We start from the raw sequence: 113,533 nt of genomic DNA on the forward strand, positions 1-113,533 counted from the left end.
CTCACCCATGCTCAACATCTGGGGCCGCATCAGCTCGATCAACGTCCGCAAGGTGGTGTGGTGCGCGCAGGAACTCGGGCTCGATTTCCAGCGCACCGAAGCCGGTGGCAAATTCGGCGTGGTGCAGACGCCTGAATACCTGGCACTCAACCCGAATGCGATGGTGCCCACCATCGACGACGGCGAAGGCGCCGAACACATGACGCTCTGGGAGTCGAACGTGATCGTGCGCTACCTCTGCGCCCGCCACTCGCACGGCGAGTTCTACCCGGCCGAGCTGCCCGCGCGCTTCGACGCCGAGCGCTGGATGGACTGGCAGCAGACCACGCTGAACCGCGCGAGCCACGGCGCCTTCATCCAGTGGGTGCGTACGCCGCCGTCGGAGCGCCAACCCGCGCTCATCGATGCCTCGGTGCGTGCAAGCGAAGCGCTGTTCGCGATGCTCGATGCCCACCTCGCGAAGCGGCCCTACATGGCCGGCGAGCGTTTCACCATGGCCGACATCCCCGTCGGCTGCGAAGCGCACCGCTGGTTCGGCCTGCCGGCCACCGAATACCACCGGCCGAGCTGGCCGAACGTCGAGCGCTGGTACGCCGATCTGCTTTCCCGTCCGGGCGCGCGTGGCGTGCTCGATCTTTCCCTTGAATGAACCCGATGAAATCCCGCCCCTTCCAGCAAGTCGACGTCTTCACCGCCACGGCCTACCGAGGCAACCCGCTCGCCGTGGTTGTCGACGGCACCGACCTTGACGACGCCGAGATGCAGCGCTTTGCGCAGTGGACCAACCTGTCCGAAACCACCTTCCTGCTGCCGCCCACGGCACCCACCGCCGACTACCGCGTGCGCATCTTCACGCCCGGTGGCGAGCTGCCCTTTGCCGGCCATCCGACCATCGGCAGTTGCCATGCCTGGCTGCGCGCCGGCGGCAAGTCCAAGGCGGCCGGTCTGGTGGTACAGGAATGCGGCGCGGGCCTCGTGCCGCTGCGACGCGAAGGCGAACGGCTGGCCTTTGCCGCGCCGCCGCTCAAGCGCAGCGCACCGAGCCCCGCACTGCTGGCCAAGGTGGCCGGCGCGCTGGGCCTGAAGGCGCAGCAGATCATCGCGGCGCAGGTGCTCGACAACGGCCCGGTCTGGTTCGGCCTGCTGGTCGATGACGCCGACGTGGTGCTGCAACTGCAGCCCGACCACCGCATGCTGCGTGAACTGGGCGTGAAGGCCGGCGTGGCCGGCGTGCCCGCGGCGCTCGACACCTCGCCGCTGATCGGCCGCTCGAACCGCGAGGCGCGCGCCTTCGGCAACCGCCGTGCCGCCGAGTACAACGACGGCGCGAAGATCGACCTCGAAGTGCGCGCCTTCGCCGAGCCCGTCGGCGTGCCCGAAGACCCGGTCACCGGCAGCCTCAACGCCAGCCTGGCCGAATGGCTGATCGCCGACGGCCACATGCCCGAGCGCTACCTGGCTGCCCAAGGCCAGTGCCTGGGCCGCGCCGGCCGCGTGTACATCGAGCGCGACGCCGAAGGAAAGATCTGGGTCGGCGGCGATGCCGTGACCTGCATCGACGGCACCGTCACGCTGTAGCCCGCACCGCGCCATGCACGCCCACCTCGACCACCTCGTGATCGCCGCCGCCTCGCTCGCCGAAGGCGTGGCGTGGTGCGAAGCCACGCTCGGCGTCGTGCCGGGGCCTGGCGGCGCGCATCCGCTGATGGGCACGCACAACCGGCTGCTGAACATCGCGAGCGACGCCTTTCCGGCCGCCTACCTGGAGATCATCGCGATCGAACCCGGCAAGCGGCCGTCGCGTGCGGGCACGCACCGCTGGTTCGATCTCGACGACGGCGCGCTGCAGGCGGGCCTTGCGCAGCGCGGCCCGCGCCTGATTCACTTCGTCGCGCGCGTGCCCGATGCGCATGCCGCGCTGCATGCGCTCGCGCACGACGAGCACGCGCACATCGACCGCGGCCAGTTGCTCGAAGCCTCGCGCGACACACCGGCCGGCCGGCTCGAATGGCAGATCACCGTGCGCGACGACGGCCAGCGGCTTTTCTACGGCGCGTTGCCCACGCTGATCCAGTGGGGCCCGGTGCACCCGACCGATGCGATGCCAAGCTCGGGCCTTTCGATGCGCGCGCTGCGTGCCGCGCATCCGCGCGCGGCCGACCTCTCCGCCGCACTGTCGACCATCGGCATGGCCGACATGGCGGTCACCGCCGGCCCACCCAACCTCGTGGCCGTGCTCGACACGCCGCGCGGCCCCGTCACCCTCGAATCCCAAGGACTCTGACCATGCTGAGCCTCACAGAAATCGCCTGGTTCGCCCTCGCCTCGCTGCTGCTCGCGCTCACGCCGGGGCCCAACATGATCTATTGCGTTTCGCGCACATTGATCCAGGGCCGCCGCGCGGGCTTGATCTCGCTGGGCGGTGTGCTGATGGCCTTCCTGGTCCACCTGCTCGCGGCGGCGCTCGGCCTCACCGCGCTGCTGCTGGCCGTGCCGATCGCGTTCGACGCGATCCGCCTCGCCGGTGCGGCCTACCTGCTGTGGCTCGCATGGCAGGCCGTCAAGCCCGGCGGCAATGCGCCCTTCGAGGCCCGCGTGCTGCCGGCCGATCCGCCGGCCAAGCTGTTCCGCATGGGCTTTCTCACGAACCTGCTGAACCCGAAGGTGGCGATGTTCTACCTGTCCTTCTTTCCGCAGTTCATCCACCCCGAGCGCGGCTCTGTGCTGCTGCAAAGCCTGCAACTGGGCATCGCGCAGATGACCACCAGCGCGGTGGTCAACACGGTGATGATCGTCGGCGCCGCGAGCATCACCGCCGTGCTGTCGCAAAGCGCGGGCTGGCTGCGCGCGCAACGCTATGTGATGGGCAGCGTGCTGGCCGCACTGGCCGTGCGCGTGGCGCTGACCGAACGCAAGTAATTCCCCGGAAGAAGGACGCCCGTGAGATTCACCCATGAAGAGATCGAAGCCGCGCAGCGCACCGTGCATGCAGCCATGCCACCCACGCCGCAGTACGCATGGCCGCTGCTCGCGCAGCGCTTGGGCGCCACGGTCTGGGCCAAGCACGAGAACCACACGCCGGCCGGCGCCTTCAAGATCCGCGGCGGCCTGACCTACTTCGAGACCCTCGCGCACGAGCAGCCCCAGGCGCGCCACGTGATCAGCGCCACGCGCGGCAACCACGGCCAGTCGGTCGGCTTCGCGGCGCGGCGCCACGGGCTGGCCGCCACCATCGTGGTGCCGCACGGCAACTCGCTCGAAAAGAATGCCGCGATGCGCGCGCTGGGCGTCACGCTGGTCGAGCATGGCGAAGACTTTCAGGCGGCGCTCGAACACGCGGCCGTGCTGGCCGAGCGCGATGCGCTGCACCGCGTGCCTTCGTTCCACCGCGAGCTGGTGCGGGGCGTGTCGACCGCGTACGTGGAGTTCTTCGACGCACTGAAAGATGCGCCGCCCGACGTGCTCTTCGTACCCATCGGCCTGGGCTCCGGCTTTGCCGGCGCGGCCGCCGCGCGCGCACATTGCGGCGCAAAGACGAAGCTCATCGGCGTGGTGTCCGCGCATGCCACGGCATACCGCGATTCCTTCCTTGCGCGCAAGCCCGTCGAATCGCCGGTGACGACGCGGCTGGCCGACGGCATGGCCTGCCGCACGCCGGTGCCCGAATCGGTCGAGGTGATCCTGCGCGAAGCGGACGACGTCATCACCGTCACCGACGACGAGATCGCCGAAGCCATGCGCATCCTCTTCAGCGACACGCACAACGTGGCCGAGGGCGCGGGCGCCGCCGCACTGGCCGCCGCGCTTCAGCAGCAGGAGCGCTGGCGTGGCAAGACGGTGGGCATCAGCGTGAGCGGCGGCAATGTCGATTCGGACATGTTCGCCGGCGTGCTGGGGCGCAGCGCCTCCTAAAGCATCGACTCGGGAATCACCAGCGACTGCAGATAGAGCTTGGCGCGTGTCGCAAGGTCCGCGCCGGGCTCCTCGTCTGTCACCTTGACCGGCAAGTCACCGTCCACGCGCCACCATTCCAGCGCGCTGTCGCTGCCCGGCTGCAGCCGGACCTGGTAGGCCGCGTGCTGCATCAGTTCGCCGAAGAAGGCGTGCGCCTCTTCGGCCAGCGGGGGGCAATCGATGCGCAGGCCGAACTCGGTGTTCAGCGCGTCCGAGCGCGGGTCCATGTTGACCGAGCCCAGAAAGAGGGTCTTGCGATCGATCACCAGCGCCTTGGTGTGCAGCCGCACCTGCGCACCCGCGCCGATGTTGCCGACGAACAGCGCCCGGCTCGCGTTCGGGTGGATCTCGTAGATCTGCATGCCGTCTTGCAGCAGGCGGGCGCGATAACGGCGGTAGCCGGTGTGGACCACCGGTTCGTCGGTGGCCGCCAGCGAGTTGGTGATGAGCGTCTGGCGAATGCCGCGCGCCGCGTTGCGGCGCATGCCGTCGAGCGCCGCCGCGCCCGGCACGAAGTACGGCGACGACGTGAGGATCTCCGATTGCGCCTGCTGCGCCGCCTCGCCCAGCAGCCGTCGGCTGGTGTCGATCAGCGCGCCGCTGGGCAGGCGCCGCGTCTCCATCTGGCCCCAGGCCTTGGCCGGTGAATCGGCAAAGGCTTGTGCCGTGCCGAAGGCGAGCTTCACGCGGCCCGCCTTCAGTTCGTCGCCCAGGGTGACACGGCCTGACGGATCGGCCGTGCGAAACGGCACCGGCTCGGGCGTGTCGGGCCCATCCACCCGCGCGTCGAAGTCACGGCGGGCCGCACCGGTGTCGGCCGGCGGGTGCAGCACCGACGCCGCTGTGCGCACCTGCGGCGCATTCCAGTATTCGTCGAAGAGGCTTCCCATCTGCGGCAGCACCGCGCCCGCCACCAGCACGTCGTAGTCGAAGAAGTTGTCGTCGGCATCGCGCATGAAATAGACGTCGCCGAGGTTGCGCCCACCGGCCACGGCCAGCACACCGTCCGCCACGAACAGCTTGTTGTGCATGCGGCGATTGACGCGCGCGAAGTCGAACAGCGCGAGGCCGAAGCGGGTGGCCGTGGCACCGCGCGTGGGGAAGGGATTGAAGATGCGCACCTCCACGTTCGGGTAGGCGCCCAGCCCTTCGAGCAGGGCGCCGATGTCTTCCGTGTAGAGGTCGTCCACGAGCAGCCGCACGCGCACGCCGCGCTGGGCCGCGTTGCGCAGCTCCCGCAACACCAGCCGGCCGGTCGCGTCGTTGTGCAGGTGGTAGTACTGCAGGTCGAGCGAGCGTTGCGCGCCGCGCAGCAGCGCCAGGCGCGTGTCCATGCTGGCCAGGCCCAGCATCAGCCGAAAGCCGCTGGCGCCGGGGGCAGCGCCGTCCATCGACGCGGTGGCGATGCGGTCGAGCAGCGTGGCCGGGCCCTGCACGGGCAACGAGGTGCTGGCGGTGCGCGGCCCTTCGTCGGGCAGCGTCGCGCATCCGGTGAGCCACAGGACGCCGCATGCCGCAGCGGTCAGCAGGAGCTTGCGCGTCAGCGTGGCAATCAAGGCAGGGGCGTGCATGGCAAGTTGGCGGCGTGTGGCAACGCCGCCATTCAAGCACGCACGGGCAGCCCCGGCAGCAGCTTGTCGAGCGTGATCGGGTAGTTCCGCACACGCACGCCGGTCGCGTTGTAGATCGCATTCGCCACCACCGCGCCCGAGCCGCAGGTGCCCAGCTCGCCGATGCCCTTCGACTTGATCGGGCTCGCGAGGTCGTCGGCGTCCTGCAGGTACACGGCGTCGATGTCCGGAATGTCGGCATGCACCGGCACCAGGTATTCGGCCATGTCGTGGTTGACGAAGTAGCCGTGGTGCACGTCGACCACCGCCTCTTCGGTCAGCGCCGCGCCCACGCCGAACACCATGCCGCCGATGGCCTGGCTGCGCGCGGTCTTCATGTTGAGGATGCGGCCCGCCGCGAACACGCCGAGCATGCGGCGCACGCGCGTCTCGCCGGTGTCGATGTCCACGCCCACCTCGCAGAAGTGGGCGCCGAACGCGGCCTGCGCATAGCGGCGGTGCAGGTCACCGGGCTCGATGTTGCCCAGCACGCTGAGGCCTTCCGCGCCGGCCAGTTCGCCGAGCCCGTGCGAACGGCGCCCCAGGGCAATGCGGCCGCGCTCGAAGCGCGCCTTCTGCACGTCGAAGCCCGCACGCTGCGCGAGCAGCCCGCACAGTTGCTGGCAGCCGTCGAACACCGAGGCACCGGCGCTCGATGCACCGATCGAGGCGATCGACCCTGCCCCCATGGGAAGCGCCGTGTCGCCCAGCCGCACGCCGATGCGGTCCATCGGAATGCCGGTCATCTCGGCCGCGATCTGCGCCAGCACGGTGTAGGTGCCGGTGCCGATGTCGGTCATCGAGGTCTCGATCAGCAGCCGGCCCTGCGCATCGAGGCTCAGCCGCGCGCTCGATGGCCGCACCGAATGGTGGTGGATGGCGCTGGCCACGCCCATGCCGACCAGCCAGCGGCCGTCGCGCGTTTGCGCGGGCACGGGGTTTCTCTGGGCCCAGCCGAAGCGCCGCGCGCCTTCGCGCAGGCACTCGACCAGCTTGCGCCCCGAGTACGGGCGCGAAGGCCCGCGCTCGGGGTCGTGTGGGCTGTCGTTGAGGATGCGCAGTTGCACCGGGTCGATGCGCAGCTTTTCGGCGAGTTCGTCGAGCGCCACCTCGAAGGCCATCTGGCCGCTGGCGGTGGCCGGTGCGCGCATCGCGGCGGCTTCGGGCAGGTCGAGCGCCGCCACGCGGTGCGCCGTCATGCGGTTCGGGGCGGCATAGAGCAGCCGCGTCTGGCGCGAGGCGCCCTCGTAGTAGCTGCGGCCCGGCAGGTTGCTGGTCCAGGTCTCGTGGCCGATGGCGGTGAGCCGGCCGTCGGGCGTGGCACCGAGCCGCACGCGCTGGATGGTCGCGGCACGGCGCGTCGTGTGGTTGAGCAACTGCTCGCGCGCCAGCGCGGTCTTCACCGGCCTTCGCAGTTCACGCGCCGCGAAGGCAGAGAGCACCGCGTCCGCATGCGTGCGCAGCTTGGAGCCGAAGCCGCCGCCGACGAAGGCCGAGACCACGCGCACCTGCGCGGCCGGCACATCGAGCATCGCGGCCACGTCGCTCGCGGCCCAGTTCGGCATCTGGTGCGAGGTGTAGAGCGTGAGCCGGTCGCCGTCCCAGCGCGCGGTGGTGGCCTGCGGTTCCATCATCGCGGGGTGCTGGTCGGGCGTGGTGTAGGTCGCATCGAGCGTGACGGGCGCAGTGTCGAAGGCGCCCTGGAAGTCGCCCACCGCCGTGTCGGCCGCGCTCTCGCTGCCGGCGCTGGGGTCGTCGCCGGGCTTGGGGGCAGTGGCCTGTGCGGCTGCGAGGTCGAAGCGGCCCGCGCTGCGCTCGTAGTCGATGCGGATCAGGAAAGCCGCCGCGCGCGCCTGCTCGAAGGTCTGCGCCACCACGAAGGCCACCGCCTGGCCGTGCTGCTGCACTTCCGGCCCCGAGAGCTGCGACACCACGTTGGCGCGCCCCTTCGGCGCCATGCGCGGCACGTTGGCATAGGTGTAGACCAGCAGCACGCCCGGCGCGCGCTGCGCTTCGGCGGTGTCGATGCGCGCGATGCGGCCCTTGCCGATGCCCGCGAGCACGATCCAGCCGTAGGCGGCATCGGGCACTTCGTCGTGGTACTCGTAGCTGTAGCGGGCTTTGCCGCTGACCTTGAGCGGCCCGTCGATGCGGTCCAGCGGGCGGCCCAGCACGCGCTCGCGGTCCAGGGCGCTCGGCCCGGCGGCTTCGGTGAATTGCATGGTGCCTGCTCCCTTCTTCAGGTGGTTTCTGCGATTGCCTGCGCCAGCGTGGCGTGCAGGGTGCGGCGCAACAACGGGATCTTGAAATCGTTGTGCCCATGGCCGCGCGCGTCGGCGAGCAGCACGTCGGCAACGGCGTCGCGTGCCTGCGTGCCGCCATCGGTGCCGATGAGCCGACGTTCGGCTTCCTCGTTGCGCCACGGCTTCGCGGCCAGGCCACCGAAGGCCAGCCGCACGCCGGTCACCGTGCGGCCCTCGCGCACCACCACGGCTGCAACCGAAACCAGCGCGAAGGCGTAGGACGCGCGGTCGCGCACCTTGCGGTAGAGCTGCGTGCCGCCGAGCGGCGCGGGCAGCGTCACGCCGGTGATCAGCTCGTCCGGCGCCAGCACGGTTTCGATGCCGGGCGTGTCGCCGGGCAGGCGATGCAGCTCGGCGATGGGAATGCGGCGCGCAGCACCACTGGCCGACACGGTCTCGACTTGCGCATCGAGCGCGCGCAGCGCCACCGCCATGTCGGACGAATGCACCGCGATGCATTGCGCGCTCGCGCCGAGGATCGCGTGGATGCGGTTGAAGCCCGCCATCGCCGCGCAACCGCTGCCGGGCGTGCGCTTGTTGCAGGGCTTGGTCGTGTCGTAGAAGTAGAAGCAGCGCGTGCGCTGCAGCAGGTTGCCGGCGGTGGTCGCCTTGTTGCGCAGTTGCGCGCTGGCGCCCGACAGCAAGGCGCGCGACAGCAGCGGATGCTCGCGCCGCACGCGCGGGTCGGCGGCAAGGTCGCTGTTGCGCACCAGCGCGCCGATCTTCAGGCCGCCATCGGGCAAGGCCTCGATGCGGTCGAGCCCCAGGCGATTGACGTCGATCAGGTGCGTGGGCTGCTCGATGTCGAGCTTCATCAGGTCCAGCAGGTTGGTGCCGCCCGCGATGAAGCGCGCGCCCGGGTGCTGCTGCATCGACAGCGCGGCGGCAGCCGGCGTTGGCACGCGCTCGAAGGTGAAGGCCCTCATGTCGCTGCTCCTTCCGCCACTTCGCGGATGGCCGCGATGATGTTCGGATAGCCCGCGCAGCGGCAGATGTTGCCGCTCATGCGCTCGCGCATTTCCTCGTCGCTGAAGACCACGGGCGCCGCAAGATTCCGCGTGACGTGGCTCGGCATGCCGCCGCGCATCTCGCCCAGCATGCCGACCGCCGAGCAGATCTGGCCCGGCGTGCAGTAGCCGCACTGGTAGCCGTCGTGCTTGACGAAGGCGGTCTGCATCGGGTGCAGCTTCTTCGGCGCGCCCAGGCCCTCGATGGTCGTCACCTCGTCGCCCTCGTGCAGCACCGCCAGCGTGAGGCAACTGTTGATGCGCCGCCCGTTGACCAGCACCGTGCAGGCGCCGCACTGGCCGTGGTCGCAGCCCTTCTTGGAACCTGTGAGGTGCAGTTGCTCGCGCAGCAGGTCGAGCAGCGTGACCCTCGGGTCGATGGACAGCGTATGCGGCTGGCCGTTGATGCGCAGCGCGACATCGGCCAGCGGCAGGTCTGCGGTTGCGGCCGTCACGGGCGCGGGCCCCGCAGCCTGCTGTGCCTGCCCCGCATGCGGCAGCGTGGCGGCGGCCACGCCGGCCGCGCTGGTGATCAGCACGGTGCGGCGCGTGTAGCCGTCCTTCTGTTGTTCGGCATCCATCGTGGGTTCCTTGGGCGCCTGGGCGTCAGAAGCGGCTGGCCGGGGCCTCGCCGATCGCCGAGCGCACCGGCGGCATCGTGGAGATGACGACGCTGTTCACGCGCGAGCCGCTGGTCACGTTCTGGTCGGGCGCATGGGCCGCCGCCACCGCGACCTGGCGCATGGCTTCACGCGAGACGGTGGGGGTGAAGGGATCGGCTCCGCGCGAGCCGCGCGTCACGTTCTGGTCGGGCGCGTGGGCCGCCGCCACCGCCTGGGCCGCCACGTCGCCGCGCTCGAGCAGGCCGGGGCCCTGGTGCACGCCGTCGTAGGTTTCGGCGTGGGCCGCAGCACCGGCCAGGGCAAGAATGGCCAGGAGGCCGAAGGTCTTTCGCATGTGAACTCCTCGTTGAACACTGGGTTGGCGCCTTGCGGCGCGGCCGTTGTCGCGGCTGGAGTCACTGTAGGAAGGCCGTTTTATGCGACCTTTAAGCGAGAGTTACCTGAGCGTTAAGCCGACGCCGCGCGGCCCGCCCCGGTATCGCGCAGGTGCACGCGCGCCTGCAACCCGGCCAGCCGGCCCTGCGCGTCATAGCGGTTGGCCAGCACGATGCGCAGGCCGTTGCGCTGCGCGGCCATGTGCGCGATGGACAGGCCCAGGCCGCTGCCCTCGGCGGCGGTACCCGGCACGCGAAAGAAGCGGTCGAAGGCGCGCTCGATCAGCGCGGGCGGAATGCCCGGCCCGTTGTCCACCACGTCGACCACCGGTTGCCCTTCCACCTCGTGCAGCCGCACGTCGACCACGCCGCCTTCGGGCGAGTGGCGCAGCGCGTTGTCGATCAGGTTGTCGAAGATGCTGCGCAGCTCGGCCGGCGGCGCGGTCACCGTCGCGGTGGCGCTGCCCTCGAAACCGATGTCGATGCGGCGGCGGTCGGCAATGACCATCAACTGCGCCACGCTGTCGCGCAGCACCGAAGCCACGTCGAGCGGCACCGGCGCCTCGGCCTCGGTGCTGCTCTCCTGGCGCGACAGGCGCAGCAGTTGCTCGATCAGGTGCTGAGCGCGCGTCACGCCGCCCTTCAGGTGCACGTAGTGCTCGGCAACGGCCTCTACCGGCACCTCGGCGCGCATGTTGTCCAGTTGCAGGCCGATGGCGGCGATGGGCGTGCGCAGCTCGTGCGCGGCGTCCTGCACGAAGCGGCGCTGCACGGCGAAGGCCTGCCGCAGCCGCCCGAGCAGGCTGTTGAAGGCCTCCACCAGCGGCGCGATTTCATCGGGCACGCGCGACACCGACAGCTCGGACAGGCTGCGCTCGTCCTGCGCCGCCACGTCGAGCGCCACGCTGCGCAGCTTGCGCGACGACGCCCACACCACCAGCCACAGCGCCGCCAGCGACAAGGGCAGCAGCAACGCGATGGGCGCAGTCGACGACAGCGCGCGCTTGGCCACCATGCGGCGCACGAAGCCGCCGTTCTGGATCACCTGCACCTGGAAGCGGCCGGCATCGGCCACCGGCGCGGTGGAATAGATGCGCCACACGCCGTCGTCGCCGGGGCCCATGCGCACGGTGGTCAGCCCTTCCGATGGCTGGCGGGCCACGGCCAGCGCGGGCCACGAACTCACCAGCAGTTCGCCCTGCCCGTTCCATATCTGGATGACGAAGGCGCCGCGCTCGAAAATGCTGCGCTCGTCGGCCGGCCGCAGCTCGGGCACGACCACGTTGCTGGCGTAGGAGTCGGCCAGCATCTGCATCTGGTCGTCCTTGAAGGTGACGATGAGCCTGTCGTAGCTGGCGTAGGTGAACCAGGCCACGCCCACGGCCGCCAGCAGGTGCACCAGCACCAGCCACATCAAGAGCTTGTTGCGCAGCGAACCCGGCGAGTACCAGGGCCGGCCGTGCGTCGCACGCATGTTCATGAATCCACCACGCGCCAGCCCAGGCCGCGCACATTGCGGATGGTGTCGGCGCCGAGCTTGCGCCGCATGTTGTGGATGATCACGTCGACCGCGTTGCTCATCACTTCCTCACCCCATCCGTAGATGCGGTTCTCCAGTTGCTCGCGCGAGAGGATGGCGCCCGGGCGTTCGAGCATGGCGTGCATCAGCGCGAACTCGCGGGCCGAGAGCGTTTCGCGCGTGCCACGAAAAAGCACTTCGCGCGTGGTGAGGTCGAGCTGCACGCTGCCACTGCCGATGATGGAGTTGGACGCGCCATGGCGCCGCCGCACCACCGCGCGCATGCGCGCCAGCAGTTCGGGCAACTCGAAGGGCTTGAGCAGGTAGTCGTCGGCGCCGAGGTCGAGCCCTTCCACGCGCTGGCCGAGGCCGTCGCGCGCGGTGAGGATCAGGATCGGCGTGTCGTTCTTCAGGCCGCGCGCCTGGCGCAGCACCTCGATGCCGTCCATGCCGGGCAGACCCAGGTCGAGCAGCACGCAGGTGTAGTCGCCATCGGCCAGCGCGCTGCGCGCGAGCAGCCCGTCGCGCACCCAGTCGACCGCCCAGCCCGATCGCTCGAGGCCGCGGACCAGGCTCTTCCCGATCATTTCGTCGTCTTCGACAAGCAGCACGCGCACGCCGGCTCCCGTGGGTTGATTGGTTGGTTGATGCGCCGGGAAGGTAGCGCAGAACCGTTAGGTCAACGTTAACGCCGCACGGGGATCGAGGCGAGCCCTTGGCTTGTCGCGCCGTTCAGCGGCGGGTCAGGGCAGCGGGCCGGTGTTGGCCGTATCGAGCGGCAGGCGCGACACCTCGGCCAGCAGCAATGCCAACTGCTGCGCGGCCGCATCGATCACCGCCTGGCCGTTCGCTGCCGTCGCCGCGGCCGCGTTGCCGGCTGCGCCATGTGCGTTGTAGTCCTCCATCGCCCAGCCGAGCTTGGCGCTCTTGCCGTTGCCGAGGATCGCGTAGTCGGCCGCGCGCTGCTCCGACGTCGAACGGAAGTCCTGCGCCTCGCCCATGCGCACCAGTTGCGGCGTCAGCGCCAGCATCATCGACGTCTCGATCTCGCCCGCGTGCACGCCGAAGCGATGCTCCTGCGCGCTGAACCGCGCGCCCGCATCACCCAGCGGCAGGTTGAACCAGCTCACGCTGTAGACGATGAGCCCGTGCGCCGCGCGCAGCTCGCGCGCCACGATGTCCATCGCGCCCACGTGGCCGCCGTGCGCATTGAACAGCACCAGCTTCTTCACGCCGGCGCGCGCCACGCCCGCGCCGATTTCATTCCACATGCGGATCAGCGTTTCGGCCGACAGCGTGAGCGTGCCCGCGAAGCGCGCGTGCTCGGGGCTCAGGCCGATCTGCTGGGTCGGCAAAAACAGCACCGGCAACGCAGGCGGCAGCAGCGGCAGCGACGCGGCCACGATGCCATCGGCCAGCACCGTGTCCACGCCCAGCGGCAGGTGCGGGCCGTGCTGCTCGGTCGCGCCCAAGGGCAGCACCGCGACGGTGGCGGCCGCATCGAGCGCGGCGAAATCGCGCGTGGTGAGCTGGGACCAGAAGCGGGGCAAAGGGGCTGCAGAGGCGTTCATCGTGTGGATCTTAGGCCGGACGCCTATCCGCATCACGGGGCCTTGTCCGACATGACTGGTTGATTGCGGCGGAAATATAGCCAACCAGTTCACATTTATAACGACTTCCTTGCACTTTAGTTTGTGTTTGTTAACTATCGTGAATAGAGTCGTCCGCAGAGTCATTTTTCAGAACCATCCGATCCGTTTTTTTTCGGATGGGTGATTCGGCTTGCATCGCGGCTGTTTGCCGCATGCAAGGCGTTGGTCAAAGGGAGCAGAGTGTTCATCCAGAAAATAGCTGGAGGCACGGTCACGGCTGGGCGCAAAACGGCGCTCGCCCGTTCGTTGTCTCAACACCTCGCATCGGCAGCGCGGGGATTGCCATCGATTGTTTGTGTATTGGCCTTCGGCGCGTCCACGGCGCTGGCCCAGTCACCTGTCACGAACCCACCCGCCGCCGATCGCGGCACGGTGGCCTACGGCCCGCAGGAACACGACGCGCTGATCCTTGCGCGCCGTGCCGGACGCATCACGCCGACGCAGGCGCTGCAACAACTGAAGGACTGGCTCGCGGCACCGCTGGGCGACAAGGAACGGCAGCGCGTGGCGTCCGACGCCATCGCCATCGCGGCCGCTGACGGCCAGTTCGCCGAGGCCGCGACCCTGGGCCGCCAACTATCGCCGGCGAAGCTGAGCGACTACGCACTGGGCCCGCTCGCACTGGCCGCACGGCGCACGCAAGACACCGCGCTGCAGGGCAACACCATCGCCATCTGGCGCGCACGGCAACCGGCCGCGCGCGAACCGCGCATTCACGAAGCCTTCTGGCGGCTCGACACCGGCGACGTCGCGGGCGCGAAGGCGATCTGCGACGCGCTCTCGCGGGAACCCGCCAAACAGATCGAAGACCGCGTCGCGCTGCTCGAACTGCGCGCCGCCGTGGCCCGTGCCGAAGGCAAGCCGCTGCAGGCGCTGGCCGCCTACACCGAGGCCGGCGCGCTGCGCCCCGAGCGTCGCGACCTGCGCCGCGAAACCGACTTCCTGCTCGCCGACAACGGCGCGGCATCGACCGCCTTCGACGACGCCGATGCGGCCGAGCGCGCGAACCCCGGCAGCTTCTCCGCGCTGGCTTTGTCCACGCTGCAGCAGAAGGCGCTGGCGCAACGGCTGCACTGGGCCATCGAGGAACGCGACCAGCGCCTGGGCCCGGCCCGCGTGGTCGCGCTCGACCGCGTGCTGGCGGACCAGGACATCGCACTGGCCCGGCTCGACGCCGCCGCGCTGCAGGCCGGCACCACAGACGCCGACGCATGGCGCGCCCTGCGCGTGCGCCTGCAGTCCGACCGCCTGCTCGCGCTGGTCGAACGTGGCCGCCCCGCCGATGCCATCGCGCTGTACGACACGCTGCGCGCCGCCGGCACCGACCTGCCGTTCTACGGCCTCGGCGCCGCGGCCCGCGCGCTCGCGCAAGAGCGCCGCTCGGTCGAGGCCGTGCCGCTTTACGAAGCGGCCGTGGCCAAGGGCGGCGCCGACCTGCCGATGCCCGACGACATCTACTTCGGCCTGGTCTACGCCTACCAGGACACCGGCCGCTTCGAGGAAGCCGAAGCGCTGCTCAAGCAGATCGAAAACGGCACGCCCGCCCTGTTGCGCCTCACGCCCGAAGCCGGCCGCCCCAACGGCCAGTACACCGACGTGAGCGGCATGCGCGCGCTGATGCAGCTCTACACCGACCGGCCGGCGCTCGCGCAGCAGCGCTTTGCCACGCTGACGCAGGAAGCCCCGCTCAACGCCGGCTACGCCTACGGCGCGGGCCTGACCGAGCGGCTGCGCGAACACCCCGAGGCCGCGCTCGCGCGCTTCGAGGCGCAGGCGGCCGACCAGCCCTACGACACCAGCGCGCGCGTCGGCCATGTCGAGGCCCTGCTCGACGCGGGCTGGTACGGCGACGCCCGCCAGCGCGCCGAAGCGCTGGTGGCCGACGTGCCCGACACCGCCGAGGTGCGCGACATGGAACGCAAGCGGCACGCCATCACCGGCCCGCGGCTCGACGTGGACGCCGAAGCATCCAGCGGCGGCGCGGCCATCGCCAGCCGCGAATGGCGCATCGACAGCCGGCTCAGCTCGGGCCTCATCAACGACGAATGGCGCGTGTTCTACGACCAGACGCTGGGCCGGGGCAACACCGACATCGGCAACGCGAACTGGGCACGCGGCGGCCTCGGCCTGAGCTGGCAACGCGGCCCCTGGCTGGCCGAAGGCGCGCTGCAGCATGGCAACACCGGCCCCTACCGCAACAGCGTGGCCGGCCGGCTGGACTACCGCGCAAGCGATGCATGGCGCCTGTCCGCCACCTACGACGGCGACAGCAAGGAGCTGCCGTGGAAGGCGCGCGTGGCCGGCATCGGCGCGCGAGAGACCGGCGCCAGCGTGGGCTATGTGGTGAACGAATCGCGCCGCTTCGACCTGCAATGGCAACGGCTGGATTTCAGCGACGGCAACGTGCGCGACGGCCTGGGCCTGGGCTGGCGCGAGCGCTGGATCAGCACGCCGCGCTTTCAGCTCGAAACACGGCTCGAAGCCGACACCGGCCGTGGCCGCGCGATCGACACGCCCTACTTCAACCCCTCGCGCGACGGCAGCGTGCAGCTCACCGCGCGCGCGCAATGGCTCAACTGGAAGAGCGACGACCGCCAGTTCTTCCAGGCCGTCGAACTCGGCGGCGGCAGCTACCACCAGGCCGGCTTCGGCAGCGGCCCGATGTGGACCCTGCGCTACGAACACCGCTGGAACCTCGGCCCGAAGCTCACGCTGCGCTACGGCCTGAGCATTTCCAGCCACCCCTACGACGGCGTGCGCGAACGACAGCGCGGCGTTTTCCTGAACCTCTCGATGCCCCTGCCGTGATGCCGACGAAGAACCCATTCACCTTCCTGCGCGTGGCCATGCTGTGGCTGCTGCTGGCGCTCGCCCTCGGCGCCCTGCCCCGCCTCGCCCTGGCCCAGCCGCTGCCGCCGGCCGACCCCGACGACGGCGTGAGCTTTCGCGTGCTCTCCTTCCACGACGTGCGCACCGGCGTGCGCGCCAGCTTCGAGGACTCGCCCGACGAGACCGCCATCGACGACCGCTCGCTCGCCGAGGTGTTCGCATGGCTGCAGTACAGCGGCTACCACCCGGTGAGCCTGCAGCAGATCGTGGATGCGCGCGCCGGCGGCAAGCCGCTGCCCGCGCAGCCGGTGCTGCTGACCTTCGACGACGGCTACCGCAGCGCCTACACCAAGGTGTTTCCGCTGCTCAAGCGCTACAACTACCCGGCGCTGTTCGCGCTGGTGACGAGCTGGCTCGACGTGCCCGAAGGCCAGATGGTGCATTGGGGCGACAAGCCCGCGCCGCGCGAGAACTTCCTGCTCTGGTCCGAGGCCGCCGAGATGGCGCGCTCGGGCCTGGTCGAACTCGCGAGCCACAGCGACGCCATGCACACCGGCATCCAGGCCAACCCGCAGGGCAACATGCTGCCGGCCGCGGCCACGCACCGCTACGACCCCAAGACCCGCCGCTACGAAGACGACGACGCCTACCTGCGCCGCGTGGAGACCGACCTGCGCCGCAGCCGCGAGATCATCGAGGCGCGCACCGGCGCCAAGGTGCGCGCCACCGTCTGGCCCTACGGCGCCTACAACGCGATGGCGCTGAAGGCGTCGGAACGCGCGGGCATGCCGATCACCTTCACGCTGGACGACGGACCGAACACGCCCACCGTGCCGCTTACGCGCATCCGCCGCGCACTGGCCGCCTACGACAACACCGCGCCCGAATACGCCCAGTTGCTGCGCAGCCCGGTGGGCGGCGAGGTGCGGCCGGTCAACCGCGTGATGCACGTCGACCTGGACTATGTGTACGACCCCGATCCGGCCCAGCAGGAGCGCAACCTCTCGGCGCTGATCGACCGCGTGGCCGCCGTGCGCCCGCGCTCGGTGTTCCTGCAGGCCTATGCCGACCCCGACGGCGACGGCGTGGCCGACGCGCTGTACTTTCCCAACCGCCACCTGCCGATGCGCGCCGACCTGTTCAGCCGCGCGGCCTGGCAACTGCGCAGCCGCACCGGCGTGAAGGTCTACGCCTGGATGCCGGTGACGGCCTTCCGGCTGCCCGCATCGAACCCGCTGGCCACGCACACGGTGATGACGCAGGGCGGCAAGATGCCGGCCGACCGCTACCACCGGCTCACGCCCTTCGATCCGGCCGTGCGCACGTTGGTCGGCGACATCTACGAAGACCTGGGCCGCCAGGCCTTCTTCGAGGGCCTGCTGTTCCATGACGACGCGATGCTGTCCGACGACGAAGACGCCAGCCCCGCCGCGCTCGCCACCTACGCGAAGTGGGGCCTGCCGCCCGACGTGGCCGCGATCCGCGCCGACCCGGCGTTGATGGCGCGCTGGACCACCGCCAAGACCCGCTACCTGATCGAGTTCACGCAGGAGCTGATGACGCGCGTGGGCGTGTGGCGACCGGGCCTGGAGACCGCGCGCAACCTCTATGCGCGGCCGGTGCTCGAACCCGAGGCCGAGCAGTGGTTCGCGCAGAACTACGAAGCCTCGCTCGCGGCCTACGACTACGTAGGCCTGATGGCGATGCCGCGCATGGAAGGCGAAGCCCGCAGCGCGACCGCGAGCGACGTCTGGCTCACGCGGCTGGCGCGCCGCGCCGCCGACACGCCGCGCGGCCTGGACGGCACCGTGTTCGAGCTGCAGGCGCGCGACTGGCGCACCGGCAAGCCGGTGGCCGACGCCGAACTGGCGCGCCAGTGGACGCTGCTGCAGCGCGCCGGCGTGCGGCACCTGGGCTACTACCCCGACGACTTTCTGAACAACCAGCCCTCGCTGGAGGTGGTGCGCCGCGCGATCTCGGTGCGCACGCTGCTGCCGCGCGCGCTGCGTTCGTCCGGCGCGGCCACCGTGGAGACGCCGCCGCAAACGGCGCCTGCTGCCGCACCGGCAACCTCACCGTCGCCACCCGCGCAAGGAGAACGACGGCCATGACCACCAGCCACTTCCTCGCGCAGACGCTGCCCTCGTTGCTGTTCGGCTTCGTCTTCTACTACCCCTTCTTCATGGCCTGGGTGTGGATGGCCGGCGGCCTGTCGCACGCGATGGTGTTCGAGCGCAAGCGCGACGTCGACGTCGATCCGCTCGAGCTGCTCGCCACCCGCCCGCTGGTCACCGTGGTGGTGCCGTGCTTCAACGAAGTGCCGCATCTGCGCGAAGTGATCGAGCAACTGATGCGCACGCGCTACCCGAACTACGAAGTGATTGCCGTGAACGACGGCAGCACCGACGGTACCGGCGAGCTGCTGGACGAGATGACGAAGGAATACAGCCGCCTGCGCGTCATTCACAACGCCAGCAACCAGGGCAAGGCGGTTGGCCTCAACACGGCCTGCCAACTGGCGCGCGGCGAATACATCCTGGGCATCGACGGCGATGCCTTGGTGGACGCCGACGCCATCGCCTGGATGCTGCGGCCCATGCTGGCTTCGGAGCGCATCGGCGCCGTTACCGGCAACCCGCGCATCCGCACCCGCACCACGCTGCTGGGGCGCATGCAGGTGGGCGAGTTCTCTTCGATCATCGGCCTCATCAAGCGCTCGCAGCAACTGGTGGGCACGCTGTTCACGGTGTCGGGCGTGCTGGCGATGTTCCGCCGCCGCGCCGTCATCGAAGTGGGCTTCTGGAGCCCCGACGTGCTCACCGAAGACATCGACATGAGCTGGAAGCTGCAGCTCTCGGGCTGGCAGCTTCGCTTCGAGCCGCGCGCGCTGTGCTGGATCCTGATGCCCGAGACCTTGCGCGGTCTCTGGAAGCAGCGCCTGCGCTGGGCCGTCGGCGGCATCCAGACCATGCTGCGCTACACGCCGCGCATTTTGCGGCCGGGCAACTGGCGCATGTGGCTCATCTACGCCGAGTACATGACCAGCGTGGTGTGGGCCTATGCAATGGCACTGGTGCTGCTCGTCAGCCTGGCGCGCCCCTTTCTGCCGACCGAATCGCTCTGGCACTCGGCGCTGCTGCCGCACTGGCAGGGCACGCTGCTGGCCATGACCTGCATCCTGCAGATGCTGCTGAGCCTGTGGATCGATCGCCGCTACGACCGCGACCTGATGCGCTATTTCGCCGGAACGATCTGGTACCCGATCGCTTTCTGGACCATCACGATGGCGACCACCGTCATCGCCCTTCCCAAAGCCCTGATACGCCGACGCGGCAAACGCGCGGTGTGGACGAGCCCTGACCGAGGAATCTCCGATGCCCCATGAGTCCCACGCTCATTCGCAATTTCCCGAGACGCATGCCGACATGAACCCGCCCACGCGGCAGCGCTCATGGGGCCAGCCCGCGGGCGAAGAACCGATCATCGATGCCGCGCGCATCCCGCTGCGCGCCTTCGGCAACGGCCGCTCGCCGCAGCGCACGCTGGCCATGTACCTGTGGCTGCGCGTGCTGCGCCCGGCGGTCACCATCGCCATCTGGTTCTGCGCCATCTGGTATGCGTGGCCCTATGTGCTGGGCGCGCGCTCGCAACCCGAGGTGCTGCACCTGCTGGGCCTGTACGCGGTGGTGATCGGCGTGATCCTGGTGTCGATGCTGGTGATGGCGCCGTGGCGCCGCCGCCAGCAGAAGCGCGAGGCGCCGCCGGACCAGGAACAGTCGTCGCTGTTCGCACTGGCCTCCTACATCGAGGTGCCGCCGGCACGCCTGTCGACCTGGCAGCGCACGCGCCAACTGCTGGTGCACCACGACCGCGACGGACAACTGCGGGACGCCACCGACACCACGCCCGGCGCGCTGGAGCCCGAGCCGTTGCGGCGCGCGGCGGCGCGGCGCTGACACGGGCGGCGGCGTCCGGCCGCGTGCGTGCAGGGGTTTCGCGGCGGTGATTCAATCGCCGGCACATCCCCTCCACCCCTCAAGGACGCTTTCATGGACCTCCAGCTTCAGGACCAGCACGTACTCATCACCGGCGGCAGCAAGGGCATCGGCCTGGCCTGCGCGCTGGGCTTCCTGCGCGAAGGCGCGCGCGTGAGCCTCGTGTCGCGCGACCTGCAGAACCTGCAGCAGGGCCTGCAAACGCTGGTCGAGGCCTTCGCGCAGGCCGAGGGCCGCGTGTCGCTGCATGCGGCCGACCTGAAGGACCCGGCCAGCGCCGTGGCCGCGCTCGATGCGGCCGAGAAGGCTTTCGGTGCGGTCGACGTGCTCGTCAACTCGGCCGGTGCCGCACGCCGCACCCCGCCCGACGATCTGACGCCCGCCGCCTGGCACGACGCGATGGACGCCAAGTACTTCACCTACATCCACATGATCGACCCGGTGGTCAAGCGCATGGGCCAGCGCGGGCGCGGCGCCATCGTCAACGTGATCGGCCACGGCGGCAAGGTCGCAAGCCCGGTCCACATGGCGGGCGGCGCGGCCAATGCGGCGTTGATGCTGGTGAGCGCCGGCATGGCCGCGGCCTATGCGGCCAAGGGCGTGCGCGTGAACGCGGTGAACCCCGGCCTCACGCTGACCGAGCGGCTGCAGGAAGGCATGAAGGCCGATGCGAAGCTGCAGGGCATCGGCACCGACGAAGCACTGGAACGCGCCACCGCGCGCCTGCCGCTGGGCCGCATCGCGACGCCGGAAGAAGTCGCCAACACGGTGCTGTTTCTGGCGTCGGCGAAGGCCAGCTATGTGACGGGTGCCATCGTGGCGATGGATGGTGCGGTCACGCCGATGATCTGAGGCAGCGCTGACAGGCACAGGCCATCGAATTTCACACGGGAGCGACGATGTCGACGAGGCCAAAACATCTCCCGCTCTTCGATCAAGCGGTTCTGGGTGTCGAGGAAGAGCGCGGCGAAGATTTCGCGTTCAACCTGCTCAAGCTTCAACGCCAGGAAATCCCGCCCAGGGAAGCCAAGACGATAAAGAACCCCTGCGCCGAGGGCCGGGGTTCTTGATTCAATCACGGACAGATGCTCACTCAGTCACTCGTGTAATTACCCGAACCTTTGAGCAAAGGATGGGTACCAATGGGTGATATTCCATGAACAAAAAGTCGAGTTCCATACGCGAAGCGACCGGCTACAGGAATTGAAAATCGATATGTCCGCCCATTAGTACCGCATGCCGCGGCTATAGCTGGCTCACTGGATAAATTTGCCAAATAAAACGAATCCATGGTCCCCTGTCCGACCGGGCCGTTAATGTACAAATGAACGTAAATGGGTGGTTCATAACCATTGGCGCATGCCCAACCTGTTAAGTTAGGGCCTGATCTTCCGTCAACCCAACCTTGGACCGCGTAGTTTGAAGTCACCGGATTACCGGGAAGTGCCGGATTACCTGGAGTTGGCGGGCTATCAATTCTACGAATCCTATAAGAATCAGGGGCGGTGGTGGCTACCGGATTTATATGAGTTGTGCAAAGGCCTCTGAAAAGAGTACCCACGTATTCCCAGCCGACAGGTCGATGTCCGTCAAAATTCGCGCAGACCTCGACCTCACTGCCTGCTGGCAAATCATTTATTCTTTTTATCAACACAAATCTCCGTTGACTTGAGTCGACCGATGGCGGACATGACAGCGACATGTCTGCTCCCGCTATCGGCGCGGAGAGCGTCTGAGTTATCACCCATCCAGTGGGTGGAAGGCCAAAACAGATCGTTTTTGTATCGCTGGATGCTGATTGCGCGAACGCATTTACCCCGATAAATAGGCCAGCAAAGAAGGCCAGTGCTTTGTATATAGAAACCATACTCCCCTTTTTGTTTGTAAAAATAAAAACCCTAGTGAGCAAGGCATTCACCGATTCACTTTGCGGCGACTAAGTGATGGTGTTCATGCGGAACACCGGAAGCGGTGGAAATTCGCCGCCCTCTTCAATTTATCCGATCCCAAACAAAAAAATACAACCCGGTTTCGATAATTATTGAATGTGAATTCTCAACACATCCACATACAAAAGCATTCAATTTGAAATCATGTTTTCGGTGCAGACTGGATATTGACCCTTCATTTTTTGAACGTTCACTTGAGGAGGGATGCAGGCATCGTGGACGTCGACGGGGCGGTCATAGTCCCTGCGGTGCTGTTTTTTGGCCGCTGCTCAGCGCGTGTTCCGGCACGAAGCTGTGCATATACCCGGCGTCGGCCTTCCAGCGGGCGGCGTGGCAGTCGACCTGCTGGCAGGCGGTGCCGTCCACTTTCTTGTAGCTGCCGGTGGCATCCCCGATGCATCTCCTCGCCGTGCTCGAGGTGACGGCTGGCGCCTCACTCGAATTCGCTTTCGTTGCATGGGGTCCGAACGGCGCAAGAGAAGCCAGGCAATCGGAAGTCGACGCGCCTCAAGGCCTCCCCGACGGTTTGTGCCGTCACAACGGGGCTCAATCAGCACAGCCCTAACTGGCCGTCAGCGCCTCGAACTTCGCCGCCAGGAAATCGACAAACGCCCGCACGCGCGCCGGCACGAATCGACCGCTGGGCAGCAGCGCATGCAGCGGATAGGGCTCGGTGTCCCACTCGGGCAGCAGCCGCACCAGCCGGCCCTCGCGGATGTCCTCGCGCGCGTCGAGCGCCGACTTCAGCGTGATGCCGTGGCCGGCCACCGCCCATTCGCGTGCGAGCGAGGCGTCGTCCACGCTGCGGTTGCCGTTCACGCGCACTTCCGTCCACTGGCCGTTCTGCGCGAAGCGCCAGACGCGGTGGCGGCGGCCGGAGCGATTGAAGGTCAGGCAGTTGTGGTGCACCAGGTCTTGCGGCGTCTGCGGCGCGGCGTGGCGGCGCAGGTAGTCGGGCGAAGCGATCAGCAAGGGATTGGTCATGGCGAAGGGGCGCGCCACCAGGCGTGAATCGGCGAGCGCGCCATAGCGCAGCGCCACGTCGACCTCGTCGCGCATCACGTCGAGCGGTTGGTCGCTCACCGACAGCGAGAGCTGCACGCCGGTGTGCAGCGCGAGGAATTCATCGAGCCACGGCAGCAGCGTGCTGCGCGTGAGGTCCGACGGCGAAGCCACGCGCAGCGTGCCGACCAGCTCGCCGCGATCGGCCGTGACCAGCGACTCACCCTCGTCCAGCAGCTCGAAGGCGCGCACCGCGTAGTCGAGCAGCGTCTGGCCCTGCGGCGTGAGGCGCATGGCGCGCGTGGAGCGCTCGAACAGGCGGGCGCCGATCTGCGCTTCCAGCCGCTTGAGCGTGGCGCTGGCGGCGGCCGGCGTGATGCCCAGCGCATGGGCCGCCGCCGTGAGCGTGCCGCCGCGTGCCGTTTGCATCAGCACCCGCAGGTCCGAGAGGTTTTCAATTTTCATTTGAAAGTGTTGCTGATTTCTCGGGGCTTATCAAATCCATTTTGCGATCCTACAGTTCAGGCATCGTTCCAGAAAGGTCCATTTCCATGAAAGCCATCGGCTACTACCAGTCCCTTCCCATCGACAACGCCGAATCGCTGCAGGACATCGAGCTGCCGGCGCCGGTGCCTGGCACGCGCGACCTGCTGGTGCGCGTGAAGGCGGTGTCCGTCAACCCGGTCGACACCAAGATCCGCAAGAACGTCGCGCCCGAGGCCGGCCAGGCCAAGGTGCTGGGCTGGGATGCCGTCGGCACGGTCGAGGCCATCGGCAGCGGCGTGCAGAACTTCAAGGTGGGCGACCGCGTGTACTACGCCGGCTCGATCATCCGGCCCGGTACCAACTCGGAGCTGCACGCGGTCGATGAGCGCATCGCCGCCGTTGCGCCGAAGAGCCTCGACGACGCGCAGGCCGCTGCCCTGCCGCTGACCACCATCACCGCCTACGAACTGCTGTTCGACCGCCTGCGGGTGCCCAAGGGCGGCGGCGAAGGCCAGACCTTGTTGATCACCGGCGGTGCGGGCGGCGTGGGCTCCATCCTGATCCAGCTCGCGCGCCAGCTCACGAAGCTGCGCGTGATCGCCACCGCCTCGCGCGCCGAAACGCGTGCGTGGTGCCTGGCGCTGGGTGCGCACGCGGTCATCGACCACTCGAAGCCGCTCGCGGCCGAACTCAAGGCGGCCGGCATCGGCGAAGTCGACATGGTCGCCAGCCTCACGCAGACCGATCAGCACTACGCGCAGATCATCGAAAGCCTCAAGCCCCAAGGCCAGCTCGCGGTGATCGACGACATGAAGGTGTTCGACGCGATGCCGCTGAAGACCAAGTGCATCTCGCTGCACTGGGAAATGATGTTCACGCGCTCGCGCTTCGAGACGCCCGACATCGCCGAGCAGGGCGCGCTGCTGGCCGAAGCGGCCGCGCTGGTCGATGCAGGGCGCATCCGCACGACGGCGAATGCGAGCTTCGGCGCGATCAACGCGGCGAATCTCAAGAAGGCGCATGCGCTCATCGAGAGCGGCAAGGCGCAGGGCAAGGTCGTTCTGGCCGGGTTCTAGGCTACGTCGACTGCCACGGCAGTCCGCGCATGCGCTCGCGCTTTTCCTCTTCGTCGAAATGCGCGAGCGATGGCTTGATGAGGTCGCTGCGCGCCACGATGCCGGCCAACGCGAGCGACTGCGCATCCTTCACCACGGGCAGCCGTTCGAGCCGGTGGCGCGCAAGGCGCGTGGCGACGGCGCGGCAGTTCTCGCCCGGCAGCGCGTAGTACAGCGGCGCATCGGCGCAGGCATCGCCGACCGTGCCGATCGGGTCGCGGGTTGCATGTGCGGCCAGCATCGCGCGGTCGGCCACGCCGATCACCGCGCCGTTGCGCAGCACCGGAAACGCGCGGTGTGCCTGCCCTTCGCCGAAAAACTCGAAGAGCGCCTGCGCCACCGGCAGGGCAGCGTCGATGCTGCGCACTTCGCGCGTCATCACCTCTTCGACCGAATGCCGCTCCAGCGGATCGATGCCGTATTCGCGGTAGATGTGATAGCCGCGGCGCGCAATCTTCTCGGTGAGGATCGAGCGGCGCATGGTGAGCACCGTGAAGCCGTAGGCCACGGCCGAGGTGGTGAGCAGCGGCAGCAGCGCATTGCTGTCGTGCGTGAGGCCGAAGGCGAAGATGGTGGCGGTGAGCGGCGCGCGCATCACGCCGCCGAGCGTGGCCGCCATGCAGACCAGCGGCCACAGCATCGGGTCGTTGCCGGGCAGCACGTGCGACAGCACCGCACCGAGGCCGGCGCCCATCATCAGCAGCGGCGCGAGCACGCCGCCCGAGGTGCCCGAGCCCAGCGAGATGACCCAGATGACGGCCTTCACCGCCAGCAGCGCGGCCACCACGCCGAGCGCGAGGTGGTTGTGCAGCAGGTCGCCGATGACGTCGTAGCCCACGCCCAGCGCGCGCGGCTGGAAGTACCCGCCGATGCCGACCGCCAGGCCACCGATGGCGGGCCACCACATCCAGTGCACCGGCAGCTTGCCGAACCAGTCTTCGACCTTGTAGAGCGAGAGCGACAGCGATGCCGACAGCGCGCCGCACAGCACGCCGGCCACCACGCACGACAGCATGGCCAGCGGGCCGGGCACGGCCGTCTGCAGCGGAAACAGCGGGCCCGCATCCATCAGCAGCGGCCGCGTGAAGCCCGCCACCGCGCAGGCCACGGCCACCGGCAGCAGGCTGCGCGGGCGCAGCTCGAACAGCAACAGCTCGACGGCCAGCAGCACGGCCGCCACCGGCGTGCCGAACACCGCCGTCATGCCGGCCGTGGCGCCAGCCACCAGCAGCGCCTTGCGCTCGGCCGCCGTGAGGTGAAAGTGCTGCGCGATCAGCGAGCCGATGGCGCCGCCGGTCATGATGATCGGCCCCTCGGCGCCGAACGGCCCGCCGCTGCCGATGACGATGCCCGAGGACAGCGGCTTGAGCAGCGCGACCTTGGGCGACATCTTGCTCTTGCCGAACAGGATCGCCTCGATGGCTTCGGGGATGCCATGGCCACGGATCTTGTCGGAGCCGTAGCGCGCCACCACGCCGACGATGAGCCCGCCGATCACCGGCACCCCGATGACCCAGAGCCCCAGCGTGTTCGTGGCCGGCGAATGCTCGGCCAGCGAGAAGGTCTGGAAGAAGAACAGGTTGGTGAAGAAGCGGATCAGGTCGAGCAGCACGCGCGCGGCCACGGTGCTGATGGCGCCGATGACGGCGGCCATGGCGGTGATGCGCAAGAGGCGCGTGTTGAGCGCGAAGTCGCCGCGCGGCGGATGGGAGGTTGGGGTCATGGCTGTTCGGGAAGATCGATCTGCGGCACGTCGAACACGCCCTTGAGCGAGCGCAGTTCCGCGCGGTGAAGTTCGGCCAGCCGCAGCAGCAGCTGCTCGCCCTTGGCCAGCAGGTGCACTTCGACCTGCCTGCGGTCGGTTTCGCTGGGCCGGCGCTGCACGAGTTCGAGCGCCTCGCAGCGCGTGACGAGTGCGACCACGCCGTGCGGCTGCAGTTGCAGGCGTTCGGCGATCTCGCCCACCGAGGCCCACTCGCGCCCCGGCACGCCCTTGATGTGCAGCAGCACCAGGTACTGCTGCGGCGTGAGGCCCTCGCCTTGCGCGGCGCGCTCGGAGAAGCGCTCGAAGCGGCGCATCTGGTAGCGGAACTGGGACAGTGCCTCGAAGTCTTTCTTGGCGAGCTTGCGTGATGAGGCCATGGCTTGGGGTGCAATCGGAACGGCCGCAAATATATCACGTCACGATATATATGCACTGCGACACAATCGGCCGCATGAAGACAGAACTCATTGAATTCGAAACCGAACGCCTGCGGCTGCGCCAATGGCACGACAGCGACCTCGCCCCCTTCTTCGCGCTGGCTTCCGACCCGCAGGTGATGGAGTTCCTTTTGCCCCTGCCGACCCGCGCGGACAGCGATGCCATGGCCGCGCGCGCCAGGAACCTCATCACCGAGAACGGCTGGGGCTTCTGGGCCGTCGAGCACAAGGCGTCGGGCGAGTTCGCCGGCTTCACCGGCCTCAATGCGCCGATGGCCAGCCTGCCCTTCTCACCCTGTGTCGAGATCGGCTGGCGCTTCGCGCGCAAATGGTGGGGCCAGGGGCTGGCGAGCGAAGCCGCGCGCGGCGCCCTGCAGGTCGGGTTCGACCGCCTTGGGCTCAACGAGATCGTGGCCTTCACCGCCGCCGGCAACCTGCGCTCGGCCGCGGTGATGGAACGCATCGGCATGCACGAAGACGTGGCCGGCGCCTTCGACCATCCGGCCGTGCCCGAAGGCCACGCGCTGGTGCGCCACCGGCTCTACCGCATCAGCCGTGCGGCGTGGCAGGCTTCGTCGCGCAGCGCCTCAGAATGAATGCAGCAGCAGCGCCGCGCCCGACACGATCGCGAAGACCTGCACGAAGATGCGCAGCACGCGGCCGTTGATGCGCTGATGCACCACGCGGCTGAGCACCGCGCCCACGACCAACGCGGGCAGCAACTCGGCCGCCGCATGAAGCTGTGAGCCGTCGATGCGGCCGGCCACCATCAGCGTGACCAGCGACACCAGTTCGCCAACCAGAAAGCACAGCGCGATGGTCGAACGCATGGTGGGCGCCGGCTGGTGCTGGTAGACCAGCGCCAGCGGCGGGCCGCCGATGCCGGTCGCGGTTTCGGTGATGCCGGTGACGAGCCCCGCCGCCACGAAGGCGCTGCGGCCCGGTGAGAAGGCCGGCATCATCAAGGTGACCAGCGCCGCCGCAATGGTCGATGCGCCGACGAAGAGCGACAGATGGCTCGCGCTCAGCGCCGCCAGCACCCACAGGCCGCCGAGGGTTCCGAGCATGCGCCCGCCGGTGATCCAGCTCGCGCCGACACGGTCGATGGCGCCGCGCTCGCGCCACATCACATAGAAGTTCAGCGGCAGCATCAGCACCAGCACGCACACGGGCAGCAGGTCGGGGCGCACGATGCCGATCACCGGCGCGGCGATCAGCGCAAAGCCGACGCCGGTCGCACCCTGCACGAAGGCGGCGATCAGCACGGCGATGGAAACCAGAAAGAGGTGCTGCGCGCTCACTGTGGATTCCGTGCGCTGGTGGCGGCTGCCATGGTCAGGCGGCGGTGTTCGGCCGCCGTGGGGTGCAGGCGCACGATGGGCGCGCGCTCCATCGCCGCATGGGCGACACGCGCGAGCCGCTGCTGCAGCGCGCGCGCATCCCAGTCGGGCGGCCAGCCTTCCCACAGGCGCAGACGGCCCGCGACGAACACGGCGGCGATCTGGTCGCGGTTGCCCAGGCGCACGAGGTCCCATGTGAGGTCGACGGAGGTACACATCTCGGGCGTGTCGACATCGACGATGAGGAAGTCGGCCGCCTTGCCGATGGCGATCTCGCCGGTCAGGTGACCGAGGCCCACGGCGCGCGCGCCTTCGTGCGTGGCGTGGTCGAACCAGGTCCAGCCGCCACCGCTCGACGCATCGCCGATGGCCATGCCGAAGGCCAGCTTCTGCGCGGCCTCGGCCGCGTCCATCAGCCGGAAAGCGTCGCTGCGCGTGGCGTCGGTGCCGAGCCCGAAGCGGATGCCCATGGCGGCCATCAGGTTCGCGGGCGCCACGGCGTTGCCCTTCCACTGGCTGGCGACGGGGTTGTAGCTCACGGCGGTGTCGGTGTCGTGCAGCAGCACGAGTTCGGACGGCGTGACCAGCGTGCCGTGCGCAATGAGCACCTGCGGGCCGAGCGCGCCCAGTTGCGCCAGCAGTTCGAGCGGACGCTTGCCGCGCTGCACCACCGAGCGCTCGACCGATGCGAGGTGTTCGTTGACGTGCGTCTGGAAGATGGTGCGCGCCTCGGCACACAGCGCCGACACGGCGGCCAGCATTTCGTCGGACGCGGCCTCGGGCACCGAGATGGCGAGCGAGGGATGCACAAGGTCTGCATCGGACCACTGCCGCAGGAAGCGCGCGGCGTGCGACTGGATGGTTTTCCGATCGGCGACGGTGCTGTCGTTGCCGCCGTCGTTGCAGATCAGGCCCAGCACGCAGCGCAGCCCGGCCTCTTGCACGGCGGCCGCGACGGCGCCGATGTCGCCCGGCGCGCGCGTGCCCGCATCGCAGACGGTGGTGAAGCCGCCGCGCAGCGATTCGAGCGCCGCGAGCTTGGAGGCCATGTAGACGAACTCGTCGTCCAGGCTCGATTCGAGCGGCACCCACACGCGCCGGAAAATTTCGGACGGCTCGCCATAGGCCAGCGACTTGCCGAAGGACTGCGTGAGGTGGTGGTGCGCGTCGATCATTCCCGGCATCAGCAGCTTGCCGAGCAGGTGCAGCGGCGTGAGGTGCGGGTGGCGGGCGATGAGCGTGTCGGCGGGCCCGACGTCGCGGAACCGGCCGCCCGCCATCAGCACGGCATGGCCGCTTGCGGGGCCGTCGCGCAGCATCAGGTGGTCGGGAACGAGCAGCAGCTCGTCGGCCGCGAAGAGCGCGGCATCGAGTTCAGAAGACATGGTGAGAAAAGAGAGAAGCAGGAACGGGAAAGAAGGAAGAAGCGACGCGACGCCTCACTGCGATGCGGGTGCCACCACGGGGCTTTCGGCGCTATCGGCAGCCACGCGGTTGAACACCATGTTCAACACCACCGCCGTGAGCGAGCCCATGGCCAGGCCGTTGCCCAGCACGAGCTGCAGCGTGTCGGGGAAGCGGCTGTACAGGCCCGGCACGACGATGGGCAGCAGGCCCATGGTCAGCGCGCCGGCCAGCACGAACATGTTGCCGCGCTCGTGCAGGTCGACCTTGCGCAGCATGTCGATGCCCATCGTGCCGATGATCGCGAACACCACCATCGCGGTGCCGCCGACCACGGCGGAGGGAATGGCGCTGGCCAGCCGGCCCAGCGGCGCCGACAGCGCGATGAGGATCAGGATCACGCCGGCCGTTGCCGTGACGTAGCGCGAGCGCACGTTGGTGGCGCGCACGATGCCGATGTTCTCGCCGCTGGTGATGATCATCGACGTGCCGAACAGCCCGCCCGCCAGCGACATCAGCGCGTCGCCGCGGATGGTGCGCGGCACCACGTCGCGTGGGTCGATCTTGCGGCCCACCACTTCGGCCACCGCCACGGTCTGCCCCGTGGCCTCGACCATCGAGATGACGCTGAAGATCAGCAGCGGCACGGCCGCCACCAGGTCGAAGCGCGGCATGCCGAAGGGCAGCAGCGTCGGTGCGCTCCAGAAAGGCCCAGCCGCCACGGTGCTGAAGTCCATCAACCCGCAGACGGCCGCCAGCACCGTGCCGGCCAGCAAACCCAGCAGCACCGAGAGCTGGCCGAGCGTGCCCTTGAACATGCGCGCGAACAGCACGGTGAAGCCGATGGTCGCGAGCGCCAGGCCGATGTTCACCGGGTCGGCAAAGGCGGGCGAGCCGGCCTTGCCCGCGATGATGCCGCCGTACACCTTCACGAGATTGATGGACACCAGCAGCAGCAAGGTGCCGATGACGATCTTCGGAAAGTAGCGCAGGCAGCGCGCGAACACCGGCAGCACCAGGAAATAGAACAGCGCCGTGAGGATCACCGCGCCCGAAGCGGTCTGCAGGTCGCGCTGCTGGGCGATGGTCACGAACATCACGATGGGCGCGCCGCCCGGCACCATCACGAAAGGCAGGCGCGCACCGAACTTCCACGGCCCGAACGACTGCAGCAGCGTGCCCACGCCGCACAGCAGAAAGGTGGCGCTGATCAGGTTGACCGTGAGCGCGGGCTCCAGGCCCAGCGCCTTGGCCACCAGGAACACGGACGTGATGGGCACGGCCGCCATCACCAGCACATGCTGCAGGCCGAACAGGAGCAGTTGCGAAACGGGCAGCACTGCGTCGACGGCGGGGGCGTCGCAAGCACGGGACATGATTCGGATCCTTTGGGCTGGCTGCGCCCAAATCGATTTGGGCACACTGGCAAAAAAAGCCGCCGAAGCGGGTGAAGTACATTCCGGAACAGCGAGCCCCAAAACGATTTGGGAATTGAATCACCGCTTTTTGAAAAGGTCAACGGGATGAGCCCCAATCCACCGCCGCGGGTCACCATCAAGGACGTGGCCCGGGAAGCGGGCGTGTCGCCGACCACCGTCTCCCATGCGCTCAACGCACGGGGGCAGGTCGATGCGGAAACCCGTGCGCGCGTCGAGAAGGCGGCGCTGACGCTGGGCTACCGGCCCAACCGCAATGCGCAAAGGCTGCGCACCGGCGAGGCGCACATGATCGTGCTGCTGTCGTCGATGCCGTTCGCGGTGGCGGGCGGCCCGTCGCGGCTTGGCTTCCTGATGGAGGTGGCGGCGGTGGCCGCCGCGGCGGCACTCGATCGCCGCCTGGCGCTGGTGCTGGCGCCGCCCATGGAAACCGGGCGAGTGCCGATGGAGCTGCTGGACGTGGACGGGGCGCTGGTCATCGAGCCCTCGGCGGGCGACCCGAACATGGCCTACCTGCTGCGGCGCGGCCTGCCGGTGGTGGCCATCGGCAAGCCGGCCGACGAAACCGCCGATGGGCTCGCATTGCCGCCGTATGTCGACATTCACTCGGGGCACACGACACGCCTGCTGCTCGAACACCTGCAGGCACAGGGCGCGCGCAAGGTCGCGATGATCCTCGGCTCGGCGCAGCGCAACTCCTATGTGGAAGGCCAGGCGGCTTACCAGGCGTTCGCTGCCGCGCGCGGGCAGGCGCCGCTGCTGTCGCTGGTCGACGAAGTGAAGGGAGAGAACGGTGGCCGCGAAGCCGCGCTCGCGCTGCTGGCGGCGCACCCCGACATCGATGCCTTCTGCGTGCCGGTGGACGCCTTCGCCACGGGCGCGGTCGCGGCCATCCTCGAATCGGGCCGGCACATTCCCAACGACGTGATGGTCGCCACCCGTTACGACGGCGTGCGCGCCCGCACCTGCGTGCCGCCGCTCACGGCCGTGGACCTGCATCTGGACGAGATCGCGCAACAGGCCATTGCGCTGCTGTTCGACCACCTGCGCGGCGACACCAGCCAGCGCCGCGTCGACGGGCCGGTGGCGCAACTGGTGCCGCGCCTGTCGTCGGCGCGCCGGGGCTGACGGCTCAGTTGGGCTTCATGCGTGCCACGCGCCACACTGCGTTGCCCACGTCGTCCGCCACGAGCAGCGCACCGCTCTTGTCGAGCGCCACGCCCACCGGCCGGCCCTGGGCCTTTTCGTCGGCGGTCAAGAAGCCCGTGAGCACATCGACCGGCGGCCCGCTGGGCTTGCCGCCGATGAAGGGCACGAACACCACCTTGTAGCCCGACTTGGGCTTGCGGTTCCACGAGCCGTGCTCGCCGATGAAGACGCCGCTGGCGAACTGCTCGGGCATGCCGCCCGGGCGCGAGAAGGCCATGCCCAGCGGTGCGACGTGCGAACCCAGCGCGTAATCGGGCGCGATGGACTTGGCCACCATGCCGGGGTTCTGCGGCGTGACGCGCGCATCGACAACGCCACCGTAGTAGCTCCAGGGCCAGCCGTAGAAGGCGCCGTCTTTCACCGAGGTGAGGTAGTCGGGCACGAGGTCGCTGCCGATCTCGTCGCGCTCGTTGACCACGGTCCACAGCGCATTCGTGTCCGGGTCCCAGCCCATGCCGTTGGGGTTGCGCAGGCCGCTGGCGAACAGGCGCTTCTCGCCGCTCTTGGTATCGACCTCCCAGATGGCAGCGCGGCCTTCCTCGGCCGCGAGGCCGTTCTCGCCGATGTTGCTGTTGGAGCCCACCGTCACGTAGAGCTTGCTGCCGTCGGCGTTGGCGATGACGTTCTTGGTCCAGTGGTGGTTGATGCCCGCGGGCAGCGGCGTCACCACCGTGGGCTTGGCGGTGATGGCAGTCTGGCCCTCGGTGTAGGGCACCTTCACGAGCGCATCGGCGTTGGCGATGAAGAGTTCGTTGCCCACCAGCACCATGCCGTAGGGCGACATCAGGTTGGTCATGAACACTTCCCGCACCTCGGCCACGCCGTCGCCGTTGGCGTCGCGCAGCAGGGTGATGCGGTTGGCGCTGGGCACGCCGGCACCGGCGCGGCCCATGACCTTGCCCATGACCCAGTCGCGCACCTTGGCGATGGGGCCGCTGCCGCCATCGGTACTGCCGGCGGGCTTGGGCGGCTTGTTGCTCTCGGCCACCAGCACGTCGCCGTTGGGCAGGGTGTAGACCCAGCGCGGATGGTCCAGCCCGCGCGCCAGGGCGGTCACGCGCAGGCCGTCGGCGGGGGTGGGCGTGGCGGCGTCGGTCCAGCCGATGGCGGGCGCCACGTTGACGGTGGGAATCAGGGTCTTGTTGGGCTCGGCCAGTTGCGGGCGCGGGCCGGTCGTGACTTCGGGCGAGAGCTTGGCGGCCTCGCCGCAGCCGGCCACGAGCAGCGCGGCGGCGACAGCCGTGAGGGCCAGGGCGGGCATCCGCCATGCGGAATCGGCCCGGCGGGTGGGTGCTTGCTGCGGTGCTTTCATGCGTAATCCTTGCGCGGCCAGGCAGCCGCATACCGGCCGGATCATCCACAACCGGCGCGCCCGGGGTTGTCGGTCGTGGGCGCTTTCCGGCGTGGGTGCACCTTGTTTGCGCATCGCCGCTACCATCGCCGCATGACCGACGACCTGTTCCGCGCCGACGCCTATCTGCGCACCTGCGAAGCCCGCATCCTGCGCATCGACGACACCGGCATCGTGCTGGACCGCACCGTGTTCTATCCGCTGGGCGGTGGACAGGCCGGCGACGCCGGCGTGCTGGTGCTGGCCGATGGCCGCGAACTCGCGATCGCCGACACCCGCAAGGCCAAGAATGAAGAAGGCCTGCCGACCAATGAATTCGTCCACGTGCCGGCGCCCGAACAGGCCGAACTGCTCGCCGCGCTGAAGCCCGGCGACACCGTCACCGCCCGCCTCGACTGGGAGCGCCGCCACCGGCTGATGCGCTTTCACACCGCCTCCCACCTGCTGTGCCACCTCGTGCCGGTGCCGGTGAACGGCTGCTCGATCACGCCCGACTACGCGCGCATCGACTTCCACATGACCGACCCGCTCGACAAGGAAGCGCTCACCGCCGGCCTCGCGCGACTGGTCGAAGCGGCCCATCCGCTGGTCGTGGGCGCCATCACCGATGAAGAACTCGACGCCAACCCGGCGCTGGTCAAGAGCATGAGCGTGCAGCCGCCGCGCGGCTCGGGCACGGTGCGCACCATCCGCATCGGCGGTGGCGACGACGGCGCGCAGATCGACTTCCAGCCCTGCGGCGGCACGCATGTTGCGAACACCGCTGAAATCGGCGCCGTGATCGTCACCAAGATCGAGAAGAAAAGCGCCAACAGCCGGCGCGTGGTGCTGGGCTGGGCGCCCATTGCGGCCTGAGACGGCCGGAACTTCGCCCCCACTGAATGCTCCGACTGACGGCATGATCTTTTCGCGCATCCAATTCGCTACGCTTCTGATAGCAGCTACCGCAGCCTGCATGCCGGCTGCGGCCCAACTGGCGCCCAAGACGGGCGCCGTGGTCACCACGCCCCATGTGCGCGCCGAACTGATCGCGCATGCGCCCGACGGCGTGACGCCCGGCTCGCCGGTCTGGCTGGGCCTGCAGATCACGCACCAGCCCGAGTGGCACACCTACTGGAAGAACGCCGGCGATTCGGGCCTGCCCACCGAAATGACCTGGACGCTGCCGGCCGGCGTCTCGACCGGCGAGATCGCCTGGCCCGTGCCGGAGAAGATCCCGGTCGGCAACCTCGCCAACTACGGCTACGAAAACACCGTGCTGCTGCCGGTGCCGCTGGAGGTGTCGACGCTCTACAAGCCGCCCGTGGCGCTTGCCGGCGGCACGCCGTCGATGGACATCCAGCTCAAGGCGTCCTGGCTGGTGTGCCGCAAGGAATGCATTCCCGAAGAGGGCGAGTTCACCCTCTCCCTGCCGCTGCAGGGCTCGACCGCGCTGCACAAGACCGACTTCGACACCGCGCAGGCCGCCCAGCCGCAGCCGCTGGCCAAACCGGGTGCCATCGAGGTCAACGGCAACAACCTGCAAGTGCGGCTCGAAGGACTGCCCGCCGCCGCGCAGGGCAAGACGCTGGCCTTCTTCCCCGAGACCCCCGAGGTGATCCGCACCGCGGCCGTCTCCGGCAAGGACTGGACTCAATCCTGGCAAGGCGGCACCTGGACCGCCACGCTGCCGCTGGCCGACCAGCGCAGCGCCAGCCCCACGGTGATGCCGTTGGTGGTGGCGCTGGCCCCGGCCGACCGGCTGGCCGGCCAGCCGGTCGCGTGGCGCGCCGAATCGCCCGTCACGGGCAACTGGCCCGCCGCGCCGCAGCGCGCCGAGGTGTCGCCGGCGCTGCAGGCCGCGCTCACCGCCAATGCAGCCAAGGCAACGGGCGCGGTGGCACCGTCCGCCGAACTGAACACCCCGTCTTCAGCCACTTTCCTCATGGCCCTGCTAGGCGCACTGCTCGGTGGCCTGCTGCTGAACCTGATGCCCTGCGTGTTCCCGATCCTCGCGATCAAGGTGCTGGGCTTCGCGCGGCAGGCGGGCAACGCCAGCGCGCACCGCAAGGCCGGGCTGGCCTACACGGGCGGCGTGATGCTGTCCTTCCTCGCGCTGGGCGGCGCCATGCTCGCGCTGCGCGCGGCCGGTGCCGGGCTCGGCTGGGGTTTCCAGTTGCAGTCGCCGGGCGTGGTGGCGGCGCTGGCGGCGTTGTTCACGCTGATCGGCCTGAACCTCGTGGGCGTGTTCGAGTTCGGCCGCGCCGCGCCGTCGTCGGTCTGCAGCGCGCAGGCCAAGCATCCGCTGGTCAACGACTTCCTTTCGGGCGTGCTCGCTGTGGTGATCGCTTCGCCCTGCACCGCGCCTTTCATGGGGGCGTCGCTGGGCTTCGCGATCAGCCTGCCGGCCGGCCAGGCCCTGCTGCTGTTCGCGGCGCTGGGCTTCGGGCTGGCGCTGCCTTATCTGGCCGCCAGCTTCGTGCCTGCCGTCGCGCGCCTGCTGCCCAGGCCGGGGCCGTGGATGAACACGCTGCGCCGCCTGCTGGCCTTCCCGATGTTCGCCACGGTGGCCTGGCTGGTCTGGGTGCTGGGCCAGCAAAGCGGCATCGATGGCGCGGGCACGTTGCTGGCGCTGCTGGTGTGCATGGCCGCGATCGTCTGGGCGCTCACGCTGCGCGGCCGCACACGGGTCGTGATCGCGACCGTGCTGATCGCCTTCACCGCCCTGCTGACTGGTGCCATCGGCCGCAATGTGCTGCAAGTGGTGGAGCCCGCGAAGCTCGCATCCGCCGGTGCCGGCGCACAGCGCTGGCAGCCCTGGTCGGCCGAGCGCGTGGCCGAGTTGTCGGGCGCGGGCCAACCGGTGTTCATCGACTTCACCGCCGCCTGGTGCGTGACCTGCCAGTACAACAAGAAGAGCACCTTGTCCGATACCGAAGTGCTGGCCGACTTCGACGCCAAGAAGGTCGCGATGTTGCGCGCCGACTGGACCCGTCGCGACCCGGCCATCACGGCCGCGCTGACGGCGCTGGGCCGCAGCGGTGTGCCGGTGTACGTGCTGCAAGCGCCGGGCAAGGCACCGGTCGTGCTGACCGAGATTCTGAGCAAGGACGAGGTCCGGGCCGCGCTGGCGAGACTCTGACTTCGCTACAGGAGAACTCGGATGAAACCTTGTTTTTCTGTTTATCGCGTTGTTCGTTTGGGGCGCTGCTGTTCAGGGCGGCACTCCCGCCGACACGGTGCTCTTTTTCGCGAATGTCCCCCGCTTCGCTCCTCCTTTATTTCGCGAAAAAGAGCCCCGTATCGGCGCGAGCGCTGGACAGAGCAGTCGTTGATCAGCCGCAAACGCAGAGCGTGTCCATGTGCGAATGGCACCAGGTGCTCCCCGCAGCGAAATAAAGGAGGAGCGAAGCGGGGGACATTCGCGGAGGGGAGCTCCTGGTGTCATTCGCACCTGCCCCGAATGAACCCGCACCCGCCCCAAAACAAGAGGCCACGGTTCATCAAGTGCAAATCCTCGCCATGACATGGGTTGTCACACGCACTTGAAGAAACCGTTCTAAGCTGCAGTTGTTGTTTGGAATTTTCTTTTGGAGTTCAAGCTGGCCATGTCTCTCTCGCCATCCACCGACTCGCGTTCCCTGCGCGCCGCGCGCCATGCCCGTGCCGCCCTCAGCCGCGCCTCCCGCCGCGCCGTCGTTGCCGCCGCCGTGGCGTTGGGCGCCACCTTCCTCATGGGCACCCCCGCCTTCGCCGCACCCGCCGTGGGCCAGCAGGCGCCCGACTTCGTGGCCGTCGACACCGCCGGCGCCAAGCACAAGCTGTCCGACTTCGCCGGCAAGTTCGTCGTGCTCGAATGGACCAACCCTGGCTGCCCCTTCGTGCGCAAGCACTACGACAGCGGCAACATGCCCGCCACGCAGAAAGCCGCCACCGACCAGGGCGTGGTGTGGCTTGCCATCAACTCCACCGAGCGCGCCGCCAGCGACTACCTGCAACCCGCCGCGCTCGATGCCTGGATGAAGTCGCAAAAAGCCGCGCCCACCGCCGTGCTGATGGACGAAGACGGCCTCATCGGCCAGGTCTACGGCGCGCGCACCACGCCGCACATCTTCATCATCGACCCCAAGGGCACGCTGGTGTACGCGGGCGGCATCGACAGCATCGCGTCGGCGCGCCCCGCCGACATCAAGACCGCGACCAACTACGTCAACCAGGCGCTGGGCGAAGCCTTCGGCGGCAAGCCGATCTCGGCCGCCACCACGCGGCCGTACGGTTGCTCCATCAAGTACAGGACCTGACGACGCGCCCTTCCGGCAGCGCGTGACAGCTACCTGACTCCCGCAGTCAGGCAGCGGTCGGGAAGCCTGCCTACCCTTGGCAAACACACACATGCCACAGGGGACAACAAGATGAATCCCGCGCCTTCCGCCGCGCAAAAGGGCACTGCTGCTGCCGCCGCGCACGCTTCGCCCGCACCCTCCTCGAAATTCGCCACCGTCCTGCGCGTGACCGGCGGCAACTTCATGGAGATGTTCGACTTCTTCCTGTTCGGCTTCTACGCCACGCAGATCTCCAAAGCGTTCTTCCCGGCCGGCAACGAGTTCGCCTCGCTGATGCTGACCTTCATGACCTTCGGCGCGGGCTTCCTGATGCGTCCGCTGGGCGCGATTTTTCTCGGCGCGTACGTCGACCGCGTCGGCCGCCGCAAAGGCCTGATCGTCACGCTCGCGCTGATGGCGGCGGGCACGCTGCTCATTGCCTGCGTGCCGTCGTACGCGACCATCGGCCTCGTGGCACCGCTGCTGGTGCTGATCGGTCGGCTGCTGCAGGGCTTCTCGGCCGGCGTCGAACTGGGGGGCGTGTCGGTGTACCTGTCGGAAATGGCGACGCCGGGCCACAAGGGCTTCTACGTGAGCTGGCAATCGGCCAGCCAGCAGGTGGCCATCGTCGTGGCGGCCGCGCTCGGCTACTGGCTCAACGTGACCTTCACCTCGCAGGAGATCGGCGATTTCTACTGGCGCGTGCCCTTCTTCGTGGGCTGCCTGATCGTGCCGGTGCTGTTCATCATCCGCCGCTCGCTGCAGGAGACCGAAGAGTTCATGGCGCGCAAGCATCGCCCCGATGCGCGCGAAATCTTCCAGTCGATGATCAGCAACTGGGGCCTCGTGGTCGCCGGGATGATGCTGGTGTCGATGACCACCGTGTCGTTCTACCTGATCACGGTCTACACGCCCACCTTCGGCAAGTCGGTGCTGCAACTGAGCACCACCGATGCGCTGATCGTCACGCTGTGCGTGGCCATCTCCAACTTCATCTGGCTGCCGATCATGGGCGCGCTGTCGGACCGCGTGGGACGCAAGCCGCTGCTGATCGTGTTCACCGTGCTGACCATCCTCACCGCATACCCGTCGCTCAAGTGGCTGGTCGGCGCGCCGAGCTTCGCGCGCATGCTCGAAGTCGAGCTGTGGCTGTCCTTCCTCTACGCCAGCTACAACGGCGCGATGGTGGTGGCGCTCACCGAGGTGATGCCGGTCAACGTGCGCACCGCCGGCTTCTCGCTGGCCTACAGCCTGGCGACGGCGGTGTTCGGCGGCTTCACGCCGGCCATCGCGACCGGGCTGATCGAGATGACCGGCGACAAGGGCGCGCCGGGGCTGTGGATGACGGCGGCCGCGGTCTGCGGGCTGATCGCGACGCTGGTGCTGTACCGGCGCAATGCGAGCCCGGCGGATGCGGGACGCGTGCCGGCGGTCTGACGCTTCCTTACTTCTTTTTTTTCAGACCAGCCGCAACCCGCCATCGCACTCGATCACGGTGCCGGTGGTGTAGCCGTTCTCGATCAAAAACTGGATCGCGTGGGCCACGTCCTGCGGCCGCCCCACGCGGCCGACGGGCAGCGTCTCGACCTGCTGGCGGAACAGGTCGTCTTTCAGCGCGGCGGGCACGCGGTCCCACCACGGCGTATCGACAAGGCCCGGCGACACCGCGTTCACCCGGCTCGGCTTCAGCTCCCGCGCGAGGCTGCCGAGCATCGCTTCAATCGCGCCATTGATCGCGGCCAGCCCCGACGTGCCCGGCAATGCATTGCGCGCCGAGATCGCCGTCACGAAGGTGATGCTGCCGCCCTTGCGCAGCACCCGCGCGCCGGCCTGCGCTGCTTCGAGCTGCGGCCAGAACTTGGCCTCGAAGCCGCGCCGCAGCGATTGCAGGTCGAGCTGCAAGAACTCGCCCGCGCCTTCGCCGCCGCTGAGCGTGAGCACGAGGTGATCGACCGGCCCCGTCCTTGCAAAGAAGGCGTCGAGCGCAGCCCGGTCGCCGGCATCGAAGGCCGCGCCGCTCACGTTCGCTCCCATGCCGCCGATGGCGTCCTGCAGCTTGCCGTTGTCGCGCCCCGTCGCGATGACGCGCGCACCCGTCGCCGCGAGCCGCCGCACGGTCTCCAGGCCCACGCCCGACGAGCCACCGAGCACCACCACTGTCTGTTGTTCCGAAGCCATGTCGATTCCTTGGGTTGACTGATGAGCCTTCAGGTTAGGGATCGGCGGCCTATCATTCAAATCGTTTGAAACCATGAAAAGCATCAACGAAAGTGATTTCAGGCGACTCGACCTGAACCTGCTGCTGGTGTTCCACGCGCTGCTGCACGAGCGCAACGTCACCCGCGCGGCCGCGCGCCTGTTCATCGGCCAGCCGGCGCTGAGCGGCGCGCTCAAGCGGCTGCGCGCGGCCGTGGGCGACGAACTGTTCGTGCGCACCTCGCACGGCATGACGCCCACGCCGCGCGCACTCGAACTCGCACAGGTCATTGAGCCGCTGCTGCTGTCGCTGCAGCAGGCCTTGCAGGCCCGCCCGGCCTTCGACCCCGCCAGTGCCGAGCGCGTGTTCCGCATCGGCCTGAGCGACGCGCTCGAAGTCGCGCTGATGCCGCAACTCATGCAGCGGCTGGCCACCGAGGCGCCGGGCGTGCGGCTGATCGCCAGCGCGGCCGATCGTGCCAACGCGCCTGCCCAGCTCGATGCGGCCGACATCGAACTGGCCGTGGGCGTGTTCACCGACTGCGCCGCGTGGCAGCGCCAGCGCGCGCTGTTCGACTGGCACTTCGTCTGCGTCTACAACCCCGCGCTGGTCAAGGCGCGCGGCAAGCGGCTCACGCTCAAGGAATACCTGCGCCACCCGCACCTCCTGACCTCGTTCAGCGCCGACCTGAGCGGCCTGGTCGACGAACTGCTGCGCGAGCAGGGGCTCACGCGCCAGGTGGTCTTTTCAAGCCGCAACTTCGCGACCAACCCGTTCATCGTGCGGCAGATGGCCGCCATCACCACCGTGCCCACCTTCGCGGCCGCCACCTGGCGCGACGCGCTCGGGCTGGCGGTGAGCCCGCTGCCTTTCGACACGCCGCGCTACGCCGTATCGCTGCTGTGGACGGCGGCCCGCGACGGCGACCCCGGGCTGAAATGGCTGATCGCGCTGATCGGCGAGGTCTTCGGCGGCAAGCCCGTCGATTGATCCAGCGCGCACCCGTTGTTTACCGGGAACGCACCACCGCGCCGGTCCGGGTGGAAACACCGATGATGGCGAGCCCCCGCATGCCTATCCTGCGCAAGCGCCTTCGGCGCGCCCACAGAGACCCCACGGCATGAACGCACACCACTTCAGCACGCTGCTCGAACACCCCGCCGACCGGCAAGCCTGCTGGGGCCGCATCAACGAGTCGTACTTCGGCGCGCTGCGTGTGCAATGCCTGGACACCGGCACCTTCGATGCGCGCATGGACGCCTACGAACTCGGGCCGCTCGGCATGTTCATGATCGAGGCGCCCTCGCACCGCGTGGCCCGGCCCGACACGCGCCACGAGATCGTGCTCGACGAGCACTACAAGCTGGTGCTGCAGCTCGAAGGCCACGGCCACATCTCGCAGCGCGACCGCGAGTTTCATCTGCACCCGGGCGACTGGAGCCTGTACGACCCGCGCGTGCCCTACGCCATCACCAACCCGGAGCGCTCGCGCCTGCTCGCGATCACCATTCCGCGCCAGCAGTTCAAGGGCATGAAGATTCCCGACCTGCACACCTGCGAGGCGCACACGCCCGCCATGCAGGGGCTCTATGCGGTGCTCGGCTCGTTCCTGACTTCACTGGCCGACCAGTTGCCTTCGCTGCCCAACGCGGTCGGCCGCTCGGTCAGCGACACCGTGCTGGGCCTTCTGGCCTCGACGCTCGCCACCCATTCCGACGAGCAGTTCGGCGCGCATCCGGTGCCGGGCGTGCTGAAGGCCCGCGTGAAGCAGTTCGTGCATGCGCACCTTGCCGACCCCGCGCTGTCGCTGGACCTCATCGCGCAGCAACTGCGCTGCTCCAAGCGCTACCTGCACCGCGTGTTCGAGGACGAAGACCAGACGCTCGACCGCTTCATCTGGCAGATGCGGCTGGAGCGCTGCAGCGAGGCGCTGCGCAACGCGGCGGGCCGCCGCAGCACCTCGGTGTCGGAGATCGCCTTCGCCTGGGGCTTCAACAGCAGCGCGCATTTCTGCCGCGTGTTCAAGGCGCAGTACGGCGTGTCGCCGCGCGAGTTCCAACGGCGCGAGGCCGAGCGGGCCGCGTCGCCCGCGCTCACGCACTAGCTAGGCTTCGGACGGCGGCTTGAGCAGGTCGATCAGGAAGTCGACCAGGACGCGCACCTTCGGATTCAGCAGCGGATCGACCAGGAAGACGGCATGCACGCTGGCGTCCGCGCCGCCGTGCTTCGGCAGCACGCGCACCAGCGATTTTTCTTCCAGCGCATCGCGCACCAGCACCTCGGACAGGAACGCGATGCCGCGCCCCGCCTTCGCGAATTCGAGCACCGCGTCACCGTTGTTGGCCCGCAGCACGCCCTTCGGCTTGACGGAAAACTCCTTGCCCTGGGCGTCGGAAAAGCGCCATTGCTCACCATCGCGGTTGACCGTGAGCACAATGCAGCTGTGCTGCTTCAGGTCTTCGATCGTCTTGAGTGAACCACGGCGCCTGATGTACGACGGGCTGGCCACCAGCACCCTGCTGTTCGCCGCGAGCTTGCGCGCCCGCAAGGTGGAATCTTCCAGCCGGCCGATGCGAACCGCCACATCCACGCCCTCGGCCGCCAGGTCCACGAAGTGGTCCGTCATCACCAGGTCCAGCGACAGCTTCGGATGGCGGTCCATGAACGCCGGCAGCGCCGGCACGATGTAGCGGCGCCCGAACGCCACCGGCGCGCTGATCCGCAACTCGCCCCGCACCTCGTCGCGCATGCGGCCCAGCGCCTGGCCCGCGACTTCGAGCCGGTCGAATGCTTCGCGCGCCGCGGCAAGGTAGGTCATGCCCGCATCGGTGAGCGACATCGTGCGGGTCGTGCGAAAGAACAACTGCACGCCGAGGGTCTGCTCGAGCTGCTTGATCTGTCGGCTGACGGCGGAAGGCGTGATCCGCAGATCGTGCGCGGCACGCGCAAAGCTCTGGTGCGCGGCCACCCGCACGAAGGCGCGAACCAGTTCCAGCGGCAGATCGGACGTTGCGGCCATTCATTCCTTCCTCCAGCGAATGAGTGTATTTCTTTCGTGCCGATCATCGAGGCCATGGCACCGTCAAGCTCGGTGCCATGAAAAAGCAGGCATGCGAGGCGGCCATCACGGCCGTCACTTCTTCGGCGACACCGGCGCCGCTGGGCCACTATGCGCAGGGCATCCTGCATCAGGGCGTGCTGCATGTCGCCGGACAACTGCCGGTCGATCCGCGTTCGCCCGAGCGTGTCGGTGCGCACAGTGCTTTCGCCCACCAGATGCAGCAGTTGCTCGCCAACTGCGATGCGGTTCTAGAGGCTGCAGGCAGTGGCCGGGCCGGGGTGCTTTCGCTGACGCTGTACCTCACCGACCTGAACCACTGGGAAGAGGCAGACCACCTATGCGCCGCTTTCTTCGGCGCGCATCGCCCCGCGCGCACGGTGCTCGGCGTTGCCGCCATTCGCAAGGGCTACGCGGTGCAAGCCTCCATGGTGGCGGCACTCACGGCGCAGCCCATATCCGTACCCGAGCACTGAAACGACGATGACCCAACGAACACTTTTCCATGTCGATGCATTCACTCGCACCCCGTTTCGCGGCAACCCTGCGGGCGTTGTCCTGAATGCGGACGGCATGTCCGACGAAGCCATGCAGGACCTGGCGCGCGAGCTCAAGCATTCCGAAACGGCCTTCGTGTGGCGCGCCGACGCTGACGACCACGACCTGCGAATCCGCTACTTCACGCCCACCACCGAAGTCCCGCTGTGCGGCCACGCCACCATTGCCGCACACTTCGCGCGTGCCACGGCCTTGCAGCTTGGCGAGGTGACGCTGCGGCAGAAGACCGGCGCCGGCATCCAGACCGTTGGCATCTCCCGAAGCGCCACAAGCGGGCATCGGATCGTCATGCATCAGGGCGCCCCTGTGTTCGAAGCGCCACTCGAGGGAGCACTGCGCGAGCGCATCGTTGCAGCGCTCGGGCTTGCACAAAGCGATGTGCTGGATGCGCTTCCAGTGCAGGTCGTCTCGACCGGGCACAGCAAGGTCATCGTTCCGCTAAAGCCGCAAGTCGATCTCGACGCACTGCGCCCGGACATGCCCGCGCTCTCGCAATTGAGCAAGGAGATCGGTTGCAACGGCTACTTCGTTTTCCAGCAGCCGATCAGGGAAGAAGCCGTGACCGACGGGCGCATGTTCGCGCCAGCCATCGGCATCACGGAAGACCCGGTGACGGGCAACGCCAACGGGCCGCTCGGTGCCTACCTGGTGCGCCACAAGCTCATGCCCCACGATGGCCATATGCTGCGCTTCCAGGGCCGCCAGGGGCGCGCGCTGCGCCGGGACGGCATCGTGCACGTCGAAGTCGGCGTGGCGGACGGCGAACCAACGGCGGTCTCCATCGCCGGCGATGCCTGCATCCTTTTCTCTGCCGCACTCCACGGTTGACGCATGACAAAACCGTAATCGCAGTGACGGCCAGCGAGCGGTTGGCTTTTCTAGAGTTGGGGCGTGATGTGTTTCGTTGAGGAAACGGCCGCATCACACAGCCATCTCCAACACAGAAAGGACCTCCTCGTGAAACGCACCCTGCTCGCCCTGGGCACCCTCGCCTTCTTCTCCACCGCCTTCGCGCAGCAACCGCACAGCCACAGCGCGGAAGCCGAGGCCGACTTCGACAGCAAGCCGCAGGCCGCCGCCGAAGCGAAGAAGAACAACAAGCAACCGGGCGCCGTGCGCATCAAGGACGGCAGCACCGCGCGCGGTGAAGGCTCGGCCGTGGCGACGCCCAGCAAGACGGAAAAGGCTGGCGAAGCCCGCGCCGGTGCGCGCGAAGCCAAGCCCCACACCGTGCCCACGCCGGGCGGCACGCCGAAGTAAGCCGCGCCGGCAGGCGTTCTTCAAGCCGCCGCGAGATAGCTGCTGTGCAGTATCTCCGGCCGGCTTCGCAGTTCTTCCGATGAACCCGCGAAGGCCATGCGCCCGCGCTCCAGCACATAGGCGCGGCTCGACACGGCCAGCGCCACCGTCGTGAATTGTTCGATCAGCAGCACGCCCACGCCTTCGCGCGCGACCTGCTGCACCACCTCGACCAATCGCTTGACCACGGTGGGCGCGAGCCCCAATGAGAGTTCATCGATGGCCAGGTAGCGCGGCTTGCCGATCAGCGCCTGCGCAATGCACACCATCTGCTTTTGCCCGCCCGACAGCGATCGCGCGGGCAGCGCCAGCTTCACGCGCAGTTCGGGGAACACCGCGAGCATCTGTTCGACGGCCTCTGCCACGCGCGATGCGGGAAGCGCCGTGGCAGCGGCGCGCAGGTTGTCGAGCACCGACAAGTCACCCAGCACGCGGTGCCCTTCCGGCACCACCGCCACGCCCAGCGCGCGCACGCGCTCGGGCCGCTGGCCGTGCAGCGCATGGCCTTCGACCTCGATGCGCCCGCCGGTGAGCGGCAGCACGCCACCGATGGCCATCACGGTGCTCGACTTGCCCGCGCCGTTGGCACCGAGCAGGGCAGTCACTTCGCCGGGCGGCACCTGCAGGTCGATGCCGTGCAGCACGGCCTTGCCGCCGCGCTGCAGGCGCAGGTCGTTCACGCTCAACATGGGGTGAAAGCTCCGTCGTTCATTCCGTTCCCAGGTAGGCCTTGCGCACGGCCGGGTCGTCGAGCACCGCGCGCGTCGGGCCGAGCGCGAGGCGACGGCCGAAGTCGAGCACCAGCGTCTGCGAGCAGGTGGCGGCGATGAGGTCGACGTCGTGGTCGATCAGCAGCACCTGCGCGCCGCAGAAGGCATGCACCGAGCCGATCACGCGGCGCAGCGCGCCGGCTTCCTGCTCGGTCAGGCCTGCGCCGGGTTCGTCGAGCAGCAGCAGGCGCGGCGCGCCGACCAGCGACTTCGCAATTTCGAGCATGCGGCGCTGGAACAGGTTCAGGCGATGGCCCAGCACCGTGGCCACGTCGAGCAGGCCCGTGTGAGACAGCGCACGCGCCACCTGCGCCACCGCTTCGCCGCGCGCATGCGGCACGTGGTCGAGCAGCGCGCGCACGTTGTCCCACACGCTGAGGTCTTCCACCACCTGCTCGGTCTGGAACGAGCGGCGCAGGCCGAAGCGCACGCGCTCGATGGGCTTCTGGCCCAGCAGGTCGGTGCCGTCCACCGCAACGGAGCCGGCACGCGGCAGCACGAGGCCGCTGAGCACGTTGACCAGCGTGGTCTTGCCCGCGCCGTTCGGCCCGATGAGACCGCACACCGGTGCGTCGAGTTCGGCGCTGAGTCCGTCGATGGCCTTGACGCCGCCGAAGGCGACGGTGAGATCGTTCACGCGGATCATGGGCCGGGCTCCTTTTCTGCGCGCTGGCCACGCTTGAGCCGCCTGCGCACCGCATCGAACGCACCCACCAGTTGCCCGGCGATGCCGCTCGGCGCGGTGATGAGCGCATGCAGCAACGCCACGCCGAAGAAGATCATCGCCAGGTAGCCGTTCACGCCGAAATCGGTCAGCAACGCGGGCACCGCGCGCAGCAACAACCCCGCGATCAGCGCGCCGGCCCAGTGGTACACGCCGCCCACCACGGTGAGCGCGAACAGCATCACCGAATCGCCCGCGGTGAAGGCACGCCCGTCGAGCTGGCCCACGCCGCCCGCGAGCAGCGCGCCCGCCACGCCGGCGCAGAAGCCGGCCAGGCCGAAGGCCCAGGTCTGGTAGCGCAGGATGTTCACGCCGGCCGCCACGGCGGCAGCCTCGCCGCGCCGGATCAATGCCCACGAGCGGCCCGCGCGCGTGCGCCGGTGCAGCTCGATCAGCGCCAGCACCGCCGCCAGCCACACGGCCACGTAGCGGAAGTAGGCCGCATCGGACAGCGCCAGCGCGGGGCGCGGCATCATCAGCCGCTCGCTGCCGAACACGCGGCCCAGCCAGCCCGCGCCGCCATCGGGAAAGCCCATGACGTTGATGACGACCTGGAAGCCGCCCGCCATCATCATCGTGACCAACGCGAGGTACAGCCCCTTGAGCCGCAATGCGGGCAGGCCCGCGAGCATGCCCACCACGCACGACAGCAAGCCACCCGCGAGCACCGACAGCTCGAAGGGCCAGCCCAGCCCGTGGCCCGCGCGCAAGGCGATCCAGCCGCCCGCGCCGAGCAGCGCGTACTGGCACAGCGACACCAGCCCCAGTTGGCCGTACAGCAGCGCCACGCCGGCCGCCGCAATCGACAGTGCGAGCGACGACGTGAGCGTCTTGATCCAGTAGGCATTGGCCAGCCACGGCACCACGAGCCCGATGAGCAGCACGCAGCCCACCATCACGGCCAATGAAATGCGGGCACGGCGTGTCACCTCGGCCAGCGAGGCCGGCAGTCGCGCGATGTCGTCGGGCGCTTGCGCCGCCCCGGTGAAGATCGAAGCGCTCATGCCTGCCGCGTGCCCGTGCGAAAGAAGACGATCATCGCCAGCGCAATCAGGAACGGCGTCGCCGTGCGAAAGGCCGCGAAGCCCGGCACGGTGATCGCCAGCGCCTCCAGCACACCGATGGCGATGCCGCCCGCCACCGTGGCCGGCAGCGAATGCAGGCGGCCGATGATGGCGGCGGCAAAGGCCGGAATCACCAGGAAGGTCAGCAGCGTGGCCTGCAGCCGCACGATGTTGGCAAGCAGCAGCCCGCACACACCGGCGAAGGCGCCGCTGAGCACCCACGCCACCGTGTCGACGCCGAGCACGCGGATGCCGAGCAGCGCGCTCAGGTCGCGGTCGTTGGCCAACGCGCGCATCTTCAAACCCACGCGCGTCTTCGACAGCAGCAGGCCGACGCCGCCCATCATCAGCACCGCGAGCGCAAGCCCCACGGCGCGCGTGTGGGTGAGCCGCACCTCGACCTCGCCCAGCACGAATTCGATCGCACCCGCATCGGTGGGCAGCACCAGCCGGCGCGGCTGCTCGCCCCAGTACCACTCGGTGAAGCCCACCACCACCAGCGCGAAGCCCAGCGTGGCAATGCTGCGGATGGTCGGGTCGCGGTGCGACAGGCGCGGCGCCAGCAGCCGGCCATAGGCCAGCGACAGCAGCATCGAGGTGACGATGGCCGCGCACCACGCCAGCCCCTGCGGCCAGTCGGCTTCGAGCATCGACCAGGCCACGTACGCACCGATGGCGCCGATGGCACCGAAGGCGAAGTTCAGCACGCCCGACGAGCGGTAGAGCACCACCAGCCCCACGCCCGAGAGCGCATACACCGCGCCCAGGCCCAGGCCCGAGATGACGAAAGGCAGGTAGTCCTCCATGGCCCGGCGCGCTTACTTCAGGCCCATCTTCAACTCGTCCGCGCGGATGTCGACCAGCTCCGGGTCTTCCGCCGTCAGGCAGCCGCCGGGCGCGAAGCGCCAGCCGTTGCCGTCGGGGCTGGCGACCGGGCCGCTGTTGTTGGCGTTGTGGCGGTTGCCGTTGCCCACGTAGAAGGGCTTGCACAGGATGTCGCTCTTGAAGTCGCTCACCTTGCGCAGCGCATCGGTCACGCCGGCGCGGTCGATCTTCTTCGGGTCCATCTTCAGCAGTGCCTGCGTCACGATGCGCGCGGCGATGTAGCCGCCTTGCGAGAAGGTGTCGCGCGGATCGCTCTTCGCACCGTACTTTTCCATCACGGCCAGCCAGTTCTTGTTGTCGGGCCCGGCCGATTCGAGCGGATTGAATTCGAGGTTGACGTCGAAGTTGCCCTTCCAGTACGGGCCGATGGCCTTGGGCACATCGGTGTTGTAGGCCGGCGCGGCCGAGACGAAGTGGATCTTCTTGCCCAGGTTCTGCTGCTCGGCCGCAGCCAGCATCGGCACCAGGATGCCCTTGGGCACGTTCATGATGATGGTGTCGGGCTTCTTGGCGGCGGCCTGCAGCATGGTCGAGGTGGCATCGGCCGAGCCGGGGTCGATGGCGATGGTCTCGACCTCCACGCCGTTCTTCTTGCCCCATTCCTTCGGCCCTTCGCAGGCCCAGTTGCCCAGGCTGGGGATGTTCGGAATGATGCAGACCATCTTCCTGGCCTTGTACTTCTGCGCGGCGTACATGGCGGCGATGGTGGCCGACACGCGCGGCCCCGCGTTCACCGGCACGTAGTTGCGCGCGTTGAAGCATTCACGCGGCACGCCGGTGCCGGCAATGACCATCACGCCTTCGTCGGCGTACATCTTGGCGTTGGCGCCGCACTCCACGAAGCTGGTGCTGCCCGCGAGCGCGACCACCTTGCGGTCTTTCACGAGCTTGGACGCGACCTGCGCGGCGGTCTCGGGGCTCCACTGGTCATCGACCACGATGTAGTCGACCGGGCGGCCGTTGATGCCGCCATTGGCGTTGACGCACTTGAAGTACGCGGCCGCCGCCTGGCCCGAGGCGCTGAAGTCGTCGGGGCCGGTCTTGCCGACCACCGCGCCGATGGGAATGGGCTCGCCGGTGGCGGGCTTGCCGGTGTTGAGGCCGCAGTCAGGGCCCGATTGCGCCCATGCGCCGCTGAAGCCTGCCAGGCCCATGGCGCCAACGACGGCCGACAGCGCGATCTTCTTTGTTCTCAGCATGATGATGTCTCCTTTGTTTGATCGGAACCGGTGCGGCGAGGCTTGTTGGCCTACACCGCCATGCACACGCTCTTGAGCTCGGTGAAGCTCTCGACCGCCGCGCGCCCCAGGTCGCGCCCGTAGCCCGACTGCTTGACGCCGCCCAGCGGCAGTGCGTTGTCGAGCACGTTGTGCGCGTTGACCCAGACCACGCCCGCCTGCAGGCGCGGCACGATGCGATGCACGGCCGAGAGGTTGTTCGACCACACGCTCGCGGCCAGGCCGTAGGCGCTGTCGTTGGCCAGGCGGATCGCGTCCTCGACGTCGTCGAAGGGCACCACGGTCGCGACCGGGCCGAACACTTCCTCGCGCACGATGCGCATCGAAGGCCGCGTGTCGACGAACACGGTCGGCCGCACGAAGCAGCCGCCGTCGAAGGCGCGGCTGCCGCCGGTGACCAGCGTGGCGCCCTCGGCCACCGCGCCGTCGATGTGGGCCATCACGCGATCGACATGGCGCTTGGACACGAGTGGCCCGAACTGCGCCTGCGGATCGAAGCCCGAGCCGATGTGCAGGCCTTCGGCCGCCTGCGCCAGTTGCTTGACCACTTCATCGAAGATGCCGCGCTGCACGTACACGCGTGAGCCTGCTGTGCACACCTGCCCCTGGTGAAAGAAGATGCCGTTGGCCGCGCCCTGCGCCGCCGCCGCCGGGTCGGCATCGTCCAGCACGATGAGCGGCGACTTGCCGCCCAGCTCCAGCGTGAAGCGCGCCATGTTGTCGACCGCCGCGTGGCCGATGCGCTGGCCCACGGCGGTCGAGCCGGTGAAGCTGATCTTGCGGATGTCCGGGTGCGCCGCGAGCGCGGCACCGGCGGTGGCGCCGCGTCCGCACACCACGTTGAGCGCACCGGGCGGAAAGCCCGCCTCGATGGCCAGCTCGGCCAGCCGCAGCGCGGTGAGCGGTGTTTCTTCCGACGGCTTGAGCACCACCGTGCAGCCGGCCGCGAGCGCGGGCGCCACCTTCCACAGCGCGATGGCCAGCGGAAAATTCCACGGCACGATGGCGCCCACCACGCCGACGGGTTCGCGCCGCGTGTAGGTCACCCATTGCGGGCCGGGAATGCCGATGGAGTTGTCGAGCGTCTGCCCTTCGAGCTTGGTGGCCCAGCCCGCCATGTAGCGCACGAACTCGGCACCGCCACCCACGTCGACCATGCGCGCGATGCCGCGCAGCTTGCCGCTTTGCAGGGTTTCGAGCGCGCTGAGTTCGTCGGCGTGCGACTCGATGAGCGTCGACAGCGTGTACAGCATGCGCTCGCGGTCGGCCGGGCGCAGCGACTTCCATGCGGCGCTCTCGAAGGTGCGGCGCGCGCTGGCAACGGCGGCATTCACGTCGGCCGCGTCGCTGTCGGGGGCTTCGGCCACCGTCATCTCGGTGGCCGGATCGACCACCGGCAGGTAGGTGCCGTTGGTGGGTGCCACCTCGCGGCCGTCGATGTGGTTGCCGCGCCGGCGCTGCGCCAGCAGGCCCACCAGGCCGAGGTGCTCGAGCGACAGGTCTCGCAGATTCATGGGTTGGCTCCGGGCAATGCGTTGAATGGAAAGAAGAGGGGCAACTCAGGCCATGGCCCGCGCCACGAGCAGCGTGTCGGTGAACTGTTCGAAGCGGCGCACCTTGCCGCCCTGCACCTGCCACACATGCGTCACGCGGGCGTGCATGGTCTTGCCGGTGGCGCGATGGCGGCCGTGGTAGTCGCCGATGCCGACCACGGTGTCGCCGCCATCGACCAGCCGTTCGAGCACGAAGCGGTAGCCCTCCCACTCAGTGCCCAGCACCTTGAAGACCTTCTCGACGACCTGTGCCGGCCCGACGTGCGTGCCGGCACACGGAAAGCCGGCCATCTCGGTCCACTGCACGTCGTCGGCCACGTCGGCGAACATGGCTTGAAGGTCGTGGCGGTCGGAGGCGGCGTAGTGATCGGCAACGATCTGATGGGGGGTGCGCATGAAGAAAGGCTCCTGGTGTGACAGCAAGAAATGAAGGGAATCAGACCGGCCCGAACTCGGGCGGATAGAAGGTCTGCGAGGCCTTGCGCATGAAGGCGCCGGCGGGGTTGTTGGCGACTTCGCCGGTGCCGGTCACGCCGAGGAACTTGCCGGTCGAGCGGCCGCTCGCGAAGTCGAAGAAGAACACCGATGCGACGGGAATCAGGAACTCGCGGAAGGTGAAGACGTACTGGTCGTCGTCGAACTTGTAGTAGCTCGCGAGGTCGACGTCGCCATGCCCGCGCTGCACGCCCACCAGGCATTGCCAGGCGTAGCGCTCGGCGCTCAGGTAGGTGTGCTCGTAGGTGTGGTTAGGGCTGTAGGTCTGCCAGGTGCGCAGGCCGATCAGGTCGCGCGTGGGCTGCGGCACGGGGCCGGTGGCGGTGCCACCCTCCAACGTGCCGACCCAGAAGTCTTGCGGCACGCGCGGCTGGCCTGCGGCTTCTTCTGCGCTGACGATGCGGCAACGGATCGCGAGCACGCGACGGGTGCGCGTGTTGAGCACGATGCTCAGGGCCTCGGTCGGGCGGCTGGCCTGGGTGATGTCGAGGAAGAAGGTGTCGGGCGCGACCTCGATGGCTTCGTACCAGTCGCCTGTGCTTTGTCCGCCGCGTGCGCCCTGCTCGCTCCAGTCCAGCGCATGCTGCGAGCGCGGCTGCAGCGTGAGCTGGAAGCCGGGCAAGGCGAGCTTCAGTGTCTGGCCGGCGAGTGCATCGGTGGCGGGCAGGCGGTTGGTGGCGATGCCGAGGGCGAACTGGTCGTAGGTCTTCCAGTCGGCGGGCTTGGTGGCTTCGTTGGTGCTCATGGCGTTTTTGTTTCTGCCGTCTCAGGCGTCGTGCGCGAAGGCGATGGTGGGCAGGTCAACGGCAGATGCGCCGCCATCGACCATGAGCGAACTGCCGGTGACCATCGCGGCCAGCGGCGAGGCCAGGAACAGCACCGCGTTTGCCACGTCTTCGGGGCTGGCGGCGCGACCCATGGGCACGTCGCGCGTGACGAGGTCGTAGGCCGCATCGGCGCCCGACAGCCGGTACTTGTCGACGAGCACCTGCATCTGCTCGTCGGCCATCTCGGTGCGCACCCAGCCGGGGCACACGGCGTTCACGCGCACGCCCTGCTTGCCGTAGTCGCGAGCCAGCGAACGCACGAGGCCGATGAGCGCGTGCTTCATCGTCACGTAGCCGATCACGCCCGGTCCCGCGAAGTGGCCGGCGAGTGAAGAGAGCACGACGATGTTGCCGCGCTGCGCGATGAGTTCGGGCAACAGCTCGCGTGCGCAGACGAAGGCGGTGTCGAGGTTCAGGCGCGTGGAGAGCGCCCATGATGCGTCGTCGGTGGACAGCGCATCGCCCACGCCGTGGCCGCCCGCGTTGGCGACGAGCACATCGACGCGGCCGAACTTTTCGCGTGCGGCGTCGAGTGCGTGCTGCACGTCGGCGGTGCTGGCGGCATCGCCTGAAACGGCGAGCCCACCGAGCTTTGCGGCAACCGTTTCGAGCTGCGCGAGGCGACGCCCCATCAGCACGACACGGCCGCCCGCTGCGACGAACTGCGCAGCCACTGCGGCGCCGATGCCGGTGCCGCCGCCGGTGATGAATGCGACCTTGCCGGTCATCGATCCTGTGGAACTCATTCGCTCTGTCTCCTTGTTGAGTGGGACTCTAGGTTTCAGCGCGCATCGGCGATTGACCGAACGCGCAGTGTTCGTTGCCCGACAGCGCGGCGTTGGCGTAGCGCTGTCACGCCGTCTGCCCCAGCACGAAGGCTGCGCAGCGCTCGGCCAGCATCACCGTCGGCGCGTTGGTGTTGCCGCTGACCAGCGACGGCATCACCGAGGCGTCGCACACGCGCAGCCTTGCCACGCCATGCACGCGCATCTGCGCATCGACCACGGCCATGTCGTCGCTGCCCATGCGGCAGGTGCCGCTCGGGTGGTAGACGGTCTTGGCGCGCTGGCGCACATAGGCTTCGATGGCGTCGTCGGCCATGTCGTCGGCGGCGGAAGGCGCGAGTTCTTCGGACACCACTTCGCGCAGGGCCGGCGCACGCAGGATGCGGCGCGCCAGCTTCACGCCGCGCACCAGCGTGTCGACGTCTTCCTGCGCGCGCAGGTAGCCGCCGTCGAACAGGATCGGCGCCATCGGGTCGGGGCTGCGCAGCCGCACGCTGCCGCGCGATTTCGGCCGCAGGAAGCAGGGGTTGATCGAAATGCCGTGGCCGGCCAGCGGCTCGCGGTCGACATCGCCCACGAGCACCGGCAGCACATGGAACTGCAGGTCGGGCCGGCCCGCGCCGGCGGTGTCGACGAAGCCGCCGCTCTCGACCACGTTGGAGGTGAGCAGGCCGGTGTTGAAGAACATCCATTGCAGGCCATGCTTGAGGGCAGCCAGCCCGCGGTCGTTGCCCAGCAGGCTGATGGGCTCGCGCGTGCGGCCGTAGACCGACACCTCCAGGTGGTCCTGGAAGTTCTCGCCCACGCCGGGCAGCGCGTGCGTCACCGGAATGCCGTGCGCCTGCAACTGCGCGCCGGGGCCGATGCCCGACAGCATCAGCAGCTTGGGCGAGGCCAGCGCGCCAGCCGAAAGAATCACTTCTTCGCGCGCGGTGGCAACGACTTCTTCGCCGCTGGCGTCGCGGCCGGTGCGATAGACAACGCCGGTCGCGGCGCCATCCTGCGTCAGCACGCGCATGACGTGCGCGCCGGTGACCACCGTGAGCTTCGGGTTGTCGCGCACCGCCGCAAGATAAGTGGCGGCAGTGCTGGCGCGGCGGCCTTCGAAGGTGGTGGTCTGGTAGAAGCCCACGCCGGCCTGTTCGGCCCCGTTGAAGTCGTCGTTGTAGGGCAGCCCGGTCTGTTGCGCGGCGCGCAGGAAGGCCAGGCTCAGCGGATGGCGAAAGCGGGTGTCGCTCACCTTCAGCGGGCCGGTGGTGCCGTGCAGCCCGCAAGCCAGCCGCGCATTCGACTCGGCCTTGCGAAACCACGGCAGCACATCGCTCCAGCCCCAGCCTTCGCAGCCCTGCGCCTGCCAGCCGTCGTAGTCGGCCGCCGTGCCGCGGATGTAGACCATGGCGTTGACCGAGCTGCCGCCGCCCAGCGTGCGGCCCTGCGGCACGAACATCTTTCGGCCGCCCGCCGCGGCCTGCGGCTCGCTCTCGTAGGCCCAGGTGCGCTCGGTGCCGATCACGCGCACGAAGGTGGCGGGCATGTGGATGAAGCGGTCGTTGTCCGGCGGTCCCGCCTCCAGCAGCAGCACGCTGCGCCCCGCCAGCACCAGCCGGTGCGCCAGCACGCAGCCGGCCGAGCCGGCCCCCACCACCACGAAGTCGAAGACCTGTTGCGCCATGTTGCTTGTCCCGTTCCTTGATCCGAAGTTCTTTTCTTGTTCCGGAGGCGGATGCTCGGGGCTGCGGCACGCCGTGGCGCACCGGGGCGGGTTGGTGCAACTCAAATTGCGCTGTCGGTCAATGCGCGGGCCCCTGCGACAATCGCGGGATGCCTTTCGCCCCATTGCAAAACGACACTTTCCTGCGGGCCTGCTGGCGCCAGGCCACCGATCACACGCCCGTCTGGCTGATGCGCCAGGCCGGCCGCTACCTGCCCGAGTACGTCGCCACGCGCGCCAGGGCGGGCAGCTTCATGGGGCTGGCGACCAACACCGACTACGCCACCGAAGTCACGCTGCAGCCGCTGGAGCGCTACCCGCTCGACGCGGCGATCCTGTTCTCGGACATCCTCACCGTGCCCGACGCCATGGGCCTGGGCCTGTCGTTCGAGGCCGGCGAAGGCCCGCGCTTTGCGCGCCCGTTGCGCGACGAAGCGGCGGTGAACGCGCTCGAAGTGCCCGACATGGACAAGCTGCGCTATGTGTTCAGCGCGGTGGCCTCGATCCGCAAGGCGCTCGATGGCCGCGTGCCGCTGATCGGTTTTTCGGGCAGCCCGTGGACGCTGGCCTGCTACATGGTCGAAGGCGCGGGCTCCAGCGACTACCGGCTCGTCAAGGGCATGCTGTACAGCCGCCCCGACCTGATGCACCGCATCCTCGCGGTCAATGCCGATTCGGTGGCCGCGTACCTCAATGCGCAGATCGATGCCGGCGCGCAGGCCGTGATGGTGTTCGACAGCTGGGGCGGCGTGCTGGCCGACGGCGCGTTCCAGGAATTCAGCCTCGCCTACACAGCACGCGTGCTGGCGGGCCTGAAGCGCAACGGCGCCGACGGCCAGCCCGTGCCGCGCATCGTGTTCACCAAGGGCGGCGGCCTCTGGCTGGACGCCATGCGCCAGCTCGACTGCGAAGTGCTCGGCGTCGACTGGACGGTGAACCTGGGCGCCGCGCGCCGCCAGGTCGGCGAAGGCACCGACGACAAGGCCAAGGCGCTGCAGGGCAACATCGACCCGAACGTGCTGTTCGCGCCGCCGGCGCAGATCGAGGCCGAAGTGGCCAAGGTGCTGCAGGCTTTCGGCAAGCCGCACGCCGACCGCAACGCCACGGGGCCGACTCACATCTTCAACCTGGGCCACGGCATCAGCCAGTTCACGCCGCCGGACCATGTGGCGGCGCTGGTCGAGGCGGTGCACAGCCAGTCGCGCGCCCTGCGCGGTTAAAAATGTGACGCAAAGGGCGAGGCGCGCGCAGACGCCGGAACGCCTTCAAAAGTCGGTCCACAGCCGTTTGTCAAGCGCAAAAACGGTATTGCAGGCCGGACTTATGCACAAAACTCGTGTTGCACTGCGCAAGATTATCTGAGGCACCTCTCTCTTTGCTACGAAAGAGATAGCGACGCTAAGTTGTTGATTTATATAGGATTTGATTTTTGCTTTTTTTCCGGGCAATCCAGTCAGAGCCTTGATTTTCAAGGCTCGCCAGCGTGTCCAGCCCGGTTGTCAACAAAGTTATCCACAGAAACTCTGGATGGCCCGCAAAGCACTGAAAAATCAACGACTTATGCGGATTTGCTCAAAGTCGCATTAACAAACCTTTCCAACAGGGCCGCCCATTTCCACAACCCACCCAGTCCCTGAAACGGGCGCCACGACGACAGACGACAGCGCTGCACCGGCGCCCGCGAGCGCGCCGGCAGCCCTGTCGTGGCGGCTCGACATCGCGGTGCAGACGCCGGCGCATGCCGCGCTCGGCGACCTGCTGAGCTACGCCAGCGCCGCGCCGCTGGTGCCCGGCACGCTGGTGCGGGTGCCGCTGGGCCGGCGCGAGGTGCTCGGCGTGGTCTGGAACGAACCGACGTCGCTGGCAGGCGCCGAGCCCGACATGGCGCTCAAGCCCGTGGGCGCGGCGCTCGATGCGCTGGCGCCGCTGGGCGAGGCCTGGCGCGACCTGGTGGCTTTCGCGGCGCGCTACTACCAGCGCTCGATCGGCGAAATCGCGCTGGCCGCCCTGCCGCCGCAACTGCGCGACCTGACGACCACGCAACTGGCGCGGCGCCTGAAGCGCAAGACGACGACCGGCCCTGTCGCCGAAACGGCCGAAGCCGCGAATTTGATAGCGCTGAGCGCAGAGCAGGCCAGCGTGCTGGCCCGCATCGAGGCCGAGAGCGGCACCTTCCTGCTGGTCGGCAGCACTGGCAGCGGCAAGACCGAGGTCTACCTGCGCTGCGTGGCCGACCTGCTCGCGCGCGACCCCGAGGCGCAGGCGCTGGTGATGGTGCCCGAGATCAACCTCACGCCGCAATTGGAAGCACGTTTCAAGGCGCGCTTCGGCGACGAGGCGGTGGTGTCGCTGCACAGCGGCATGACGAACCCGCAGCGGCTGGCGAGCTGGCTGGCGGCGCACAGCGGCGCCGCGCGCATCGTGCTGGGCACGCGCATGGCGGTGTTCGCGTCGATCCCGGGGCTCAAGCTCATCGTGGTCGACGAGGAGCACGACCCCAGCTACAAGCAGCAGGAAGGCGCGCGCTATTCGGCGCGCGACCTGGCGGTGTGGCGCGGCCAGCGCGAAGGCGCGAAGGTGATCCTCGGCTCGGCCACGCCTTCGCTCGAAAGCTGGCACCAGAGCCGGCCCGCCGAAGGCGAAGACCCGGGCGGGCGCTATGTGCGGCTGGCCATGCCCTCGCGCATCGGCGCGGGCGAACTGCCGGCCGTGCGGCTGGTCGACATGAACCTGCAGCCGCCGAAGACGGTGCTGTCGGGCGCGCTGCTCGATGCCATCGGCCAGCGCATCGCGCGCGGCGAGCAGAGCATGATCTTCCTGAACCGGCGCGGCTATGCGCCGGTGCTGGCCTGCGGCGACTGCGGCTGGAAGAGCGAATGCCCGCACTGCAGCGCCTACCGCGTGTTCCACAAGATCGACCGCACGCTGCGCTGCCACCACTGCGGCTTTACAGAGCGCGTGCCGCGCGCCTGCCCAGCCTGCGGCAACCCCGACATCGCGCCCGTGGGCCGTGGCACCGAACGGCTCGAAGAGCACTTGGCCGAGCTGTTCGCGGCGGTGACCCGGCCCGACGGCAGCGCGGTGCGCATCGCGCGCATCGATGCCGACAGCACCAAGAAACAGGGCGCGCTCGAATCGCAGCTTGCAGCGGTGCATTCGGGCGAGGTCGACGTGCTGGTCGGCACGCAGATGATTGCCAAGGGCCACGACTTCCGGCGCATCACGCTGGTCGCGGCAGTCAACCCCGACGGCGCGCTGTTCTCCAGCGACTTCCGTGCGCCCGAGCGCCTATTCAGCCTGCTGATGCAATCGGCGGGGCGTGCTGGGCGAGACGCGGCCTACCTTGCGGCGCAGGGCGCCACGGCCGAGATGTGGATCCAGACGCACCATGCGCAGCACCCGCTGTTCATGGCGCTGCGCAGGCACGACTACGCCGTGTTCGCTCAGCAGCAGCTCGACGAACGCCGGGCCGCCGGCATGCCGCCCTTCGCGTTCCAGGCACTGCTGCGGGCCGATGCGCGCGAGCAGTCGGTGGCGCAGGCCTTCCTGAACATGGCGGCCGACAAGGCCGAGGAATTGCCCGGCGCGGACCTTGTCACGCGCTACCCGGCGGTGCCGCTGGCCATCCAGCGCGTGGCCAATGTGGAGCGTGCGCAGATGCTGATCGAAAGCCCCTCGCGCGCCGCGCTGCAGCGCCTGCTGGCGGGCTGGCAGCCGCTGCTGCACGAGTTGCGGCGCACGCCCGAGGGCAAGGGCGTGATCCGCTGGCTGGTCGACGTCGATCCGCACAGCATCTGAGCCGGTTGTCCTGCAAGACAGCGCCAGCGACGCCACCAAGGTGATTTGCATGAACACATCGCTTACCCCCGCACACATGTGCGGCCGTGCGCGCGTCGGCATGCTTTGGGTGACGGCGCTGCTGCTGGTGCCCGTCGCGGCACTGGCGCTGCAGGCCGCACCGGCCAATGGCGGCGCGCCCGCGCTGCGCAGCAAGCTGCAGGCGCTCGCACCGCAACTGGCGCGCAATGCCTTCAAGCGGCCGTTGACGCTCGAATCGACCGAGGCCCCGGACCGGCTGAGCGGCGATGTCTACGCGCTGGTCGACCATCCCTTCAACGCCGTGAGCGGCGCATTGCGCGAGCCCGCTGCGTGGTGCCAGGTGCTGATGCTTCACCTGAATACCAAGCACTGCGCCGTCAAGGCCGGCGGCGGCACGCTCGCGGTGGCGGTGGGGCGCAAGTTCGACCAGCCGCTGTCGGATGCGCAGAAGATCGACTTCGCCTACAGCCTGGGCAAGACGGACCCGAACTACCTCAACGTGCGCCTGAGCGCCGCCAGTGGCCCGATGTCCACGCGCGACTACAGCATCGTGCTCGAAGCCACGCCGGCCGATGGCGGCAAGACGGCCATTCACCTGGGCTATGCGTACGCCTACGGCACCGCGGCGCGGCTGGCGATGAAGGGCTACCTGGCCACGCTGGGCAGCGACAAGGTCGGCTTCACGCCGCAGGGGCAAGGCGGTGGCTACGTCGGCGGCGTGCGCGGGGTGGTGGAGCGCAACACCATGCGCTACTACCTGGCGATCGACAGCTACCTGGATGCGCCCGCATCGGGCCAGCTTGAGCAGCGGCTGGGAAGCTGGTTCGACGCGACCGAGCAGTACGCGCAGCAGCTTCACGAAGTGGACCGCAACGACTATTTGGTGATGAAGCGCCACGAGTTCCAGCGCCTGGCGCAGGACACCGCACCGGGCTGATCCACGAGCATTCCCGATGCTCCGATGGTCAGTGGTAGCCCGTCGGTTCCTTGCCCATGTCGACGTAGCGCAACTCGTTGTGTCGTCGCCGCGCAATGCTGTTCGGCCATGCGAACACCACGAGGCTCAGCGCCGCGAGCGCGATCGCGCTGGCGGTACCGACCTTGCCGGCGTGCCAGAACCAGCCCGCGCCAGCGAGCCAGGCCACCCACACCAGGATGCGAACCAGTATTGCCATAGCGCGCCCCATTCACATCTTTGACTGGCAACCACTGTAGCAGCGCACCTGCAAACTGAAGCATTCAACTGAAGTGGTAGCGACCCCTATGCCTTAAGGCCTGCCCGCGCCCTACCCCAAAATTTGTAAAAAACCAGTTGACGGCAGGGCATGCCGCTGTTCAAGCTGTAAAGGCGCGAACTCATCCCGGATCGCGCGTTCCAAACATGCTCGCTCATCGCAAAGGTCGCCGTGAAACCGTCGTCTTTTTCTGGTTGGGTTCTGTCATTCACCTGCCTCGCATGGGCCATGGGAGCACCTGTTTCCGCGGCCGAGCTTGAACTGCAGGGCAGCCGGCTGGTGGTGTCGGGCACGCTCGACGGCAGCGCGATCAAGGACTTTACAGAGCGCCTGGGCAGCGGCACGGTGCGCACCGTCGTCTTTGAAGACTCGTTCGGCGGCACCGCCGAAGCGGCCGGCGCCTTTGCCGATGCGATCCGGCTGAGCGGCGTGCAGACCGAGGTGCGCGGCCAGTGCATGGCCGCTTGCGCCTATGCCTTCCTGGCCGGCAAGACCCATCGCTTCGGCTACGGCCTGCAGGTCAACGGCATCCTGCTGCCGGTGGCGGCACGGCCCACGGCGGCCGAACTGGCGGTGCGCTGGCGCGGCGACGAGGCCCACAAGACACTGGCCGATTTCACGCCGCCCGCTGCTGCCGCCGCCGTCACGACGGTGGCCTCGGCGGCCCCGGTGGAACCTCCCAAGCCGGTGGAGGCCAGCGCCCCGCCCGTCAAGGACAATTGGCAGCCCGAGCACGGCGTGCTGTTCACCGCCAGCCCGTCGCTGTTCGGGCGCATCTACAACACCTACTACTGCGACGGCACGCAGGGCCGCGACTTCTCGAAGTGCGAGCGCCTGCCCGACGCCGATCCGTACAAGCTCGGCGTGCTGACGCCGTAGCCGCCCGCCGGTTCAGCGCAGCGCGCCGACCGCCAGCGGAAAACTGAAGAAGGCCACCACCGTCGTCCACAGGATGATGCGGGCGATGCGGCCGTTGTCCGCGCCGAAGCGCTCGGCCAGCATCGACACATTGCTTGCGCTCGGCAGCGCCGCGACCAGCACGATCACCACCAGCGCGGCCGGCGCCAGCGGCAGGCCCAGCGCCATGACGCCGAGCCCCAGGCCCCAGACCAGCAGCGGGTGCACCAGCAGCTTGACCGCCACCACCGGCAGCACATCGCTCCACGGCGCCTTGGCCGCCGCCTTGCCGGTCGTGCCCATGGCTTGCGCCACGGCCGCGCTGGCGCCGTGTTCGCGCGCCAGCAGCGCCGAGCGGGCCAGCACAGCGCCGATGGTGAACAGCGCCACCGGCGACGCGGCATCGGCCAGCATCGCCACGGTGCGCTCCAGCGGCCCCGGCAACGGCCAGCGCGCGGCCGACAGCAGCACACCCAGCAAGATCGACCACGGCATCGGATTGACCACAATGCCGCGCAGCGCCTTGCGCGCGGCCTGCGTGGCGCCATGCCTTCCTGCGCCGCCCGCACCGTCGAGCCGCGACAGCGCGATGCACAGCGACGAGGTGACGACGAGGTCGAACGCGATCGTGATGATCATCGGCCCGGCCGCCTGCGCCCCCAGGATCGCCACCAGCAGTGGCACGCCCATGAAGCCGGTGTTCGGAAAGGCCGCCACCAGCGCGCCGAAGGCCGCGTCGTTCCAGCCCACACGCGCGTTGCGGGTGAACATGACCACGCCCGCCACCACGGCCAGCGCGCTGGCGCCCCACACCAGCGCCACGCTGCCATCGAGCAGTTGCCCGATGGGCGTGCCGGCGCCAAAGCGCAGCAGCATGCACGGCAGCGCGAAATACAGCACGAAGGTGTTGAGGCCGGCGATTGCGTCCAGCGGCAGGATGCGGGTGCGCGCGGCACCGTAGCCGGCCGCGATCAACGCGAAGAAAGGGAAAGTAACAAGGAATACAGGCAGCACGCGGCGATTGTCGTCCCCCGCCCTGGAACGCGTCTTGCGATGCCCGCTGACACGGCAGCCGAAGCCCACCCCCGTATCATTGACCGCTTTGCGCCTGCCGTTCCCCACGGCGTTTTCCGGTTCCCCCTCCCCCATGTCTCACGGTCTCAATCTCGCGCAGCAAGAAGCGGTCAATTACATGCACGGTCCCTGCCTGGTGCTTGCGGGCGCCGGCTCGGGCAAGACGCGCGTGATCACGCACAAGATCGGCCGGCTGATCCAGGCCGGCCTCGAACCCAAGCGCATCGCGGCCATCACCTTCACCAACAAGGCGGCCGCCGAAATGCGCGAGCGCGCCAAGGACCTCATCGGCAAGGACGCGCGCAAGGTGGTGGTCTGCACCTTCCACGCACTGGGCGTGCGCATGATGCGCGAAGACGGCGCGGTGCTGGGCCTCAAGTCCGCCTTCAGCATCCTGGACAGCGACGACGTCACCAAGATCCTGAAGGACGCCGGCAGCACCACCGACACGGCCACCGCGCGCATCTGGCAGTGGACCATCAGCAAGTGGAAGAACATGGGCCTGAACGCCGAGCAGGCCGCGGCCATTGCGGTGGACGACAACGAGCGCATCACCGCCGAAGTCATGGGCCACTACCAGGAGCGGCTGCAGGCCTACCAGAGCGTCGACTTCGACGACCTGATCGGCATGCCGCTCAAGCTGCTCCACGAATTCCCCGAAGTGCGCGCCAAGTGGCAGGCCGCGCTCGGCCACATCCTGGTGGACGAATACCAGGACACCAACGCCACGCAGTACGAAGTGCTCAAGGCACTGGCCGGCGAGAGCGGACGCATCACCGCGGTGGGCGACGACGACCAGTCGATCTACGGCTGGCGCGGTGCCACGCTGGACAACCTGCGCAAGCTGCCGGTCGACTACCCGACGCTCAAGGTCATCAAGCTGGAGCAGAACTACCGCTCCACCAGTGCCATCCTGCGGGCCGCCAACAACGTGATCGGCCCCAACCCCAAGCTGTTTCCCAAGACGCTGTTCTCCGAACTCGGCGAAGGCGAGCCGGTGCGCATCGTCGATGCCGACAGCGAACTGCACGAGGCCGAGCGCACGGTCGCGCGCATCGTCAGCCTGCGCGCGGGCGATGCCACCACGCAAGGCAAGCAGTACAAGGAGTACCGCGACTTCGCCATCCTGTACCGCGCCAACCACCAGGCGCGCATCTTCGAGCAGGCGCTGCGCAAGGCGCAGATCCCCTACAAGGTGTCGGGCGGCCAGAGCTTCTTCGACCGCGCCGAAATCAAGGACCTGTGCGGCTGGTTCCGCCTGTGGGTCAACAACGACGACGACCCGGCATTCCTGCGCGCCATCACCACGCCCAAGCGCGGCATCGGCCACACCACGCTGGCCAGCCTGGGCACCTTCGCGAGCCAGTACAAGCTGAGCCTGTTCGCGGCGCTGTTCAGCCCCTCGCTGCCCAGCGTGATGCCCAAGCGCACGCTCGAAGGCGTTCATGAGTTCAGCCGCTACATCAACGACCTCGAATACCGCGCGCGCCGCACCATGGGCGCGGAAGATTCGCGCGCGTTCATGCTCGAATGGCTCAAGGAAATCGACTACGAACGCCATCTCTACGAAGGCGAAGACAGCGAAGCGGCCGCGGCCTCGCGCTGGAACAACGTGATGGAGTTCGTCGACTGGATGTCGCAGCGCGCCGGCGGCTCGCTCGACGACGCCTCGGGCGCCAACGACAGCGAAACCGAACGCAAGAGCCTGCTCGAAGTGGCGCAGACCATCTCGCTGCTGTCGACCATCAGCGAACGCGAGCAGGACCAGGACATGGTCACGCTCTCCACGCTGCACGCATCGAAGGGCCTCGAATGGCCGCACGTGATGCTGATCGGCGTGACCGAAGGCCTGCTGCCCTTCAAGCTCGAAGACGACAACGGCCGCCAGAAGGTGGTGAGCGACGAGACGCTGCAGCGCCTGCAGGAAGAACGCCGCCTGATGTACGTGGGCATCACCCGCGCGCAGCGCAGCCTGGCCGTGAGCTGGACCAAGAAGCGCAAGCAGGGCCGCGACATGGTGCCCTGCGTGCCGAGCCGCTTCATCGCCGAAATGGGCCTGAACAAGGAAACGACGAAGGAAGACCCGCGCGAAAAGCTCAAGGCGCTGCGCGCCGAGTTCGCGCGCAAGGCACAGGACAGCGCAGCCGCCAAGGCGGCCGCTGCCTCGTCATGAAGGCGGGCCTCGCGGCGCTTCTCGTCGGCACCGCCTGCGCGCTCGCGGGTTGCGCAACGGGCCCCGGCGGCAGCAACGACCCCAACTGCCCGGCCGATGCGCGCCAGCTCCCGCTGCAATCGCTCTACGGCCGATGGGAGGCCCGCTTCGACGACCTGCCCGCCGTGGCCAACGTGCAGTTGGGCAAGCACCCCGACTACGACGGCGTGCGCGGCACCATCACGCGCAACGCCGGCAACCCGGCGAAGGCTTCGGTCGCGCAGCTCGCGGGCGATGTCGACGACGAAGGCGCGCTCTCCATCGACGAATCATTGGACGGCCACGCCATCAGCGGCGTGTGGTCGGGCAAGCTGCTGGCCGGCTCCTGCGGCCGCGAGTTCAGGGGAACGTGGCGTGACGCCACGGACGAGAGCACACATCCTTTTGTGCTCAACAAGACCCGTGGTGCGGAAGGAAAGCAATGACGACGACAAGCCTCCACTTCAACTTCGGCGCGCTGGCGACCGTCGTCATCGCCTGCCTCGGCGGCGGCGCGGCGCACGCGCAGGCCGTCGACAAGCCGGCGAGCCCGCTGGCCGATGCGCAGCTCACCTGGCAGCAGTGCGCGGCACTGGGCGCCAACAACGACGCGCGGCTGGCCTGCTTCGACCGCTGGGCGCAGCAGCAGACGCTGCCCTCGGCGTCGGTGCCCGTCGCGCCACCGGTGCTCGCGAGCACGCAACCGCCGGTGGACGGCTCGATTCCCGCCACGCGCGTGGTCTCGGTCGCCACCACCGAAGGCTGCCGCGACCGCCAGTACTCGACGCTGTCGCGCTTCTGGGAACTCGAGAACGCGACCGACTGCGGCACCTTCGGCTTTCGTGGCTACCGCCCGCTCAATGTGTCGGTCTCGGCCGCCACCAAGAAGCCGCAGACGCCCACCTCGCCCTCGCCCGACCACACCGGCGACCCGATCGCCTACCAGGCCAACGAGATGCGCATCGGCCTGTCGGTGCGCACCAAGCTCGCGCAGGGCATGCTCACGCAGAACGACCCGATCCGCAAGGACTCGCTGTGGTTCGCCTACACGCAGCAGTCGACCTGGCAGTTGTTCAACGGCGCGATCTCGCGGCCGTTTCGCACCACCGACCACGAACCCGAGCTGATGTATGTCTACCCGACCGACTTCAAGCTGCCGGGCGGCTGGCGCTGGCGCTATACGGGCCTGGGCATCGTGCACCAGTCGAACGGCCAGAGCCTGCCGTTGTCGCGCAGCTGGAACCGCGTGTACCTGATGGGCGGCGCCGAACTGGACGACCGCTTCACCATCACCGGGCGCATCTGGAAGCGCATCTCCGAGAGCGCAGCCAAGGACGACAACCCCGACATCGCCGACTACATCGGCCGTGCCGAAATCACCGGGCGCTGGAACCTCAACCGCGACAACCAGCTCGGCATCACGGTGCGCAACAACCTGCGCGACAGCGGCCGCGGCTCGGTGCGGCTCGAATGGCTCAAGGCCATCGGCGATCCAACCAAGAGCAACCTGCGCTTTCACACGCAACTGTTCTCGGGCTATGGCGACACGCTGGTCGACTACAACCGCAAGCGCACGGTGCTGAGCATCGGCCTGAGCCTTGTGGATTTCTGATTTCTTCTTTCTTTCTTCACACGCAGGCAAACCCATGAGTGCAGATCTGTCCCCCGTCGATGCCACGCAGCGCGAGATCATTGCGGCGCTGCATGTCGCGCCGGTCTTCGATGCGGCCGCCGAGCTGGAGCGCCGCGTGGCGTTCCTGGCCGACTACCTGCGCGGCACCGGCCTGAAGACGCTGGTGCTGGGCATCAGCGGCGGTGTCGATTCGCTGACCGCCGGCTGCCTGGCGCAACGCGCGGTCGAGCGGCTGCGCGCCACCGGCTACAACGCGAGCTTCATCGCGATGCGCCTGCCCTACGGCGTGCAGAAGGACGAGGCGGAAGCGCAGGCCTCGCTGGCCGTGATCAAGCCCGACCGCACGATCACCGTCGACATCCGCCCCGCGGCCGACGGCATGCTCGCGGCGCTGAAGGCCGGCGACCTGAAGTTCCGCGACGCGGCGCACGAAGACTTCGTGCTGGGCAACATCAAGGCGCGCGAGCGCATGGTGGCGCAGTTCGCGGTGGCGGGCGCGCACGACGGCATCGTGATCGGCACCGACCACGCGGCCGAAGCGCTGATGGGCTTCTTCACCAAGTTCGGCGACGGCGCGGCCGACATCACGCCGCTGACCGGCCTGAACAAGCGCCGCGTGCGCGCGGTGGCGCAACTGCTCGGCGCGCCCGATGCACTGGTCTACAAGGTGCCCACGGCCGACCTCGAATCGCTGGTGCCAGGCAAGCCCGACGAAGACGCCTTCGGCGTGAGCTACGAGCAGATCGACGACTTTCTCGAAGGTAAGCCGGTGTCCGCAGCGGCGCGCACCATCATCCTGTCGACGCATCGCAAGAGCGCGCACAAGCGCGCGCTGCCGGTCGAGCCGCCCGTCGCGGGCGGCTGACGAGAACGGGCGCGGAGTTGTTCATCAACGCCCCGCCCCGATCATTTCCGGCACGGCCCGCACAACCTGGCTCGGATGGGTGCATGCTCGCCCCTGTCTGCGTCAACTGTCCGGAGTGAATGCATGAGCCGTCGAAAGATCCTGCTGGGTATCTTGGGTGTGGCCGCTGTCGGCGCCTTCGCGCTGCGGCCCGGTGACCACGGTGCGCCGTACGACGACTACTTTCGCGCGCTCAACGACGAGCTGAAGAAGAACGGCCCGATGCGCCCGTGCATGGTCATCGACCTCGACCGCATGGACCGCAACCTCGACCTGGTGATGCAGAGCCTGAAGCAAGGCGGCAAGCACTACCGCATCGTCGAGAAATCACTGCCCTCGCATGCGCTGATCGACTATGTCGCGAAGCGCTCGGGCACGAAGCGGCTGATGTCGTTTCACCAGCCCTTCCTGAACATCGACGCGCAGATCTTTCCGGACTTCGACATCCTCATGGGCAAGCCGCTGCCGGTGCATTCGGCCGAGCTGTTCTACAAGAAGCACAGGGGCGTTTTCGATCCGTCGCGGCAGTTGCAATGGCTGCTCGACACGCCCGAGCGGCTGCAGCAGTACCTGGCGCTGGCGAAGGGGCTGGGCACGAAGATGCGCATCAACATCGAGATCGACGTGGGCCTGCACCGTGGCGGCGTGGCCGACAACGCAACGCTGGGCCGCATGCTCGATCTGATCGCGGCCAATCTGCAGCAGTTGGAGTTCGCGGGCTTCATGGGCTACGACGCGCATGTGGGCTTCGGCGTGCCGAAGGCGCTGGGGTCGCCGCAGGAACTGCTGGGCAAGGCCATGGCGATCTACCAGGGTTTTGTCGACCATGTGCGCGGTCAGTACCCGGCGCTGTGGAACGACGGCCTCACGCTCAACACCGGCGGCAGCCCGAGCTACAAGCTGCACGAGGCCGAGAAGCTGAGCACCGAGGTCAGCACCGGCACGGCCCTGCTCAAGCCCACGCACTACGACATCGACACGCTGGCCGCGCATGTGCCGGCCGCTTTCATCGCCACGCCGGTCATCAAGGCCACCGGGCCGGTGATGATTCCGGCGCTCGACGGCAAGTCGAAGATCTTCTCGTGGTGGGACGTGAACCAGCGCGAGACCTTCTATGTCTACGGCGGCTACTGGCTGGCCGAATACGAGTCGCCGAAGGGTCTTCAATTCAACGGCATCCTGGGGCACAGTGCCAACCAGGAGAACGTGACCGGCTCGCCGGCCGTGGGCCTGAAGGTGGACGACCAGGTGTTCCTTCGGCCAGCCATCGTCGAAGGCGTGCTGCTGCAGTTCGGCGATCTCGTCACGCTGCGCGGCGGGAAGATCCAGGATTACTGGCCGGTGTATCAACAGACGGGCTGAGAGGCCCTTGCGACGTACATACCCATGAACCAAGACATGCGACAAACATTCGACGCCATGCGTGCCGCAAGCCTGCGCGCGCAGACGCCGCCATGGAGCGAGCGCGCCGATCGCCTCAAACGGCTGCGTGCACTGGTGAAGGACAACCGCCGCGAGATCGCCGCCGCCATCAGCGCGGACTTCTTCAACCGGCCCTTTCAGGAAACCGAACTGGCCGAGGTGTTCCCCGCCATCGAGGGCATCAACCATGCGTTGAGCCACGGCAAAAAATGGATGCGGGTGCGGCGTCGCTCGACCGGCCTGTGGTTCAAGCCCGCGTCGTCGCGGATCATGCCGCAGCCGCTGGGCGTGGTCGGCATCGTGGTGCCGTGGAACTATCCGCTGAACCTGGCCGTGGGGCCGATGACGGCGGCGCTGGCAGCGGGCAATCGCGTGATGCTGAAGCAATCGGAGTTCACGCCGCGCTTTGCCGAACTGTTCGCGACGCTGGTGCGCGCGAGCTTCGCGGCCGATGAGATCGCGGTCGTCAACGGTGATGCCGAGGCGGCACGCGAATTCTCCAGCCTGCCCTTCGACCATCTGCTGTTCACCGGCTCGACGGCCGTGGGCCATCACGTGATGCGCGCCGCGAGCGAGAACCTCACGCCGGTCACGCTGGAGCTGGGCGGCAAGTCGCCCGCGATCATCGGGCCCGATGCCAACTTCGAGAAAGCGGTGGAGCGCATCCTCGTGGGCAAGACGCTCAACGCGGGCCAGACCTGCATCGCGCCCGACTACGTGCTGGTGCCCGAAGGCCAGCAGCAGCGCTTCATCGACAGCGCGCGGCGCGTGTTCTCGGCGATGTACCCGGACCTTGCCAACAACACCGACTACACGAGCATCGTGAGCCCGCGCCATTTTTCGCGGCTGCAGGAACTGGCGGCGCTGGCGCAGCAGGAAGGCGCATCCGCCGTGCCGCTGTCCGAGATGGCACCCGACGCCGCCACGCGGCGCTTTCCGCCAGTGCTGCTGACCGGCGTGCAGGACGGCATGCGCGTGATGAAGGAAGAGATCTTCGGGCCGATCCTGCCGGTGATGGGCTACGGCGCCATCGACGAGGCCATCGCCTACGTCAACGCCCATCCGCGGCCGTTGGCGCTGTATCTGTTCGAGAAGAACCGCGCGACCATCGACCGGGTGATGCACGACACCGTGGCCGGTGGCGTGTCGATCAACGACACGCTGCTGCACATCGCTCAGGACGACCTGCCCTTCGGCGGCGTCGGTGCGAGCGGCATGGGCGCGTACCACGGGGAATACGGTTTCGAGACCATCTCGAAGATGAAGCCGATCTTTCACCAGTCGGCATTCAACGGGCTTGGGCTGTTCAAGCCGCCTTATGGGAAGACGTTCGAGCGGATGATGAAGTTGCTGGTGCGTTGAGGGCGGCGGGGCTGTCGGGCACTGGCGAGGGGTCCGGCTGCAGGGCCCTGGAAGTAGAAAAGCCCTTGATCCTGTTAGGAATCAAGGGCTTAGCGATTTGGTGGCCTGGGGCGGAATCGAACCACCGACACGCGGATTTTCAATCCGCTGCTCTACCAACTGAGCTACCGGGCCTCGGTTGCATTGTGTGCAGCCCTAAATTATACAGCGCTTCTGCGCCCTCTTGAAAGATCCACACCAAGTTGTTTGAGTTTGCGATACAGATGGGTGCGTTCGAGGCCGGTTTTTTCGGCGACGCGGGTCATCGAACCGTTCTCCATCGCGAGGTGGAACTCGAAGTACGCCTTCTCGAAGCCGTCGCGCGCATCGCGCAGCGGGCGGTCAAGGTCGAAGCTCTGGGTCGACTGCGGGCCTGCATCGGGCACGGGCACGGAAGCCAGCGACGCCATCAGCAGGCTGTCGCCCGTGGTCGTGATCGCAGCAGGCAGGTGGCCGCCCGCCGGGGCGGGCACCACGCCAGCGGCGGCGCGGCGTGCGCTTTCGCGGGCCAGGCCCTGCTCGACGGCCTTGAGCAGCTTCTGCAGCGTGATCGGTTTTTCGAGGAATGCGAAGGCGCCGATGCGCGTGGCGTCGACCGCCGTGTCGATGGTGGCGTGCCCGCTCATCATGATGACGGGCATGCTCAGCAGGCCGGCGGTGGACCACTCCTTGAGCAGCGTGACGCCGTCGGTGTCCGGCATCCAGATGTCGAGCAGCACGAGGTCGGGCCGCGCGCGCTGGCGTGCAGCGCGGGCTTCGGCGGCGTTTTCCGCGAGCTCCACGTTGTGCCCTTCGTCATTGAGAATTTCGAAGAGCAGGTCCCGAATGCCCAGCTCGTCATCGACCACGAGAATGTTTGCCATGAGTGCTGCTTGTTGTATGCGCTGGTGTCTGCAAAGGTAGGTAGGTCCGCTGGCCCATCCATCGCCTGAGCGACGGACTTGTTCGCGCTCAGGTGGCGGAAGACTTCGAATCTTCAGTGTGAGCGGTCGCTGCGCGCGACTCGCTTGCCAGCGCGAATGATAGCGAGACTTGCGCCCCCGCCACAGCCCCGTCGACAACGCGGTTGGAAAGCTCGATGCGCGCGCCGTGTTCGTCGGCGATCTTCTTGACGACGGCAAGGCCCAAACCGGTACCTTTTGTTTTCGTCGTGACGTAGGGCTCGAAGGCGCGCTTGAGAATGTTCTCGGCAAAACCCGGGCCGCTGTCCTGCACGGTCAGGCGCACGCGCTGGCCCGAGTCGCCCAGCCGCGTGCGAACGACGACCTCGCCGGCCTTGCCGGTGGCACTGGCCGCAGCCTCGGCAGCGTCCTGCGCGTTTTGCAGCAGGTTGTGCAGGACCTGGCGGATCTGCTGTTCATCGCCGCGGATCGGCGGGCAGCGCTCGTCGAGTTCGGAGCGCAGCGCGATCGGCAGGTTCTCGGCGTTGTAGAGCTGAAGCACGTCGACCAGCAGGGCGTTGAGATCGACCGGCTTGAGGTCGGCCGCGGGCAGGCGCGCGTAGTCGCGGAATTCATTCACCAGCCGCTTCATTGCATCGACCTGGTCGACGATGGTCTTCACCGACTTCACGAGGATGGCCTGCTCGGGCGGCGCGACCTTGCCCGAGAGTTTCATCTCCAGCCGCTCGGCCGACAGCTGGATGGGCGTCAGCGGGTTCTTGATTTCGTGCGCCAGCCGGCGCGCCACTTCGCCCCAGGCCTGCGCGCGCTGGGCCGACACGATCTCGGAGATGTCGTCGAACACCAGCAGCCGCGCGGCACCGGGCAGCTCCGCGCCGCGCGCGACGATGTTGATGGCGCCGTCCTGTTGCGGCAGATCGGTGCCGCTGGCGTGCAGCTCGAAGGCATGCTGCCAGTGGTCGAGGCCGTGCTGCATGCGCTCGACCTGGAACTCGTCGAACTGCTGCTGCACCTTGGTGCCGAAGTCGGCCAGGCCTGGCACATCGACAAGCGCCCGCCCTTCGTAAGCGGCCAGCGGGGCGCGCAGCACGCGGGTGGCGCCGGGGTTGGTCGACAGCACGATGCCCTTGGCGTCGAGCACGATCACGCCCGAGGTGAGGTTGTCGAGAATCGTCTGTAGGTTGGCACGGGCCGCATCGAGCTGGCCCACGGTCTTCTCGACCGCGCCGCGCGCATCGGCCAGTTGCTGGGTCATCACGGCAAAAGAGCGCGTGAGGCCGCCCAGCTCATCCTTGCCTTGCAGCACAGCGGTGGGCCGCAGGTCGCCGGCCGCCACCTGGCGCACGCCATCGGCCAGCACGAGCAGCGGCCGCGCGAGCTGGTTGCCGAACAGCACGGCCAACAGCACCGCGCCGAAGACGGCGAGGAACAGGCTCAGTGTCAGCGTGCCGATGTACATGCGGCGCAGCCCGCCGCGTGCAAGCGCCCGCTCCTGGTATTCGCGATTCGCTTCCTGCACATCCAGCGCGTTCTTGACCACGGCCGGCGGCAGCAGCCGCGTGACCTGCAGGTAGCGCGGCGCGGTGTCGAAGTCGAAACCCGGCCGTTGAACCATGGCCAATGCACGCACGCTCGCGGCCGGCGGCGCGGCACCGGGGATGGCGGTTTCGTCCAGGCCTTCGATGTGCGCGACAGGCCGGTCCGGCCGCACCTGGCGGAACTGCTGGGTGGTCGGCCGCTCCGGATTGAGCTGGAAGCGCGAGGCGCCCGCGCCGGCGATCAGTTGCCCGGAGCCGGTCCAGAGCACCACGTCGCTGGCTTCGAGCTGGTCGCGGATGCGCTCCAGCACCAGGCCCGCGCTCGCATCGGGCACCTGGGCCAGTTGCGCGCTCGCGCTGCGTGTCTTCGTGGCCAGGTCGTCGGAGAGTGAGTCGAGCGTGGCGCGACCGAGGTTCAGGCCCGCATCGAGTGCGCCTTCGACCTTGACGTCGAACCAGCTCTCGATGGAGCGCTCGACGAACTGGTAGGACACGACATAGACCAGCGCCCCGGGCACCACGCCCACCAGCGCGAAGATGGCTGCCAGCTTGATCAGCAGGCGGCTGCCGAACTTGCCCTGGCGCAAGCGCCGCAGCAGCCGGAAGGCGACCCAGCCGATCACCAGCACGAGCAGCACCGCCACCACGACATTGATGCCGAACAGGCGCACGTAGTAGCGCTCGTACAGCTCGCGGTTGTTGGTGGCCTGCGCCAGCAGGAACATCAGCACGAGGCCGATGGCCGTCACCATCGCGGCGCCCACGCCCACGGCCCAGCGCATCGCGCGCGAGCGGCGAGCAACGGGCGTGGCCGCTGCGCCGCTGCGCGGTGCGGTGCTCACCGCTGCTTCTCCAGCGCCAGCCGCGCGGTGCGCTCGGCCGAGATGTTCCAGTCGGCCTGGCCGACGACGCCGATCTGGAAGGGACGCGGAAGCTGCGAGGTGTCGAGCCGGAAGCGGAAGGTCACCTGGTGCAGCGGCTCGTCGCCGATTTCCGCGGCGTCGCCCAGCCGCAGCCGGCCGATGCGCTTGATGGCGTCCAGCGCGTCACTGAGGGTGTCGAAATTCTGGTTCAGCGAAATGCCCAGGCCCACCGCGCCGGTGATGGGCAGCGGCGACACGTTGAGGCGCCAGCGCCGCGTGAGCGGCTGGTAGGCCAGCCGCATGTGGCGCTGCACCTGCGCCACCTTGCGATCGGTCCAGTACCAGCGCTCCTGGAAGAGCTCGGCCTCGGCCACGAAGTAGATGGCGATGCCCTTGTCGAGCACCTCCTCGACCAGCGTGGGCAGCTCGAACTGCACGGCCGCACCCAGGTACACGCCGTCGTCGGCCTGTTCAAGGCGCATCTGCGTGATCGAGGCTCCGGGCCGGCTCTGCGCGGCGGCCGGGGCCGGCAGCAACGCCATCCACATCACCCAGGCCCAGGCCAGCACGGCCAGCAGGACCGGCCAGCGCCGCTCAGTCCGGGCGCTTTTCAAGCAGGGCGTAGAAGAAGCCGTCGTGGTCACCTGAGAGATTGTCCGGGACGCCACGGGCATTCGCCCCGCTTTGAGGCAGCAAATGGCCCGGTGACGGCCGCAATCGTGCGTTGGTGTTGTGTACAAGAAACGCATCAATTTGTTGCGAGCCCTCTTCGCGGAAGACGGAACAGGTGCAGTAAAGAAGACGGCCGCCGGGCCGCACCAGCGGCCAGAGCGCGGCCAGGAGCGCCGCCTGTTGGGCGGCAAGCTGGGCGGTATCGCTTTCGCGGCGCAGCCAGCGAACGTCGGGATGGCGGCGGACGATGCCTGAAGCGGTGCATGGCGCGTCGAGCAGGATGGCGTCGAAAGGCGTGCCGTCCCACCAGTCGGCGGGGCGTGCGGCATCGGCGACCACCACCTTGGCTTTCAGGCCGAGGCGGGCCAGGGTTTCGTCGATCCGGCGGCTGCGGACGGCATCGACTTCGAGGGCGATCACATCGATGGCGTCTGCGCCGGCCATCTCGAGCAGATGCGCGGTCTTGCCGCCGGGTGCGGCGCAGGCGTCGAGCACGCGCAGCGGTGCGGCGCCCGGCGATGTGGGCAACAAGCCATCGAGCAACAGAGGCGCAGCCATCTGGGCCGCCGCGTCCTGCACCGAACAGGACCCATCGGCAAAGCCGGGCAGTTGTTGCACCGGGCGTGCGCGTGCCAGTTGCAGGCCGCTCGGCCCCACACGGGTAGCGGCAAGGCCCACGGCTTCCAACTCCGACAGATAAGAAGCTGCGTTGGATTTTTGGGCGTTGACGCGCAGCGTCATCGGCGCCTGTGCGTTGTCGGCACCCAGCACACGCTGCCATTCACGCGGATGGTCGCGCTTGAGGCGCTCGATCCACCAGCGCGGATGGTTCCATTGCGCGACCGGCTCGCTATCGGTGATGGCCACGAGTTCGTCGCGTTCGCGCAGGAAACGGCGCAGGCACGCGTTGATGAAGCTGGCCTGCGCCCGCGTGGCGGGGTTCCGCTTGGCGGCTTCGACGGCCTGGTCGACCAGCGTGAAGGGTTCGTAGGGCGCGCGTTCACCGTCCCAGGCCAATGCCAGCGCGGTGCACAGCAAGGCATCGGGCAATGGCGGTGGCGTGCGCTTGGCGAGATGCCGGCGCAATGCTTCGGCGCGGCCGAGCCAGCGCAGCACCTGGAAGCCGAGCGCCTGCACGCCGGGCCGCATCGCCGGTTCGACAGCCTCGAACGCCACGGAACCCGAAGTGCCGGCGCGGATCGACGCCAACGCCACCGCGGTCAATTGCAGTTGGCGCCACAGCGGCGGTTGCAGCAACGGCGAGGCGTTGCTGGAAGGATCGGAAGGTAGTTCAGCCAAGTTGGGGCGATGGTAACGGGCGAGCCAAAAGCAGGACGCCGCGCAAGGTAAAGATGGAAAGGAAGCCGCGTCGTCAGAGCAAAGGCGCGGCCGGACGCAGACGCACGGCCCATGCCACCAGCAGCGCCGGGAACTGGGTCAGTGCGGCGTTGTAGTGCCTCACCGCGATGTTGAACTGGTGGCGAGCAATCTCCGCGGCCGCAGAAGGCTCGGGCCACGCAATCGGCTCGATGGCGCTGGGTGCCGCAGCCACGGACCCGGGCTGCAACTGTGCCGGGCGCGAGAGCGTGCCGTCGGCCTCGAAGATCGTCACCGCATCCGGGTGCTTGCGCTGCCATGCGCCGATCCACACCTGCAGCGCAGTCGCCAACGCGGCCATGCCACCGGCATCGAGCGGATGCAGCCGGGTCGCGCCCAGCAAGGTGGCCAGCTGCGTGGTGGCGGCCTGCAGCGGCGCGATCGACGACAGCAATTCGTTCGCCGGCGCTTCGGCCGGCAACTCGGCGGTGATGCTCGCCTGCACAAAGTCCAGTTGCTTGCTCAACGCCGCATCGAGCGTGGCGTAGGCCTGCAGCACGGTCGCGCGCAAACGCACCAGCCGGTTGTAAGCGCCGACAAACCAGAACAGCAGCACCGCGATCACGATCCAGCTGGCCAGCGATTCGGGCAACAAGCTCATCGACAAAGCCTCATGGAGAACACAAAGAAAAACGCCCCCCAACCGTGAGCGGTCGGGGGGCGTGGGGTACCGGTCATGGCCGGTGATGCTAACCAGTTATTCGGTCGCGGCGCCTTCGCTGGCGTCGACCGTGCTGGTCACATCGCTGTCGCCGGAGCCTGCCAGTTCGGCAGCTTCCGACTCGGCGATGGCGCGGCGCTCGGCCTCGTCCATGGCGTCCTTGACCTTGCGGGCCTGGTGGTAGGCCATGCCGGTGCCTGCGGGAATCAGGCGGCCGACGATGACGTTTTCCTTCAGGCCGCGCAGCTCGTCGCGCTTGCCCATGATCGCGGCTTCGGTCAGCACGCGCGTCGTTTCCTGGAACGAAGCAGCCGAGATGAACGAGTCGGTCGACAGCGATGCCTTCGTGATACCCAGCAGCAGGTTGGTGAACGTCGCGGGGATCTTGCCTTCGGCGCGCAGGGCGTCGTTGGTGTTGAGCATTTCGCTGCGTTCGACCTGTTCGCCGGAGATGTAGCCGGTCTCGCCGATGTTGTCGACCACGACGCGACGCAGCATCTGGCGAACGATCACCTCGATGTGCTTGTCGTTGATCTTCACACCTTGCAAGCGGTACACGTCCTGCACTTCGTCCACGATGTAGCGCGCCAGTTCTTCCGAACCCAGCAGGCGCAGGATGTCCTGCGGATCCGCCGGGCCGTCGACCACGGACTCGCCCTTGTTCACCACCTGGCCTTCGTGCACCAGGATGTTCTTTTCCTTCGGCACGAGGTCTTCGTAGACGCCGCCTTCGGGATCGGTGATCTGCAGGCGAATCTTGCCCTTGGTTTCCTTACCGAACGACACGGTGCCGGTCATTTCCGCCAGCATGCCCTTGTCCTTCGGCGAACGGGCTTCGAACAGCTCGGCCACACGCGGCAGACCGCCGGTAATGTCGCGCGTCTTCTGGCCTTCGACCGGAATACGGGCCAGCACTTCGCCGGGGCCCACGTCCTGTCCGTCGCGGATCTGCACCAGGGCGCCGATCGGGAAGCCGATGGTCACCGAGTGATCGGTGCCCGGGATCTTCACTTCCTGGCCTTGTGCGTCGATCAGCTTGACCTGCGGGCGAACGACCTTGGCAGCGCCGCGGCGCTTCGGATCGATCACGACCAGGGTCGACAGACCGGTCACTTCGTCCACCTGCTTGGCAACCGTGAGGCCTTCCTCGACGTTTTCGAACTGCGTCTTGCCGGCGAATTCCGTGATGATGGGGCGCGTCAGCGGATCCCAGTTGGCAAGCACGTGGCCGGCCTTGATCTGCTGGTCGGCCTTGACCGCCAGGATCGCGCCGTACGGCACCTTGTGGCGTTCGCGTTCACGGCCGTGTTCGTCATGAATGACGATCTCGCCCGAACGCGAAATCACGACCAGGTCGTTCTTGCTGTTGGTCACGTAGCGCATCGTGGCGTTGAAGCCGATCGAGCCGTTCGACTTGGCTTCGACGCTCGAGGCCACTGCCGCACGCGATGCCGCGCCACCGATGTGGAACGTACGCATCGTCAGCTGCGTGCCGGGTTCGCCGATGGACTGCGCCGCGATCACACCGACGGCTTCGCCGATGTTGATCAGGCCGCCACGGCCCAGGTCGCGGCCGTAGCAGGTCGCGCAGATGCCGAAGCGGGTTTCGCAAGTCAGCGCGGTACGCACCTTGACCTCGTCGACGCCTTGCGCTTCGAGCTCTTCGATGTTGTCCTCGTCGAACATCTCGCCGGCCTTGAGCAGCACCGAACGGTTTTCCGGGTGCAGCACGTCGTCCGCAGCCGAGCGGCCGAGGATTCGGTCGCGCAGCGACTCGATCACTTCACCGCCTTCGACGATCGCGCGCATCAGGTAGCCGTTGTGCGTGCCGCAGTCCTGCTCGGTCACGACCAAGTCTTGCGTCACGTCGACCAGACGACGGGTCAGGTAACCCGAGTTCGCCGTCTTCAGCGCCGTGTCGGCCAGACCCTTACGGGCACCGTGGGTGGAGATGAAGTACTCCAGCACGTTCAGGCCTTCGCGGAAGTTCGCGGTAATGGGCGTCTCGATGATCGAGCCGTCCGGCTTGGCCATCAGGCCCCGCATACCGGCCACCTGGCGAATCTGCGCTGCAGAACCGCGAGCACCCGAGTCGGCCATCATGTAGATGGAGTTGAACGACTCCTGCTCGACGTCCTTGCCATGGCGATCGATGACGCGCTCCTTGGAGAGCTTGGCCATCATGACCTTCGACACTTCGTCGCCGGCCTTGCCCCAGATGTCCACCACCTTGTTGTAGCGTTCGCCGGAGGTCACCAGACCGGAGACGTACTGCTGTTCGATCTCCTTCACTTCCTTGGCCGAGCGCTCGATGATGCCGTGCTTTTCAGCGGGCACCAGCATGTCGTCGATGGCGATCGAGATACCGGCCTTGGTTGCCAGACGGAAGCCGTTTTGCAGCAGCTTGTCGGCGAACACGACGGTCTCTTTCAGGCCGCACTTGCGGAACGAGACGTTGATGAGCTTGGAGATTTCCTTCTTCTTCAGCGCCTTGTTGATGTTCGAGAACGGCAGGCCCTTGGGCAGGATCTCGGACAGCAGTGCACGGCCCACGGTGGTGTCCACGAGCGAGGTCGACGGCGTGAACACGCCGGTTTCCTTGTCCTTGGTGTACTCCGTGATACGCACCGCGACGCGGGCGGTCAGCTCGACTTCGTTGGCGTCCAGCGCGCGCTGCACTTCACCGATGTCGGAGAAGATCAGGCCCTCGCCCTTGCCGTTGATGCGGTCGCGGGTCGTGTAGTACAGACCCAGCACCACGTCCTGCGAAGGAACGATCGACGGCTCGCCCGAAGCCGGGAACAGCACGTTGTTGGAGGCCAGCATCAGCGTGCGGGCTTCCATTTGCGCTTCCACCGACAGCGGCACGTGAACGGCCATCTGGTCGCCGTCGAAGTCGGCGTTGAATGCCGCGCAGACGAGCGGGTGCAGTTGAATGGCCTTGCCTTCGATCAGGATGGGCTCGAAGGCCTGGATGCCCAGACGGTGCAGCGTAGGCGCACGGTTCAGCATGACCGGGTGCTCCTTGATGACCTCTTCCAGGATGTCCCAGACCACCGGCGTGCCCGATTCGACTTCCTTCTTGGCAGCCTTGATCGTCGTCGCGATGCCCATGGCTTCGAGGCGCGAGAAGATGAAAGGCTTGAACAGTTCGAGCGCCATCAGCTTGGGCAGGCCGCACTGGTGCAGCTTGAGCGTCGGGCCCACCACGATGACCGAACGGCCCGAGTAGTCGACGCGCTTGCCCAGCAAGTTCTGGCGGAAACGACCGCTCTTGCCCTTGATCATGTCGGCGAGCGACTTGAGCGCACGCTTGTTGGCGCCCGTCATGGCCTTGCCGCGACGACCGTTGTCCAGCAGCGAGTCGACAGCCTCTTGCAGCATCCGCTTTTCGTTGCGCGCGATGATTTCCGGAGCCTTCAGCTCCAGCAGGCGGCGCAGACGCGAGTTGCGGTTGATGACGCGGCGATACAGGTCGTTCAGGTCGGAGGTCGCGAAGCGGCCGCCGTCCAGCGGCACCAGCGGACGCAGGTCCGGCGGCAGCACGGGCAGCACGTCCAGCACCATCCACTGGGGCTTGATGCCCGACTTGCGGAAGGCTTCCAGCACCTTCAGGCGCTTGGAGTTCTTCTTGACCTTGACTTCGGAGCCGGTCAGGTCGCCACGCAGGCGTTCGATCTCGCTGTCGAGCTCGATGCCTTCCAGCAGGTCCTTGATACCTTCAGCGCCCATCTTGGCAACGAATTCGTCGCCGAATTCCTTGCGCTTGGTGTCGTAGTCGTCCTCGGACATGATGCCGAACTTCTTCAGCGGGGTCATGCCGGGGTCGGTGATCACGTAGGCTTCGAAGTACAGCACGCGCTCGATGTCGCGCAGCGTCATGTCGAGCACGAGGCCCAGACGCGACGGCAGCGACTTCAGGAACCAGATGTGGGCGCAGGGCGCGGCCAGGTCGATGTGACCCATGCGCTCGCGGCGCACCTTGGTCTGCGTGACTTCAACGCCGCACTTCTCGCAGATCACGCCGCGGTGCTTCAGGCGCTTGTACTTGCCGCACAGGCATTCGTAGTCCTTGATGGGCCCGAAGATCTTGGCGCAGAACAGGCCGTCGCGTTCGGGCTTGAAGGTGCGGTAGTTGATCGTCTCGGGCTTCTTCACTTCGCCGAAAGACCACGAACGGATCTTCTCGGGCGAAGCCATGCCGATCTTGATGGCATCGAAATGCTCATCCGGCGTGAATTGCTTGAACAGGTCGAGTAATGACTTCATGTGACTCTTTCCTTGTCTGCTTATGAGCGTTCGAGTTCGATGTCCAGGCCCAGGGAACGGATTTCCTTGACCAGCACATTGAACGATTCCGGCATGCCGGCTTCGATGGAGTGTTCGCCCTTGACGATCGACTCGTAGACCTTGGTGCGGCCGACCACGTCGTCGGACTTCACGGTCAGCATTTCCTGCAGCACGTAAGCGGCGCCGTAGGCTTCCAGCGCCCACACTTCCATTTCACCGAAGCGCTGGCCACCGAACTGGGCCTTGCCGCCCAGCGGTTGTTGCGTGACCAGCGAGTACGGGCCGGTGGAGCGGGCGTGCATCTTGTCGTCGACCAAGTGGTGCAGCTTCAAGAAGTGCATGTAGCCCACGGTGACCGGACGATCGAACTGGTCGCCGGTGCGGCCGTCGAACAGGTAGGCCTGCGTGCGCGTATCGGTCAGGCCCTTGAGCTTGGCGATGTCGTCCGGGTAGGCGAGCTTCAGCATGCCGCGGATTTCTTCTTCCGAAGCGCCGTCGAACACTGGCGTGGCGAACGTGGCGCCGTTCGTCAGGTTGGCTGCCATGGCGAGCAGCTCGGGGTCGCTCAACAGGTTGAGCTCTTCCTTGCGACCCGAGCCGTTGTACAGCTGCTCCATGAACTTGCGCAGCTCGGCCACCTTGGCCTCCTGCTGCAGCAGGTCACCGATGCGCTGGCCGATGCCCTTGCCGGCCCAGCCCAGATGCACTTCGAGAACCTGGCCCACGTTCATCCGCGAGGGCACGCCCAGCGGGTTCAGGCAGATGTCGCACGGCGTGCCGTCGGCCATGTGGGGCATGTCTTCGACCGGAACGATCTTGGACACCACACCCTTGTTGCCGTGACGGCCGGCCATCTTGTCGCCCGGTTGCAGGCGGCGCTTGACGGCCAGGTAGACCTTGACCATCTTGAGCACGCCCGCGGGCAGCTCGTCGCCCTGCGTGAGCTTCTTGCGCTTTTCTTCGAACGCGAGGTCGAAGCTGTGGCGCGTCTGCTCCAGCGAGTTCTTGATCGACTCGAGCTGCGTTGCCACTTCGTCTTCCGCCGGGCGGATGTCGAACCAGTGGAACTTCTCGACCGACGACAGGTAAGCCTTGTCGAGCTTGGTGCCCTTGGCCAGCTTGTTCGGGCCGCCGTTGGCGACCTTGCCCGTCAGCAGCTTCTCGATACGGTCGAACGCGTCGGCTTCGACGATGCGAAGCTGGTCGTTCAGGTCGAGGCGGAAGCGCTTGAGTTCGTCGTCGATGATCTGCTGGGCGCGCTTGTCGCGCGTGATGCCTTCGCGGGTGAACACCTGCACGTCGATCACGGTGCCTTGCGAGCCCTGATCCACACGCAGCGAGGTGTCCTTCACGTCGGAAGCCTTCTCGCCGAAGATGGCGCGAAGCAGCTTCTCTTCAGGCGTCAGCGTGGTCTCGCCCTTCGGCGTGACCTTGCCCACCAGCGTGTCGCCCGGCTGCACTTCGGCGCCGACATAAATGATGCCGGATTCGTCGAGGCGGTTGAGCTGCTGCTCGGCCAGGTTCGGGATGTCGCGCGTGATTTCTTCGGCACCGAGCTTGGTGTCGCGAGCCATCACCACCAGTTCCTCGATGTGGATCGAGGTGTAGCGGTCTTCCGCGACGACGCGCTCCGAGATCAGGATCGAGTCTTCGAAGTTGTAGCCGTTCCAGGGCATGAACGCGATCAGCATGTTCTGGCCGAGGGCCAGTTCGCCGAGGTCGGTCGATGCACCGTCAGCCACCACGTCGCCCTTGGCGATCTTGTCGCCGCGCTTGACGATGGGGCGTTGGTGGATGTTGGTGTTCTGGTTCGAACGCTGATACTTGATCAGGTTGTAGATGTCCACACCGACTTCACCGGCTGCCGCTTCGGCATCGTTCACGCGCACCACGACGCGGGTCGCATCGACGTAGTCGACGATACCGCCACGGGTGGCCGTGACCACGGTGCCCGAGTCGACCGCGGAAACGCGCTCGATACCGGTACCGACCATCGGCTTTTCGGGGCGCAGCACAGGCACGGCCTGACGCTGCATGTTGGCGCCCATCAACGCGCGGTTCGCATCGTCGTGCTCCAGGAAGGGCACGAGCGAGGCAGCCACCGACACGATCTGCGCGGGCGACACGTCCATGTACTGGATGCGTTCGGCACCGACCAGGATCGATTCGCCGGCTTCACGCGCGGAGACCAGGTCGCCGGTCAGCACGCCGTCCTTGTCCAGGGCCGCATTGGCCTGGGCGATGACGTACTTGCCTTCTTCGATGGCCGACAGGTAGTCGATGTCCATCGTGACCTTGCTGTCGACCACGCGACGGTACGGCGTTTCGATGAAGCCGTATTCGTTCAGGCGGGCGTACAGGGCCAGCGAGTTGATCAGACCGATGTTCGGGCCTTCTGGCGTTTCGATCGGGCACACGCGGCCGTAATGGGTCACGTGCACGTCGCGCACTTCGAAGCCTGCACGTTCACGCGTCAAACCGCCCGGGCCAAGAGCCGACACGCGGCGCTTGTGGGTGATTTCGGACAGCGGGTTCGTCTGGTCCATGAACTGCGACAGCTGCGAAGCGCCGAAGAATTCCTTCAGCGCAGCCGAGATCGGCTTGCTGTTGATCAGGTCGTGCGGCATCAGCGGCTCTTGCTCCGCTTGACCCAGACGTTCCTTCACGGCCTTCTCGATGCGGGCCAGGCCAGTGCGGTACTGGTTTTCGGCCAGTTCGCCGACGCAACGCACGCGGCGGTTGCCCAGGTGGTCGATGTCGTCGACTTCGCCGTTGCCGTTGCGCAGGTCAACGAGGATCTTGACCACGGCCAGGATGTCTTCGTTGGTCAGCACCATCGGGCCGGTCGATTCGTCGCGGCCGACCTTGGCGTTGAACTTCATGCGGCCCACGCGCGACAGGTCGTACGTGTCCGGGTTGTAGAACAGGCGCTGGAACAGCGCTTGCACTGCGTCTTCCGTCGGCGGCTCGCCGGGGCGCATCATGCGGTAGATGGCCACGCGCGCTGCGAACTCGTCGACGGTTTCGTCGATGCGCAGCGTCTGCGAGATGTACGCGCCCTGATCCAGTTCGTTCGTGTAGATGACCTGGATGTCCTGCACGCCCGAGGTGCGCAGCTTCTTGAGCAGCGCTTCGGTCAGCTCGTCGTTGGCCTTGGCCAGGATTTCACCGGAGTCGGCGTCGACGATGTTGCGGGCAATGACACGGCCCACCAGGAAGTCTTCGGGCACGCTGATGTGCGTGGTGCCGCCTTGTTCCAGCTCGCGCGTGTGGCGCGCGGTGACGCGCTTGTCCTTGGCGACCACGACCTTGCCCGACTTGTCGGTGATGTCGAAGCGCGCGACTTCGCCGCGCAGGCGCTCGGAGACGAACTCCATCTGCGCGCCGCTGTCCATCAGGCGGAAGTTGTCGTTCACGAAGAAGTTCGCGAGGATCGATTCCGGGTTCAGGCCGATGGCCTTCAGCAGGATCGTGACCGGCATCTTGCGGCGACGGTCCACGCGGAAGTACAGCATGTCCTTCGGGTCGAACTCGAAGTCGAGCCACGAGCCGCGGTAAGGAATCACGCGGGCCGAGAACAGCAACTTGCCCGAGCTGTGCGTCTTGCCCTTGTCGTGTTCGAAGAACACGCCAGGCGAACGGTGCAGCTGCGAGACGATCACGCGCTCGGTGCCGTTGATGATGAACGAACCCTTGTCGGTCATGAGCGGCACTTCGCCCATGTAGACCTCTTGTTCCTTCACTTCCTTGACCACCTTCGACTGCGACGTCGACGACTCGCGGTCATAGATGATGAGCTGGACCTTGGCGCGCACGGCCGAGGCGAAGGTCAGACCACGGGTCTGGCATTCACGCACGTCGAAAGCCGGCTTCGCGAGGTTGTACTCGAGGAACTTCATCTCGACAAAACCGTTGTGCGAGACGATCGGGAAAGCGGCGTCGAACGCGGCCTGCAGGCCTTCGACGGTGCGCTGTTTGGGGGCGATGCCGGCTTGCAGGAACGCGGTGTACGCGTCTTTCTGCATCTGCAGCAGGTAGGGAATTTCGACGACGCTGTCGCGGTTGCCGAAACTTTTTCGGATGCGCTTGCGTTCTGTGTAGGTATAGGCCATGAGAGCTCCGGAGCTTGAGATCTTCAGCGACTTGGTTCGCGTGCAAATGCACCACTCCTTGGCGGCTGGCCACTACCAGCCGTTGGCGGACGGTGATGCATTGCACATCACCCGAACCAAGGGGTCTTCTGCAGTCGGGGTCAGAAGACACTCAAAAACCGCGTCGCGACGTCGGCTTTTGAGTGCGCTCTGAAAGCGCCAAAGGCTGGAGGGCCTTTGCAGACGCCTCCAGCCCTCGAGGGGGACTGAATTACTTCAGTTCCACCTTGGCGCCAGCTTCTTCCAGCTTCTTCTTGGCGGCTTCAGCGTCAGCCTTCGACAGGCCTTCCTTGACAGCCTTGGGAGCGGCTTCCACCAGGTCCTTGGCTTCCTTGAGGCCCAGGCCGGTGATTTCGCGCACAGCCTTGATGACCGACACCTTGTTCGCGCCGACATCAGCCAGCACGACGTTGAATTCGGTTTGCTCTTCCACTGCAGCAGCAGCGGCACCACCACCAGCGCCGGCCGGAGCGGCCATTGCTGCGGCGCTCACGCCGAACTTCTCTTCGATGGCTTTCACCAGGTCGTTGAGTTCCAGGACCGTCATGCTGTCGAGCGCGGTCAGAAATGCGTCTTTATCGAATGCCATTTTTGTTTCCTAACAATTGGGTTGAATATTTCAAACGCGAGGCTCAAGCGGCCTGCGCTTCTGCCGGTGCATCGGCGACGGGTGCAGCTTCGCCTTCGCCACGCTTCGCAGCCAGCGCCGCGAGAACGCGTGCCGTACGGGAAACGGGGGATTGCATCAAGCCCAGCAATTGGGACAGCAGCACTTCCTTGGAAGGGATGTTGGCCAGTTGCTTCACGCCGTTGACGTCCAGGGCCTTGCCGCCAAACGCGCCACCGCGAATCACCAACTTGTCGTTGGTCTTCGCGAAGTCGGCCACCACCTTGGCGGCGGCCACTGCGTCTTCGGAAAAGCCGTAGATCAGCGGACCGGTCATCTGGTCGCCGACGACTTCAAATGCGCTACCAGCGACAGCACGGCGTGCCAGCGTGTTCTTCAACACGCTGAGGGTCACACCCTTGCTGCGAGCTTCGCTGCGCAGTTTGGTCATATCGGCAACCGTGATGCCACGGTATTCCGCCATCACGAGCGTTTGAGCTTTAGCGGCGAGGCTGGTCACATCACTGATGACCGCTTCTTTCTCACTGCGATTCAGACTCAAGGTCTACTCCTTTTAATGCGATCTTCGGCCGGGGCCTCGGATCGCGCTTCATGCAGCGACCAACTGTTAGGAACAAAAAATCAAATTCCTTGATTCCTTGCAGTGGGATCGCCATCTGCGCTGGATACCGGAAGGATCGATCCGGCGATTAAGTGCAGCGCCCTGCACACCAGCGGTCTTGGATGGCTCGCGGCAACCGAAGCTGCCGCGACCCACCACATCCGCCCCGTCCTTTCGGACGGGGCAAATCTCTTTAGCTCGCCGAGATGGTTTGCGTGTCCACGCGGACACCCAGACCCATGGTCGACGACACAGCCACCTTGCGCAGGTACACACCCTTGCTGGTCGCCGGCTTGGCCTTGACCAGAGCGTCGATCAGCGCGGCGAGGTTGCCTTGCAGCTTGTCGGTGTCGAACGAGCGACGGCCGATCGTGCCGTGGATGATGCCGGCCTTGTCGACGCGGAACTGAACCTGGCCAGCCTTGGCGTTCTTCACAGCCGTGGCGACGTCCGGGGTCACCGTGCCAACCTTGGGGTTAGGCATCAGGCCACGCGGGCCGAGGATCTGACCGAGCGTACCGACGACGCGCATGGCGTCCGGTGCGGCGATCACGACGTCGAAAGGCATGTCGCCAGCCTTGACCATGGCAGCCAGGTCGTCCATGCCGACGATGTCGGCGCCGGCGGCCTTGGCTTCTTCAGCCTTGGCGCCTTGGGCGAACACAGCCACGCGCTTGGTCTTGCCGGTGCCGTTGGGCAGCACGACGGCGCCACGCACGACCTGGTCGGACTTCTTCGCGTCGATGCCGAGTTGCACGGCCACGTCGATCGATTCGTCGAACTTGGCGGTGGCGGCTTCCTTCACGAGACCGATGGCGTCAACGAGGGCGTACAGCTTGTTGCTGTCGACCTTGCCTTCGAGCGACTTTTGTTTCTTGGTGATCTTGGACATTTACACGCCCTCCACAGTCACGCCCATCGAACGGGCAGAGCCGGCGATGGTGCGAACAGCTGCATCCAGATCGGCAGCGGTCAAATCCTTCATCTTGGCCTTGGCGATCTCTTCGAGCTGAGCGCGCGTGATCTTGCCGACCTTGACGGATTGCGGCGTGGCCGAACCCTTGTCCAGCTTGATGGCCTTCTTGATCAAGGTGATCGCCGGGGGCGTCTTGATGATGAAGGTGAAGCTCTTGTCAGCGAACGCGGTGATGACCACCGGCAGCGGCAGACCCGGCTCGACGCCTTGGGTTTGCGCATTGAACGCCTTGCAGAACTCCATGATGTTCAAACCACGCTGGCCCAGTGCGGGACCGATGGGTGGTGACGGGTTGGCCTTACCAGCTGGGACTTGCAGCTTGATGAAGCCGACGATTTTTTTCGCCATGCTTTGCTCCTTGCGGGTGATATCGCCTTGGCCTTCGCCGCAGCTCCCCGGGGTTGAACGACTCTTCGATCAAGGCCGCGCACCGAGTCGGATAGCGCGCAGCCGGAAATGGGTTCGGGCCTTGCGGCCCGGGGCTCAGGTTTTTTCGACCTGGCTGAATTCGAGTTCGACGGGAGTGGAGCGGCCAAAGATCATGACCGACACGCTCACCTTGCTCTTCTCGTAGTTCACGTCTTCGACGGTGCCGTTGAAGTCCGTGAACGGGCCTTCCTTGACGCGCACGAACTCGCCGACGATGAACTCCACCTTGTGACGCGGCTTCTCGGTGCCCTGCTGCATCTGGCTGACGATGTCTTCGACCTCTTTTTGCGAGATCGGAGCCGGACGATTCTTGGCACCACCCACGAAGCCCGTCACCTTGTTGGTGTGCTTCACCAAGTGCCAGCTTTCGTCGTCCATGATCATTTCGACCAGCACGTAGCCCGGGAAGAAGCGGCGCTCGGTGGTGCGCTTCTGGCCGTTCTTGATTTCGACCACTTCTTCGGTCGGAACCAGGATGCGGCCGAACTTGTCCTGCATGCCGGCGCGGTTGATGCGCTCGAGGATGTTGCGCTCGACAGCCTTCTCCATGCCCGAATAGGCATGCACCACGTACCAACGCAGGTCAGGGTTGGCAGCGGGGGCCAGAATCGGAGTGTTTTCCTCTTCTGGCGTGGTTTCAACTACGTCGTCGGTCATTGCTTATTTTCTCCAGCCCAGAATGAGGTCGAAAAACACCCATTCGAGCGTCTTGTCGGTGAGCCAGAGGAAAACGGACATGATCGCCACGAAGGCGAACACATAAGCCGTCATCTGCATTGCTTCCTTGCGGGTCGGCCACACGACCTTCTTGACCTCGCGCCACGAGTCGCGGCCAAAAGCCCACAACTGACGGCCATTCTCCGAACTGCCAAAAGCACCCACTGCAGCAGCCAAGCCGACCAGCAGCGCCGCCCACTGGACCAGCGAGCCCTGGCGCGAGAGCAGGTAGAACGCCACGATGGCGCCCACGGCCAGCACGACAGCCACGGCCAGTTTGGCCTTGTCTGCGCCGGTGCTCACGGTTTCGATTTGAGAAGTGGCCATGGTTGGCTGATTTCCTGTGCCTTTCGGCCTTCAATTCAATGCGTCTCTTGAGACGCCGAAGCCCGTCGGGACGCGACGGGCTTTTTCGGGGTGCCACCTAGGTGGCAGGGGCAGTAGGAATCGAACCTACAACCTTCGGTTTTGGAGACCGACGCTCTGCCAATTGAGCTATACCCCTCCGGTACTCTTTACGCTTGGCTTAGATATCGAGGATCTTGGCCACGACGCCCGAACCCACGGTACGGCCGCCTTCACGGATGGCGAAGCGCAGGCCTTCTTCCATCGCGATCGGGTTGATCAGCTTGACGGTGATGCTGACGTTGTCGCCAGGCATGACCATTTCCTTGTCCTTGGGCAGCTCGATCGCGCCGGTCACGTCCGTCGTGCGGAAGTAGAACTGCGGACGGTAGTTGTTGAAGAACGGCGTGTGACGGCCACCTTCGTCCTTGGACAGCACATACACCTCGGCGGTGAAGTGCACGTGCGGCTTGATCGAGCCGGGCTTGCACAGCACTTGGCCGCGCTCGACTTCTTCGCGCTTGGTGCCGCGCAGCAGCACGCCGACGTTGTCGCCAGCCTGGCCTTGGTCCAGCAGCTTGCGGAACATTTCCACGCCGGTGCAGGTGGTCTTGACGGTCGGGCGGATGCCGACGATCTCGATTTCTTCACCGACCTTGATCACGCCACGCTCGACGGCGCCGGTCACAACAGTGCCGCGGCCCGAGATCGAGAACACGTCTTCGACGGGCATCAGGAACGTGCCGTCCACGGCGCGCTCAGGCGTCGGGATGTACGTGTCCAGCGCTTCGGCCAGCTTCATGATGGCTTCTTCGCCCAGCTTGCCCTTGTCGCCTTCCAGGGCGAGCTTGGCCGAGCCGTGGATGATGGGGGTGTCGTCGCCAGGGAACTCGTACTTGTCGAGCAGCTCGCGCACCTCCATTTCGACCAGCTCGAGCAGTTCGGCGTCGTCGACCATGTCGCACTTGTTCAGGAAGACGATGATGTAACCCACACCCACCTGGCGAGCCAGCAGGATGTGTTCACGCGTCTGGGGCATCGGGCCGTCAGCGGCCGAGCACACCAGGATCGCGCCGTCCATCTGCGCGGCGCCGGTGATCATGTTCTTCACATAGTCAGCGTGGCCGGGGCAGTCGACGTGAGCGTAGTGGCGGTTGGCCGTTTCGTACTCGACGTGGGCGGTGTTGATCGTGATGCCGCGAGCCTTTTCTTCAGGCGCTGCGTCGATCTGGTCGTAAGCCTTGGCTTCGCCGCCAAACTTGGCCGACAGAACGGTTGCGATTGCAGCCGTCAGCGTGGTCTTGCCGTGGTCAACGTGACCGATCGTGCCCACGTTCACGTGCGGCTTGGTGCGGGTGAATTTACCTTTTGCCATTTTTCGACTCCGAAAAAAACGATTTCAACGTATGCAGATGGGTTGCAAAGCTGCCGTTGCAACCCCCAAAAACTGGTGCCCTTTGCGGGAATCGGACCCGCGACCTCTCCCTTACCAAGGGAGTGCTCTACCACTGAGCCAAAAGGGCTTTATCTAACCAAATCGCTTTCCGGCGCCGAACCGGGTCTCTGGAGCGGGAGACGGGAATCGAACCCGCGTCATCAGCTTGGAAGGCTGGGGTTCTACCATTGAACTACTCCCGCATCGGGGGCACTTCAAGGCACCCAAAGCGCTAGATCCAATCGCTCTTAGAAACCAAATTCATCGCTGGTGGAGAGGGCTGGATTCGAACCAGCGTACTCGTAAGAGGGCAGATTTACAGTCTGCTGCCATTAACCACTCGGCCACCTCTCCGGCGAACCTCGAAATATAGCACGATTTTGTGACTACTCCGAAACCTCAGCATCCAGAAGATGCGGAAGAACCGTTCAAGGTGAGCCTCCGATTATCGCCCAAGTTCACCCCTGCGATTGCTGCGCCTCCCGCCACGCACGCGCTTCGCCAAAATGACCACAGCCGATGAACGGCACGGGCGGGCGCAAGGCCGAAAGTGGCGACGGATGATTCGACATCAGCACCTTATGGCGCCCAACGTCAATCAACGCGCGCTTACTCTGGGCATGCGAACCCCATAGCATAAAAACAACAGGCTTCTCGCCGCCTGAAACACGCCGGATGACGGCATCCGTCAGCACTTCCCAGCCACGTCCCGCATGACTGGCCGGCTGGGCCTCTTCAACCGTCAGGCAGGTGTTGAGCAGCAGCACGCCATGGGTCGCCCACTTCACCAGGCTGCCGCCAGGATTGGGAAACGGCGGCGGGGCCGTGCCCAAGTCGCGCTGCAGCTCTTTGAAGATATTTCGAAGCGACGGCGGCAGTGCCACACCGGGCGCCACCGAGAACGCCAGCCCTTCGGCCTGGCCGCGCCCGTGGTACGGGTCCTGGCCCAGGATGACCACGCGCACGTCCTCGGGCGGCGTCAGTTCCAGCGCCCGCAGCGGCTGCGGCGGAAAGACCACCGCACCGGCATCGAGGCGCTCGCGCAGGAACCCCTGCAATTTCTGCCCGACCGCACCAGCGAAGAACTCATCGACCAGCGGCTGCCAGCCCGGCGCCACCGGCCAATCGGCAGGATCGCTGCTCGACAGCTGATCGGGCCGGCTCATTTGAACAACGCAGCGAGGGCCTCGCCGGGTTCCTTGGCACGCATGAACGCTTCGCCGACCAGGAAGGCATTGACGCCCGCCGCACGCAGCTTGGCGACGTCTTCGCGCGTGCCGATGCCCGATTCGGTCACTGGCAATCGGTCGGCCGGCAGCCTGGGCAGCAGATCGATGGTGGCCTGGATCGACACCTCGAAATTGCGCAGATTGCGATTGTTGACGCCGACCAGCGCCGTGTTGAGCTTCAGCGCGCGGTCGAGTTCGGCCGCGTCGTGCACCTCGACCAGCACCGCCATGCCCAGTCCGCGCGCAATGGCTTCGTAGTCCTTCATCTGCGCATCGTCCAGGCACGCGGCGATCAGCAGGATGGCATCGGCACCCATCGCGCGCGACTCGTACACCTGGTACGCATCGACGATGAAGTCCTTGCGCAGCACCGGCAGGTCGCACGAAGCACGCGCCTGCTTGAGATAGTCCACGCTGCCCTGAAAGAACTGCTTGTCGGTCAGCACCGAAAGGCAGGCCGCGCTGATCTCGCCATCGCCTTCCGCATAGCTTTGCGCGATGTCCGCCGGAATGAAGTCTTCACGCAGCACGCCCTTGCTCGGGCTGGCCTTCTTGACTTCGGCGATCACGGCGGCGTGGCCGGCCGTGATCTTCGCGCGCAGCGCGGCTTCGAAGTCACGCGTGAGCACGCGGCTTTCGGCGTCGAAGCGAACAGCTTCGAGCGACGCACGCTTCTGCGCAGCCGCAATCTCCTGGCGCTTGACGGCAACGATCTTGTCGAGGATGTCTGACATGGCTTGTTCTGCTTTCGGGTTTTCTCGGATCAGACGGTCGCGGAGGCTTTGACCAGCTCCGCCAGCTTGGCTTTCGCAGCACCGGAGGCCACGACTGCACGCGAGCGATCCACGCCCGCCGCCACCGAATCGACCACGTTCGCCGCATACAGCGCCGCGCCGGCGTTGAGCAGCACGATGTCGAGCGCGGGGCCGGCCTGGTTGTCGAGCACGCCCAGCAGCATCGCCTTCGACTGCTCTGGCGTTTCCACGCGCAACGCGCGGTTGCTCGACATCGCGAAGCCGAAGTCCTCGGGGTGCAACTCGTACTCACGAATCTCGCCGTCCTTCAGCTCGCCCACCAGGGTGGCGCCGCCGAGTGAAATCTCGTCCATGCCGTCGCGCCCATAGACAACCATTGCATGCTCGGTGCCGAGCCGCTGCAGCGCACGCACCTGGATGCCCACGAGGTCGGCGTGGAACACGCCCATCAGGATGTTCGGTGCGCCCGCCGGGTTGGTCAGCGGCCCGAGGATGTTGAAGATGGTCTTGATGCCCAGCTCCTTGCGCACCGGCGCGACATTTTTCATCGCGGGATGGTGGTTCGGCGCGAACATGAAGCCGATGCCGACCTGCTCGATGGAGCGCGCGATCTGCTCGGGCTTCAGGTTGATGTTGACGCCCAGCGCCTCCAGCACGTCGGCACTGCCCGACTTGCTCGACACGCTGCGCCCGCCGTGCTTACTGACCTTTGCGCCCGCCGCGGCCGCAACGAACATCGAGCAGGTCGAGATGTTGAAGGTGTGCGAACCGTCGCCACCGGTGCCGACGATGTCCACCAGATTCGTGGTGTCCTTGACGGGCACCTTGGTCGACACCTCGCGCATGACCTGCGCGGCAGCGGTGATCTCGCCGATGGTTTCCTTCTTCACACGCAGGCCGGTGATCAGCGCGGCCATCATCACGGGCGAACACTCGCCGCTCATGATGAGCCGCACGATGTGCAGCATCTCGTCGTGGAAGACTTCGCGGTGCTCGATGGTGCGCTGCAGCGCTTCCTGGGGGGTGATCATGGGGAGTCTCCTCGGTAGGTGTCAGTGGCCGATGCGAACGGCCGGCGCGTCGGTGAACGCGAGCTTGAGGCCGAAGCCGATGAACAGGACGCCGGCCACGCGGTCGAGCCAGTGCATGCCCTTCTGCACGGCGCCGCGATGCGCCATCCAGCCCGCTGCCAGCGCCCATCCCACGTTGACCGGGATCGCGTTGAGGTTGAACAACACGCCCAGCAGCACGAAGTACAGCGCCTTGTTGTCGGCAGCAGGGGCAATGAACTGCGGCACGAAGGCCAGGAAGAACAACGCCACCTTGGGGTTGAGCACGTTGGTCCAGAAGCCGCCGAGAAAGATCGCCTTGAGGCTGCGCTCCCCGCCCACTGCGGCCGCCGCCGCATCGAGATCGGCAGGCGGCTTGGCACGCGAAAGCACCATGCGCACGCCGAGGTAGAGCAGGTAGGCGGCGCCGATGTACTTGAGCACGGTGAAGGCCGTCGCGGAAGTCGCCATCAGGGTGCCGACGCCCACTGCCGCGGCAAAGATGTGAACGAAGCAGCCGGCCGTGATGCCGAGCCCGGCCACGATGCCTGCGCGCACGCCGGAGCGCAGCGAGTTCGTCACGACGTAGAGCACGTCAGGCCCCGGCGTCAGGTTCAGCAGCCAGCCGGCGGCGATGAAGGCGAGCAGATGCGGAAGATCAGGCATCGTGGCTCCCGTGGGTCAGGCGTTGAAGAAGCCGCGAATCGCGGCTACGGCGCGGTCGACACCGGCCGCATCCACATCGAGATGCGTCACGAAGCGCAGGCGATACAGCCCCGTCGCAAGAATGCCCTGCTGGTTGAGGCTCGCGATCAGCTCCGACGAACGCGCCTGCGCCGCACCCGTGAGGTCGGCGAAGACGATGTTCGTGTGCGGCGCTTCGACCGTCAGGCCTTCGATGCCTTCGAGCCCCTGTGCCAGACGCTGCGCCAGCGCATGGTCGTCCGCCAGGCGATCGACATGGTGGTCGAGCGCATGCGAAGCCGCGGCCGCCAACAGGCCTGCCTGACGCATGCCGCCGCCGGCCATCTTGCGGATGCGATGCGCCCGCGCGATGAACTCGCGCGAACCGACCAGTGCCGAGCCGATGGGCGCGCCCAGGCCCTTGCTGAAGCAGACCGACACGCTGTCGAAGCACTGCGCGATGCGGCGTGCTTCCGCGCGGATGTCGCTGCGCTTGTTCTGCGCGGCCTGCGCCGTTGCGGCATTGAAGAGGCGCGCGCCGTCCAGGTGCCGCTGCAGCCCCTTGCTTTTCGCAAGATCGGTCGCGGCCTGCACGTAGTCGAACGGCAGCAGCTTGCCGCCCAGCGTGTTCTCCAGCGCCAGCAGCTTCGTGCGCGCGAAGTGCGCGTCGTCGGGCTTGATGGCCGCTTCGATCTGCGCGAGCGGCAGCGTGCCGTCGGGCGCATGGTCAAGCGGCTGCGGCTGCACGCTGCCGAACACCGCCGCGCCGCCGCCTTCCCAGCGGTAGCAATGCGCCTGCTGGCCCACGATGTATTCGTCGCCGCGACCGCAGTGCGACAGGATCGCGCACAGGTTGCTCTGCGTGCCGGTCGGCACGAACAGCGCCGCCTCGAAGCCCAGCAGCGCGGCGATCTTTTCCTGCAGCGCGTTGACGCTCGGGTCGGTGCCGAAGACGTCGTCGCCCAGCGGCGCGGCCATCATGGCCTCGCGCATCGCGGGCGTGGGTTGCGTGACGGTGTCGCTGCGCAGGTCGACGAGAGGAGAGGTGCGATCGGTCATGGTGGGTCAGTCCAGGAAGTTCTTGAGCATGGCGTGGCCGTGCTCGGTGAGGATCGATTCAGGATGAAACTGCACGCCTTCGATGCGCACGTCATGCGCAAACCCGGTGTGCCGCACGCCCATGATCTCGCCATCGTCGGTCCACGCGGTGACAGCCAGTGCCTTCGGGCAGCTCTCGCGCTCGATCGACAACGAGTGGTACCGGTTGACGATGAACTTCTCGGGCAGCCGCGCGAACACGCCCTCTTGCGTGGTCGTGATCTCGCTGGTCTTGCCATGCATCAGTTGCTGTGCGCGCACGATCTTTCCGCCGAAGGCCGCGCCGATGGCCTGGTGGCCCAGGCACACGCCAAGAATGGGCAGCTTGCCCGCGAAGGCCTCGATGGCCGCCACCGACACACCCGCTTCCGCCGGCGAGCAAGGCCCTGGAGACACCACGAGCCGCGTGACACCCGAGGCGATCAGCTCGCCGATCTGCGCCACCGTGATCTCGTCGTTGCGATGCACCTGCACATCCGCACCCAGCTCGCCGAAGTACTGGACGATGTTGTAGGTGAAGCTGTCGTAGTTGTCGATCATCAGCAGTTTCATGGCTTGCTCACAATCCGGTGCACGCCCTTCACCACGGGAAAGACGTTGAAGTTGATCAGCAGGCCCAGCTTGAGGCCCGACAGCCGCAGCGCGGCCAGCACCTGCGAACGATGCAGGTCGGTCAGCACATCGACCGCCTTGAGCTCGACGATGACCGACTGCTCGATCACGAAGCCCGCACGGTATACCTCGCCCAGCGAGCGGCCCTTGTAGGTGGCCGACAGCGCCACGTCGCGCGTGAAGCCGATCTCGCGCTCGGCGAGTTCGATGGCCAGCGCGGCGGCGTAGGCGCCCTCGTCGAGCCCCGTGCCGAGCACGCGCTGCACCTCGACGGCGGCGCCGATGATCTCGTGCGAAAAGTCGTTCTGAATATCGGGTGCGGTGCTCATTCCAGGCCTTCCTCGACCAGTTCGGCGGCGCGCAGAAGTGCGCGCGCCTTGGCCTCTGTTTCTTTCCATTCCAGCTCGGGCACCGAGTCGGCGACCACGCCGGCTGCCGCTTGCACGTGCAACATCTGGTCTTTCACGATGCCGGTGCGGATCGCGATGGCCACATCCATGTCGCCCGCGTAGCTGATGTAGCCGCAGGCGCCGCCGTAGAGGCCGCGCTTGGTGGGCTCCAACTGGTCGATGAGTTCCATCGCATGCACCTTGGGCGCGCCGGTCAGCGTGCCCGCGGGGAACGTGGCCTTGAGCACGTCGATGGCGGTCATGCCGTCCTTCAGCGTGCCTTCGACGTTGCTCACGATGTGCATCACATGGCTGTAGCGTTCAACCGCGAAGGCTTCCGTCACCTTGACGGTGCCGGTCTTGGCGATGCGGCCGATGTCGTTGCGCGCGAGGTCGATCAGCATGACGTGCTCGGCGCGCTCCTTCGGGTCGTTGATGAGTTCCACCTCGGCCGCCTTGTCGAGTTCGAGCGACGCGCCGCGCGGACGCGTGCCGGCCAGCGGGCGGATGGTGATCTTCTGTTCGCCGTCGTCCGTGTTCTCCTGGCGCACCAGGATCTCGGGCGATGCGCCCACCACGTGGAAATCGCCCAGGTTGTAGTAGTACATGTAGGGCGACGGATTCAGCGAACGCAGCGCGCGGTACAGCGACAGCGGCGACTCGGTGTAGCGCTTGCTGATGCGCTGGCCCACCTGCACCTGCATGAAGTCGCCGGCGGCGATCATTTCCTTGGCACGCTCGACGGCCGCGATGTAGTCGGCCTTGGCAAAGCTGCGCTCGGGCGGATGCGGCTGCGTGGGCTTCACGACGGGCGCGCTCACCGAGTACTTGAGCTTTTCCTTCAGCTCGCGCAGGCGGCGTTTGCCCACGGCATAGGCCTCGGGCTGCTTCGGATCGGCATAGACGATCAGGTAGAGCTTGCCCGAGAGGTTGTCGATGACGGCCAGTTCCTCGCACTGCAGCAGCAGGATGTCGGGGCAGCCCAGCGCATCGGGCGGACAGCTCTTTTCGAGCTTGCGCTCGATGTGGCGCACGGTGTCGTAGCCGAAGTAGCCGGCAAGGCCGCCGCAGAAACGCGGCAGGCCGGGCCGCAGTGCGACCTTGAAGCGCTTCTGGTAGGCCGCGACAAAGTCGAGCGGGTTGCCGGCGGCGGTTTCAACCACCTGGCCATCGGTCACCACTTCGGTCTTGGCGTCGGCGCCGAAGCCGGTGGCGCACAGCAGCGTGCGGGCGGGCAATCCGATGAAGCTGTAGCGGCCGAAGCGCTCGCCGCCCACTACGGATTCGAGCAGGAAGCTGTGCTTGCCGCCGCCCTGCGAATGGGCCAGCTTGAGGTAAAGGGAAAGAGGCGTTTCGAGGTCGGCAAAGGCCTCGGCCATCAGCGGAATACGGTTGTAGCCCTGGGCGCTGAGGCTCTTGAATTCAAGTTCGGTGATCACGGATTCGTTCTCCAATTGCCGCCCGGCGCTCCTTTGGCCGGTGACAAGGTCATTCACGGGTGGTCCGGCGTCGTGGTGTGCGTCGACTCGGAACCGCGGGCGCACGGCGTGCGCCGTGCAATCAAACAGTCAGCGATGTATGGCGACGCCAGGGCCAGGCTCCCCGGCTGCCTTCACCTGTTTGATTGATGTGATGAACGAACATGGAAGGCCGAGTTTAGCCCACGAAAACGCGCGGGCGTGCAACAGAAGCCATCTTGGGCCAGCTTCAGGGTTCCTCCGGGGACGGGGTCATAAAACGAAAAGATACATTCGCACGACCGTTCGCAAATTCCAGGAGGCTCACTTGCTCGCACTCTCGTTCCCGATCGTGTTCTCCCCTTTCTCCGCGTTCTCTCGCCTGGCCGTGCTGGCCTGCCTTGCCAGCGCGCTCGGCGCCTCGGCCGCACAGGTCGACGTCGCCGGCGTCAAGCTCGAAGACCGCATGGATCTGCGCGGCAGCCCCTTGGTGCTGAACGGCGCGGGCATTCGCTACAAGGCCATCTTCAAGGTCTACACGGCCGGGCTGTACGTGGGCAAGAAGGTGTCGACGACCGAAGAGGCATTGGCCACGCCGGGCCCCAAGCGCGTGGCCATCACGATGCTGCGCGACATCGACGCCAACGAACTCGGCAAGCTCTTCACCAAGGGGGTGGAAGAGAACTCGCCCAAGAGCGAAATGGTCAACCTGATCCCGGGCCTGCTGCGCATGGGGCAGATGTTCGCGGACCAGAAACAGCTCAAGACCGGCGACACCTTCACCATCGACTGGCTGCCGGGCACTGGCACGGTGATCACCGTGCGCGGCGTGGCGCAGCCCGATCCGGTGAAGGAGCCGGCCTTCTTCAATGCGCTGCTGCGCATCTGGCTGGGCCCGAACCCGGCCGACTGGAAACTGAAGGACGCGCTGCTCGGCAAACAGTAGGCGCCCGCCCCTTTTCTTTAAACCGCAGTCGCCGAGAGTTCAGCCAGCGAATCCACGAAGCCGTCCGCATCCACGCCGCGCACCGGCTCGCCGTGGTTGTAGCCATAGCTGACCAGCACCACCGGGCAACCCGCCGCGCGTGCGGCACGCGCGTCGTTGCTCGAGTCGCCGACCATCAGCGTTCGCGCCGGCACCGTGCCCAGCGCCTCACAGGTCTTCAACAGTGGCAGCGGATCGGGCTTCTTGCGCTCGAAGGCATCGCCACCGAACACCAGTTCGAAGAAACCGTCGAGCCCCTTCGCAGCCAGCAGCGGCTTGGCGAACGAGGTCGGCTTGTTGGTAAGGCAGGCCAACCGAAGGCCGCGCGCACGCAGCGCATTCAGTCCTGCGATCACGCCCGGGTACACCGCGGAATGCTGGCCGTTGATGGCCAGGTAGTGGTGCTGGTAGCGCTCCCAGGCGCGGTCGAACAGCGCCTCGGCCTTCGCCTTCAGCGCGCCCGTTTCGGTGGCCGAGGGCGTGGCGCCGGCAGGCGTCATCACATGCATGAGCGCGGAAAGAATCAGGTGCTCCGAACCCTTGCCCACCATCACTTCGATGGCGGCCGGCGCGACGTGAGGCAGCGAGAGATCGTCAAGCATGCGGTTGAGCGACGCGGCGAAATCGCCGAGCGTGTCGACCATGGTGCCGTCGAGGTCGACGATGGCGGCGTCGAAGCGGGAGAGGTCGAAGCTGGAAGAGTTCAAGACACACAAACAGAGTTGAAAAACTGTCCGTCAACTTAACAGAGCCGCAGACCGCGCTCGATCGCGTCCGGCCCCCCGCACTGCTTCTCTATTAATTCTTCTTAATTAAGTTAGTAGTAGTAGATAGGGGTAAACCCCTCCTGTGGACAGCGTGCATTTCCCCTTGGCTGACAACAACTTGTCATGCCTGCACCACTGTGGGCACCTGTGCTTTCGGGGACGACTTGAAAAGAGAACAACTTCAGGGCCGCCGATCCAACTGTGGATAACCGCAGCCTTGTGCCAAAACTGTCCCCAGAGTTTTCCCTTGGGAGCGGCGCCGCATGAAAGACCGCCTCATGGCGTTCTGAAATTGCTGCGCAAACGGGCGGCTCAACGCCCGCCAGTTTTCTCCACCTGTTCAATGACCCTGGCCATGCGCCCAACGAGTTCGTCGGCCCGCTCGGGCGGCAATCCCGCATAACCGAGCACGAACCCGTTGTAGTGCGTCCCCGCCGTACCCGGAAGACAGAACGGACTCAACGGCCGCAGGCCCAACCCTTGAGCGCGCGCTGCGCGGCTGACGACCACATCGGCAACAGGCGCTTCGAGCCGCACCGACAAATGCATGCCACCCGCACCGCCAGAAACGGTGACGACCCCGTGAAGGTGCCGCTGCAGCGCCGCCTGCAATGCCTCGCGGCGCCCGGCATAGAGCTGCCGCATGCGGCGCAGGTGCAGCGTGAACTGGCCGCTTTCGATGAAGTCCGCCAACGCGATCTGTTCCGCGAGCCGCCCGCGCATTCCAGCGGCGGAGATGGTGGACAGCAATGCCGGAGCCACCGCGGCAGGCACGACCATGAAGCCCAGGCGAAGCGCGGGGAACAGCGTCTTGCTGAATGTGCCGACGTAGATCACCGGCGCGTTCGCATCCAGTCCCTGCACGGCCGACAACGGAACGCCCGCGCTTCGGAACTCGCTGTCGTAGTCGTCTTCGATCAGCCACGCGCCAGCCTCGCGCGCCTGCCGGATCAGCGCCAGCCGTCGCTCCAGGCTCATCATGGCGCCCAGCGGGTACTGGTGCGAAGGCGTGATGTAGATCAGGCGAGGCGGCGTCGCGCGCCAATCCTCTGCATGAGGTGCCAGGCCTTCGCTGTCGACGCCGATGGGGACCAGCCGGAGGTCGGCCGCCTGGAACGCGGCGCGGGCGCCCGGGTAGCCGGGGTTCTCGATCCACACCGTGTCGCCCGCATCGGCCAGCGTGCGGGCGCACAGTTCCAGGCTCCCCTGGGACCCGTCTGAAATGAAGACCTGCTCCGCCTCGCAGCGCACGCCTCGCGACACGCGCAGGTACTGCGCAATCGCCTGTCGCAGCGGCAGGTAGCCCTGCACGGGCGCATAGCCCAACTGCCGGGCATCGGCCTGGTGCCAGGCCCGCTCCATGCAGCGCCGCCAGGCGGCCAGCGGAAATTCGTCCAGTGCCGGCATGCCTGGCCACAAGGGCAGCGACCGGTTCGCGTCGTCCTGCTCGCCCTGCAGGGCCATCGCACGGCGTGCCAGCGGCGCTGCGGGCGCGCGCGTCGCGTCGTGCGCGGTGGTGCCCGTGCCGCTTGCGAGTCCAACGCGCGCAACACGGGTGCCATGGCGGGAGCCGACCAGGAATCCTTCCGCGCTCAGGTGTTCGTAGGCATAGAGCACGGAGTTGCGGGCCATGCCGAGTTGCTCGGCCAGGGTTCGCGTGGACGGGAGCCGCGCCCCTTCGCCGATCTTTCCGCCGAGGATCGCCCACCGGAGGCAGGCGTACAGGCGATGCTGCCGGGTCGCGGGGCCCTGCGGGTCTTCACGCGCGAAGGCGGCGAGCAGTGCGCTGTAGTCCATGGTGGCTCCATCGATCCTTGTTTTGGTGGGTCTATGCATGATGCCACCGGGTGTCTAAGGTCGTGGGGTCCAGTCCTAGTGATCCGGCCACCGAATGACTTCTTCCACCACTCCCGCCACACACCTCGCCGTGGTCCGCGCGCCCGAGCCAGCCGTCGATGCGCCGCGCAACACATCGCCCAAGCCTTCGCACACCGCGCTCTGGCTGCTGGCCACCGTGGCCATCGTCTGGGGCATCAACTGGCCGGTGGGCAAGGCCACGCTCGCTTACTTGCCGCCGATCTGGACCGTCGCATTGAGAACGGCCGTGGGCGCCCTGGCCGTGCTCGTGCTGTGCGTGCTGACCCGACGACTGGTGCTGCCCAGGCGCGCGGACATCCCGGTCATCCTGAGCGTCGGCGTCTTGCACATGACGGCGTTCTCCGTGCTGTGCAGCGTGGGCCTGCAGCACGTGTCGGCCGGCCGCTCGGTGGTGCTGGCCTACACGACGCCGCTATGGGTCGTGCCCGGTGCCTGGCTGCTGCTGGGCGAGGTGCCCACGCGCTGGCGGCTGCTCGGCGCGGGCCTGGGCCTTGCGGGGCTGTTGCTGATCTTCAATCCACTGAGCTTCGACTGGCACGACCGGCGCGCGGTGGCTGGCAACGCGGCGGTGCTGCTGGCTGCCCTCTCCTGGGCCGGCAGCATCCTCTACGTGCGCGCGCACAAGTGGGTGACACCGCCCTTCGAGCTGGTGTTCTGGCATGCGCTGCTCGCCAGTTGCCTGTTGCTACCGATGGCCGTGGCCATCGAAGGCATGCCGCACATCGAATGGAACCTGACACTGGCCTCGCAGTTGCTCTACGGCGGGCTGTTCGGCATTGCGCTGGCCTCCTGGGCCATGACCACGGTCAACCGCATGCTGCCGGCGACGACGACATCGCTCGGGCTGCTGGGCGTGCCGGTGATCGGCATCGTGTGCTCGTCGATCGCGCTGCGGGAGCCGCTCAGCGTGGCCTTGCTGGCGGCGTTGGGGCTCATCCTCGGCGGCATTGCGCTGGGGATGGTGCGCAGTAGCAGCAGCAGGGCCTGATGGTCGTTGCCACGCCGCCCGCGCCAACCAGGCCGCGATGCTTCAGGCACCCGACTGCGGCTGCGTGCCTATCGACTGTCGCGCTTGCCCTGGGCGCGGCGATTCTGCGAGCCGGAGTGCGCGTGGAGCGCGATGTTCTCCGCCCGCTCCTTCAGCGGATTCAGGCGGGCGGCACGCGGATTGATGTCCAGGGGTGCAGCCAACGGTGCTGTGCCGGCAGCAGCGGAAGCAAGGGGCGACAGCGCTGCAGGCGCCTTCGCCGAATGATCGGCCACAGGCGCGACCGCGAGCGCGGCATGCTTGAGTTCCAGCGCCTGCTTGACGGCGGTCTTCAGGCTCAGCGGCTTGGCTGCCTTTTTTCGTGCCTTGCCCGGTCGCGCGGTCTTCGATGCCGCGGCGACGCCGGTGCCAGGACTGCGCGAGCCCTTGGCCTGCCGGGCCTCAGCGGCGTCCAACTGGGCCAAGCGGGCCTCAAAACGCTCCAGCACTTCCGCGAAGACCGTGGCCTTCTTCTGCGTGCGCTCGTTGTCGCCACCGGCTGCCGATCGCTTGCCGGCGCGCGCACCGCGCGTTGCGACGGTCTGGCGCCGGTACAGATCGCGGTACTTGTCGCGCAGGGCGCGTGCGCGCGTCACCTTTGCGCGCAGCCGTGCGGCGGTGAGCTCCTTGACCGGGCCCGCGCGGCTCTGGTCGAAGATCGCGAGCTCGGCGGCTGTCAGAAGCACGCGTGCCTGCGTGAGGGTAAAGGCCATGGGAATCTCCTTCATGTCGTTGACGCCAGGCTCTACACCCTAACGGCACTTCCGTGGCCGCCATGTGGGACTACGGCGCTTCAAGTGCGGCCTCGGGCTCGCCCATGTCCAGGCTCTTGTTTGGCACTTCAACGCCGATGCAAGATGCCCTGTCTCCACAAACACAAGCGATGATGAAGCTCAAAGACAAAGTGGCCATCGTGACGGGCGCCAAGCGCGGCATCGGCTACGCGATTGCCGCCCGTTTTCTCTCCGAAGGCGCGCGCGTGGTCTTCGCCGACGTGGTCGACGCAACGCAGGAAGCAGAAGCGTTTCGCAGGAACGGCGCCGACGCCATCTACGTCAAGGCCGATGTTTCCAGCGAGTCCGACGTGGCCGCGCTCGCGGAAAAAACATTGCAGGCTTACGGCCGGATCGACATCCTCGTGAACAACGCGGGCATCGAATTTGCAAAAACCATCGTCGACACCAGCGTGGCCGAGTGGGATCAGCTCATGGCCGTGAACCTCAAGGGCGTGTTCCTGTGTTCGAGGGCCGTGATCCCGATCATGCGCAAGCAGAAGAAGGGCGTGATCGTGAATGTCGCCTCGGAACTCGGACTCGTGGGCGAGGCCAATGTCGCGGCCTATTGCGCGTCCAAGGGCGGGGTCGTCATGCTGAGCAAGGCCATGGCCATCGACCACGGGCGCGAAGGCATCCGGGTCAACAGCCTGTGCCCGGGGCCGGTGACGACGCAGCTTCTTGAGGACGTGTTCGCATCCCACAGCGACCCGCAGGCGCTTCGCCGGACCTTCGAGGCATCGACGGTCCTCGGCAGGCTGGGAACGCCCGATGAAGTCGCAACCGCCGCCGTGTTTCTGGCAAGCGAAGACTCCGCATTCATGGCCGGCGCCGAGCTGGTGGTCGACGGCGGCTGGACGGCTCGATAAAGCGTCTGGGGCGGCGCAGCGCAGTCGCGCAGGGCCTGAACACCGCAAGAGGCTTTTGGCAAAAGGTGTCCTTTTCTAAGTGCATGTTGTCCATCCAGACATAGAAGGCCCTTTCACCTCGACCTACGATGAAACCAACTCCCGTCAAGAACCAGTTGGCCGTGCCCGCCCCTCATTTCCTGCGACTAGCGATCTCGTCCCTGCCCCCTCGTTGGGGTCCGGGCGCACTCGCTTGCGCCACGACCTGTCCTGATTCCCCCTGACCCCAACCTCGATCAGCTTCCCGAAGGAAGCAGGGGAGCCAGGACTTTTTCCGACTCCCTTTTCGAGGTTCACATGCTTGCTCAGCCACACACCAAATACCGCCTGTATCCGACAGTCGATCTGCCCGATCGGACCTGGCCCTCCCGCACCCTCACGCAGGCGCCTGCATGGCTGTCCACGGACATGCGCGACGGTAACCAGGCGCTGTTCGAACCCATGAGCCGACCGCGCAAGCTCAAGCTGTTCAATGAACTCGTGCGGCTCGGGTTCAAGGAAATCGAGGTCGGCTTTCCCGCCGGCTCGAAGACCGACTTCGACATCGTCCGCCACCTCGTGGACGACGGCCTGATTCCGCACGACGTCACGCCGATGGTGATGACCCAACTGCGCGAAGACCTGATCCGCGAAACGGTGCGCAGCGTGCGTGGCGCGCGACGGGCGATCGTGCACTTCTACAACGCCGTCGCGCCGGCCTGGCGCGAGATCGTCTTCGGGCTGAGCGTGCCGCAGATCATCACGATGGTGGAGCAGAACATTCGCCTGCTGCGCCAACTGACCGACGAGGCTTGCGAGACGCAGTGGGTGCTCCAGTATTCACCCGAGACCTTCTGCATGGCCGAACTGGAGGTTTCGCTCGCCGTGTGCAATGCGGCCATTGCCGCCTGGGACGCCGGCCCCACGCGGCCGATGATCATCAACCTGCCAACGACGGTGGAGGTGACAACGCCCAACGTGTTCGCGGACCAGATCGAGTGGATGCACCGGCGCCTCGCACGGCGCGAACATGTCGTGCTGTCGGTACATCCGCACAACGACCGCGGCACCGGCGTGGCCTGCGCCGAACAGGCACTGTTGGCCGGTGCGCAGCGCGTCGAGGGCTGCCTGTTCGGCAACGGCGAACGCAGCGGGAATGTCGACATCGTCACGCTGGCGCTGAACCTTTATGCACAAGGCATTTCTCCCAGGCTCGACTTCTCCGACATTGCCGCTGTTGCGCGCATCGCCGAGGAATGCACGTCGCTGCCGATTCACCCCCGGCATCCGTACGTGGGCGATCTGGTCTTTACGGCCTTCTCGGGCTCGCACCAGGATGCCATCTCCAAGGGCTTCGCCGTGCAAACCGCGGACGGGCCCTGGCGCGTACCGTATCTGCCCATCGACCCCCACGACATCGGACGGACCTACGACAGCATCGTGCGTGTCAACAGCCAGTCGGGCAAAGGCGGCATCGCCTACCTGCTCGAACGTGACCACGGCGTCGTGATGCCGCGCCGGATGCAGATCGAGTTCAGTGCGATCGTGCAAAAGCACGCCGAGGCGAGCGAGACTGAAATCAGCAGCGAGGAAATCTGGCGCATTTTCCAGGAGACCTACCTCGCCCCATCGCGCAAGACCCACGCCTGCCGGTATGTCGCCCACGCACTGGGAGACGGCGTCGATGGCGACACGCTGCACCTGGAACTCGACAGCACGGCGAGTGGCGGCGCATTCGCACTGAGCGGCCAGGGCAACGGGCCGATTGCGGCGACCATCGCCGCACTGAACCCATCCGTCCGCGTGGACAGCTACGAGCAGCGCAGCCTGGGGTCGGGCGCGGACGCCCGATCCATCGCCATCGTGGAGGTCGCGCATCCGTCCACCGCCGGCAGCCGCTTCGGCGTCGGCATCCACGAAAGCATCGCGACCGCCTCCGTCCTGGCCACGCTCAACGCGTTCAACCGTCTGGGTGTCGCATTGCAGGCGGCGCGCGCAGGGTCTCCAGCCATCGGCTAGCGAGAAGCGGGGCAAGCCACCCCATGGCTTGCCCCGGCCCCGATCTTTTTTTCGCCCCCCATTACGGGTTTCCGCGCCCTCGTTCGGCAACAGGATGAATTCATCTGAAACCGACAGAGGACCTCATCCGCCATGTGCCCTGAAATCCCTCCGCATGCCCGCATCGTGCCGCTGGACACACGTCCCGCGCACGGTGCTTCCTCGTTCGCGCTGCCCCAGGTGTTCTGGATCGCGCTCACCCTCGCCATGCCGATCGTGAGCCTCGCGGGCTGGTACTTCTTCGGGCGCGACAACTTCGGCGCCTGGGCCAGGGATGCATCGGAGCACTGGCTGATGCTGGGTTCCGCGGCGCTGGTCGTCGTGCTGCACGTCGTGATGCTGGTGATGCTGCTGGCGGAACCGAAAAAAGACCGTGGTGCCGGCAAGCGCACCGACAACACCCCCTGACACGGTTTTTTCGCGCTGCCATTACGGGTTTTGGCAGGCCCGTTCGGCATACGGATGCATTCACCTGAAACCCCAAGAGGAGCCGCCTCGTCATGCTTCAGCCAACTTCCCCCATCGCCGCCCGCCCGGAGGCCGCATGAGCGCCAGCACCAGCGCCCCCGGCCTGGCCGCGCCCTCTCTTCTGGCCCTCGGTGCCGCCTGGCTGACGGGCAAGGCATTCGGGCTGCGCACCCTCGCGCCGACGGGCACGCCGGGCCCCGGCGTCCACCGGCAGGAGCCCCACGCCGACCGCGAGCGCGTGGACCTGCGGCAACCGCTGCGCGCGATGCCCCAGGCCCATGGGCCGATGCTGGCGCGCCTGGGCATCCACCTCGATCTTTTCCTGCCGGACGATCCGCTGACCATCACCGCGGTCCCGGCCGACCTGTTCCAGCTTGTCGCGCACATCCTCGACGTGGCGGCCGGCGCGCTGCGCAAAGACACCACGCTGCATGTGCTGGCCCGCGCCGAAGGCCCGCATGCGGTGATCAACTGGCGCGACGCCAGCGTGGGCGCGCCCCGCCTCTCGCACGCTTTCGCCACGGCCGACAGCACGACGGCCGCCCGCGTGCTGGCCTGCCAGACGATCGCGGCACGGCACGGCGCGCGCATCTACGCCGCGCCTTCGCCGCTGGGCGACGCCTGCCTCACCGTGCGGTTTCCGCTGCACGGCCAGCGCGACACGCCCGCATCGGCCGCGATCCTCTGATGCCGACGCAGGGCCTGACCATGACGCTGCGATACATCCCTTCGCCCCAGCCGCCCACCCGCGACGCCGGCAATGCGGCCGCGCCCACCCTGTCGCGCCTGCGGGACTGGGGCTGCATCGGCTGCGCGGCCATCGGCCTGGCCGTCTCCATCAATTTCGGCACCTGCGGGCCGCAGAAACCCGCCAAGCCCTCCGCCAGCACCAACCTGTCCACGCTGGCGCCGATCATGCAGACGAGCCCCCGCAAGGGAGGCGAAGGAACCCCGCGCCAGAGCCTGCGCTGCCCGGCCCCGAAAGCCGCGCGCATGGCCGTCAAGACCACCTCGTCGTCCAGGCCGGACGAATTCGCTGTTTAAATATGTCAACCCAGTGAGACAGACTCATGCTCGCGACCCTCGCTGCGTTCCCGAACGACTTGCATCCCTCCTTCATGCCGGACCGCCCTCCCCACCGCAATGTAGAGACGCTCTACGGTGACCACCATGGCTGGCTGGTGGGCTGGCTGCGCCGCAAGCTCGGCAACGCCGGCGATGCCGCCGACCTCGCGCAAGACACATTCCTGCGCGTGTTGGGCCGTCCGCGCGAAGCCACCGAGGCGCGCGAGCCCCGCGCCTGGCTCACCACCATTGCGCACGGCCTCGTGGTCGACCATGTCCGGCGCCGCACGCTGGAGCGCGCCTGCCTCGAAGCCATCGCCAGCCTGCCCGAGCCGCAGGCGCCCTCGCCCGAAACCCAGTTGCTGCTGGTCGAGGCGCTGATGCGCATCGACACCATGCTCGACGGGCTCGCGCCCAAGGCGCGCAGCGCCTTCCTGCTGTCCCGGCTCGACGGCCTGAGCTATCCGGAGATCGCGCAGCGCCTGGACGTGAGCCTGAGTTCGGTCGAAAAATACATGGCAAGCGCGATCCGCCATTGCCTCTCGCTGCGATGAAACCCGCATTCCCCTCCACAGCCGCCCCCGGCAGCGAAAGCCCCGGCGACCTGCTCGACCAGGCCATCGCCTGGGCCGTACGCCTGGGCTCCGGCGCCGCCGACGACCGGGCGCACGAAGCCTGCAACGCCTGGCGCGCCGCTCATCCCACGCACGAGCAGGCCTGGCAGCAGGTGCAGACCGTCGAAGACGCCTTCCGCCAGGTGCCTCCGGTGAACGGCGCGCTGGCCCACGGCGCGCTGCAGGCGGCCACCCGCATGCGCACCCAGAGCCGGCGCCGTGCGCTGGGCGTCATGGGCCTGGCCGCCACCGGCGGCGTGCTCGGCCTTTTCGTCTGGCGCCAGGCGCCCTGGGTGCAGCGCGCCGAATACGCCACCGCCATCGGCGAGCGCAAGCGCGTGATGCTGGCCGACGGCACCGAGCTGAACCTCAACACCGGCTCCGAGGTGCAGGTGATGTTCTCGCCACGGCGCCGCCTGATCGTGCTGCGCCGCGGCGAACTCTTCGTGCGCACCGGCGCCGACAGCGGCGCGATGCTCGGCCACCGCAGCTTCTGGGTCGAGGCGCCGCATGCGCGCTTCGAGGCGCTGGGCACGCGCTTCGGCGTGCGCCAGGCGGACAACGAAACGCGGCTGTCGATGACCGAAGGCCGCGTGGCCATTCATGCCGGCGATGCGCCCGCCGTGATCGCGCAGGCCGGCGACGGCTACATCATTCGCGCCAACACCGCCGAGCCCCAACGCATCGTCGACCGCAGCTTCGAGACCGATGCCTGGACCGACGGCGCGCTGGTGGCCAAGCAGATGCGCCTGGATGCCTTCGTGGCCGAACTGGCGCGCTACCGCAGCACACCGCTGCAATGCGATGCGGACGTGGCATCGCTTCGGGTGTCGGGCGTGTTCCAGCTCGGCGGCCCCGACCCGGTCGGCCGCGCGCTCGAAGCGCTGGTGCGCACCTTGCCGGTTCGGCTTGAAAGCAGCACGGGGGACACATTGACTGTTTCCAGACGTTGAGACGGATTTTTCAGGGCCGCCCTCACGGGTTCTGGCGGTCCCTTGCGGCAAGGCCCACTTTGCTTCACGCGATGCTGTTCGGCACCGCGGTGGGATGGGCCGTGCCTGCCGAACGCGCCTGGGCCCAGGCGGGCGATGCCGCGCGCGTCACTTTCGAGGTGCCCGCGGGCCCGCTCGAAGACGCGCTCAACAGGCTCGCGCGCCAGGCCGGCATCACGCTGTCGTTCGACCCGGCGCTGGTGCGCGGCAAGCAGGCCGATGCGCTCTCGGGCAGCCTCACCGTCACCGAAGGGCTGGCCGCGCTGCTCCTGCCCCATCGGCTGGAAGCCGCGCGCGGAAGCAGCGGCGCCTATTCGGTGCAACCCGCCACGCCCGTGCAGGCGCAGGCCGCCGGCAATGTCGCACTGCCCACGCTCACCGTGACCGCCGAAGCCGAGGCCGAACGCGCAGATGGCCCGGTGCACGGCTACATCGCGCAGCGCAGCGCCACCGCGACCCGCACCGACACGCCGCTGATCGAGACGCCGCGCGCCGTCACCGTGGTCACGCGCGAGCAGATGGACGACCAGGCGGTGCACACCGTCGAGCAGTCGCTGCGCTACTCGGCCGGCGTGCTGACCGAGGTGAAGGGCTACGACCCGCGCCTGTCGTCGCTGACGGTGCGCGGCTTCGCACCGGCCGAGTTCCTCGACGGCTTCAAGCTCTACACCTCGAGCACCTACTCGGGCTGGCTGATCGAGCCGCAGGGACTGGAGCGCGTGGAGCTGCTGAAGGGGCCGGGCGCGGTCTACGACCCGGCCGCGCCGGGCGGCGTGATCAACATGGTGTCCAAGCGCCCTTCGGCCGAAGCGGTGCGCGAGGTCGGCCTGTCCATCGGCAACAACAGCCGCTACCAGGGCAGCTTCGACCTGGGCGGCGCGCTGAACGCCGACGGCAGCCTGATGTTCCGGCTCAACGGCCTGTTTCGCAGCAGCGGCGGCCAGACCGATTTCTCGCGCGACGACCGCAACTTCATCGCACCGGCCCTGACCTGGAAGCCTTCGTCGCGCACAAAGATCACGCTGCTGGCCGAGGTCACGCGCGACCGCATGACGCCCGAGAGCGCATGGCCGGTGGGCGCGCTCCTCACGCCGAACCCCTACGGCCGCATTCCCCGCGACCGCTTCGTGGGAGAACCGGGCGTGGACCACTACAACCGCAACGCGTCCTCGGTCACCTTCCTGCTGGCGCACCAGTTCAACGACAACTGGACCCTGCGCCAGAACGCGCGCTATGCCGCGCTCGACATCGACTACCAGCAGGTCTACGGCGAGTCCTTCCAGAGCGACCAGCGCACGCTCAATCGCGCCGTGCGGCGCCTGGTCGACAAGAGCCGCACCTTTGCGCTCGACACCCAGGTCGAAGGGCGCTTTCGCACCGGGCCGGTCGCGCACACGCTGCTGCTGGGCATGGACTACCAGCGCTACGTGAGCGACAAGAGAAGCGGCACGGGCCCCGCGTCTTCCATCGATGCCTTCGCGCCGGTCTACGGCGCACCGGTGACCGTGCCGGCGATCGCACCCGTGTTCAGCTCGACCTCGTTCGGATCGGCCGTCACGACCGACGGGCTGACGCAGTACGGTCTCTATGTGCAGGACCAGATGCGCGCGGGCCCGTGGTCGCTGGGGCTGGCCGTGCGGCGGGACCAGTCCCGCAACAGCTACGGCGGCAGCCTGCTGACGACGCCCGGCGCGGACACGAAGACCACCTACAACGCGGGCCTGCTGTACCTCGCGCCCAACGGACTGGCCCCCTACTTCAGCTACTCGACCTCGTTCACGCCACTGCCCGGGGCCCTTGCGAACGGATCGCTCTTCAAGCCGGAACTCGGGCGCCAGCTCGAAGTGGGGCTGAAGTACCGTCCCCCGGGCCTGGATGCGCTGTTCACCATCTCGGCCTTCGACCTGCGCAAGAACAACGTCACGACTTTCAACCCGTACCTGTTCAACCCCACGGCACAGATCGGCGAAGTGCGCACGCGCGGCCCCGAGTTCGAGGCGAGGGCCGCGCTGACGAAACAGCTCAAGCTGGTGGCCAGCTACACCTTTCTCGACGCGAAGATCACCCGCAGCCTGAACCCCGCCGAAATCGGCAAGCAGCCGGTGCAGACCGCGCGCAAGACCGCGTCGCTGTGGCTGGACTACCGCTTCGCCAATTCCGAATTGCGCGGCTGGAGCATCGGCGGCGGCGTGCGCTATGTCGACAAGGTGCCGGCCAGCGCGGACAACAGCCTGTACAACCCGGCCTACACGCTGGTCGATGCGGCACTGCGCTACGAGCACGGCCCCTACAGCTTCGCGCTGAACGCGACCAACCTGTTCAACAAGACTTATGTTGCGGGTTACGGCCAGTACTACGGCCAGGGCCGCGCGCTGCAGGCAAAGGCCACCTTCCGCTGGTAGCGCCTGTTCGGGCTCGGCTCAGGCCTGCTGCGCCTCGGTCAGCGCCTGCGCCGCCACCACCGCCTCGGTGCGGTTGCGCACGTTCAGCGCGCGGAAGATCGCGGCCAGGTGGATCTTGACCGTGCCCTCGCTGATGCCCAGGCTGCGCCCGATCAGCTTGTTGGGCTTGCCCTGCGACAGCAGTTGCAGCACCTCGACCTGGCGCTCGGTCAGCACGCTGCGCAGATGCTCCAGCGTCTGGTTGCCGCCGCGCGTCAATGTCTCGCCGTTCGACGGCGGCGTCACGCCGGCCACGATGCCGGGCGGCAGCGCCGTCAGCATCATCGGCGGCACGTACACGCCGCCGGCCAGCACCAGCCGCACCGCCGACAGCATGACCTCAGGCGAGTAGGCCTTCGGTATGAACCCGAGCACGCCGCGTTCGAGGGCACTGCGCATGATGGCCGGGTCTTCGTAGCCAGACAGCACGATCACCGGCACGGCCGGATGGCGCCTGCGGATTTCGTCGATGTGCGCCTGGCCGTCCGCGCCGGGCATGTTCAGGTCGATCAGGGCCAGGTCGAGGTCGTCGGTGGCCCCGGCAAGCAATTCGTCGACGCTCAACGCCAGGACGAATTCGATACCGGGCTCCAGCTCCGACAACTTGGCTTTGACCGCCTCGATGACGAGCCTGTGGTCGTCGGCGATCAGGATTTTCATGGCTTTTCCCCGTGTCCCAGCATGCGTCGAGCTGGCGGATGCCGAAGATACCGGCGATTGCCCCGCGCAGCAAGGCCGCCAGCCCCACCAACGGCATAGACCCCAAGCGGTATGGCGCCTGCCGCAACCCCTTTGAAAGAATGAACACCCACTCGAAGGAACCGGGGACATGGGCATGTGCCATCGCTGCAGACGCCGGTACAAGGCATCCTTCGCAATGCACCACTGAACGGGGGCACAGTCATGGCCCGCCTGTTCGACTGCTTCTCGGCATTCATCGCATTCGGCCTCGCGCTCGACGCCGCGATTGCCGACGGCCGCTCCACCCTGTCGCACGATGCGGCGCAGCAACAGGCGCTGCGGCTGCTCGACGCGGCACGCAACGACGCCGACGCATCGGGCACGCCCGCGCCGCAGGTCGAATCGGCCGCGTTCGCCATGGTCGCGTGGATCGACGAGATCCTTGCGCGTCACCCCGGCGCGGCCGGCGGCGCACCGCCGCTGCAGGCGCAGCTCTTCAACTCCAGCAACGCGCACAGCGAGTTCTTCCACCACCTCTCAGCCCTGACGGCGCAGGACGACGAAGTGCGCGAGGTCTACTGGCACGCGATGGCGCTGGGCTTCAAGGGCCAGTACTACTTCGAGGACGGCGACCAGGGCGAACTCGGCAAGCTCAAAGACCTGCACGGCCAGCAGTTGCGAATTCGCCCGCTGGCCACCGGCAGCCTGGCGCAAGACCACATCACGCCGCAGCCCTACAGCGTGCCCGACCCGCGCGGCCCCAACGACACGCGCCGCCGCGACCGGGCCCTGCTGCGCAGCGGCGCGGCGCTCGCCCTGCTGCTGCCCCTGCTCTACCTGCTGTGGCTCTGGTCGACCGGGCCGCCTGCAGCGGGCACGACGCTCGCACAGCGCATCGAACAGCATCTGCAGAGCTTTGCCTGCGCGGACCTCACGGCATCGGTCGACAAGGAAGGCCGCACGCAGGTGAGCGGCTTCGTCTCGCTGCCCGGTGACCTGCCGAGGGTCGAGCGCGAGGTGAGCGCCATGCCCGGCGTCAAGGCGCCGCGCTTCGACGTCGGCCTGCGCGTGTGGCCGCACTGCGAGGTGTTCGCCATCCTCAAGCCCTACCAGACCCGCGACCACGAGAAGGCCTACGGGCTCGACGTGAGCGCGCCCTCGGCCCGCGACGGCAAGCTGCGCGAAGGCGACAGCGTGCGCGTGCAGGTGGTGGCGCCACGCCACGACAGCTACATCTGGGTCGACTACTACACCACCGACGGGTCGGTCATGCATCTGAACACCGGACAGACGCCCACGCGGCTGCATGCCGGCGAAACGCTGGAGCTGGGCCGCGACATTCCATCGAGCTGGCTCGTGAGCCCGCCCTTCGGCAACGTGCTGATCACCGTGCTGTCGGCGCCGATGCCCTTCGGCGAAACCTCCGACCGGCCGCCCTACGAACTGGCCTCCGCCTACCTGCTGCGGCTGCGCGAGGCGCTCGCGGCCAGCAAGAACAGCGAGCGGCTGATCGCCGACTTCGTGTTCCTCGAAACGGTCTCGCGATGAATGCCCTGCTCTCGCCCACCGACCGCTTCTGGCTCCTGCTGGCGCTGTGCGCGCTCGGCTTCGCGCTGCTGTACGGCGTGGTGCACGACGCGGGCCGGGGTGCGCGCCGCCGCGCGCTGCGGCGGCGCATCGAAGCGCTGGGCTTGCCGGCCAGCGAGAGCGGCGAGCTGGCAGTCGACGCCCTCAAGGAAAGCATGGAGCAGGCGCAGCAGGCCCTGCGCCACGCACCCAGGCCACGAACGGCCGCGCCCGTTCCATGGCTCCTGTTCTTCGGCAATGCCGCCGCCGACCTGCAGGGCCTGCTCGCAACGGCGCACGGCGAACGCGTGCCCTCGCCCGAGCACGAGCACGAACCCACCGGCAGCGCCTGGTGGCACTGGTGGCTGACCGGTGCGACCGTGGCCATCGAGATCCATCCGCATGCGGTCGGCGATGCGGCCGGCACGCCGCCCTTGCGCAGCCTGTGGCTGCAATCGTTGCGCCTGCTGGCGCAGCGCTGCGAACGGCTGCCGCTCAACGGCCTGGTGGCATGCGTCGGCGCCAGCGACCTGCTGCACGCGGATGCGACGGAACTGCAGTCCCTGGCCGCCGGATTGCGCCGCGTGCTCGACGAGGCCAGCGACACCTTGCGCCTGCAGTTGCCCACCTACCTCGTGGTGACCGGGCTCGAACAGCTCACGGGCTATGCCACGCTGCGCGGCGCCCTGCCGCCCGAGGTGCTGGCGCAGGTGCTGGGCCACCGCCTGACCGATCCGTCCCCCGTCATCGACATGCCGGCCGGCGAGCGATTCGATGCCGTGTCCGATCCCATCGCACGGCAGTTGCACGGCCTTCGCATGGCCCTGCTGCGCGAGCAGGCCGGGCCGGCGGGCCGGCTCGCGATTCATGAATTCGTGGAAGCGGTGCGCGCGCTGCAACCTGCATTGCGGCAGTTCGCGCAGGTGCTGTTCGAGGGCCATGGCAAGGGCTCGCGCGCGCCGCGCTGGCGCGGCCTGTACTTCACCGCCTCGGCATCGCCAGCCACCGGCGGCGCTTTCGTCAACGACCTGTTCACGCACTTCCTGCCGGCCGACCAGCCGCTGGTGCGGCC

99 protein-coding genes, 5 tRNA genes and 1 pseudogene (1 of these 105 cut by a window edge) are annotated in these 113,533 nt (G+C 67.4%); 45 read left to right on the forward strand and 60 right to left on the reverse strand.

The features are described 5' to 3' along the window. The first annotated feature begins 7 nt into the window (after nt 1-7). Genes ACSFB7_RS08425 through ACSFB7_RS08445 form a run of 5 tightly spaced genes read left to right on the forward strand, consistent with a single transcriptional unit; the run spans nt 8 to nt 3,912 of the window. Entirely contained in the window at nt 8-649 is a 642-nt protein-coding gene (locus tag ACSFB7_RS08425) for a glutathione S-transferase family protein (protein ID WP_435468941.1), read from the forward strand. A gap of 5 nt (nt 650-654) precedes the next feature. Next, nucleotides 655-1,578 (forward strand): PhzF family phenazine biosynthesis protein, encoded by a 924-nt coding sequence (locus ACSFB7_RS08430; protein ID WP_435468943.1) that lies wholly within the window; start codon nt 655-657, stop codon nt 1,576-1,578. Nucleotides 1,579-1,591: 13 nt separating this feature from the next. Next, the gene (locus ACSFB7_RS08435; RefSeq protein ID WP_435468945.1) at nt 1,592-2,284 is read left to right on the forward strand and encodes a VOC family protein; all 693 of its coding nucleotides are present in this window, start codon (nt 1,592-1,594) and stop codon (nt 2,282-2,284) included. A 2-nt stretch (nt 2,285-2,286) separates the two neighbouring features. Beyond that, nucleotides 2,287-2,919, forward strand: coding sequence for a LysE family translocator (locus ACSFB7_RS08440; RefSeq protein ID WP_435468947.1), 633 nt, complete (start codon nt 2,287-2,289; stop codon nt 2,917-2,919). Nucleotides 2,920-2,940: 21 nt separating this feature from the next. Then, complete coding sequence (locus ACSFB7_RS08445) at nt 2,941-3,912, forward strand: threonine dehydratase (protein WP_435468949.1); 972 nt, start codon at nt 2,941-2,943, stop codon at nt 3,910-3,912. On the opposite strand, the gene ACSFB7_RS08450 is transcribed toward ACSFB7_RS08445, so the two are convergent. The 8 genes from ACSFB7_RS08450 to ACSFB7_RS08485 form a co-directional block, all read right to left on the reverse strand. Next, complete coding sequence (locus ACSFB7_RS08450; RefSeq protein WP_435468951.1) at nt 3,909-5,525, reverse strand: phospholipase D-like domain-containing protein; 1,617 nt, start codon at nt 5,523-5,525, stop codon at nt 3,909-3,911. The genes ACSFB7_RS08445 and ACSFB7_RS08450 overlap by 4 nt on opposite strands. A 32-nt stretch (nt 5,526-5,557) precedes the next feature. After that, nucleotides 5,558-7,786 (reverse strand): molybdopterin cofactor-binding domain-containing protein, encoded by a 2,229-nt coding sequence (locus ACSFB7_RS08455; RefSeq protein WP_435468953.1) that lies wholly within the window; start codon nt 7,784-7,786, stop codon nt 5,558-5,560. Nucleotides 7,787-7,803: 17 nt separating this feature from the next. After that, nucleotides 7,804-8,793: an FAD binding domain-containing protein gene (locus ACSFB7_RS08460; protein WP_435468955.1), complete on the reverse strand. Its 990-nt coding sequence runs from the start codon at nt 8,791-8,793 to the stop codon at nt 7,804-7,806. Further along, nucleotides 8,790-9,455, reverse strand: coding sequence for an aldehyde dehydrogenase iron-sulfur subunit PaoA (gene paoA, locus ACSFB7_RS08465; protein WP_435468957.1), 666 nt, complete (start codon nt 9,453-9,455; stop codon nt 8,790-8,792). Before paoA ends, ACSFB7_RS08460 begins: the two co-directional genes overlap by 4 nt. 25 nt (nt 9,456-9,480) lie before the next feature. After that, a complete protein-coding gene (locus ACSFB7_RS08470; protein ID WP_435468959.1) occupies nt 9,481-9,831 on the reverse strand; it encodes a DUF4148 domain-containing protein in 351 nt (116 codons plus the stop codon). Between the two features lie 113 nt (nt 9,832-9,944). Then, nucleotides 9,945-11,351 (reverse strand): sensor histidine kinase, encoded by a 1,407-nt coding sequence (locus ACSFB7_RS08475; protein ID WP_435468961.1) that lies wholly within the window; start codon nt 11,349-11,351, stop codon nt 9,945-9,947. Then, nucleotides 11,348-12,007, reverse strand: a complete 660-nt coding sequence (locus tag ACSFB7_RS08480) for a response regulator (protein ID WP_394482267.1) — start codon at nt 12,005-12,007, stop codon at nt 11,348-11,350. Before ACSFB7_RS08480 ends, ACSFB7_RS08475 begins: the two co-directional genes overlap by 4 nt. A 126-nt stretch (nt 12,008-12,133) precedes the next feature. Further along, complete coding sequence (locus ACSFB7_RS08485; protein ID WP_435468964.1) at nt 12,134-12,961, reverse strand: creatininase family protein; 828 nt, start codon at nt 12,959-12,961, stop codon at nt 12,134-12,136. A gap of 360 nt (nt 12,962-13,321) precedes the next feature. Here ACSFB7_RS08485 and pgaA point away from each other — a divergent pair, with 360 nt between their 5' ends. The 6 genes from pgaA to ACSFB7_RS08515 all read left to right on the forward strand — a co-directional run bounded on the left by pgaA (nt 13,322) and on the right by ACSFB7_RS08515 (nt 20,936). Further along, the gene (gene pgaA, locus ACSFB7_RS08490) at nt 13,322-15,850 is read left to right on the forward strand and encodes a poly-beta-1,6 N-acetyl-D-glucosamine export porin PgaA (RefSeq protein ID WP_435468966.1); all 2,529 of its coding nucleotides are present in this window, start codon (nt 13,322-13,324) and stop codon (nt 15,848-15,850) included. Beyond that, nucleotides 15,850-17,982, forward strand: a complete 2,133-nt coding sequence (pgaB, locus tag ACSFB7_RS08495) for a poly-beta-1,6-N-acetyl-D-glucosamine N-deacetylase PgaB (protein ID WP_435468968.1) — start codon at nt 15,850-15,852, stop codon at nt 17,980-17,982. The genes pgaA and pgaB overlap by 1 nt, the downstream gene beginning before the upstream one ends. Next, nucleotides 17,979-19,256, forward strand: a complete 1,278-nt coding sequence (gene pgaC / locus ACSFB7_RS08500; RefSeq protein ID WP_435468970.1) for a poly-beta-1,6-N-acetyl-D-glucosamine synthase — start codon at nt 17,979-17,981, stop codon at nt 19,254-19,256. Before pgaB ends, pgaC begins: the two co-directional genes overlap by 4 nt. Beyond that, nucleotides 19,246-19,827 carry a poly-beta-1,6-N-acetyl-D-glucosamine biosynthesis protein PgaD gene (gene pgaD, locus ACSFB7_RS08505; protein WP_435468972.1) on the forward strand — a complete coding sequence of 194 codons (582 nt, stop codon included), beginning with the start codon at nt 19,246-19,248 and terminating at the stop codon, nt 19,825-19,827. Before pgaC ends, pgaD begins: the two co-directional genes overlap by 11 nt. Before the next feature lie 93 nt (nt 19,828-19,920). Further along, a complete protein-coding gene (locus ACSFB7_RS08510; protein WP_435468974.1) occupies nt 19,921-20,718 on the forward strand; it encodes an SDR family oxidoreductase in 798 nt (265 codons plus the stop codon). A gap of 47 nt (nt 20,719-20,765) precedes the next feature. Beyond that, entirely contained in the window at nt 20,766-20,936 is a 171-nt protein-coding gene (locus ACSFB7_RS08515; RefSeq protein WP_435468976.1) for a hypothetical protein, read from the forward strand. A 1,440-nt stretch (nt 20,937-22,376) separates the two neighbouring features. Here the strand turns inward: ACSFB7_RS08515 and ACSFB7_RS08520 are convergent. Beyond that, nucleotides 22,377-23,282, reverse strand: coding sequence for a LysR family transcriptional regulator (locus ACSFB7_RS08520; RefSeq protein ID WP_435468978.1), 906 nt, complete (start codon nt 23,280-23,282; stop codon nt 22,377-22,379). 86 nt (nt 23,283-23,368) lie between these two features. Between ACSFB7_RS08520 and ACSFB7_RS08525 the strand changes: the two genes are divergently transcribed. Next, nucleotides 23,369-24,379 carry a zinc-binding alcohol dehydrogenase family protein gene (locus tag ACSFB7_RS08525; protein WP_435468980.1) on the forward strand — a complete coding sequence of 337 codons (1,011 nt, stop codon included), beginning with the start codon at nt 23,369-23,371 and terminating at the stop codon, nt 24,377-24,379. Nucleotide 24,380: 1 nt separating this feature from the next. On the opposite strand, the gene ACSFB7_RS08530 is transcribed toward ACSFB7_RS08525, so the two are convergent. After that, nucleotides 24,381-26,141 carry a chloride channel protein gene (locus ACSFB7_RS08530; protein WP_435468982.1) on the reverse strand — a complete coding sequence of 587 codons (1,761 nt, stop codon included), beginning with the start codon at nt 26,139-26,141 and terminating at the stop codon, nt 24,381-24,383. Continuing rightward, nucleotides 26,138-26,560 (reverse strand): MarR family winged helix-turn-helix transcriptional regulator, encoded by a 423-nt coding sequence (locus ACSFB7_RS08535; protein ID WP_435468984.1) that lies wholly within the window; start codon nt 26,558-26,560, stop codon nt 26,138-26,140. Before ACSFB7_RS08535 ends, ACSFB7_RS08530 begins: the two co-directional genes overlap by 4 nt. 74 nt (nt 26,561-26,634) lie before the next feature. On the opposite strand from ACSFB7_RS08535, the gene ACSFB7_RS08540 reads away from it, so the two are divergent. Beyond that, the gene (locus ACSFB7_RS08540; protein WP_435468986.1) at nt 26,635-27,216 is read left to right on the forward strand and encodes a GNAT family N-acetyltransferase; all 582 of its coding nucleotides are present in this window, start codon (nt 26,635-26,637) and stop codon (nt 27,214-27,216) included. Here ACSFB7_RS08540 and ACSFB7_RS08545 read toward each other — a convergent pair. The 3 genes from ACSFB7_RS08545 to ACSFB7_RS08555 are packed head-to-tail and all read right to left on the reverse strand — an operon-like array spanning nt 27,208 to nt 30,740. Next, nucleotides 27,208-27,921, reverse strand: coding sequence for a sulfite exporter TauE/SafE family protein (locus tag ACSFB7_RS08545; RefSeq protein ID WP_435468988.1), 714 nt, complete (start codon nt 27,919-27,921; stop codon nt 27,208-27,210). The genes ACSFB7_RS08540 and ACSFB7_RS08545 overlap by 9 nt on opposite strands. Next, nucleotides 27,918-29,345, reverse strand: coding sequence for an amidohydrolase family protein (locus ACSFB7_RS08550; RefSeq protein WP_435468990.1), 1,428 nt, complete (start codon nt 29,343-29,345; stop codon nt 27,918-27,920). The genes ACSFB7_RS08545 and ACSFB7_RS08550 overlap by 4 nt, the downstream gene beginning before the upstream one ends. A gap of 54 nt (nt 29,346-29,399) precedes the next feature. Continuing rightward, nucleotides 29,400-30,740: a uracil-xanthine permease family protein gene (locus ACSFB7_RS08555; protein WP_435468992.1), complete on the reverse strand. Its 1,341-nt coding sequence runs from the start codon at nt 30,738-30,740 to the stop codon at nt 29,400-29,402. Between the two features lie 147 nt (nt 30,741-30,887). On the opposite strand from ACSFB7_RS08555, the gene ACSFB7_RS08560 reads away from it, so the two are divergent. Beyond that, a complete protein-coding gene (locus ACSFB7_RS08560; protein WP_435468994.1) occupies nt 30,888-31,928 on the forward strand; it encodes a LacI family DNA-binding transcriptional regulator in 1,041 nt (346 codons plus the stop codon). 4 nt (nt 31,929-31,932) lie between these two features. On the opposite strand, the gene ACSFB7_RS08565 is transcribed toward ACSFB7_RS08560, so the two are convergent. Further along, a complete protein-coding gene (locus ACSFB7_RS08565; protein ID WP_435468996.1) occupies nt 31,933-33,321 on the reverse strand; it encodes a PQQ-dependent sugar dehydrogenase in 1,389 nt (462 codons plus the stop codon). Between the two features lie 132 nt (nt 33,322-33,453). On the opposite strand from ACSFB7_RS08565, the gene ACSFB7_RS08570 reads away from it, so the two are divergent. The 4 genes from ACSFB7_RS08570 (at nt 33,454) to tcuC (ending at nt 39,098) form a co-directional block, all read left to right on the forward strand. Continuing rightward, entirely contained in the window at nt 33,454-34,215 is a 762-nt protein-coding gene (locus ACSFB7_RS08570) for an alanyl-tRNA editing protein (RefSeq protein WP_435468998.1), read from the forward strand. Nucleotides 34,216-34,258: 43 nt separating this feature from the next. Then, a complete protein-coding gene (locus tag ACSFB7_RS08575) occupies nt 34,259-36,481 on the forward strand; it encodes a protein-disulfide reductase DsbD family protein (protein WP_435469000.1) in 2,223 nt (740 codons plus the stop codon). 466 nt (nt 36,482-36,947) lie between these two features. Next, a complete protein-coding gene (locus tag ACSFB7_RS08580; RefSeq protein WP_435469002.1) occupies nt 36,948-37,640 on the forward strand; it encodes a thioredoxin family protein in 693 nt (230 codons plus the stop codon). 111 nt (nt 37,641-37,751) lie between these two features. Beyond that, nucleotides 37,752-39,098, forward strand: coding sequence for an MFS transporter (gene tcuC, locus ACSFB7_RS08585; RefSeq protein WP_435469004.1), 1,347 nt, complete (start codon nt 37,752-37,754; stop codon nt 39,096-39,098). A gap of 21 nt (nt 39,099-39,119) precedes the next feature. Here tcuC and ACSFB7_RS08590 read toward each other — a convergent pair whose 3' ends face one another. Continuing rightward, a complete protein-coding gene (locus ACSFB7_RS08590; RefSeq protein WP_435469006.1) occupies nt 39,120-39,839 on the reverse strand; it encodes an SDR family oxidoreductase in 720 nt (239 codons plus the stop codon). A gap of 73 nt (nt 39,840-39,912) precedes the next feature. On the opposite strand from ACSFB7_RS08590, the gene ACSFB7_RS08595 reads away from it, so the two are divergent. Then, the gene (locus tag ACSFB7_RS08595; RefSeq protein ID WP_435469008.1) at nt 39,913-40,848 is read left to right on the forward strand and encodes a LysR family transcriptional regulator; all 936 of its coding nucleotides are present in this window, start codon (nt 39,913-39,915) and stop codon (nt 40,846-40,848) included. 130 nt (nt 40,849-40,978) lie between these two features. After that, nucleotides 40,979-41,962 carry an AraC-like ligand-binding domain-containing protein gene (locus ACSFB7_RS08600; RefSeq protein ID WP_435469010.1) on the forward strand — a complete coding sequence of 328 codons (984 nt, stop codon included), beginning with the start codon at nt 40,979-40,981 and terminating at the stop codon, nt 41,960-41,962. Here the strand turns inward: ACSFB7_RS08600 and ACSFB7_RS08605 are convergent, their stop codons facing one another. Beyond that, complete coding sequence (locus ACSFB7_RS08605) at nt 41,963-42,877, reverse strand: LysR family transcriptional regulator (RefSeq protein WP_435469012.1); 915 nt, start codon at nt 42,875-42,877, stop codon at nt 41,963-41,965. 77 nt (nt 42,878-42,954) lie between these two features. Here ACSFB7_RS08605 and ACSFB7_RS08610 point away from each other — a divergent pair, with 77 nt between their 5' ends. From ACSFB7_RS08610 to ACSFB7_RS08620, 3 genes are all read left to right on the forward strand, one after another. Further along, entirely contained in the window at nt 42,955-43,392 is a 438-nt protein-coding gene (locus tag ACSFB7_RS08610; protein ID WP_435469014.1) for a RidA family protein, read from the forward strand. A gap of 7 nt (nt 43,393-43,399) precedes the next feature. Beyond that, nucleotides 43,400-44,302, forward strand: a complete 903-nt coding sequence (locus tag ACSFB7_RS08615) for a PhzF family isomerase (RefSeq protein ID WP_435469016.1) — start codon at nt 43,400-43,402, stop codon at nt 44,300-44,302. 129 nt (nt 44,303-44,431) lie between these two features. After that, nucleotides 44,432-44,734 carry a hypothetical protein gene (locus ACSFB7_RS08620; RefSeq protein WP_435469018.1) on the forward strand — a complete coding sequence of 101 codons (303 nt, stop codon included), beginning with the start codon at nt 44,432-44,434 and terminating at the stop codon, nt 44,732-44,734. Nucleotides 44,735-44,754: 20 nt separating this feature from the next. Here the strand turns inward: ACSFB7_RS08620 and ACSFB7_RS08625 are convergent, their stop codons facing one another. From ACSFB7_RS08625 to ACSFB7_RS08670, 10 genes and pseudogenes are all read right to left on the reverse strand, one after another. After that, on the reverse strand, nt 44,755-45,462 hold the full coding sequence (locus ACSFB7_RS08625; RefSeq protein ID WP_435469020.1) for an ABC transporter ATP-binding protein: 708 nt from the start codon (nt 45,460-45,462) through the stop codon (nt 44,755-44,757). Between the two features lie 19 nt (nt 45,463-45,481). Continuing rightward, a complete protein-coding gene (locus tag ACSFB7_RS08630) occupies nt 45,482-46,189 on the reverse strand; it encodes an ABC transporter ATP-binding protein (RefSeq protein ID WP_435469022.1) in 708 nt (235 codons plus the stop codon). Beyond that, nucleotides 46,186-47,271, reverse strand: a complete 1,086-nt coding sequence (locus tag ACSFB7_RS08635) for a branched-chain amino acid ABC transporter permease (RefSeq protein WP_435469024.1) — start codon at nt 47,269-47,271, stop codon at nt 46,186-46,188. Before ACSFB7_RS08635 ends, ACSFB7_RS08630 begins: the two co-directional genes overlap by 4 nt. Beyond that, nucleotides 47,268-48,137, reverse strand: a complete 870-nt coding sequence (locus ACSFB7_RS08640; RefSeq protein WP_435469026.1) for a branched-chain amino acid ABC transporter permease — start codon at nt 48,135-48,137, stop codon at nt 47,268-47,270. Before ACSFB7_RS08640 ends, ACSFB7_RS08635 begins: the two co-directional genes overlap by 4 nt. A gap of 12 nt (nt 48,138-48,149) precedes the next feature. Beyond that, nucleotides 48,150-49,415, reverse strand: a complete 1,266-nt coding sequence (locus ACSFB7_RS08645) for an ABC transporter substrate-binding protein (protein WP_435469028.1) — start codon at nt 49,413-49,415, stop codon at nt 48,150-48,152. A gap of 50 nt (nt 49,416-49,465) precedes the next feature. Continuing rightward, a complete protein-coding gene (locus ACSFB7_RS08650) occupies nt 49,466-50,968 on the reverse strand; it encodes an aldehyde dehydrogenase family protein (RefSeq protein WP_435469030.1) in 1,503 nt (500 codons plus the stop codon). 45 nt (nt 50,969-51,013) lie between these two features. Further along, nucleotides 51,014-51,403, reverse strand: coding sequence for a nuclear transport factor 2 family protein (locus ACSFB7_RS08655; RefSeq protein WP_435469032.1), 390 nt, complete (start codon nt 51,401-51,403; stop codon nt 51,014-51,016). A gap of 40 nt (nt 51,404-51,443) precedes the next feature. Then, nucleotides 51,444-52,247 (reverse strand): MoaF C-terminal domain-containing protein, encoded by an 804-nt coding sequence (locus tag ACSFB7_RS08660; RefSeq protein WP_435469034.1) that lies wholly within the window; start codon nt 52,245-52,247, stop codon nt 51,444-51,446. A gap of 21 nt (nt 52,248-52,268) precedes the next feature. After that, entirely contained in the window at nt 52,269-53,075 is an 807-nt protein-coding gene (locus ACSFB7_RS08665; protein ID WP_435469036.1) for an SDR family NAD(P)-dependent oxidoreductase, read from the reverse strand. A 121-nt stretch (nt 53,076-53,196) separates the two neighbouring features. Then, nucleotides 53,197-54,786 (reverse strand): annotated as a pseudogene (locus ACSFB7_RS08670) (GMC family oxidoreductase); the annotation flags it as partial. Nucleotides 54,787-54,935: 149 nt separating this feature from the next. Here ACSFB7_RS08670 and hemE point away from each other — a divergent pair. The 3 genes from hemE (at nt 54,936) to ACSFB7_RS08685 (ending at nt 59,581) form a co-directional block, all read left to right on the forward strand. Next, nucleotides 54,936-56,045 (forward strand): uroporphyrinogen decarboxylase, encoded by a 1,110-nt coding sequence (gene hemE / locus ACSFB7_RS08675; protein WP_435469038.1) that lies wholly within the window; start codon nt 54,936-54,938, stop codon nt 56,043-56,045. Between the two features lie 478 nt (nt 56,046-56,523). Continuing rightward, nucleotides 56,524-58,623: a replication restart helicase PriA gene (priA, locus tag ACSFB7_RS08680; protein ID WP_475545394.1), complete on the forward strand. Its 2,100-nt coding sequence runs from the start codon at nt 56,524-56,526 to the stop codon at nt 58,621-58,623. A gap of 49 nt (nt 58,624-58,672) precedes the next feature. Then, complete coding sequence (locus ACSFB7_RS08685; RefSeq protein ID WP_435469042.1) at nt 58,673-59,581, forward strand: hypothetical protein; 909 nt, start codon at nt 58,673-58,675, stop codon at nt 59,579-59,581. A gap of 28 nt (nt 59,582-59,609) precedes the next feature. On the opposite strand, the gene ACSFB7_RS08690 is transcribed toward ACSFB7_RS08685, so the two are convergent. Next, nucleotides 59,610-59,819: a hypothetical protein gene (locus tag ACSFB7_RS08690; protein ID WP_435469044.1), complete on the reverse strand. Its 210-nt coding sequence runs from the start codon at nt 59,817-59,819 to the stop codon at nt 59,610-59,612. Between the two features lie 288 nt (nt 59,820-60,107). Here ACSFB7_RS08690 and ACSFB7_RS08695 point away from each other — a divergent pair, with 288 nt between their 5' ends. Next, nucleotides 60,108-60,758, forward strand: a complete 651-nt coding sequence (locus tag ACSFB7_RS08695) for a hypothetical protein (protein WP_435469046.1) — start codon at nt 60,108-60,110, stop codon at nt 60,756-60,758. A 12-nt stretch (nt 60,759-60,770) separates the two neighbouring features. On the opposite strand, the gene ACSFB7_RS08700 is transcribed toward ACSFB7_RS08695, so the two are convergent. Continuing rightward, on the reverse strand, nt 60,771-61,790 hold the full coding sequence (locus ACSFB7_RS08700) for an AEC family transporter (protein WP_435469048.1): 1,020 nt from the start codon (nt 61,788-61,790) through the stop codon (nt 60,771-60,773). 133 nt (nt 61,791-61,923) lie between these two features. On the opposite strand from ACSFB7_RS08700, the gene ACSFB7_RS08705 reads away from it, so the two are divergent. From ACSFB7_RS08705 to ACSFB7_RS08730, 6 genes are all read left to right on the forward strand, one after another. Next, nucleotides 61,924-64,023 carry an ATP-dependent helicase gene (locus ACSFB7_RS08705; RefSeq protein WP_435469050.1) on the forward strand — a complete coding sequence of 700 codons (2,100 nt, stop codon included), beginning with the start codon at nt 61,924-61,926 and terminating at the stop codon, nt 64,021-64,023. Beyond that, nucleotides 64,020-64,487, forward strand: coding sequence for a hypothetical protein (locus ACSFB7_RS08710; protein ID WP_435469051.1), 468 nt, complete (start codon nt 64,020-64,022; stop codon nt 64,485-64,487). The genes ACSFB7_RS08705 and ACSFB7_RS08710 overlap by 4 nt, the downstream gene beginning before the upstream one ends. Next, nucleotides 64,484-65,653, forward strand: a complete 1,170-nt coding sequence (locus ACSFB7_RS08715; protein ID WP_435469053.1) for a phospholipase A — start codon at nt 64,484-64,486, stop codon at nt 65,651-65,653. Before ACSFB7_RS08710 ends, ACSFB7_RS08715 begins: the two co-directional genes overlap by 4 nt. A gap of 34 nt (nt 65,654-65,687) precedes the next feature. Beyond that, the gene (gene nadE / locus ACSFB7_RS08720; protein WP_435469055.1) at nt 65,688-66,539 is read left to right on the forward strand and encodes an ammonia-dependent NAD(+) synthetase; all 852 of its coding nucleotides are present in this window, start codon (nt 65,688-65,690) and stop codon (nt 66,537-66,539) included. A gap of 123 nt (nt 66,540-66,662) precedes the next feature. Further along, nucleotides 66,663-67,940 carry a DSD1 family PLP-dependent enzyme gene (locus ACSFB7_RS08725; RefSeq protein WP_435469057.1) on the forward strand — a complete coding sequence of 426 codons (1,278 nt, stop codon included), beginning with the start codon at nt 66,663-66,665 and terminating at the stop codon, nt 67,938-67,940. A 36-nt stretch (nt 67,941-67,976) separates the two neighbouring features. Next, nucleotides 67,977-69,362 carry a coniferyl aldehyde dehydrogenase gene (locus ACSFB7_RS08730; RefSeq protein ID WP_435469059.1) on the forward strand — a complete coding sequence of 462 codons (1,386 nt, stop codon included), beginning with the start codon at nt 67,977-67,979 and terminating at the stop codon, nt 69,360-69,362. A 98-nt stretch (nt 69,363-69,460) separates the two neighbouring features. Here the strand turns inward: ACSFB7_RS08730 and ACSFB7_RS08735 are convergent. From ACSFB7_RS08735 to trpE, 27 genes are all read right to left on the reverse strand, one after another. Continuing rightward, nucleotides 69,461-69,536: transfer RNA gene (locus ACSFB7_RS08735), tRNA-Phe, on the reverse strand. A 26-nt stretch (nt 69,537-69,562) separates the two neighbouring features. Next, a complete protein-coding gene (locus ACSFB7_RS08740; protein ID WP_435469061.1) occupies nt 69,563-70,264 on the reverse strand; it encodes a response regulator in 702 nt (233 codons plus the stop codon). 88 nt (nt 70,265-70,352) lie between these two features. Further along, nucleotides 70,353-72,683: a sensor histidine kinase gene (locus ACSFB7_RS08745; protein WP_435469063.1), complete on the reverse strand. Its 2,331-nt coding sequence runs from the start codon at nt 72,681-72,683 to the stop codon at nt 70,353-70,355. Beyond that, nucleotides 72,680-73,318: a DUF4390 domain-containing protein gene (locus ACSFB7_RS08750; protein WP_435469065.1), complete on the reverse strand. Its 639-nt coding sequence runs from the start codon at nt 73,316-73,318 to the stop codon at nt 72,680-72,682. Before ACSFB7_RS08750 ends, ACSFB7_RS08745 begins: the two co-directional genes overlap by 4 nt. Beyond that, nucleotides 73,299-74,630 carry a 16S rRNA (cytosine(967)-C(5))-methyltransferase RsmB gene (gene rsmB / locus ACSFB7_RS08755; RefSeq protein ID WP_435469953.1) on the reverse strand — a complete coding sequence of 444 codons (1,332 nt, stop codon included), beginning with the start codon at nt 74,628-74,630 and terminating at the stop codon, nt 73,299-73,301. Before rsmB ends, ACSFB7_RS08750 begins: the two co-directional genes overlap by 20 nt. Nucleotides 74,631-74,748: 118 nt before the next feature. After that, on the reverse strand, nt 74,749-75,354 hold the full coding sequence (locus tag ACSFB7_RS08760; protein WP_435469067.1) for a LemA family protein: 606 nt from the start codon (nt 75,352-75,354) through the stop codon (nt 74,749-74,751). A 96-nt stretch (nt 75,355-75,450) separates the two neighbouring features. Beyond that, a complete protein-coding gene (rpoC, locus tag ACSFB7_RS08765; RefSeq protein ID WP_435469069.1) occupies nt 75,451-79,683 on the reverse strand; it encodes a DNA-directed RNA polymerase subunit beta' in 4,233 nt (1,410 codons plus the stop codon). Nucleotides 79,684-79,703: 20 nt separating this feature from the next. Next, on the reverse strand, nt 79,704-83,816 hold the full coding sequence (gene rpoB, locus ACSFB7_RS08770; RefSeq protein WP_435469071.1) for a DNA-directed RNA polymerase subunit beta: 4,113 nt from the start codon (nt 83,814-83,816) through the stop codon (nt 79,704-79,706). A gap of 250 nt (nt 83,817-84,066) precedes the next feature. Then, nucleotides 84,067-84,444 (reverse strand): 50S ribosomal protein L7/L12, encoded by a 378-nt coding sequence (gene rplL, locus ACSFB7_RS08775; RefSeq protein ID WP_435469073.1) that lies wholly within the window; start codon nt 84,442-84,444, stop codon nt 84,067-84,069. A 43-nt stretch (nt 84,445-84,487) separates the two neighbouring features. After that, the gene (rplJ, locus tag ACSFB7_RS08780; RefSeq protein ID WP_176659880.1) at nt 84,488-85,024 is read right to left on the reverse strand and encodes a 50S ribosomal protein L10; all 537 of its coding nucleotides are present in this window, start codon (nt 85,022-85,024) and stop codon (nt 84,488-84,490) included. A gap of 253 nt (nt 85,025-85,277) precedes the next feature. Then, entirely contained in the window at nt 85,278-85,976 is a 699-nt protein-coding gene (rplA, locus tag ACSFB7_RS08785) for a 50S ribosomal protein L1 (RefSeq protein ID WP_435469075.1), read from the reverse strand. Continuing rightward, a complete protein-coding gene (gene rplK / locus ACSFB7_RS08790) occupies nt 85,977-86,408 on the reverse strand; it encodes a 50S ribosomal protein L11 (RefSeq protein WP_187113694.1) in 432 nt (143 codons plus the stop codon). Between the two features lie 135 nt (nt 86,409-86,543). Then, nucleotides 86,544-87,146: a transcription termination/antitermination protein NusG gene (gene nusG / locus ACSFB7_RS08795; RefSeq protein ID WP_124460247.1), complete on the reverse strand. Its 603-nt coding sequence runs from the start codon at nt 87,144-87,146 to the stop codon at nt 86,544-86,546. Nucleotides 87,147-87,149: 3 nt separating this feature from the next. Further along, nucleotides 87,150-87,533 carry a preprotein translocase subunit SecE gene (gene secE / locus ACSFB7_RS08800; protein WP_187113693.1) on the reverse strand — a complete coding sequence of 128 codons (384 nt, stop codon included), beginning with the start codon at nt 87,531-87,533 and terminating at the stop codon, nt 87,150-87,152. A gap of 102 nt (nt 87,534-87,635) precedes the next feature. Further along, a tRNA-Trp gene (locus ACSFB7_RS08805) sits at nt 87,636-87,711 on the reverse strand. Between the two features lie 21 nt (nt 87,712-87,732). Further along, nucleotides 87,733-88,926, reverse strand: coding sequence for an elongation factor Tu (gene tuf / locus ACSFB7_RS08810; RefSeq protein WP_013539103.1), 1,194 nt, complete (start codon nt 88,924-88,926; stop codon nt 87,733-87,735). 73 nt (nt 88,927-88,999) lie between these two features. Continuing rightward, a tRNA-Thr gene (locus tag ACSFB7_RS08815) sits at nt 89,000-89,074 on the reverse strand. Nucleotides 89,075-89,115: 41 nt separating this feature from the next. Further along, nucleotides 89,116-89,189: transfer RNA gene (locus ACSFB7_RS08820), tRNA-Gly, on the reverse strand. A 65-nt stretch (nt 89,190-89,254) separates the two neighbouring features. Further along, nucleotides 89,255-89,340: transfer RNA gene (locus tag ACSFB7_RS08825), tRNA-Tyr, on the reverse strand. A 104-nt stretch (nt 89,341-89,444) separates the two neighbouring features. Further along, nucleotides 89,445-90,152, reverse strand: coding sequence for a uracil-DNA glycosylase (locus tag ACSFB7_RS08830; protein WP_435469079.1), 708 nt, complete (start codon nt 90,150-90,152; stop codon nt 89,445-89,447). Next, entirely contained in the window at nt 90,149-90,949 is an 801-nt protein-coding gene (trpC, locus tag ACSFB7_RS08835) for an indole-3-glycerol phosphate synthase TrpC (protein WP_435469081.1), read from the reverse strand. The genes ACSFB7_RS08830 and trpC overlap by 4 nt, the downstream gene beginning before the upstream one ends. A 29-nt stretch (nt 90,950-90,978) precedes the next feature. Then, on the reverse strand, nt 90,979-92,001 hold the full coding sequence (gene trpD, locus ACSFB7_RS08840; protein WP_435469083.1) for an anthranilate phosphoribosyltransferase: 1,023 nt from the start codon (nt 91,999-92,001) through the stop codon (nt 90,979-90,981). A gap of 21 nt (nt 92,002-92,022) precedes the next feature. Continuing rightward, complete coding sequence (locus ACSFB7_RS08845) at nt 92,023-92,685, reverse strand: LysE family translocator (RefSeq protein ID WP_435469085.1); 663 nt, start codon at nt 92,683-92,685, stop codon at nt 92,023-92,025. A 15-nt stretch (nt 92,686-92,700) separates the two neighbouring features. After that, the gene (gene ltaE, locus ACSFB7_RS08850; RefSeq protein WP_435469087.1) at nt 92,701-93,762 is read right to left on the reverse strand and encodes a low-specificity L-threonine aldolase; all 1,062 of its coding nucleotides are present in this window, start codon (nt 93,760-93,762) and stop codon (nt 92,701-92,703) included. A 6-nt stretch (nt 93,763-93,768) separates the two neighbouring features. Beyond that, nucleotides 93,769-94,353, reverse strand: a complete 585-nt coding sequence (locus ACSFB7_RS08855; protein ID WP_435469089.1) for an aminodeoxychorismate/anthranilate synthase component II — start codon at nt 94,351-94,353, stop codon at nt 93,769-93,771. Beyond that, complete coding sequence (locus ACSFB7_RS08860; RefSeq protein ID WP_435469091.1) at nt 94,350-94,742, reverse strand: GxxExxY protein; 393 nt, start codon at nt 94,740-94,742, stop codon at nt 94,350-94,352. The genes ACSFB7_RS08855 and ACSFB7_RS08860 overlap by 4 nt, the downstream gene beginning before the upstream one ends. After that, nucleotides 94,739-96,241, reverse strand: coding sequence for an anthranilate synthase component I (gene trpE / locus ACSFB7_RS08865; RefSeq protein ID WP_435469093.1), 1,503 nt, complete (start codon nt 96,239-96,241; stop codon nt 94,739-94,741). Before trpE ends, ACSFB7_RS08860 begins: the two co-directional genes overlap by 4 nt. A 346-nt stretch (nt 96,242-96,587) precedes the next feature. On the opposite strand from trpE, the gene ACSFB7_RS08870 reads away from it, so the two are divergent. Continuing rightward, nucleotides 96,588-97,205 (forward strand): chalcone isomerase family protein, encoded by a 618-nt coding sequence (locus ACSFB7_RS08870; protein WP_435469095.1) that lies wholly within the window; start codon nt 96,588-96,590, stop codon nt 97,203-97,205. Between the two features lie 17 nt (nt 97,206-97,222). Here the strand turns inward: ACSFB7_RS08870 and ACSFB7_RS08875 are convergent, their stop codons facing one another. Continuing rightward, complete coding sequence (locus ACSFB7_RS08875; RefSeq protein WP_435469955.1) at nt 97,223-97,888, reverse strand: HAD family hydrolase; 666 nt, start codon at nt 97,886-97,888, stop codon at nt 97,223-97,225. A 435-nt stretch (nt 97,889-98,323) separates the two neighbouring features. Then, a complete protein-coding gene (gene pdxR, locus ACSFB7_RS08880; RefSeq protein WP_435469097.1) occupies nt 98,324-99,808 on the reverse strand; it encodes a MocR-like pyridoxine biosynthesis transcription factor PdxR in 1,485 nt (494 codons plus the stop codon). A gap of 94 nt (nt 99,809-99,902) precedes the next feature. On the opposite strand from pdxR, the gene ACSFB7_RS08885 reads away from it, so the two are divergent. Continuing rightward, nucleotides 99,903-100,877: a DMT family transporter gene (locus ACSFB7_RS08885; protein WP_435469099.1), complete on the forward strand. Its 975-nt coding sequence runs from the start codon at nt 99,903-99,905 to the stop codon at nt 100,875-100,877. Nucleotides 100,878-100,945: 68 nt separating this feature from the next. Here the strand turns inward: ACSFB7_RS08885 and ACSFB7_RS08890 are convergent, their stop codons facing one another. Beyond that, on the reverse strand, nt 100,946-101,629 hold the full coding sequence (locus ACSFB7_RS08890; protein WP_435469101.1) for a hypothetical protein: 684 nt from the start codon (nt 101,627-101,629) through the stop codon (nt 100,946-100,948). 170 nt (nt 101,630-101,799) lie between these two features. Here ACSFB7_RS08890 and ACSFB7_RS08895 point away from each other — a divergent pair, with 170 nt between their 5' ends. The 8 genes from ACSFB7_RS08895 to ACSFB7_RS08930 all read left to right on the forward strand — a co-directional run bounded on the left by ACSFB7_RS08895 (nt 101,800) and on the right by ACSFB7_RS08930 (nt 110,175). Next, nucleotides 101,800-102,558, forward strand: coding sequence for an SDR family NAD(P)-dependent oxidoreductase (locus ACSFB7_RS08895; protein ID WP_435469103.1), 759 nt, complete (start codon nt 101,800-101,802; stop codon nt 102,556-102,558). Between the two features lie 336 nt (nt 102,559-102,894). Then, entirely contained in the window at nt 102,895-104,595 is a 1,701-nt protein-coding gene (locus ACSFB7_RS08900; RefSeq protein ID WP_435469105.1) for a 2-isopropylmalate synthase, read from the forward strand. A 132-nt stretch (nt 104,596-104,727) separates the two neighbouring features. After that, nucleotides 104,728-105,042 carry a hypothetical protein gene (locus tag ACSFB7_RS08905; protein ID WP_435469107.1) on the forward strand — a complete coding sequence of 105 codons (315 nt, stop codon included), beginning with the start codon at nt 104,728-104,730 and terminating at the stop codon, nt 105,040-105,042. 136 nt (nt 105,043-105,178) lie between these two features. Then, nucleotides 105,179-105,790, forward strand: coding sequence for a histidine kinase (locus tag ACSFB7_RS08910; RefSeq protein ID WP_435469109.1), 612 nt, complete (start codon nt 105,179-105,181; stop codon nt 105,788-105,790). A gap of 20 nt (nt 105,791-105,810) precedes the next feature. Further along, complete coding sequence (locus ACSFB7_RS08915) at nt 105,811-106,146, forward strand: hypothetical protein (protein ID WP_435469111.1); 336 nt, start codon at nt 105,811-105,813, stop codon at nt 106,144-106,146. A 74-nt stretch (nt 106,147-106,220) separates the two neighbouring features. Further along, on the forward strand, nt 106,221-106,721 hold the full coding sequence (locus ACSFB7_RS08920) for a sigma-70 family RNA polymerase sigma factor (protein WP_435469957.1): 501 nt from the start codon (nt 106,221-106,223) through the stop codon (nt 106,719-106,721). Then, nucleotides 106,718-107,734: a FecR domain-containing protein gene (locus ACSFB7_RS08925; protein WP_435469112.1), complete on the forward strand. Its 1,017-nt coding sequence runs from the start codon at nt 106,718-106,720 to the stop codon at nt 107,732-107,734. Before ACSFB7_RS08920 ends, ACSFB7_RS08925 begins: the two co-directional genes overlap by 4 nt. 71 nt (nt 107,735-107,805) lie before the next feature. Next, entirely contained in the window at nt 107,806-110,175 is a 2,370-nt protein-coding gene (locus ACSFB7_RS08930; RefSeq protein WP_435469114.1) for a TonB-dependent siderophore receptor, read from the forward strand. Nucleotides 110,176-110,193: 18 nt separating this feature from the next. Here the strand turns inward: ACSFB7_RS08930 and ACSFB7_RS08935 are convergent, their stop codons facing one another. Beyond that, nucleotides 110,194-110,874, reverse strand: a complete 681-nt coding sequence (locus tag ACSFB7_RS08935) for a LuxR C-terminal-related transcriptional regulator (protein WP_435469116.1) — start codon at nt 110,872-110,874, stop codon at nt 110,194-110,196. A gap of 243 nt (nt 110,875-111,117) precedes the next feature. Between ACSFB7_RS08935 and ACSFB7_RS08940 the strand changes: the two genes are divergently transcribed. Then, nucleotides 111,118-112,443, forward strand: a complete 1,326-nt coding sequence (locus tag ACSFB7_RS08940) for a DotU family type IV/VI secretion system protein (protein ID WP_435469118.1) — start codon at nt 111,118-111,120, stop codon at nt 112,441-112,443. Beyond that, on the forward strand, nt 112,440-113,533 hold the 5' portion of the coding sequence (locus ACSFB7_RS08945) for a type VI secretion system protein (protein ID WP_435469120.1). 40 nt of this gene lie beyond the right edge of the window; 1,094 of the gene's 1,134 nt are visible here — the first part of the coding sequence; it begins with the start codon at nt 112,440-112,442; its stop codon lies beyond the right edge, outside the window. Before ACSFB7_RS08940 ends, ACSFB7_RS08945 begins: the two co-directional genes overlap by 4 nt.

The organism is Variovorax raffinosi (genome assembly GCF_051216615.1).
Classification (GTDB): Bacteria; Pseudomonadota; Gammaproteobacteria; order Burkholderiales; family Burkholderiaceae_C; genus Variovorax.

Coding starts and splice junctions, on each gene's coding strand:
- ACSFB7_RS08555 (WP_435468992.1), bottom strand. CDS start 30,740: ATGTCCCGTGCTTGCGACGCCCCCGCCGTCGACGCAGTGCTGCCCGTT.
- ACSFB7_RS08470 (WP_435468959.1), bottom strand. CDS start 9,831: ATGCGAAAGACCTTCGGCCTCCTGGCCATTCTTGCCCTGGCCGGTGCT.
- ACSFB7_RS08485 (WP_435468964.1), bottom strand. CDS start 12,961: ATGAACGCCTCTGCAGCCCCTTTGCCCCGCTTCTGGTCCCAGCTCACC.
- ACSFB7_RS08885 (WP_435469099.1), top strand. CDS start 99,903: ATGACTTCTTCCACCACTCCCGCCACACACCTCGCCGTGGTCCGCGCG.
- ACSFB7_RS08455 (WP_435468953.1), bottom strand. CDS start 7,786: ATGCAATTCACCGAAGCCGCCGGGCCGAGCGCCCTGGACCGCGAGCGC.
- ACSFB7_RS08690 (WP_435469044.1), bottom strand. CDS start 59,819: ATGGCAATACTGGTTCGCATCCTGGTGTGGGTGGCCTGGCTCGCTGGC.
- rplL (WP_435469073.1), bottom strand. CDS start 84,444: ATGGCATTCGATAAAGACGCATTTCTGACCGCGCTCGACAGCATGACG.
- ACSFB7_RS08530 (WP_435468982.1), bottom strand. CDS start 26,141: ATGACCCCAACCTCCCATCCGCCGCGCGGCGACTTCGCGCTCAACACG.
- ACSFB7_RS08845 (WP_435469085.1), bottom strand. CDS start 92,685: ATGCCTGATCTTCCGCATCTGCTCGCCTTCATCGCCGCCGGCTGGCTG.
- ACSFB7_RS08875 (WP_435469955.1), bottom strand. CDS start 97,888: ATGGTCGACACGCTCGGCGATTTCGCCGCGTCGCTCAACCGCATGCTT.
- pgaC (WP_435468970.1), top strand. CDS start 17,979: ATGACCACCAGCCACTTCCTCGCGCAGACGCTGCCCTCGTTGCTGTTC.
- ACSFB7_RS08925 (WP_435469112.1), top strand. CDS start 106,718: ATGAAACCCGCATTCCCCTCCACAGCCGCCCCCGGCAGCGAAAGCCCC.
- ACSFB7_RS08695 (WP_435469046.1), top strand. CDS start 60,108: ATGGGAGCACCTGTTTCCGCGGCCGAGCTTGAACTGCAGGGCAGCCGG.
- paoA (WP_435468957.1), bottom strand. CDS start 9,455: ATGGATGCCGAACAACAGAAGGACGGCTACACGCGCCGCACCGTGCTG.
- ltaE (WP_435469087.1), bottom strand. CDS start 93,762: ATGACCGATCGCACCTCTCCTCTCGTCGACCTGCGCAGCGACACCGTC.
- ACSFB7_RS08715 (WP_435469053.1), top strand. CDS start 64,484: ATGACGACGACAAGCCTCCACTTCAACTTCGGCGCGCTGGCGACCGTC.
- ACSFB7_RS08590 (WP_435469006.1), bottom strand. CDS start 39,839: ATGGCTTCGGAACAACAGACAGTGGTGGTGCTCGGTGGCTCGTCGGGC.
- ACSFB7_RS08515 (WP_435468976.1), top strand. CDS start 20,766: ATGTCGACGAGGCCAAAACATCTCCCGCTCTTCGATCAAGCGGTTCTG.
- ACSFB7_RS08510 (WP_435468974.1), top strand. CDS start 19,921: ATGGACCTCCAGCTTCAGGACCAGCACGTACTCATCACCGGCGGCAGC.
- ACSFB7_RS08705 (WP_435469050.1), top strand. CDS start 61,924: ATGTCTCACGGTCTCAATCTCGCGCAGCAAGAAGCGGTCAATTACATG.
- rpoC (WP_435469069.1), bottom strand. CDS start 79,683: ATGAAGTCATTACTCGACCTGTTCAAGCAATTCACGCCGGATGAGCAT.
- ACSFB7_RS08915 (WP_435469111.1), top strand. CDS start 105,811: ATGACGCTGCGATACATCCCTTCGCCCCAGCCGCCCACCCGCGACGCC.
- ACSFB7_RS08520 (WP_435468978.1), bottom strand. CDS start 23,282: ATGAAAATTGAAAACCTCTCGGACCTGCGGGTGCTGATGCAAACGGCA.
- ACSFB7_RS08565 (WP_435468996.1), bottom strand. CDS start 33,321: ATGAAAGCACCGCAGCAAGCACCCACCCGCCGGGCCGATTCCGCATGG.
- ACSFB7_RS08440 (WP_435468947.1), top strand. CDS start 2,287: ATGCTGAGCCTCACAGAAATCGCCTGGTTCGCCCTCGCCTCGCTGCTG.
- ACSFB7_RS08930 (WP_435469114.1), top strand. CDS start 107,806: ATGCTGTTCGGCACCGCGGTGGGATGGGCCGTGCCTGCCGAACGCGCC.
- ACSFB7_RS08630 (WP_435469022.1), bottom strand. CDS start 46,189: ATGATCCGCGTGAACGATCTCACCGTCGCCTTCGGCGGCGTCAAGGCC.
- ACSFB7_RS08900 (WP_435469105.1), top strand. CDS start 102,895: ATGCTTGCTCAGCCACACACCAAATACCGCCTGTATCCGACAGTCGAT.
- ACSFB7_RS08460 (WP_435468955.1), bottom strand. CDS start 8,793: ATGAGGGCCTTCACCTTCGAGCGCGTGCCAACGCCGGCTGCCGCCGCG.
- tcuC (WP_435469004.1), top strand. CDS start 37,752: ATGAATCCCGCGCCTTCCGCCGCGCAAAAGGGCACTGCTGCTGCCGCC.
- ACSFB7_RS08740 (WP_435469061.1), bottom strand. CDS start 70,264: ATGGCAAACATTCTCGTGGTCGATGACGAGCTGGGCATTCGGGACCTG.
- ACSFB7_RS08560 (WP_435468994.1), top strand. CDS start 30,888: ATGAGCCCCAATCCACCGCCGCGGGTCACCATCAAGGACGTGGCCCGG.
- ACSFB7_RS08665 (WP_435469036.1), bottom strand. CDS start 53,075: ATGAGTTCCACAGGATCGATGACCGGCAAGGTCGCATTCATCACCGGC.
- pgaD (WP_435468972.1), top strand. CDS start 19,246: ATGCCCCATGAGTCCCACGCTCATTCGCAATTTCCCGAGACGCATGCC.
- rplA (WP_435469075.1), bottom strand. CDS start 85,976: ATGTCCAAGATCACCAAGAAACAAAAGTCGCTCGAAGGCAAGGTCGAC.
- ACSFB7_RS08760 (WP_435469067.1), bottom strand. CDS start 75,354: ATGAGCTTGTTGCCCGAATCGCTGGCCAGCTGGATCGTGATCGCGGTG.
- ACSFB7_RS08580 (WP_435469002.1), top strand. CDS start 36,948: ATGTCTCTCTCGCCATCCACCGACTCGCGTTCCCTGCGCGCCGCGCGC.
- ACSFB7_RS08430 (WP_435468943.1), top strand. CDS start 655: ATGAAATCCCGCCCCTTCCAGCAAGTCGACGTCTTCACCGCCACGGCC.
- trpD (WP_435469083.1), bottom strand. CDS start 92,001: ATGATCACCCCCCAGGAAGCGCTGCAGCGCACCATCGAGCACCGCGAA.
- secE (WP_187113693.1), bottom strand. CDS start 87,533: ATGGCCACTTCTCAAATCGAAACCGTGAGCACCGGCGCAGACAAGGCC.
- ACSFB7_RS08725 (WP_435469057.1), top strand. CDS start 66,663: ATGAGCCGTCGAAAGATCCTGCTGGGTATCTTGGGTGTGGCCGCTGTC.
- ACSFB7_RS08730 (WP_435469059.1), top strand. CDS start 67,977: ATGCGACAAACATTCGACGCCATGCGTGCCGCAAGCCTGCGCGCGCAG.
- ACSFB7_RS08640 (WP_435469026.1), bottom strand. CDS start 48,137: ATGGAGGACTACCTGCCTTTCGTCATCTCGGGCCTGGGCCTGGGCGCG.
- ACSFB7_RS08940 (WP_435469118.1), top strand. CDS start 111,118: ATGGCCCGCCTGTTCGACTGCTTCTCGGCATTCATCGCATTCGGCCTC.
- ACSFB7_RS08855 (WP_435469089.1), bottom strand. CDS start 94,353: ATGAAACTGCTGATGATCGACAACTACGACAGCTTCACCTACAACATC.
- ACSFB7_RS08525 (WP_435468980.1), top strand. CDS start 23,369: ATGAAAGCCATCGGCTACTACCAGTCCCTTCCCATCGACAACGCCGAA.
- trpC (WP_435469081.1), bottom strand. CDS start 90,949: ATGTCAGACATCCTCGACAAGATCGTTGCCGTCAAGCGCCAGGAGATT.
- ACSFB7_RS08830 (WP_435469079.1), bottom strand. CDS start 90,152: ATGAGCCGGCCCGATCAGCTGTCGAGCAGCGATCCTGCCGATTGGCCG.
- ACSFB7_RS08595 (WP_435469008.1), top strand. CDS start 39,913: ATGAAAAGCATCAACGAAAGTGATTTCAGGCGACTCGACCTGAACCTG.
- ACSFB7_RS08860 (WP_435469091.1), bottom strand. CDS start 94,742: ATGAGCACCGCACCCGATATTCAGAACGACTTTTCGCACGAGATCATC.
- ACSFB7_RS08615 (WP_435469016.1), top strand. CDS start 43,400: ATGACCCAACGAACACTTTTCCATGTCGATGCATTCACTCGCACCCCG.
- ACSFB7_RS08425 (WP_435468941.1), top strand. CDS start 8: ATGCTCAACATCTGGGGCCGCATCAGCTCGATCAACGTCCGCAAGGTG.
- ACSFB7_RS08645 (WP_435469028.1), bottom strand. CDS start 49,415: ATGCTGAGAACAAAGAAGATCGCGCTGTCGGCCGTCGTTGGCGCCATG.
- ACSFB7_RS08605 (WP_435469012.1), bottom strand. CDS start 42,877: ATGGCCGCAACGTCCGATCTGCCGCTGGAACTGGTTCGCGCCTTCGTG.
- ACSFB7_RS08685 (WP_435469042.1), top strand. CDS start 58,673: ATGAACACATCGCTTACCCCCGCACACATGTGCGGCCGTGCGCGCGTC.
- ACSFB7_RS08540 (WP_435468986.1), top strand. CDS start 26,635: ATGAAGACAGAACTCATTGAATTCGAAACCGAACGCCTGCGGCTGCGC.
- ACSFB7_RS08575 (WP_435469000.1), top strand. CDS start 34,259: ATGATCTTTTCGCGCATCCAATTCGCTACGCTTCTGATAGCAGCTACC.
- hemE (WP_435469038.1), top strand. CDS start 54,936: ATGCCTTTCGCCCCATTGCAAAACGACACTTTCCTGCGGGCCTGCTGG.
- ACSFB7_RS08935 (WP_435469116.1), bottom strand. CDS start 110,874: ATGAAAATCCTGATCGCCGACGACCACAGGCTCGTCATCGAGGCGGTC.
- ACSFB7_RS08660 (WP_435469034.1), bottom strand. CDS start 52,247: ATGAGCACCAACGAAGCCACCAAGCCCGCCGACTGGAAGACCTACGAC.
- ACSFB7_RS08600 (WP_435469010.1), top strand. CDS start 40,979: ATGAACGCACACCACTTCAGCACGCTGCTCGAACACCCCGCCGACCGG.
- ACSFB7_RS08450 (WP_435468951.1), bottom strand. CDS start 5,525: ATGCACGCCCCTGCCTTGATTGCCACGCTGACGCGCAAGCTCCTGCTG.
- ACSFB7_RS08710 (WP_435469051.1), top strand. CDS start 64,020: ATGAAGGCGGGCCTCGCGGCGCTTCTCGTCGGCACCGCCTGCGCGCTC.
- ACSFB7_RS08650 (WP_435469030.1), bottom strand. CDS start 50,968: ATGAATCTGCGAGACCTGTCGCTCGAGCACCTCGGCCTGGTGGGCCTG.
- ACSFB7_RS08625 (WP_435469020.1), bottom strand. CDS start 45,462: ATGTTGAGCGTGAACGACCTGCGCCTGCAGCGCGGCGGCAAGGCCGTG.
- pdxR (WP_435469097.1), bottom strand. CDS start 99,808: ATGGACTACAGCGCACTGCTCGCCGCCTTCGCGCGTGAAGACCCGCAG.
- nadE (WP_435469055.1), top strand. CDS start 65,688: ATGAGTGCAGATCTGTCCCCCGTCGATGCCACGCAGCGCGAGATCATT.
- rpoB (WP_435469071.1), bottom strand. CDS start 83,816: ATGGCCTATACCTACACAGAACGCAAGCGCATCCGAAAAAGTTTCGGC.
- pgaB (WP_435468968.1), top strand. CDS start 15,850: ATGCCGACGAAGAACCCATTCACCTTCCTGCGCGTGGCCATGCTGTGG.
- ACSFB7_RS08895 (WP_435469103.1), top strand. CDS start 101,800: ATGATGAAGCTCAAAGACAAAGTGGCCATCGTGACGGGCGCCAAGCGC.
- rplK (WP_187113694.1), bottom strand. CDS start 86,408: ATGGCGAAAAAAATCGTCGGCTTCATCAAGCTGCAAGTCCCAGCTGGT.
- ACSFB7_RS08570 (WP_435468998.1), top strand. CDS start 33,454: ATGACCGACGACCTGTTCCGCGCCGACGCCTATCTGCGCACCTGCGAA.
- ACSFB7_RS08435 (WP_435468945.1), top strand. CDS start 1,592: ATGCACGCCCACCTCGACCACCTCGTGATCGCCGCCGCCTCGCTCGCC.
- ACSFB7_RS08910 (WP_435469109.1), top strand. CDS start 105,179: ATGAGCGCCAGCACCAGCGCCCCCGGCCTGGCCGCGCCCTCTCTTCTG.
- ACSFB7_RS08655 (WP_435469032.1), bottom strand. CDS start 51,403: ATGCGCACCCCCCATCAGATCGTTGCCGATCACTACGCCGCCTCCGAC.
- ACSFB7_RS08890 (WP_435469101.1), bottom strand. CDS start 101,629: ATGGCCTTTACCCTCACGCAGGCACGCGTGCTTCTGACAGCCGCCGAG.
- ACSFB7_RS08635 (WP_435469024.1), bottom strand. CDS start 47,271: ATGAGCGCTTCGATCTTCACCGGGGCGGCGCAAGCGCCCGACGACATC.
- ACSFB7_RS08610 (WP_435469014.1), top strand. CDS start 42,955: ATGAAAAAGCAGGCATGCGAGGCGGCCATCACGGCCGTCACTTCTTCG.
- nusG (WP_124460247.1), bottom strand. CDS start 87,146: ATGACCGACGACGTAGTTGAAACCACGCCAGAAGAGGAAAACACTCCG.
- ACSFB7_RS08475 (WP_435468961.1), bottom strand. CDS start 11,351: ATGAACATGCGTGCGACGCACGGCCGGCCCTGGTACTCGCCGGGTTCG.
- ACSFB7_RS08920 (WP_435469957.1), top strand. CDS start 106,221: ATGCCGGACCGCCCTCCCCACCGCAATGTAGAGACGCTCTACGGTGAC.
- tuf (WP_013539103.1), bottom strand. CDS start 88,926: ATGGCAAAAGGTAAATTCACCCGCACCAAGCCGCACGTGAACGTGGGC.
- ACSFB7_RS08550 (WP_435468990.1), bottom strand. CDS start 29,345: ATGTCTTCTGAACTCGATGCCGCGCTCTTCGCGGCCGACGAGCTGCTG.
- ACSFB7_RS08535 (WP_435468984.1), bottom strand. CDS start 26,560: ATGGCCTCATCACGCAAGCTCGCCAAGAAAGACTTCGAGGCACTGTCC.
- ACSFB7_RS08905 (WP_435469107.1), top strand. CDS start 104,728: ATGTGCCCTGAAATCCCTCCGCATGCCCGCATCGTGCCGCTGGACACA.